The sequence below is a fragment of the Trinickia terrae genome (genome assembly GCF_005144415.1).
Classification (GTDB): Bacteria; Pseudomonadota; Gammaproteobacteria; order Burkholderiales; family Burkholderiaceae; genus Trinickia_A; species Trinickia_A terrae.
This window is the reverse complement of sequence record NZ_SWJE01000011.1, coordinates 1-114,129: the sequence shown is the minus strand read 5'-3', so window position 1 is coordinate 114,129 and position 114,129 is coordinate 1. Positions and strand designations below refer to the sequence as shown.

Here is a 114,129-nt window from a genome sequence, read left to right as displayed (position 1 = left end):
TGGGTCCTGCTCGTGTGTCAAGAATGTGTCAGGCGAGCCAGGTGCAGGAAAACGGAATACAAGCGCCGCCGTAGAAATCGAATCTGCCTTTCTGTAAATTAGCTGTTTTTCTGGATGGAATACGCATCAGGTCGAGCCCGCGCGAATCCCGGCGGCATTATTCCCTCCGCAGGTCGACTACTAATTGGGGAGAACAGCCATGCCGGAAACCACTGTAGGTGACGCCCCGCGGTGTCTCGAAGCTGGCGCGCTTGGCATCGGCGAAAACCATACGCAGCCCGGAGGCCGGCAATTGGCCATCGAGCTGATCTCATCGGGCCGCGTCACCCACCTGTTTGTCGAACTGGCCCATATGCATTACGGCAAACCATTAGAGAATGCCCAGGAAATTGCCGACCAAGGCGGGGACATAGACGCAGTCCAGATGGCGGCACCTTCGGGCAACCTGCACCAGGAGAACCCGATCCCTCTGTCTCGGGTTATTGCGACGGCGTTGACCCAAAAGGTAAAGGTGCACCTTGCCGATCACATCGTAATGGCCTATCACGCCGAAGACTTCGCACGACGTCACGACAGCATCCGCGAGGCGTTCCGGACGGTAACCGAGCAGTCACCGGACGCTGCGGTTCAAGCTGTGGATGAGCGCTGCGCCGGATGCCTGCTCCTCTGGGGCGGAGCGCACTTTGAGAAAAAATATGCCCTCGACAAATACATCGTCAATCTCCCCTTCATCAAGATGGGCTGAACGACACGGGGCGGAACAATGGAAGTACAACCGTCGCATTCCGCGTGAAATGGGGCGCGGCGCGATAGGGTCAGCGTCACGGTGAAACTCCGAACAGCTGAACGACCACACCACGCAACCAGCGATTCCCGGCCTCATGGTGGTATTTCGCATGCCAGTGTTGTCGGACGGCAAACCCATCCACGGAAATCGGGCACGAATGGACGGCCAGATCGTTGACCTGCGCGAGCGTTTCGCCGATGTGACGCGGCAGCGTGGCGATCAGATCGGTCGTCTGGACGATCGTCCCGAGCCCCAGGAAACCCGGCAACTGCAGCACGACGTCACGCTCGACGCGCTCGCGCGCCAGCGCCTGTTCGAGCAACTGGGCGCCCGTGCCCGACTCGATAACGACATGCCCCTCGGAGCGGTACTGCTTCAAACCGAGCCGCGCGCGAACGCGCGGGTGATGCCGGCTGGTCAGGCATACCCAGTCCTGTCGATAGAGCTGCTGCTGGTAGATGCCGCCACTTAACCAGGGCACATAGCCGATGGCAAGATCGGCCTCGCCCGACTCCAGCGCACGTTCTGTGTTGCCGTCGATTCTCGCCGCCTCGAGCCGGATGCCGGGCGCCTGCGCGCGCACATGCGCGAGCAGTCTCGGTAGCAGCGTGATGTGGCTCGCGTCCGTCATGCAGATGCGAAACCGCCGCTGCGCGGTCGCGGGATCGAACGCGATCTCCCACGCGACGAAGCGCCTGAGCGATTCGAGAATTTCTCGGCAAGGTCCGATCAGCGCGTCGGCCTGCGGCGTCGGCGCCATGCCGCCGGGCGTGCGGATGAAAAGCGGGTCCTGCAGATACTCGCGCAGCCGCCCGAGCCAGATGCTGATGGTGGGCTGGCTCTGCCCGAGTTGCTCCGCGACGCGCGTGACGCTGCGCGTGTCGTACAGAAGGTCGAATAGCTGTAGCAGTTTCAGATCAGGCAGATCGGCCGGCATCATGGCGTAACGAGCATTATTGTCTGCTGCAATGACGTCATTGTAGTCATTGCATTGTCGATATGAGCGGCAACTCCTATCGTGTGGCTACACGTCAAGGAGAAGCCAAGTGAAGATTGCGATTCTCGGCGCCGGCGCACTAGGCTGCGCGATCGGCGCCGCCCTCACGGAAGGCGGCCACGAAACCTGGCTGCTGGACCGTTCGCCCGTTCATGTCGAAACGATGCGTCGCGATGGCCTGCGGGTCGACGATGCCAGTGGCTCGCGGCGCATCGCGGTGCGCGCCGCGGCTCAGGCGAGCGAAGTCGGCGTGGCCGACGTGGCCGTCGTGCTGGTCAAGTCCTTCGATACCGACGCTGCGATGCGCGGCGCACTCGCGCTGATCGGGCCGCAAACGCTCGTGCTTTCGCTGCAGAACGGGCTCGGGCACGAAGACGTGCTCGCCGATATCGTGGGCCGCGAGCGCGTGCTGGCGGGCAAGACGTATGTCGGCGGAGTGTTGCGCGGTCCGGGGCATATTCAGTCGGGTGTCACCGGCAAGGCGACCTACATAGGCGAACTCGATGGCCGGGTCACGCCCCGCGTGCAGGCGATCGCCGAGACCTTCAACGCAGCCGGGCTGAGGACCACCGTCAGCGACAACATCGTCGGCACCATGTGGGACAAGCTGCTCGTCAACGTCGCCACGGGCGCGCTCACGGGTATCACCCGCCTCACCTATGGCCAGCTCTATGAAGAGCCGTTGCTGAAAGCGACGGCTCTCGCGGCCGTATCCGAAGCGATTGCGGCGGCACAGGCGGCCGGCGTCAGACTCTCGATGACGGACCCAGAGCAAGCCTGGACGCTCGCGGCGGAAGGTCTCTCTCCTGCGTTCAAGACCTCGATGCTGCAAAGCCTCGAAAAAGGCTCGGTCACGGAGATCGATTTCATCAACGGCTCGGTGGTGCGCTGGGGACAACGGCTCGGTGTGCCGACGCCCGTCAACGCGACGCTGGTGGCGTGCATCAAGGGCATCGAACGCGCGATGGCCGATGAGCAGCGCAAGGAGGCAACGGCATGAGCGGCTCGAAGGCTTATCTGGAGCATGTCGCGATCTGGGTGAAGGATATCCGGTGGCACATCCGATTCTTCGAAGACGTGCTCGGCATGACCATGCGCGAAATCGACGGCACCGTCGACGCGCCGCGCCAGTACTGGACGCTCGGTGGCCTGCAGTTCATCCATGCCCCGCAGCACGAAGGCCCCGAAGGGCGGCTCGCCCATCTGGGCTTCATGTGCGAAGACCTGGAAGCAGCTTTGGCTGCTGCCCAAGCCCATGGCGTCAGCGAAATGCCGCAAGGACGCAACTGGCTGCGCCTGCCCGACGGGCTCGCCGTCGAACTGATTCAGGCCAAACCCGCGTCCTGCGTCGGGCAGGCGCTGAACATCAACCCGCGCGCGGAGGCGTGAGCATGACGATCATCGACAAGTACTGGGACGACGCCCGCGAAGGCGACGAGTGCGTGAGCCCGAGCTACACCGTGACGAAGGAGCGCATCCTCGCCTACGCCGACCTCACGGGCGACCACACGCCCGTGCACGTGGACGAGGCATATGCCAATGCGAGCCACTTCGGCTGTCTCGTCGCGCATGGACTGTTCGGGCTGTCGATTGCCGACGGCCTCAAGACCCGGAGCGACTATCGCTTCCTGCCCGGCATGTCGCTCGGCTGGACCTGGGATTTTCTGCTGCCCATCAAAGTCGACGATGTATTGCACGTGAAGTTTCGCGTCGGCGCAATGCGGCCGAGCAACAGCCGTCCCGGCTGGGGCATCGTCGTGCTGCCGTCCGAGCTGACCAATCAGGATAGCCAGATGGTCCAGCGCGGCGAGCATCGTCTGATGGTGCCGCGCCGGCCGGGAGCGTATTGATGCAGGCCCGTCCCCTCGAAGGCATACGCGTTGTCGACTATAGCCACTTCCTCGCCGGTCCGTACGTGGGCCGCTGCCTCGCGGCGCTCGGCGCCGAAGTCATCAAGGTCGAGCGTCCGGGAAGCGGCGACGCCGGACGCCAGCACGCGACCGTGCTGGACGACCAGCAAAGCGGCTATTTCCTGCAACTGAACATGGGTAAGCGCGGCGTCAGCGTCAACCTGAAAGACGCGCGCGGCAAGGAGTTCATGCGCCGCCTGTGCGACTCGGCGGATGTATTCGTCGAGAACTACCGCCCCGGCGCGCTGGACAAGCTCGGGCTGGGCTATGCCGGGTTGTCCGCGCGCAATCCGCGCCTCGTCTACTGTTCGATCTCGGCATACGGCCACACGGGCCCCGATGCGCATCGCGCGGGCTTCGGCCTGATCGCGGAAGCGAAGAGCGGCATCATGCAGATGGTGGGCACGCCGGGCGAGCCGCCGCCGCTGCTGCGCATTTCGCTCGGCGACATGTACACGGGCATCCACGCAGTCGCGGCGATCAACGCGGCGCTGCTCGGACGGGTGAAAAGCGGACGCGGCCAGCACATCGACATGGCGCTGTACGACACGCTCGTCTCGATGCACGAGTATGCGGTGCAGTGCTACACGCTGCGAGGCGTGCTGCCGGAGCAGACGGGCCACGACATGCCGACCTCGACGCTCTACGGCGTGTTTCGCGCTGCGGACGGCGACCTCGTGATCGCGGCGCAAGTGGACGACGCATGGAAGCGTCTCGCCGAGCTGATCGAAACGCATGGCGGACCTGCTGGATTCGGCAGCGATACGCGCTTTCACGATAGCGTGGGCCGCAACACGCATCGGCAGGCGATTCTGTCCGTCGTGCAGCCGTGGGTCGCCGCACGCCGCGTTGCGCAGGTGCTCGAACTGCTGGATGGCATCGATGTGCCTTGCGCAAAGGTGCAGCGCATCGACGAGGTGCTCGACGATCCGCAGATCCAGGCGCGCGGCATGGTCGTCGAACAGCACCATCCGCGTTACGGGACGCTGCGTCTGCCCAACCTGCCATTCCGCTTTTCTCATTGCGACACGACGATCCGCGACGTCGCGCCCGATCTCGGGCAGCACAACGCGGAAGTCGCGCAATCGCTCGGCTTTTCCACCGCCGAGATCGACGCGATGCAAACCGAAGGCGTTCTCTACTCGAAGTGAGACACCATGACTGACCAGTATGCAGTGATCGGCAATCCGATTGGACACACGAAGTCGCCGTTGATCCACGGTCTGTTTGCCGAAGCGACGCAACAGGCAATGTCCTACGTCGCGATCGAAGGTCCGCTCGACCCTGACGTTGGCTTCGAGCGGGTCGTGCGCCAGTTCGCCGCCGGCGGCGGCAAGGGCATGAACGTCACCGCGCCCTTCAAGCTCAAGGCCTTCGCGCTCGCCGACGAGCGCAGCGAGCGCGCGATATTGGCGGGCGCCGTCAATGCCCTCAAGTTCGAGAGCGGCCGGATCATTGCGGAGAATTTCGACGGCATCGGACTACTGCGCGATATCGAAGTCAATCTCGGCGTGCCGCTCGCCGGCATACGCGTGTTGATGCTCGGTGCAGGCGGCGCGGCGCGTGGCGCGCTGCTGCCGTTTCTCGCCGCGGGTCCCGCCGAACTGGTCATCGCCAACCGCGACGTGTCCAAGGGCGAGGCGCTGGTGGCCCAAGCCGGCTCGCGCCGCGCGGGGTTGCGTGCCTGCGGCTACGGCGATCTCGCGGCGATGGGCCGCTTTGATCTCGTGGTCAATGCGACCTCCGCGAGCCTGACAGGCGAACTGCCACCCGTCCCGCCGAGCGTGTTCAGTCCCGATGGCACCGCCTATGAGCTGGCGTACGGCAAGCGGCTCACGCCGTTCCTGCGGCTCGCGCGCAACGCCGGCGCGCATGGTGTCGCCGACGGCGTCGGCATGCTGGTCGAGCAGGCAGCCGAAGCCTTTGTATGGTGGCGCGGCATGCGTCCCCAGACGGGTGCCGTGATTGACCGTCTCACTGTGCCGCTCGACTAAGCGCGCAAAGGAGAAGCCAATGAAGAACGCATTGATCTTGCAGCAGGCCCAGTCTCACTAATGCCGTTTCCTTGCACAGGCAAGCGTTGCGAACACGAGGTGACGATCGACGCGGCGGAATGACCGCTTTTGCATTTCAGTCAATCCAAGCGGCCCCAAGCTAGCGCCTCGCCAAGCGCCCCGTCATGCTGGCGAGCACTCCATCGCGGCGAATAAGCCCATGAAACAGCGCCGCGGCAAGATGCAGCAACACCGTAGCGAACAGCGCAAACGCCAGATACGTGTGCAGCGAACGCAGCAACGCATAGAGACGCACGTCTTGCGGCACGATCGGCGGCAAATGCAGCGCGCCGGCCAGCGTCACCGGAAAGCCCCCCGCCGACAGCATCGACCAGCCGACGAGCGGCATCGCCAGCATCAGCGCGTAAAGCACGAGATGCGACGCTTTAGCGGCGAACCGCTGCGGCGCGGGCACGTCGGCCGGCAGCGGCGGCGCGCCGCGCATCAAGCGCACGCCGATGCGGATCAGCACCAGCAGCAACAGCGCGATGCCGAGCGGCCGGTGAATCGCGAGCAGCACGTTGTGCACGCGCGAGACGGTGGCGACCATCCCGACGCCGACGAACAGCATCGCCAGAATCGCAGCGGCCATCGTCCAGTGGAGCAGACGCGCGAGCGGGCTGAATTGCGTATGCGGCTTCATGAATGGGCTCCGTTCGACGGTTGGTCCGGTTGGCTTGGTTGGGCGGCCGGATGACTCGGCAGGTCCGGCTGCTGCGCTTCCTCATGCGTGCGCCGGTTGAACGACAGCGCGTACGCGGCCGAGCGCGCCGCCAGAAGCGGATCGTCCGAGGGGCGAATTCCGGCGGGCAGGATGGTCGGGTCGAAATTGACGTCGCGGCACAAACCCTCCGCCTGCGACGACTCGTGATCGATGACGAGCGTGCCCGCGTCGATCTGCTGACGGTCGGCGGGCCATTGCTGGGTCGCGTCGTTGGTGGGATCGCCGGGCGCGGCGACGGTCAGGATCAGATCCCAGCGCAACGCTCCCTCTTTCAAACGTTGCTCCAGCTCACCGCCGAGAAAGTTCTTGTCCTCCTTCTGCGCGGCGGTGAGCGGCGCATACGGCGCCTCGGGCTGCGTCGCCCAGCGCACCGCGCGCGTTTGTCCGTCGGCGTTGGTGAAACGGAACGCGTTGACGCTGTAGTACGCGGCATTCGCAAAGCTCGACGACGGCGGATTGGCCTTCAACCACGCGAGGAACGGCTGGGTCTCCGGGTTCGCCGCGAAGAACGCCTTGAGCCGCGCGGGGTCCGGCTTGCCCGTGGCCGGGTCGGGCCGCGACGCCACGAGCTGCTCGAAGAACTTCAGCGGCGTGCGAACCGGAAAGAGCGGCACCGAGTTCATGCCGGTGCGCCATTGCTCGCCGTCCTTGAGCTGGAACAGCAGCGCCATGCTGCGAATCGGCACGCTGGCGTCGGGCGCATAGGGATTGCCGCCCGGAATCGCGAAGCGGCCGATCACGGGCGTGATCACGCCCGGGTCGAAGAGGCCCGCGCGCGACACCTCGGCGCCATCGCCATTGCTGACGAAATATCCGGAGACGCACACGCCTTTCGCGTGATTGCGCCGGTAGCCGGGATAGACGCCGGCGTTCGCTTGCAATTGGTTGACGATGCGCGCGGTGGTCAGCCGCGCGGGCGTGAGCCAGCCGGCCGTGTAGGCGAAGCCCCCGGCGAGCGCCGCGACGACGGCGCCGATGGCGGCGAGCCGGCACGGCACGCACAGGCGCTTCGGCGGAGAAGATGAAGGCTTGGACACGAGGGCTCCTTGGCTTGCGATGGGTCGTCGAGAAGGCAAACACGAGCCCGGCGCGTTTATTCCGTCGCCGGCGATTTTTTCAGGCGAATTCGTTTCGAGCGGCGTCGGCTCGAAAACCTGCCCGCCGATGGAATAAACGCGGAATGTGTGTGTTCGTGAGTTGAGCGGCGCGTTTTTCGCCCGCCCCGACACCATGACACCGAACCGACCACCCGCCCCCAGACCGCTTTCCGAGCAGGACATCCACGCTTATGCCGACGGCCTCCTCGCGCCGGATCGCGCCCTGCATCTTCGCGACTACCTGGAAGACCGTCCTGGCGAGGCCCGGCGAGTGGCGTTCTATGGCCGGCTCAACGCGCGGATCAAGGACGTATTCGGCCAGAACGACGAGATCGGCGGCCTGCCCGCCGAGCCCTCGATGCCCCGCCAACCGCGGCGCGCGGCGCTGCGGCGCAAGCTCGCGGGCATCGGCGATCTCGCCGCTGTCCGCATGCTGCGCGCGTTCGCCCTCGCGCTTCTCGCGACGAGCGGCTGGATCGCGGCGATACAGGTTTCTCCGCAAGCGCTGAACAATGCCGCCGTCATGGCGTTGGCAAGCACATCGGGCACGCAGCCAAGCGCCGCGCCGTCCCTCTTCGCGCCTCCCCTCCTCGCCCCGGCCGGCGGCCCGAGCGCGCCTGACCTGAGCGCAGCGGGGCTGCACTTCGCCGCGAACAAGCTCGTGCAGCTCGGCCCGTTTTCGCGGGCGGAAGAATTCGTCTACATCAACGCCGACGGCAAGACCGTCGTGCTGCTGACGGCTTTCGCACCCGCCGCGCGCGACGTGCCGCAATGGATCGCGCACCGCGCCGGCCCGTACCGGCTCCTCACCTGGACCGCGCATCACGAGCGCCACGTGCTGGCAGGCGCTGCCGCCACGCACGGCCTGATGCGCGCGGCGGACGTGCTGACCGCACGCTGACCTGCGCGCGGCGCCGAAGACGCCGCCGCCGAGCCATCGGGAATAAACTGCCCGCAAGCGTGTTTGCTCCTGTATGACCGTCGTTCGCAGAACCCGGCGCCTCGCGCCCTCGATCGATCTGACAAATGGACATACGCAACGAGTTGATGGATCACGTGCCGCGTCTGCGGCGCTACGCGCGAGCGTTGATCACCAATCGAGACCTTGCCGACGACCTCGTGCAGGACACGCTCGAACGCGCCTTGAGCCGCACCGAGCGCTTCCAGCCCGGCACCGACCTGCGCGCGTGGCTCTTCACGGTCATGCACAACGTGTTCGTGAACCAGGTGCGCAAGGCGGCGACGCGGGCCGTGCACGTCTCGGTGGACGACGACGAAATCCCCGAAAGCGAATTCGCGGTCCCGGCCAGTCAGTCGCGCGCACTCGAGGTGCGCGACCTCGACTACGCGCTGCAGCGCCTGCCCGCCGAGCAGCGCGAAGTGGTGCTGCTCGTGGGACTCGAGGAAATGAGCTATACCGACGTCGCGCTCGCCCTCGACATTCCGATCGGCACGGTGATGTCGCGGCTCTCGCGCGGACGAGAGCGGCTGAGAGCATTGATGGCCGGCGCGCAGCCCGGCGCAAAACTGAAGGTGGTGCGATGAACGGCCAACACACTCCGATCGAAGACGAAGAGCTTCACGCCTACGTGGACGGGACGTTGTCCGAAGAGCGGCGCGCCGCGGTCGAAGCGGCGCTCGACCGCAACCCGGAATTGGCCGCGCGCGTGAGCGGCTATTTCTCGCTGAACGGCCTGTTCCATGAGCGCTACGACCGCGTGCTCGACGAGCCCGTGCCCAAGCGCCTGCAACCGCCGATGCCGCGCCGCTGGCTCCAGGCGGCGAACTGGCCGCGTTTCGCGGGCCTCGCGGCGGCGCTCGTGATCGGCGTGGGGATCGGGGCCGGCACGAACCTGGGGCGGGACGTCATCGTGTCGTCGTCCGGCAACGGCGGCGGCGACACGCACACGGTCAGCTACGAGACGGCCGATCCGCTCGCACGCCAAGCGGCGATCGCGCACGTGGTCTACATGCCGACGGTCTACCGTCCGATGAGCCTGATGGCCGCCGACCACGAGCAGGAGTTCGTGCAGATGGTCGCGAACAAGCTCGGCACCAACGTGCGCCCGCCGAACCTCACGAAAAGCGGCCTCGTACTGATGGGCGGACGCATCCTGCAGGGCGACGACGGTCCTGTCGCTCAGTTCATGTATCGCGACGCGAAGGACGAGCGCGTCACGCTGTGCATCTCGCACCGCAAGGCCAGCTCGAACACGACCGCGTTCAAGCTCTACCAGGATGGATCGGTCAAGGTGTTCTACTGGGTCGACGGCGATTTCGGCTATGCGATCTCGGGCGGCATGGACCGCGCGACGCTGTTGCAGCTCTCGCACGATGTCTATGCGCAGTTGACGGCAGCGGCGCCGGGGTGAATCCGTGCAGAACAAATGTCACTAAACGGCATTTTGATCGACGTATAGTCGAAAAAGAATGCACGGGGTTCCAGCGCCGCGGCCGCGGCGTGGCTCGCGCCTTCCTTCACCGAAGCACTTTTATGACTGGACGCGATGCCGGCACTCGCACGACCGAGACTGCCGAGCCTGAACATGCCCCCGCCACCGGCGCCGCCGTTCGTTCAGCAGCCCCCACTGCCACTCCCGCCCCTGCGAGAAAACGCTCGAACGGCCCGCGACGCCTCGGCCCGCTGACACGCGCGCTCGTCGTCGGCGTGTGGGTGTGGTCGCTCGTCGAAATTCCGTGGGAGGTGCGCGGCAGCGAGAGCATGGCGCAGACCTTGGCACTCCTGTTTTCGAAAGCGCTGTTGACGGTGCTCGTCATCTGCGCGCTGCGCGGCGTGCGTGGGGCACGCGTGCTCTTCACGTTCGTTTGCGCAGTGAGCGTGATCGCGATCGGGCTCGACTTGCCCGTCGAATTCAACGTGCTGCGGATGGGGTTTTACTTGTCGATCGTCGACTGCGCGATCAAGTTCGCCGCGGCCCTCGCGCTGGTATCGCGCTACGCCAATCGCAATGGCGGCGGCGCTTAAACGCGCGCGACGCCCATGCCGTTCAGGATATCGCCAAGCCTTGGTCAGTCTCTTGCGCCGGCGGCTCATTCGCCGCCCTCTGCTCCTGATGGACACAGATGCGGTTGCGGCCCGAGCGCTTCGCCTCGTAGAGCGCGGCGTCGGCCCGCACGTTCACCCGATCCAGCGTATCGCCCGCCTGCCAGGTTGCGATACCGCCGCTGATGCTGTATCGGCAAGGCCCGGAGCCGGTGGTTACCGGCTCGGCGTTCACGGCGCAACGCAGTCGTTCGGCGAACTGCAGCGCATCGCCCGGCTGCGCCCCGGCGAGCAGCACGGCGAACTCCTCGCCGCCCATGCGCCCCAGCACGTCGCCGCGCCTTAGCTGAAGCCCGGCGCAACGCACGAATTCGCGCAGCACTGCGTCGCCCCCCGCGTGGCCGAACGTATCGTTGATCGCCTTGAAGTGATCGAGGTCGACGATCAGGAGCGAGAGCGGCACGTCTTGGCTCAACGCGCGGCCGGACAGGCGCTGCACGGCAGCCTCGAACCCCTTGCGCGACAGCGCGCCAGTGAGGAAGTCGCGCTCGGCGGCGTCGCGGGCGTCGGAAAGCAGGGCGTCGTGCACCATCATCATGGCGGCCATCGACAGCGTCGGCATGATGGCGGCTGCGATCGCCAGCAGCACCACGCTCCAGGTCGAGGCGAACATCAAGATGTTCGACGTGCCGTCCAGGGTCATGAAATACACGCCTCTTGCCGCCTGACAGGCGCCGAAGGCGAGCGCCATCGTCGCGGTCGCCCAATAGGGATACGCCGAACGCCCGGCCGGCCGGTGCCGCGCGACAAGAACCGCAACGGCAATGCACATCGCGGTCGAAAAGAGCGCGGTGACCAGCACGCGCACCGGAATGCTGTTGACCACGTAGCGCCAGTACACCAGGGCGGCGCTCAGCGCGATCAGCGCGCCTATCAGCACGGGCCAGCGAACCGGGCGCCGGAGGAAGTGTGCGCAGCCCGCGTAATACATGACCGCCGCAAGCGCCATCAGCTGATTCGCAACGACGACCGACAAGACGTCGGAAATCTGTCCGCGCAACAGGACCAGCGGCAGAGACACCACCATCATGAGATTGGAGGCGAACCAGTCGGATACCCCCGGCATGCCGGAGCGAAGCAGCGAGCCCAGCAACGCCGTCAAGATCAGGCTCATCAGGGCAGAAGTGACGATGGCTAGTGCGGGATTCAGCATGTGCGCCGGAACGGTCTGGAAAGGGTGAGGCGGTCGCGCGAGTCTCGGTCGATCAGGTCGCGCGCGGGCTGTCGCATGCTAACCGGTTCAAATGAAACAGGCGCAAAAAAATTCGACGCTCCCAACACCCTTCGCCGCCGGGCAAATCGTGCGTGGCGGTTAGCGCTTTTCTTAGGCGGAGCCGGGCCAAGCCCGGCCCCGCCGCCTACACGCGGTGAATCCGAAACTCCCCTGCCAGCGCGGACGGCCCGCCCCGGTTCATCAGCCGCGCGAACTCCGACTCGATGCGCGACAACGCCACGCGTTTGGCTTCATCGTCGAAGCTCGCCAGATCGCGATAGGCGCTCTCGTCGAACGAGACGGTCACGGTCGCCGGATGGCCGGCCGATTCGAAGCCGATGTGCAGCGTGCCGTTGGCGCGCTCTTCGATGTGGAAGGGAATGGAGCGCGATTCGAAATAGTGCCCCAGCGTGGCGGCGATCTCCCGCCAGCTGTCGCTCTGCGATTGAATGCTCATCTAGCCCTCGTCGCGGTGGTGAGTCCTTGCCGTTTCTGCGCGCACGCAGCCCGTTGCTGCCGCCGTTTGCAAACTTTGCGGCGCGAGACAGCACAACAACCAGTTTAGAAAACGGCCGGGAAGCCTGCCAGTTCGCGAATGGGGGCGGGGGGACGCGCCCCTGCGATGCGCCCCTGCGGCCCGTTGGGCATGGGTATTGCTTCGCGAAAACGCGCCGGACGACATCCGGCCCCCGAATCGCCAAGCCGCGCCGCGGCCTCCGTTACGTCATACTTCTCAGCATTCACCAGCGCTCGCATCCGTCAATCGATCGCGAGCCGTGAGGAGCCTATCGATGAACATGCGTACCGTGTCCGCATTTGCCGTCGCCGCCGTGTCGCCGCTCGCGGCCTTTGCCCAGACACCTTCGCCGTTCGCCGAATGGCAATACTCCGCGGGTATTCCGCTCGAGCGGATCTATGAGCCGGAGCTGCCGGTCTGGCGCATCCGCATCGGTCCCGGCACGGCGTTCCAGCCGCTCTACGACGGCTCGTCGCGCTACCACGTGCTCATCGGGCCGAGCTTCGACATCCGCTACCGCAACCTGCTCTTCCTTTCGAGCGGCGACGGCGCCGGCGTCGATTTCCTCAGCGGACAAAACTGGCGCCTCTCGTTCGCGGTCGCCTACGACCTCGGCCGCCGCGAAGCGGACGACCGCGAGCACCTCCAAGGGCTCGGCAACATCAACCCGGCCCCGGCGCTGAAGCTGTTCGGCGACTACGTGATCTCCAAGCAATTCCCGCTCGACATCCGCGCCGACATCCGCCGCAACCTCGGCGGCGCCGACGGCTGGATCGGCGACATCGGCGCATACCTGCCAATGCCGGGCAGCTCGGAGAATTTTTTCTGGTTCGCCGGGCCGAGCGTCACCTTTGCGGACTCGGCCTACATGAACAGCTGGTTCGGCGTGAACGCGACCCAGGCCGCGCGCTCGGGCTATCCGCAATACCGCGCGTCGGCCGGCGTGAAGTCGTACGGCCTGGGCGTGAGCGCGAGCTGGCTGCCGGCCAGGCACTGGATCATGAACGCCGACACGGCGATCCAGCAGCTCGTCGGGTCCGCCGCGCACAGCCCGATTACGCAGCGCGCAACGGGGGTGGTGCTCTCGATCTCCGTCGATTACGAGTTCTGAGGCGGCCTCGCGAAATATTTTTTGCCGCGGGAAATAGGCTCAAAATAGTGCGTCGGCGCGCGAGTGCAATCGAGCGCTCTGTTCAGCTCTGCGTGGGAGAGGCCATGTGGTACGCATGGGTCGAAGCGCAACGCAACCTGCTTCGCGCCGCCGGCGCGTGGGCCGCGCTCGGCGCCGGCGCATGGGGCTGGCCCGCGCTCATCGGAGCGGACTGGCTTGCCCCGATGCTTCAGCCGCGGCCCGAGGTCCCGCCGTTCGGCATCGCGTCGGTGACGATCGGCCGCCGCCGGATACCGGTCGCCGAACGCATTGCCGACAGCACCCCGTTTTGCGCGTTGCGCCACTTTGCACGCGAGCCCGGCAGCCTGCCCCCCACGCGCCGCCGCCCATCGCCCGACATCCTGATCTGCGCGCCGCTCGCCGGACACCACGCGGTCATGCTGCGCGAGACCGTCGAGGCGTTCCTGCAAAACGGCGACGTCTACCTGACCGACTGGACCGACGCGCGCGACGTGCCGCTCAGCGCGGGCGGCTTCGGTCTCGACGACTATGTGCTCGTCATCGAGCGCTTCCTGCGCCGCTTCGGCGGCAAGCGCATCCATGTCGTCGCCGTGTGCCAGGCGACCGCGCCGACGCTCGCCGCCCTCGCGCTCCTCGCGAGCGAAGGCGCGATGCCCGCGGCAAGCCTCACGCTGATGGGCGGCCCCATCGACACGCGCCTCAATCCGACCGATCTCGCCCGCTTCGCGCAGTCCCACAGCGTGGACTGGTTCCGCCGCAATCTCATCGATACGGTTCCGCCGCCCTATGCGGGCGCGGGCCGCCGCGTGTATCCCGCCTATTGCCAGCAGGCGGCCATCGCCGCCGCTTATCCGAAGCACCAAATGGAGCTCGAAGCGGACTACTGGTCGAGCCAGGCCAAGGCGGATACGGAAGGCGTCGCGCGCAGCCTGCGGCAGATGGGCGAGTACGCGGCCGTGCTCGACATGGACGAGCATTACTTTCTCGACACGCTGCAAGTGATCTTCCAAGAGCAGCTGCTCGCGCGCGGCACGTGGCAAGTCAAGGGGCGCGACGTGCGTCCCGGAGCGCTGTCGTCGATCGCGCTGTGCACGGTGGAAGGCGCGCGTGACAACGTCACGGGCGCGCAGCAGACTCACGCGGCCCATGCGCTCTGCAGCGGCATCGCCGAGCGCAGACGCCTCGGGCTGACAATCGCCGATTGCGATCACTACGGCCTCTTCATGGGGCCGACCTTGCGCAACCAGATCCATCCGGCGGTCACGCAATTCTGGCGTGCGGCGCATTGATTCGAACCGCTGCATTCGTCTGCGCATTGCGCCTCATTTTTCTCTAATTCCCGGCCCGTACGATTCATCTCCATCGACGAGCCGAACGGCTATCCGTTCCAGGAAACCCTTGCCGCAAGGCTTCGAGCGCAATGAAACCGCTCGACATACTTTTCCGACAGATTTATCCGGCGCGTCCTTTTATAGTCCACCCGTCGCCATGACGCATCGCGCGATGTGGCCCGAACCCTGAAGGAATCCCTTCGATCCGCAATCCTTCGGCATCCGTATCGATTACGGAGCGATTGCGGACCATTCCGAAAACCGACATTGCAAGCCATCGAATCCCGTGGACGGATGGCTTGGCTTTGCTGTATCCAGAGGAGATATCAGTCTCATGAACTTCGATTACGCCGTCATCGGCACCGGCATTCAAGCACTCGTCGTACTGGACAGGATGCGCGCGCTCGGCTTGAACGCCTGCGGCGTCGAACCCGAATCGCGCACGGCGGACGGCCAGGTGCACCGCTTGCCGTTCTACGTCCATCGCGGGCACTGCTACGCCGAGCGCGAACTGGCCGGCCCGCTTCGCGACACTTACGCGAACTGGCAAAACATGATTCGCCGCCTCGGCGTGAAGATCCGCTCGACCGAGTCCTACGTGGGCTTCACCGGCGACAGCAGCCGCTGGACCCAGACCTGGGACGCGCTCGACATCCCCTATGCGCAGACCTCGCTCAAGACGGGCTTGTTGAGCGCGCACCGGCTGAGCGAGGCGTATGCGTTTCCGCACATGTCGTTCGACGGCCGCGAGCTTCTCGCCAGGCTGCGGCAGGCCAATCGCGACTTCCTCATGGGCGGCGCGATCCGGCATGTCAGCCGTTGCTGGCAGGGCTATCGCCTGTTCGTCGGCGACCGGCTGATCACGGCGAAGAAGCTGATCGTCTGCGCGGGCGCGCATCTGCCCGGCGTGCTGGAAGCGCTTCCGGACGTCGAGGCGCGCCTGCCGGTGCAGACGCGTGTCTGCCAGGTGCTGACGATGCGCGGCCCCGTGCCGAACGCGAGCATCGTGGTGCCCGATGCGCAGATGTCGATCGCGCCGCAGTACACCGCAGACGGCTCGACTGTGCTGCTCTATACGCACGGCGCGAATCCGATCCGCACCGACAAGAATCACCGCATCGACATCGCGCGGCTCGAGCTGCAGCTCGATGCGCTGCGCGCCACCCTGCCGGGCTTGAGCGATACCGGCCGCGTACGCGGCATCTACATGACGCTCGAAACCGAAAGCGCGGCGTTCGGCGGCAAGGGCACGCGCACCGGCCGACGCTTTGTCGAGCAGGTGGACGACGACGTGCTGTGCGTGCTGCCCGGCAAGCCGTCGTTCGCGATGAACGCGTCTGACGAGTTGCTGTCGCTGCTCAATGCCGGGCGACGCAGTGCGCAGGAAACCGAGTGCGCGGCCGAGCCCTCGTATTTCGCCGCGGCGCGCATTCGCCATGCATTCGAAGGAGCGCAACACCGTGCATAACCTCTACATCGGCCTCGACCGCACCGGGACCCTCGAACCCAAGGCGGCCATCGACGAATTCGCGAAGCGCCATGATCTGGCGTTGAACGTGTACGTGTATGCGGAGCGCGGGGGCACGGTCGACGTCGTGCCGAAGAGTGTCGACAAGGCCAATCTCGTGCGATTCATGAGAGTGCTGCTGATCGAAGACGACTTGCAAATCGGCCAGAGCCTGCTGCGCGCTTTGAAAGACGCCGATTACAGCGTCGACTGGGTGCGCGACCTGGATGACGAGCTGGTTTCTTAGCGAGGTGATCATGGGCGCAGAGACGGCTGAAGGGTTTGGACAGACCGCGCTTTTGATTCTAGGCGACGCCTTCGCGCTCAACGCATGCAAGCGGCAACGAGCTTGCCTAGCGTAATCAGCGCCGCCTCGATCCCGGGCGACCACGTATAGCTGTAGTTGAGCCGGATAAAGTTGCGGTAGCTGTCCGTCGCCGAAAACATGTAGCCGGGGCCGACCGTGATGCCGTTGTCGAGGGCGAGCTGGTAGAGCCGCATCGAATCGACGGACGGCGGCAGCTCCACCCACAGAACGTAGCCGCCCATCGGATGCGAGGTCCGCGTGCCCTCGGGGAAAAAGCGCTTGACGGTCGCCGTCATCAGGCTGGCCTGCTGGGCGAAGACCTTGCGCACGCGCCTCAGGTGATGCTCGTAGCCGTCGTTCTTCAGGTATTCGGCGATGGCGAGCTGCGGAATGGAGGGCGTCGTCAGCGTGTTGAGGAACTTGAGCTTTTCGACCTGCTCGTGAAAGCGCCCGGCGATCGCCCAGCCGATGCGGTAGGCCGACGTCAGGCTCTTCGAAAACGACGCGCAGTGCAGCACGAGCCCCTCGGTATCGAACGACTTCAGCGAACGCGGATGCGCTTCGCCGAAATAGAGCTCGTTGTAGACGTCGCTCTCGATGACCGGCACGCCGTGACGCGCGAGCAATTCGACGAGCTCGCGCTTGTTCTCGTCGGGCATCTGAAAGCCGAGCGGGTTCTGGAAATTCGGCATCACCATGCAGGCGGCGATGCGCTGTTTCGCGAGGATCGCCGCCAGCGCGCCGAGATCGATGCCTTCGCCCGGGTTCGTCGCCACCTCGATCGCGCGCATGCCCATCCGCTCGATCGCGTGGAGCATCGCGTAATAGGTCGGCGATTCGACGGCCACCGTGTCGCCCGGCTTCGCCACCGCCTGCAGGCAGAGATTGATCGCCTCGGTCGCGCCGACCGTGACGACGATCTCGTTGGGATCCACGGGCTCGCCGTTCTCCAGATACCGGCGCGCGATCTGGCGGATCAGCTCCGGATTGCCCGGCGGCAGTTCGTCGGCGACGCCCCACTGCGACTTGCGGCGCACGATGGCCGAGCCGTAGCGGCTGATCTTGTCGGAGGGAAACAGCTTCGGATCGGGGTAAGGCGAGCCGAGCGGCACCGCCTCCCCGCTGCCGATGGAGCGCAGCGTCGACAAGACCAGGCGGCTCACGTCGACCTGCGCCGAGACCGCGATCGGCTTGGAGGTGCGCAGCTCGTTCTCGCGCGCCGCGCTCGCCGGTAGCCGGACGAAGTAGCCCGATTGCGGCCGGCTTTCGATGAGGCCCTTGCTTTCCAGCAGCAGGTAGGCGTGCAGCACGGTCGTGATGCTGATCTGCCGGTGCTGGCTGGTCTGCCTGACCGAGGGGATGCGCTCGCCGCGGCGAAACACGCCTTGCGAGATCTGATCCTCGATGTCTTTTGCGAGCCTTTCGTAAAGCTTCAACGCGTTCCCCGAAGCGCACCGCTGCTTTCGCCGTGCTCGAGCGCAACGGCCTTGCCACCGACAGGCAATCGAAAGCTCATGGAGCACAGTTGCCGACGACACGACTACATCATATTCGAACTGTACTCTTTGATGCAGCGCAAAAGTGTATGCCCGACGCATGGCCAAAGGCTCGTAACCTTGCCCCGACAGTCGCGCAAAGCCTCTCAGGCGTCACTCACGTCACGTGAGCGCGAAGTTTAGAAAAGAGCACAGCATGGACAAGCCCACGAAGCCGCAAGGCAGCATCAAGCCCTACCACCACCCCGCCGCGGGCTGGGGCGCGCTGAAATACGTCGCGATCAACCTGCTCAAGGAGAAAGTCCCGGGCGGCAACTACAAGACGCTGTTCAAGCAGAACCAGCCCGACGGCTTCGATTGCCCCGGCTGCGCCTGGCCCGACCGGCAGCACGCCTCGACGTTCGAGTTCTGCGAGAACGGCGTGAAGGCGGTGGCGGCCGAAGCGACGGGCAAGCGCGTCACGCCGGCCTTCTTCGCCGGGCACACGGTCGAAGCGCTGATGAAGCAGAGCGACTACGAGCTCGAGCAGCACGGCCGTCTGACCGACCCGATGGTCTACAACGCGCGCGCCGACAAGTACGAGCCAATCGCCTGGGACGCCGCGTTCGCGCTGATCGCCAGGCACCTGAACGGCCTAGGCGACCCCGGCCGCGCCGCGTTCTACACTTCGGGCCGGGCGAGCAACGAGGCGGCGTTCCTCTACCAGCTGTTCGTACGGATGTACGGCACCAATAACTTTCCCGACTGCTCGAACATGTGCCACGAGGCGACGAGCCGCGGCCTGCCGACGACGGTCGGCATCGGCAAGGGCACCGTCACGCTGGACGACTTCGAGCACGCCGACACGATCCTGATCTTCGGCCAGAACCCGGCCACGAACCATCCGCGCATGCTCGGCGAGCTGCGCGAGTGCGCGAAGCGGGGAGCTGCGATCGTCTCGATCAACCCGCTGCGCGAGCGCGGGCTCGAACGCTTCGCGAGCCCGCAGCATCCGGTCGAGATGCTGACGATGTCGAGCACGAAGATTGCGACGACCTTCATCCAGCCGAAGCTCGGCGGCGATTTCGCGCTCATCAAGGGCGTGGCCAAGCGCGTGCTCGAACTCGACGATCAAGCGGTCGCGGAAGGCGCCGAGCGCGTGCTCGACGCCGCCTTCATCGCCGAGCACACCGCGGGCTTCGACGCGTTCGCCGCCGACCTGCGCGCGGAAAGCTGGCCGCTGCTCGAGGAAGAATCGGGCGTGGCGCGCGAGGACATCGAAGACCTCGCGCGCATCTACGTGAACGGCAAGCGCGTGATCTCGACCTGGGGCATGGGCATCACGCAGCACAAGCACTCGGTGCAGACCGTGCACATGCTGTCGAACCTGATGATGATGCGCGGCAATATCGGCCGCGAAGGCGCGGGCCTCTGCCCCGTGCGCGGCCACTCGAACGTGCAGGGCAACCGCACGGTCGGCATCGAGGAGAAGCCGACGCAGGCGTTCCTCGACCGTCTCGGCCGCGCCTTCGATTTCGAGCCGCCGCGCGAGCACGGCTACGATGTCGTCGAGACGATCGAGGCGATGCTCGAAGGCCACGTCAAGGTGTTCATCGGCCTGGGCGGCAACTTCGCGATGGCGACGCCCGACACGCCGCGCACCTGGGATGCGCTGCGCGCCTGCGACCTCACGGTTCACATCACGACCAAGCTCAACCGCAGCCATCTGGTGCGCGGCAAGGACGCGCTGATCCTGCCGACGCTCGGCCGCACCGAGATCGACATGCAAGGCGGGCTCGCGCAAGGCGTGACGGTCGAGGATTCGATGAGCATGGTGCACATCTCGTACGGGATGAACGCTCCGGCGTCGCAGAACCTGATGTCGGAAACAGCGATCGTCGCGCAGATCGCGCACGCGACGCTCGGCAGCGGCAAGGTCGACTGGCTCGGCTACGCGAGCGACTACGCGCGCGTGCGCGACGCGATCGAACGCTCGATCGACGGCTTCGCCGATTACAACGCGCGCGTCGCGCAGCCGGGCGGCTTCCATCTGCGCGTTGCCTCGCGCGAGCGCGACTGGAAGACGAGCACGGGCAAGGCCAACTTCATCGCGCACCGGATCGGCCAGGACTCGCCGATCCACCGCGCCAAGCGGCTTCATGGCGAGCGCGTGATGACGCTGATGACGACGCGCTCGCACGACCAGTACAACACGACGATCTACGCGCTCGACGACCGCTATCGCGGCGTGTTCGGCCAGCGCCGCGTGGTGTTCATCAACGCGGCGGACTTGCGGATGCTCGGCTTCCAGCACGGCGACTGGGTGGACATGACGACGGTGTGGGACGACGGCATCGAGCGCCGCGCCGATTCGTTCCTGCTCGTCGAGTACGACATTCCGCGCGGCTGCATCGGGTCGTATTACCCGGAGACGAATCCGCTGGTGCCGCTCGCGAGTGTGGGGGATGTGAGCAATACGCCGACGTCGAAGTCGATTCCGGTGCTGCTGCACAAGTCGGCGCGACCGGGAGGGGTTGCGGCTCCCCAGGCGTAGATCCGATCCTGGAGCCCGGATCGCTGCAGCCGCGGGCTTCTCCTTTTGCATTACTGCACCCACGCGTGTGGCAAACTGCTCGTCACGGTCAGGTCTCGGCCGATGAGAGCGAGACTTCGTGTCGCCACCCGCCCGACAGCGGCCGCCGGCACATCGGGGGAGGCGAAACCGTTGGACCTGTCTTCTTGGATAGGCGCGCTTGAGGGAGACAGCCTGGCGACGTGGGCGGAAGGCGATCGTGTCTTTCACCGGGCCTGGCGCGTCAACGGCGACGGCACGCGCACCTCGGTGCTCGCGTTGCTGCCGGCTTCCGTGCATCCCACGCGGGCCAGCCTCGATCGCCTCGCGCACGAATTCGGCGTAAAGGCGGACCTCGACAGCGCATGGGCATTGCGGCCGCTCGAGCTCATCCGCGACGCCGGACGCGCGGTGCTCGTATTCGAGGATCCCGGCGGCGAGCCGCTTGACCGTCTGCTCGGCGCCCCGCTCGAACCCGGAGAATTTCTGCGCCTGGCCATCGCCATCGCGACGGCGCTCGGCATGGCGCATCAGCGCGGGCTCATTCACAAGGACATCAAGCCGTCCAACATCTTCGTGAACCGCATGACCGCGGAGGTCAGGCTCACGGGCTTCGGCATCGCCTCGCGCCTGCCGCGCGAGCGGCAATCGCCCGAACCGCCCGAGTTCATCGCGGGCACGCTGGCCTATATGCCCCCCGAGCAGACTGGCCGCATGAACCGGTCGATCGATTCGCGCAGCGATCTCTATTCGCTCGGCGTCACGATGTATGAAATGCTCACGGGCGGTCTCCCGTTTTCCGCCCGCGACCCGATGGAATGGGTGCATTGCCATATCGCGCGGCAGCCGGTGCCGCCCGCGGACCACACGAAGGACGTGCCGGCCGCGATCTCGGCGATCGTGATGAAGCTGCTGTCCAAGACCGCCGAGGATCGCTATCAGACCGCCGAGGGCTTGCTCTTCGATCTGCGGCGATGCCTGACGGAGTGGGAGGCCGCCCGCCGTATCGGTCTCTTTCCGCTCGGCTCGCGCGATACGACGCAACAACTGCTGATTCCGGAAAAGCTCTACGGGCGCGACGCGGAAATCCGCACGCTGCTCGACGCCTTCGAGCGCGTCGTCGCGCAAGCCGAGCCGGAACTGGTCCTCGTTTCCGGCTACTCGGGCATCGGCAAGTCTTCGGTCGTCAACGAACTGCACAAGGTCATCGTGCTGCCCCGCGGCATCTTCATTTCGGGCAAGTTCGACCTGCGTCTGCGAGACATTCCTTACGCAACGCTGGCGCAAGCCTTCCAGGGATTGATCAGGCAAATCCTGAATGGCCAGGAAGCCGACATCGCGCACTGGCGCGACGCCATCCAGCAGGCCGTGGGCAAGCACGGCTGCCTGCTGACGGACCTCATTCCCGAGCTGACGGGCCTGATCGGTCCGCAGCCGCCGGTTCCCGTGCTCTCGCCGCTGGAAACGCAGTTGCGGTTTCAGTCGGTGTTTCAGAACTTCGTCGGCGTATTCGCCAAAGCCGAGCATCCGCTCGTCATCTTCGTCGACGACCTTCAATGGCTCGACCCAGCGACGCTGACCGTGGTCGAATATCTGATCACGCACCCGGACACGCATCACCTGCTGCTGATCGGCGCTTACCGCGACAACGAGGTCGGTCCGGACCATCCTCTGGTCGGCACGCTCAGTGCGATTCGGCGAGCCGGAACCGCCGTCCACGAGATCGTGCTCGGCCCGCTTTCGGCCGACGACTTCAGCCATTTGCTCTGCGATGCGCTCAGATCTCCGCGCGCGGAGGTCGAGCCGCTGGCCGCCCTCATTCATAGAAAGGCAGGCGGCAATCCTTTTTTTGCCGGCCAGTTCCTGACCAACCTCGTCGAAGAAGGGCTGCTCAAGTTCGAGCCGACGTCGGGCACGTGGCGATGGGACCTCGCGGACATCGATGCAAAAGGCTTTACCGACAACGTCGTCGATCTCATGGTCCGGCGTCTGCAACGGTTGTCGCCGGCGGCCCAGGAAGCGCTGAAAGTGCTCGCGTGCCTCGGCAGCCAGGCCGGTTTCGGCACGCTTACAAAAATGTGGGGCGGCTCGGAAGCGCAGATGCATGCCGATTTCGGCGACGCCGTGCGGGCCGGCGCCATCCTGTCCATGGCGCGGAGCTTCAAGTTTCTGCACGACCGGGTCCAGGAGGCGGCCTACGCCCTGATCGCGCCGCCATGCCGCGCCGAGCATCATCTGCGCGTCGGCCGACTGCTGCTGTCGACCATGGGCGACCATGAAATCGCCCAGCGGATCTTCGACGTCGTCAACCAGCTCAACCTCGGCGCGCCGCTCATCGCCGATCGGCTGGAGCAGCAGCGTACCGCGGCGCTGAACCTGCAGGCGGCCAGAAAGGCAAAGGCATCGACCGCCTACAGCTCGGCGTGCAGCTATCTCGCGGCAGCCGTCTCGATGCTCGGGGAAGCGGGATGGCGCGACGGCTATTCGCTGGCCTTCAGCGTGTGGTTCGAGCGCGCGGAGTGCGCCTTCCTCGATTCCAACTTTGCCGAGGCGGCGCGATGGATCGACGAACTGTCGGCGCGTGCGCAATCGAAGATCGACCGCGCCGAAACGTATCGGCTGCGCATGGTGCTTCAACTCGTCCACGGCGAAAATGCGCAAGCGGTCCGCACGGCCCTCGAATGCCTCGAGATGTTCGGCATCGAGTTGCAGGAGCGCCCGACCGCCGAGCAGGTGCGCTCCGAGTACGACGCGGTGTGGGCCCGGCTCGGCGAGCGCGGCATCGCGAGTCTCGTCGACCTGCCGGCCATGGAGGTCCCGGAGATGCGCGCCGTCATGAACGTTCTTTCGACGCTCTGGCGGTCCGCCTACTTCACCGACAGCAACCTGTGCCAGACGATCGCCTGCCGCATGGTCAACGTGACGCAGCAATACGGCACGACCGAATCGGCCGTCATCGGGTACGCGCTGCTGGCCATTTTTCTGGGCCCCTTCTTCGGCCGGTACGACGACGGCGAAGCGTTCGCCCGCTTGTCCGTCGCAGTAGCAGAGAAGCACGGATTCGCGGCACAAAAAGTCGGCGCGAATTTCCTGATGCAGATGGCGCTGCTCTGGACGCAGCCGATCGAACGCGCGTTGAAATGCGTCGATGCCGCGATCGTCTCGGCACAGGAGACCGGCGAGATCGTCTACGCCTGCTACAGCCTCGAGCATCGCCTGACCGACCTGCTCGCGCGCGGCGACCATCTCGACGAGCTGTGGCTCGAATCGGTGAAGGCGCTCGAGTTCGTCGAGCGAATCCGCTTCCGTCACGTGCGCGACATTCTCGCCAGCATCCAACCGTTCATCCAGCGGCTGCGCGGACACGACGACGACCCGGCCGTCGTCGAGGAAGCCGCCGTCGAAGCGCGGCTGCTCGAGGCCGGCATCGCGGTTGTCGCCTGCTTTTATTGGATCTTGCAGCTGCAGCGGAATTTCCTGCTGGGCGACCTCGAGGAGGCGCTCGACTGCGCGGAGAAGGCCAAGCCGCTGCTCTGGTCCGCGCGCTGCCACATTCAGTATGCCAACTACTGCCTCTATGAATCGCTTGCGCTCGCGGCCGTGCATGGCGCGGCATCGGACGATCGGCGCAGCGGGATCCGCGCGGAAATCGCAGCCCACGTCGAGGCCTTGCAGCGCTGGGCAGACAGCTGTCCTGTGACGTTCGCGCACAAGCACCTGCTCGTCAGCGCGGAGCTGGCCCGTCTCGACGGCTTCGATACACAGGCATTGCGGCTCTACGAGCAAGCCGCGCGGCTCGCGCACGAGCAAGGCTTCGTTCAGGAGGAGGCGCTCGCCAACGAGCTGGCCGCGCGGTGCTGCCTGCAAGGCGGCCTCGAACGGGCGGCGCAAGCGTATTTGCGCGAGGCGCGCGACCACTACTACCGATGGGGCGCGCTCGGCAAGGTCGCGCAATTGGACCGGCGCTATCCGTCGAACAAGCCTCCGGAGACGTCGCCCGTCCTCTCGGGCACGATCGAGGAAGCTGCCGAGCGGCTCGACATCGCGACGATCGTCAGGACGAGCCAGGCGATCTCCGGCGAAATGGTGCTCGAAAACCTGATCAAGTCGCTGATGGTGATCGCGTCCGAGAACGCAGGCGCGGAACGCGGGCTCTTGATCCTTCCGCACGGAACCGAGCAGCGGATCGAGGCCGAAGCTACCGTCGAAGGCCGCAACGTCGTCGTGGCGCTGCCGCAGCGGCGCGCGTCGTCTGCAGCCTTGCCGGTCTCGGTGCTGCACTACGTAACGAGCACACGCGAAAGCGTCATCCTCGACGACGCGTCCGTCGGCAACCGGTTTGCAGCCGATCCCTACATCCGCCAACGGCGCGTGCGCTCCATGCTTTGCCTGCCATTGCTGAAGCAGGCCAAGCTCATCGGCGTGCTGTATCTCGAGAACAATCTGGCGCCCTCGGTCTTCGTGCCGGCCCGCATCGCCGTGCTGAAGCTGCTCGCCTCGCAGGCCGCGATCGCGCTGGAGAACGCGCGGCTGTATCAGGAGCTGGCTGGGCGCGAGGCAAGGATCCGGCGGCTCGTCGACGCCAACATCATCGGCATCATGGTGTGGAAAGCGAATGGCGGCATTCTCGAGGCCAATGACGCGTTTCTGCGCATCGTGGGATACGAGCGCGAGGATCTCGTCTCGGGCCGCATCCGCTGGACGGATCTGACGCCGCCGGAATGGCGCGAAAGAACCGAGCTCGCTTCGGTGGAGGTCAGCAAGGTCGGGTACGTGCCGCCGGAGGAGAAGGCATATCTCAGGAAGGACGGCAGCCGTGTGCCGATCATGATCGGAAGGGTCGCTTTCGAAACCGGCGGAGACGAAGGTGTCGCTTTCGTGATCGACCTGACCGACCGGAAGGAAGCGGAGCAGCGCCTGCGGGAGTCCTACGAGATGCTGCGTGAACTCACGTCCCGTCGCGAAACGGCACGTGAGGAAGAGCGCAAACACATCGCACGGGAATTGCACGACCAGCTCGGGCAGTATCTGACCGCGCTTCGCATGCGCGCGTCGGCACTGCGCATGCGGTTCGGCAACGAGCACCCGGCGCTGCTCGAGGACACTCGGGCCCTGATTGGCGTGGTGGACGAAACCATTCAGGTCACGCGAGGCGTCATCACGTCGCTGCGTCCTCCGGCGTTGGACACCGGCATCGTGGCGGCGCTCGAGTGGCTCGCCAACGAATTCAACCGCCATGGCGGGACGGTGTGCCGGTTGCGCGTGCGGGACGAGAACATCGGCATGAGCGAGGAGCGCGCCATCGTGCTGTTTCGCCTCGTCCAGGAGGCGCTGACCAACGTCGCACGCCATGCGGTGGCCACCGAAGTGATCATCACGCTCGAATGGACGCCCGACGCCTGCATGCTCGAAGTCCGCGACGACGGTCAGGGATTCGATGCCCAGGCGATCAGAAGAACCTCTTTCGGTCTCGCGGGGATGGAAGAGCGAGTCATGATGCTGGGCGGCCGGATCGAGGTGGTCAGCTCGCCGGGGAAAGGCACCGCTATCAAGGTCAATCTGCCGGGTCCGGGGTAATCGTCCTTTCTGTGCGAATCAAGAAAACAGATACCCCATTTATTGATTACCGCTTTACGCGCCGTTTCTCGCTCATTACCATCGTGCCCTTCCATCGCTTTGCGATTGCACGAGCCATACAGATCGACCATGCCAAGCCTGCACAGACTCCGCGCGGCGACGAACGCGACGATGCAGGCCCTCGCGCGCCGGCGCCCTGCGTGGCTGGTCTATTTCTCGATCGAAGAAGCCAGCCTGTCCGAAGGACTGCGCGCGGCCTTCGCGGCCACCGCGATGCTGCTGCTCGGCAAGTGGCTGAATATCCCCCTGTTCGCCTGGGCCGCCATCGGCGCCTTCTGGACCTGCCTCGCCGACGCCGCCGAAACGCCGCGCCGGCGCTTTGCGTCGATGGCGGGCTTCGCGGTCCTCTCGACGCTGTGCGGCGGCATCTCCGCATTCGCCGCAGGCGCCGGAACGCCGTATGCGCTCGCCGCCGTGCTCGTCTTCTCCTCGCTCGCCGGCCTGACGACGATCTGGTCCGCGGCGGCCTATCAGGTCGCGATTCTCGCCGCGACCGCCTGCATCGTTCTCGTCGCCAAACCGCAGCATCACTTCGCCGCCGCTGCGCCGTTGCTCTCGATCTACTTCGGCGGCTGCCTGTTCGCGACGGTCCTGAGCTTCACCGTTTGGCGCATCCATCCGTTCGCACCGAGCCGGCTGGCGCTGCGCGTCGCCTATGCGCGCCTCGCCGAGCTCGCGCGCGATTGCGCACGACTGATCGAGGCAAGCGATGCCGGCGCGCACGACTGGGCCAGGCACGCCACCGAAATACGCGCCCAGGCCCGAGCGGCGATCGAAGCCGCCACCCAGTCGCTGCTCGGCATGCCGCAGGCGCGGATCGACGGGTCGAAGACCTATCGCAACTTGTCGTTCGCGGCGGCCGATGCCGAGCGAGTCTTCGGCTACCTGATCGCGATCTCGAACGCGGGCGAGTACGCGCACTACGGCGCGCAGCGGCAGACGCGCGCCGCGCGCTGCCTGATCGCGATGGCCGGCGTACTGCGCCGCATCGGCGAGCAGCTGGAAGAGCCCTCGACCGACTACCCCGCCTCGCTTAGGAAACGTCTGCTGGCGCTCTCGCTCAGGCTGGCCGCGCCGGCGGAGCAAAAGCTGTCGCTGCCGCCGCTGCCGGCCGGTCACGGCGGCGCGACCGCGCTGTCGGAAGAGGAGCCCTGGCCCGTTGTGCTCGGCCGCACGCTGCTGCATGGCTGGGAGCGGCTCAAGCAGAACGCGTCGTTCGAATCGCCGGGCGTACGGCATGCGGTGCGCCTCGCCGCGGCCACCACGGCCGCCTACGCGACCGTCACGCTGCTGAACCTGCCGCTCGGCTACTGGGCCACCATGGCGGCGCTGCTCGTGCTGCAGCCATCGAGCGGCACCACCTGGCGGCGCGGGCTCGAACGCGCGGCCGGAAGCGCGGCAGGCGCCGTGATCGCCGTCGTGATCGGCCTGCTCGTGCATACGCCGCTCGCGATCTCGCTGGTCGTGTTCCCGCTCATCTGCCTGACGGTGGCCCTGCGGCGCGTCAGCTACAGCCTTTATGCGCTCTTTCTCACGCCGTCGTTCGTCCTCGTCGCGGACTTCGCCACGCCCGCGAGCGAATTCGGCTACGCGATCTCCCGCCTCGAAAACAACCTGCTCGGCTGCGTCTTCGCGCTGCTGGCCGCCTACCTGCTGTGGCCGAGCCGCGATAGCGGCGACTTGAGGCGCGCGGTCGCGGACGCCGTGCGCAGCAATCTCGCCTACCTGATCGCGGCCCTCGACGCAACGCCCGCCACGTTCGACGCGTGCGAATCGGCGCGCCGGATGGCCGGCCTCGCCAGCAACCACGCCGAAGACCTGCTCCGGCTCGCGCGGCTCGAACCGCTGCGCCGCACCGACGGCTTGCGCAGCGCGCAGACCACGCTCGAATTGCTGAGGCGCATCGCCGGCACCACGACGCGGCTGCGCATGTCCGCGCGCACGCGCGCGCTGAACCAAGCGTTAGGCGATTGGATCGGCGCGGCGAATGCGGATATCGAGCGAGGTCTCGCGGGTACGCCGCCCTCGACGGCGTTCGTTCCCTTCCCGGACGCGAACCTGCGCCCCGTCGAGGCTGCGATGGTCAGCGAAGTCGCGCAGCTCTGGCACCTCGTCATCCAGGATCACACGGGGGCCGGCTGGAACAGCGGGCTGAAGCCCGGCGCGGCGTGAAAGCGGCGCGAAGCGCGACCGCGCCGCCGTCGAGCAAGCCTCAATGCGAATGCCGGTGATGGATATCCGGAAAGTGCGCATGCGTATGCGTGATGCGCGCATGCACGTGCGGATGGGAATGCGGCTCGTCGCCGCTGTAGGGAAAGTCGTGCGAGTGCTGATGATGCTCGTCGTGCCGGTGCCGATGCGTATGCTCGAGCGCCTCGTGCGTGTGCCCATGCTCGTGACGCTCGCGGATATGCAGCCAGACGCCCAAGGCCATCAGCGCGGCCGCGATCCAGAACAGCGCCTGCGGCCACTCGGGCCAGATGACGAGCGACAGCGCCACGCCGAACAGCGGCGCGACCGAGAAATACGCGCCCGTGCGCGCCGTGCCGAGATTGCGCAGCGCGACGACGAACAGCACGAGGCTCGCGCCGTAGCCGGCGAAGCCCGTCGCCATCGCCGCCGCCGTCTTGGCGAGCGACGGAAACTGCGCGCCGAGCGCGAGCCCGATCGCGAGGTTCACCGGCCCGGCGATCAAGCCCTTCAGGCAGGCGATGACCATCGCGTCGTTGGTCGAGACCTTGCGCGTGAGGTTGTTGTCGATGGCCCAGCACAGGCACGCGCCGGCGATCAGCAGCGCGCCGAGCGGCACGCCGGCCGCGCCCGGATGCCATGACAGCAGCACGCCGCCCGCGACGATCGCCACCATGCCGAGGAACACCTGCAGATCGACGTTCTCGCGAAACACCACCCACGCGATGACGGCGGTGAGCACGCCTTCGAGGTTCAGCAGCAGCGACGCGGTCGCGGCCGGCGTCGTGGCGAGGCCGAGCATCAGCAGCGCCGGCCCGGCGACGCCGCCCGCCGCGATCGCGCCGAGCAGCCACGGCACCTCGGCGGGTGCGATACGGCCCTCGTGCTGATCGGCGGCGGGTTTTACGGCCCGCATCGCGCGCTTGACGGCAAGGCACACGGCCAGGCCGACGCCGCTTCCCAAGTAGAACAGGCCCGCCACCACGAAGGGCGACAGCGAGCCCAGCAGCACGCGCGCGAATGGCGTGGTCGCGCCGAACAGCGCGGCGGCAAGAAGCGCGGTCAGCGCAGGATTGAATCGTCCGCTCATGGCTCTATGCGATGTTTTCAACAGTCGAGAATGCTGCCGTTCGCACCCGGCACGGCAGCGCGCCCGCAACTCTAGCACCGAACCGCGGCGCCAACTGTGCAGCCGTATTGTGCGCAACTGTCTATGTCGCGCTTGCGGCAAGCGCGCACAGAATGTGTTTTGCACCGCCCGTTCGTCGCCGATTCAACCGCCCCTCTTCCAAGGTCCGTCGCCATGATTCATACCGGCTTGCTGTCCGCCAACGTCCTCGTCGCCTACACCACCTATCTGATCGGCACGGCCAGCCCCGGGCCGAGCAATCTCGCCATCATGTCGCTCGCGATGCGCTCGGGCCGCAAAGCCGCCGTTACGTTCGCGCTGGGCGTCATGTCGGGCTCGTTCTTCTGGGCGACGCTCGCCACGCTGGGGCTGAGCGCCGTCCTGACCGCCTATTCCGGCTTGCTCGTCGCGATCAAGGTCGCCGGTGGCGCCTATCTGCTCTGGCTCGCGCTCAAGTCCGCGAAATCGGCGCTCACCTCGAACGACAAGCTCGGCGAAACCGCCGGGCCGCAGCCCGCCCAGTCGGCGGCGCGCCTCTACACGCGCGGCCTGCTCATGCACTTGACGAACCCCAAGGCCATCCTCGTCTGGCTCGCGATCATCTCGATCGCGTTTCCGGTCGGCGCGCAAGCGCGGCATACGACGCTCGCCGTGGTCGCCGGGTGCATCTGCATCGGCGTGCTCGTGTTTTGCGGCTACGCGATCCTGTTTTCGATGCCGTCCGCACGGCGCATCTATCTGGCGATCCGGCGCTGGCTCGACGCCACGCTCGCGGTCGCGTTCGGGTATGCGGGCATCCGGCTCTTGATGTCGCGAACCTGAACCCGGCCGGGTATCCCTCAGCGCAGCCATCGGCATGCCAGCCTGCCGCCGCCCTGCCCGCACAGCAAAGCCTTCGTCCATTACCGATGCCAAAGTAGTTTCCGCCCGCAAACGCCCGCGGATGGAGACTACCTTGGGCAAACAACCTCTACCTCTACCTCTACCTCGGCCTGCGCCGGCGAGCGGCGCTCAAAACAGGCCCCACAACGCAACCTTCACTGCCGCTTGCGCCCGATTCACGGAGTCGGTTTTTCTGACGGCATTGGTGATGTGAAAAATGACCGTCGTTTCCGCAATGTCCAGAATGGACGCGATCTCCGATGACGTCTTCCCGTCCGCCGTCCACAGCATGACCTCCCGCTCCCGCGGCGTGAGCCTGAACCGGACCGCCAGCCGGGATTCCTCACCGAGTTCGTCGCACATCGACTGTTGCACGCAATGCGCCAGCCAGGTCAATGCGGAATCTTTCTCTTTGAGCTCGAGATAGGAAACCGGCTTGTTGCCGCGCGCCAGCGTCAGGACCGCGGACGCATACGAAAACATGCGAATCGGCTTCGACCATCCGTATTTGTCGCCGCGCTGCGCCATCCTGCTCCAGAACTCGCGGTCGCCGCTTTGCTCGTCGTAGGCCCAGACAATCGGAACGCTGGAATAGTGGGCATGACAAAGAATGGGATTCAGATTCGGATGATCTCCGCTCTCGCCGCGCGATGCCCAGTCTTGCGGAAAATGCCCGCGCAAATGGAGGCGAGGCAACGTCACCGGATTCGGCACAAGCAGCGAAAACCACCACCTGTCAAATCCAAGTGATTGCACCTCCAAATCAATCGCAAGAAATAATTCGTTAGCATTTGAAATTTTCACACCATAAAGCCTGATGTAGTCCTCGTATTTATTTTGCATACAGCCCTCGCGTTGTATGATTTCGGAGGGCGCGCTGGAATTTTCGAAAGAACTTTTTCGAAGCCAGGTTCAATGTCAAATTGGCCTTATATTTCCCAAAATTTCAACCCATCTTTACTCAGGCACGATGGAGCACTGACGCTCCAAAAACAACGTCTACGGAGTAACGGCTCACAGCAAGCACCCGGCGGAACAAGAAGGCACGCTGGTTCGCCAAGTCAGAAAAACCAAACGGGAAATCCCGCTCAGGACACCAAGGAAAAAGGCGCTAAATGAAGAACGCGTTCAAGAATATCGAGGACGAGGCGAGGCGCATCGCATCGGCTGAACCGCTGCTGCTCCCCAAACTCGAGCATTTCATATTGCGCTTCGATTCTTTTGAAGCAATGGCCGCGCATCTGATCGCGAGCAGCATTGCAGACCCCTACGTCAAAGTTCACGATATCGAGCGAACCGCGGCCGAAATCTTCCGGCGCGAACCGTCGATCGTCGCGAGCATCATGTCCGACCTCCATGCGGTGCTGGCTCGCGATCCCGCCACAACGGGGCCGGTGCAAATTCTCCTCAACCAGAAAGGCTTCCAGGCGCTGCAGGTTTATCGAATCGCACACGCGCTCTGGACATCGGGCCGCCGTGATGCGGCACAGCACCTACAAGGCCGCGCATCGATCGCCCTCGGTCCCGATATCCATCCCGCGAGTGCGATCGGCAGCGGCATCATGCTCGACCACGGTTCGGGCATCGTGATCGGTGAGACGTGCACGATCGACGACGATGTCTCGATCATGCAGTCCGTGACGCTCGGCGGCACCGGCAAGGACGAGGGAGACCGTCATCCGAAGGTCCGGACCGGCGTGCTGATCGGCACAGGAGCGGTGGTCCTCGGCGCGATCGTCATCGGGGAATCCGCAAAGGTCGCGGCGGGAAGCGTCGTCCTGCATGACGTACCGCCTCACACCACGGTCGCCGGCGTCCCGGCCCGCGTCGTCGGCACCTCCGGCCGCGCGGTGCCGGCCATCTCGATGGAGCAGCGTCTTTCGCAAGATTGACAATCTGCACCCCCTCATTTGTTAGAGCACAGGCCAACGGAAACTCTGGATACACTGCGAAAAGCTCGCTGAAGCCCGGCGAATTCGAGATCCCTTCATCCTTCGCGACCTTTTCCATGCATCCACCGCATAACACTCGCGCAGCAGAAACCGACACCGAACTGCAAGACATCCGGCATTTCATCGAACACGACTACGTCGAGGCCGCCAACTCGAACAGCGCCGCCCGCTACGCGTCGCTGTACACCGCCGACGCATTGTGGTCCCCGCCTCGCGCGCCGGATAGGCGCGGGCCCGCCGCAATCCGCTTTGCGTTCATCGCCAAGCAAGCCGACATCCACATCAAGATGCATTTCCAGGAATGCGGACTGTTCTCGCCGGGATCCGGCTTCGCGACAGCGCTTGTCGAGGTGCATGTCGCTCCGTTCAACCACGAGCCCGGCGAGGATCTGGTCTATCGCGCCCTTTGGCACCTTCGCAAAGAAGACGGTACCTGGAAGATAGGCCGCCAGATCTTCACCGAGAAACCACGGCTCGAATTCGTGTGACTGCCCATCAAGGCAGCGTCAAGACTCGACGGGCTTGCAGTCGGCGGCAAACTCGAGCGCATGAGCGGCATAGCTTTTTCCCACGCCCTGCAATGCATCGGCCTCCTCGTCGCTGAGTTGCCGGATCACACGCCCGGGGCTGCCGACGAAGACGGAGCGCTCGGGCACCTCCACCCCTTCCCCGACCAATGCATTCGATGCGATCACACAGCACCGGCCCACCCGCGCGCCGTTCAGCACGACCGCATTGATGCCGATCAGCGAGTGGTCCCCGATCGTGCAGCCATGCAGCGTCGCATGATGGCCGATCGTCACGCCGGCTCCGATCGTCAACGGAAAGCCGGTATCGACATGCAGCATGGCAAGGTCCTGCACGTTGGTGCCCGGGCCGATCTCGATGCTGTCCCGATCGCCGCGGATGACCGCGTTGAACCAGACGCTGACGCCCTCCGCAATCGTGACGTTGCCGATGATTCGCGCGCCCGGGGCGAAATAGTGGCGGCTTCCCGCTATGCGCGGATAGCACGGCCCAAACGCATAGAGCGTGTGCTCGCTCATCGGAAGTTCGCCGTCGACTTCGCCGATTCGCGCTGCGGCCGATTCCGGCATCACCGGCTCTCCCCGCGATCCGCCGCCACGCTGCCCTCGAATGAACGGCTCGGCCGCCCCCCGATCTTCGGCTTGCGCATGATGATCCAGTTTCCAAGGATCACGAGCGCCACGCCGGCCACGACCCGCCCCGTCAGCGCAAGACCTTCCATCTGCGACGAAATCAGCAACGCGATCACGGGCGAAGCCAGCATCGCATAAGCGGAACGCGCTGGTCCGATGCGGCCGATGAGCGTGAGATAGCAGAGGAATGCGATGACGGTCCCGAAGATCGACAGATAAAGCAGCGACAAGACATAGGGGGCCCTCGCATCGAACACCAGCGGCGCACCGCTTGCGAACACGAGTATCGCCAGCGACAGCGACGCATAGGTCAGCGACAGCGCGTTTGCGGACAACACCGAAATGCCGCGCGCGAGAGTCCGCCCCGAAATGACATTGCCCACGGATGCGATATAGGCCCCCGCAAGCGTAATCCCGATAGCTCGCATTCTTTCGGCACTCGCCGGCGCTGCCGAATTCGGCATCAGCACCAGAACAATGCCGACCAATCCGATCAGTGCACCGATTACGACAACCCTTTCAATCGGTTTGGATAAGATAAGGCGAGAATTGATCAGGTTGAAAATGATCACGGTCGAAACGCCCAGCGCAACGAATCCGCTTTCGAGCGTCCTCGCCCCGACATAGACGAGCCAATAGCTGCCGGCGAAAAGGCAAAATCCCTGCAGCGCGAGCAGGAGATGATCCTTTAGCGGGTAGCGCAACGATTTGCGCGTGCCCACGCAAATGCCCAGCATGATCAACGCGGCAATGACCGTCCGATAAAGCAGCGACACCCCCGGGGGTATGGAAGCCACCTGATAGTGAATGCCGATCCAGGTGCTGCCCCATATCATTACCGTTACGACATATAGAATGGTGTTCATCCGGAATCTTCGCGAAAGGCGGAAAAGTCGAACGGCATGCACCGCGAGAATATGCGGGCACCCATGGCACCGAGAACTACCGGCCACAAAAACTTATCACAAATATGGTGTATGCGGACGATGATGTCCGCATGCGTGGATCGATTGGCCAATTCGCAATGGCGGCAGCTGCGATCCGCGATGAAAACCCGGAACGATACTGCACGATCCGCCTCATCTATCCGTTCACTTCCCCGCAAGTGAGTGGCTGCGAAAAAAGGCGCCGCGAAATAAAGAAGGTATTGAATGCCCCGGTCATTCCGGTGGTGACCAATGCGACGAGCAGCATCAACGTGTACAGCCTGGGCGTGATGACGCCGGCGCTCAGACCTTCCTTCAGCAGAATGAGCTCGACCAGCCCTCTCGTGTTCATCAACATGCCCAATATCAGCCCCGTGCGCCACGTCGCGCCGCCCATGCGCGCGCCGGCGGCGGTACCGAACACTTTCGAGAGCACGGCGACGGCCAGCAACAGGCAAAACAGATCGAAGCCGGCGCCTGCGAACGCGTCTCGCGTCATGCTGAGCCCCCCGAGCACGAAGTAGCAGGGCATGAGCACGCGGCCCGCGATCGATCCGAGGTCGCGCTTGATCTTCTCGCTTGCCGCCGTGCCTGCGGGAAAACAGCAGCCAACCGCGAATGCCCCCAGAATCGGATGCAATCCCGCCGAGCGGCTCAAGACGGCCGCGGCGAATATCGTTGCGATCACGATCAGCATGAGCCATGGAATCTCGCCCGGTTGGCGGCTGCGCTCCGATCGTGCGAACCACGCCGCAATGCGCGGCCGCGCAACCCAGATTGCCGCGGCACAGGCAAGCGGCGCCACCAGGAGCTTGGCGACCGTGACAGCGCTCGCAAGCGTCTGGACCGGCGTCGTGCAAACCGCGAACAGGATCCATGCGTACAGGTCGATGACCGCCGCCACGCCGATCGCCACGCGCCCGACCGGCGTGGCCAGCATGGCGTGGTCGGCCAGCATTCGCGCCAATACCGGAAATGCCGTGACGGCCATCGCGGTCCCGAGGAACAGCGCGAATCTGACCTCCTGCCCTGCTGGAATGTCCATCTCGCGGCTCATCAGCCACGAGCAGGCAGCGCCGACGAGCAGGGGAATCATGACGCTCACCGTCGAAGTCCACAGTATCAGCCGGGTATCGCCCTTCCGTCCCGATACGGACGCGGGTTCCGTCAGCTCGGTGCCGACGAGGAACATGAAGACCATCAGCCCCACTTCGGCGATCGCCTGCAATCCGCCCAGCGCATCGACCGAAAAGATGTGCTGTTGCAGGGACGGCGCAATGCTGCCCAGTACGGCCGGGCCGAGCAGGATCCCGACGGCCATTTCGCCGGCCACGACCGGCTGCCCGATTGCCCTGGCGCCGACGCCGGCGAGGATCGTCGCGCACACGATCACGAGGAGTTGCATCTCGATCATTGACATACCTGGAGTGTTGAACGGTCGGGCGGACAATCGCCGATTGCCCGAATTCATGAAACGCAGCCACTGCTTTGCGTCGTCAGTTCGCGCGCCGCTCGAGCAGCGCCGCGCCGAAGTTATGAGGCCCGGAACCCACGCACAGCAGACGGTCCACGCCTTCGAAGTCTTGCTGCCCGGCTGTCTCGGCAAGGCTGATCAATATGTCCGAGGACCAGATGTGTCCGCGCGTGCGGTCGAACGTGCAAGCTCTTTGAGGATCGACGCCCGCCTGGCTCGCGATCCATCGGCTCATTCTCGGGTTGTAGTTGTTGCAGATCAGCCGATCGATCTGGTCGGCGTGGAGCGTGTTGCGCTTCAGAAGCTCCGCGCAAACGCCCTTGACTGCGGATAGCCATTCGACGAGCTTGAGCTGCCGATCCTCCGGGCAATCGCCGAGGCGTGCGATCCGATGCCCGTCGTGAAGCACCAGATCCATCAATTGATAGCCGCTCCCGTGGAACTGCGTCGAGACGAGGCACGCCGCGGCGCCATCCCCGAGAACCGAGGGACCGTCGGCCAACCGCGACGCGTCGGGAGCGGCGACGTCGACCGTGACGAGCATCACGTTCCGGAGCGGTTCGGAACGGATCAGGCTGCGCGCGAGCCGCAAGCCGGTGATGGCGTTATGACAGCCCATCACCGAGGCCATGACGACCTGGGCCCGCTGCATGCCCAGATCGAGCAGCGCGCGGCTGATCGAGCCGGAAGAAAGCTGCCGGTGCCACCAGAAACTCGAGGTGCAGAGGACCACGGCATCGACATCGTCCGCGCGGATCATCGTGGCCGCCATCGCCTTGCGCATGGCCTGTGCAGCAAGCGTCATCAACGGGATATCGACGAGGGTGCGGGCGCCGGCCACACCGACTTCGAGCAGCGACGACCGTTCCGCATCGTCGAGCGCGAGCCGGTCCAGTTCGACAAACGCTCCGGTCACGTACGACGGCGCACTGATAAACACGGGTTCTTTCATGATGGCTTTCTTCCGCGAACAGTGCCCGATCAGGCGAGCGGCATGCGCACTTTGTTGTGGCCGAACCGGTCGCTGCCCGAGACCAGGACGGTCGAATAGTTGTCGAGCGACAAGGTCTCCCCGAGACTCGTGTAGCGGTCGTAGCCCGGGTAGACCTGGACCTGCGTCGCGACATACCGTGTCGACCAGCCGAATCGCGACTGCGTCCGGCTGCGATTCGGCTCCGAGCCGTGCAGCGTTTGCGACGAAAAGATGAAGAACTGGCCAGGCTGCATCTGCATGTGGACCGCCCGCGATTCGTCCGGCTTCCAGTTCGGGTCGACCTTCAGCTTGTCCCAGTCGTAGCCGAAGAAGCCCTGCTTTTCGTTGTCCGCGACCTTGTTGTTGATACGCGAGGGGTCGTGCTCGACGGACCGCGTCTCGTCGAAGAACCACTCGTCCTGCGTACCCGGCATCAGCTTCATGCAGCCGTTTTCACGCGTCGCCTCGGTGAACGCGGTCCACACGGTCACGCCCCACAGCCCGTTCTTGTTTTCCGTCGGACGCAAACGCGGATTGCCCTCGAATTCGACGAAGGTCTTGGCCTGATGCCATTCCGTGCCTTCGTCGCCCGGGTACTTCGGGAACCATTCCGAACGCCAGCACAGCAGGTCGCTGCCCAGAATGCTGGCGACGCGATCGACGATGCGCGGGTGGCCAGCGACGTCGCTCAACGCCTTCACGTCGAGGTGGCGGTCGTAATTCAGCCGCGATTGCGGATATGGCGAACGCGACCGGTCGAAAAGATTCAGACGGACATCGCCCCACAATCGTGTCATCTCGTCCGGTTCATACAAAGTGAATGGACCGATAAATCCGTTTGCCCAGAACTTCGACAGTTCTTCCCGGCTCAAGCTGTATTCGTTAGTCATTCGCGTCGATCTCGTCGGTTAGGCTTGGGGACGGCTCAAAAGAGCACGGCGGTTTGGCGCGCGATGGCGATGGCCAGTTCGCGAAGCGACGAAGTCTCCCTCTTGAAGAACAGCTGCGGATCCAGGTCGATCGCGTACCGCTCCTTCACTTTTTCCAGGATCAGATAGAGCGAGATGGAGTTGCCGCCGAGGTCCAGATAGCCGACGTCGGGGTCGATTCGATCGAGGTTCAGGATTTCGCAGAAGATGCTCGCAAGCGCGGCCTCTTCGGGCGTCTGGTAATCGTTGATCTCGGACATGTGCTGGTTTTCCTTTTCGTCGTTGTGCAGCGGGATGAAGATTGGCCCGGCCTGGATTGGCCCGGCCAGGAGTGGCCCAGGCGCTCAGATGCGCGACAGCACCTGCTGCCGGTCGAGCTTGCCGTTTTCCTTGATCGGCACGTCTCGTCTCAGCTCGATGGTGATCCGGTCGGGAACCATGTAGGCAGGCAGCCGCGCACGAATTCGATCGGTGAGCGTCTTCTTGTCGATCGCTTGATGGCAGATCACCACGGCTTCGAGCGCGTCGAGGAAGCCGCCTATCGAGTCCGGCGCGACCCGGACGATCGCATCGGCGACCTCCGGTTCGGAAACGATGGCCGCCTGGACTTCGTGCAGCGAGATGCGATTGCCGCGCACTTTGACCAGGTCGTCCTGGCGGCCATGAAACCAGAGCAGGCCGTCGGCATCGAGATGAACGAAGTCGCCTGTACGGAACAGCGGATACGGCGACGCGGGGTTGAAGCGGTTCGAGAGCAGTTTCTTCGCCGTGCCCGACGGATCGCCCAGATAACCGGCCATCACCTGCACGCCGCCGAGATAGAGCTCGCCGATACCGGGGGCGGTGAGCTGCTGCCCGTCGGCGTCCACCACGTACGCCTCCACCGAGTCGATCGGCTTGCCCAACGGCATGAATCCCGAGCGGTCCGAAGGCACGTCGTCAAAGCGCATCAGCGTCGAATTGTTGCAGACCTCGGTCGGTCCATAGCATTGGGCAAAGCCGACCTGCGGCACCCATTGCTTGATTTTCCTGAGCGCCTCGACAGGACACGGTTCGCCCCCGTACCACAGTTGTCTGAGATACGACAGGTCGCGCCGCTTGAGCTCGGAGAATTCGGATGCCAGCATCTTCACGACCGATGAAATGAACAGCACATCGGTGATCGCATGCTTCTCGAGCGTATAGGCGAGCTCGGCAGCCGGCAGTCCCGGCGGGTAGAGGTAGACCGTGGCGCCGCAATACACTTCGACGAACAGATCGAGCGTGACGACGTCGAAATAGAGCGGCGAAACGGAAAGCCAGCGCGTCGCCGAGTCGTGACCGAACGCGGCCGCCATCGTTCGCGTGAAGGCGGCCTGGCTTTCCGCCTTGATCATCACGCCCTTCGGCGTACCCGTCGTGCCGCTGGTGAAGAGAATGTGGCTCAGCGGCGCGTCGAACACGGGCGCCGCCGGCTCGCCCGCCAGCACCTCGCGATTGCCGACCTGCAGCCGCAGCCCGTCTTCGTCCACCGAGCAGAAGATCAGCACGAGGCCGAGGCGCGTCAGCTCGAGTGCGATGGCGTCGTCGAGCGCATAGTCGACGAGCACCACCCTCATCGACGTCGCCTTGACGATCGACTCCCGGCGCGACACGGGCAGCGTCGGCGAAATCGGCACGAAGACCTTGTTGCCGGCCAGCACGCCGAAGATCGAGACCACCGCGGTAAGGCTCTTGTCCTGCAGCACCCCGACCGCGCAATTGCCGTCGCCGAGCAGCCGCGTCAGGCTTTGCCCTATGGTGTCGGCGTACTCGAACAACTGGTTGAAACGGATCGCGCGGCCCGCCGCGTCGATGAAAGCGGGCCGAGCGCTGTCGCGATGCCGCGACAGCATCGAATAGTAGGATTCCATCGTTTGCCTCGCTCAGGGATTGTCGGTCTGCGTCGCGGGCCCGAGGTACGTCGCGGCCCCTCCCGCGGCCAACGCCCGGTAGTCCTCGCGCACGGGAGCGAACACGTCGACGACTTCGGACGGTTCGAGCGCCACCGCCGAATGCGGGACGCCGGGTGGAATCACGAACGTGTCTCCCGCATTCAGGCGATACGTTTGCCCATCGACGGTCAGTTCGATGGCGCCGGACATCACGTTGGGCGCCATTTCATGAGGATGTCGATGCAATGGCAGCACCGCCCCCGCATCGAGCTTCCAGAACGCCAGCGAGAAGCGCTCCCCGTGAATGAAGCTTGCCCGTCCGCCGGCGATGACTTCGTGAGTTTTCAACGCACTTCGGCTAAAGAGCGGCATCTCATTCCCCGATCAATTCGTCGGGAACGTTCACGCCATGCTCGGGCAGCGTCAACACGAATACGTCGCGGTATGCGCCGTCGCGCACCGGCACGAGCGCGGTCGTATCGTGCGTGTACTTGGAATCCTCGAACGTGATCAGTTCCCCCTCGCCCAGGATGTCGCGCATCACGACCTCTTCCTCCCGGTCCCAGTACGTCGTGCATGCGCTCTCCGGATCGATCCCGTGACGCTTGACGACGTACAAGCCCGTCCAGTCGGTGCCGTCGTGGTGCCGGCCTTCCGGAACCGGGCTGCCCGTGCCGGTGGTGCGGATCTGGTGGACCGAGAAGCTCTTTGCCTGGACGCCCGTACGCGAGATCCACTCCATGATCAGCTTCTGGAACGGCGCCGATTCGATCAGCGAAACGGGGGCGTCTTCGTAGTCTCGGCAGATTCCACCGTATTTTTCGAGCTTGTTGACCGACGGCGGCTGATAGAGCGGCCGTTTCGGCAACAGCCGGAACCCGTGGCCGGTGATTTCGACGCGCGACGTCGTCCTGAAGCGCTGGCCTTGAGTGAAGTAATGGTCGTAAGGAACGTTGTCGAACGACGCTTGCAGGAATGCGAGATCGACGTCGGGCGAGTTGCGGTAGAAGCTGCGGCTATGCATGAAGTACGGTGCTCCCATTTCTGCTCCTTTGGCTGTGAGACAAGAGAATCGAGAATTCAGCGCGTCTGGACGAGGTCGAGGAACGACTGCCGGATCCGCGACGTGTATGAGCCCGGCAACGCTGAGGCGAGCGCGCGGGACTCGACCTGCGCGATCGGCAGGACTTCGGAAGCCGTGCTGGTCAGGAATGCTTCATCGGCCGCCAGCAATTCGGCAGGGGTGATGTCGCGCTCGCAGACGCGAAAGCCGTCCCGGCGTGCGAGCTCGATCACCGCGCCGCGCGTGATGCCGTTCAGGCACGACTTGACGCGAGGCGTGTGGATTTCGTTTCGAACCACCATGAATACGTTCTGCGCCGTCGCCTCGGACAGATAGCCGTCCTCGTCGAGCAGGATCGCCTCGTCGAATCCCGCGGGAATCGAACTCACCGCGGCGACCGAGGCCAGGTAGTTCCCCGACACCTTTGCCTGCGCGTAATCCTTGTGCCGCAGGTGCCGGGAAATCACGACCTTGATTCCCGACGTGTAGCGCGAATGCGAGCGATCGGTGCTCCATTGCCACGCCGTCACGGCCACGTGCTGCTCGAGCTCCGCCGCGCGCAAGCCCATGATGCCGTTGCCGACGTAATAGAGCGGCCGTATATAGAGGTCGTTGCCCGGCGCCGTCTCCGCGACGGCCATGACCGCGTCGCGCACGTCGGCGGCGCTGCACGTCCTGATCGGAGAGCCGATCATGTCGGCCGACGCGAAGAAACGCGCGACGTGCTCATCGAGGCGGAAAATGGACCGGCGGCCGTTGATGCCGTATGCGCGAATGCCCTCGAACACGCACAAGCCGTAGTGCAGCGAATAAGTGTTGATCGGAACGGACAGCGTATCGGCCGGGATCAGATTGCCATCGAGCCACCACTTCATTGACGGGCTCCTTTGGCATGGATGCTGAAGCCCATCGGCACGGGACCGAAGTTCTCCAGCACCTTGAGTCCCGCGCGTTCCGCGGCGATGCGCGTCGAGATGCAGCCGTCGAACTGGCCGGCCGCGCAAAGCCGCGCGGCTTCGGCATTCGAGGTGACCAGGGTCGGCTTCAACGCCGGCGACAGCCCCGTCACCCCGGCGAGAAGATCGACCGGCGCCGGGTGAGAGCCTATGTTCGCGATCCGCGATACGTCGGCAAACCGGCTCGCGAACACCATGTCGTAGGTGTCCATCACGAAGCAATCGACGAGCTTCATCCAGTGATGGTTGCGGAACACGAGCTCGTGCAGATAGGGGTACACGATGCATCCCAACAGCAAATCGTCGGGCGTCTGCGTGGACCTCATTTCGTCGGCCGCCTTCTCCAGCGTTTCATAAAGCAGGACCTGCCCGTCCATGCCGCGGCGATCGAGATAGAGTCTCGCCGCCTTCTCGCAATTCGTTCCGGCCGGGCCCAGCGTGTGAATCTTCAGCATGCCAATCTCCTTGAATGCGTTTCAACCGCACATCAAATCCGGCGACGTTCTTCGACCAATTGCGGTAGCCGGCTCCCGCTGCGAATCTGACGAAGCATTTCATTTTCGACTTCGTCGGTTTTCCAGGCCCGCTCCAGAACCGTATCGATCAATGCCGACGGCACGACAACCGTGCCGCTGCTGTCCGATATAATCAGGTCGCCCGTATGAACCGTCCGATTATCAATCACGCACGAACCGCCGGTGCCGGCCACGCGATATCCGCCCTGCGTATCCACCGGAACCGGATTGCTGGCCAAAACGGGCAGCTTCAGCTCGCGTAATTCGGGGATATCCCGGACCGCACCGCCCAATACGACGCCTTCGAATCCGAGCCGGTCGAAATAGGTGCAGCTCATGGCGCCGGCAAGCGCCGCTGAGGTCAGGACCGGCCCTGCGCCGGCCACATAGACAAGCCCGGCGCCATCGGATATCTCGGGGACCAGGAAGCGCTTGACCTGCTCCCAGGTCGACTCCTGCGAGGCAAGGATATCGGCGCCCTTTCTGACCCGCGCCCATTCGACGGTGTACGCAAAACCGGCGAAATAATGATCGCCACGGTTAATCGAACCGATCTTCTCGTTCAACGCCGCATCGACACCGAGCGAATCGAGAATATCGGATATCGTCGAAGTATTGACTTTTCTTTCATAAACAAACCTTATCTCATCTTTTTTCATTTTATTAATTCTTTCGCGACCAGGTTAATCAATCCATTCGTCATACATTTCGATTCGAATATATTTAAACGCCAGACTTCCGTCTACCTCCAAGATATTAGAGGGTGGCCGGCCAATTAATCGCCCGGCGCCCCGGGGAGAGAAACGCGCTTTTCGCTTTTATCGATAACCGGGATTTCCGCCGTCTCGCGAATCCGGGTGTTCGATGTGTGCTGACAGACTGAGCCGCTCGCGCGGCTCGTGTCCCATTCACTGTGTGCGTCTTTCCGTTCGTCCGCTCGCGCGGCGCTCACGCTTACAGCCGGACAGCCATGATCCTCGCCCTCGTCGCGCTGAACGTCGCGGCGTTTCTTCTCGAACAGGCCTATCCGCAGACGCTGATCGACCTGTTCGCGCTCTGGCCGCCCGCGCCCGCGGGCGTGCCCGCGTTTCACCCCGCGTTTCACGTCTGGCAGCTCGTCACCTATAGCGCGCTGCACGCCAACCTCACGCACCTGGCGGTCGATGTGATCGGCCTCCATCTGTTCGGCCGCGACCTCGAGCTCGCGCTCGGCTGGCTGCGGCTCGCGGCGCTGTACCTCGCAAGCGTCGCCGCGGGCGGTCGCGTGCCTGCTCTACTGGTCCAACAAGCCGGGCCGCCCGCAATAGGCGGCGCGCGCTCCTGCGCGTGAAGGGCGCCCCGCAGTGCCCGCCAAAGCCCACCAAGACGATGCACGCCGCGCCGAACGAGTGCGGCTGCGCAGTGCATCGCACTGCTGCGGTGCAGCAGCACATTTTGGTGCATATGGCGCAAACGCCCGTCCCTATTGGCTTCGCGGGTATGACGCAAGTTGGCACGGAGGTTGCATAACGCTGCCCGTACCCGGCAACGGCGCCGGGTTGCAGGATCACCGGGCCGGCGCGGCATGATCGACACCCATCGTCGAAACAATGCAGCGGCCCACCCAGGACAACGGCGTCCCCTCGTGCAGCGACACGAGCGGGCGCCGTTTTTATTTGGTCGAGCAAAGACGCTACGACGTTCGCCGCGCGGTTTCATCCCGGTTCGCGCGGCACGACGACGGAACTCAACATGGACCGCAGCTTCTGGCGCAGTGGGCACACCCCGACGCTCTTTTCTGCCTTCCTCTATTTCGACCTGAGCTTCATGGTCTGGTATCTGCTCGGGCCGCTGCAGATCCAGATCGCCAAGACGCTCGAACTGTCGACCCAGCAGCGCGCGCTGATGGTTGCCACGCCGATCCTCGCCGGCGCGCTGCTGCGCCTGCCGATGGGGATGCTCGCCGACCGCATCGGCGCAAAACGCGCGGGCCTGCTTGGCCAGATGGCTGTGATCGCAACGTTGTTGGGCGCATGGCGCATCGGCATCCACGACCTCGCGCAAGCGCTCGGGTTCGGCGTGCTGCTGGGCGTCGCGGGCGCGTCGTTCGCCGTGGCGCTGCCGCTCGCCTCGCGCTGGTATCCGCCGCAGCACCAGGGCACCGCGATGGGCATTGCGGGTGCTGGCAACTCAGGCACGGTGCTCGCCGCGCTGTTCGCGCCCGCGCTCGCCGTCGCGCTCGGCTGGCAGAACGTGTTCGGCATCGCCTGCATTCCGCTCGGCTTCGCGCTCGCCATCTTCTTCCTCTGCGCAAAGGACGCCCCCGCGCCGGTGCAGCACAAGCATCTGCGCGACTACGCCCGCATGCTGACGCAGCGCGACGCCTGGTGGTTCATGTTCTTCTACGCGCTCACGTTCGGCGGCTTCTCGGGCTTCGCCAGCTCGCTGCCGGGCTATTTCCACGACCAGTTCGCCTTCGATCCGAAGACCGCGGGCTGGGCGACCGCCGCCTGCGTGTTCGCGGGCTCGGCGATGCGTCCGTTCGGCGGGCTGCTCGCCGACCGCATCGGCGGCACGCGGTCGCTCCTGACCGTCTACGGCGCGGTCGCGGCGCTGATCGGCACGGCCGGCTTCAGCGCCGGCGCGCCGGCCGCCTCGCTCGCGCTCTTCATCGTCGCGATGCTGTGCCTCGGCGCGGGCAACGGCGCGGTGTTCCAGCTCGTGCCGCAGCGCTTTTCCAAGGACATCGGCGTGATGACGGGCCTGATCGGCATGGCGGGCGGCATCGGCGGCTTCGCGCTGGCCGCGAGCCTCGGCGCGATCAAGCAGGCCACCGGCGTCTACTCCGCCGGCCTGTGGCTCTTCGCGTGCCTCGCCGTGCTCGGCTGGCTCGGACTCGCCAACGTCAAGCGCCGCTGGCGCGAGTCGCTGGCGGGCGTCACCGCCCGTGTATGACCCCGAGTTTTGAATAACAAGCCCACGATTCAGATCGACCCTGTAGGAACAGACATCATGAACCACCCCCACGCTCACATTCGTTCGCTGCCCCCCGAGGGGGCCGATGTCTCCCTCGGGAGCGGCCCAGCGGGAGACATCATGAACAAGCCCCGACTCGTCGTCATCGGCAATGGCATGGCCGGCATCCGCACGATCGAAGAGCTGCTCACGCTCGCTCCCGATCATTACGACATCACCGTGTTCGGCGCGGAGCCGCATCCGAACTACAACCGCATCCTGCTCTCGCCGGTGCTCGCGGGCGAACAGACGTTCAACGACATCGTCCTCAATCCGCTCGCCTGGTACGAGGAAAACGGCGTCCGCCTGCACCTCAGGAAGACGATCAACAAGATCGACCGCAAGAAGCGCGTCGTCTACGCCGAGGACGGCACCGAGGCCCCCTACGACCGCCTGCTGATCGCGACGGGCTCGTCGCCGTTCATCCTGCCGGTGCCGGGCAAGGACCTCAAAGGCGTCATCACCTATCGCGACATCTACGACACGGAAGCGATGATCGAGGCCGCGAAGGTGAAGAAGCACGCGGTCGTGATCGGCGGCGGCCTCCTGGGCCTCGAAGCGGCCAACGGCCTGAAGCTGCGCGGCATGGAGGTGACCGTCGTGCATCTCGCCGACACGCTGCTCGAACGCCAGCTCGACGCCACCGCGGGCAAGCTGCTGCAACGCTCGCTCGAAGAGCGCGGCCTCGCGTTCCTGCTGTCGAAAGCGACGACCGAGATCGTCGGCGACGAAGCCGGCCAAGTCGCGGGCGTGCGCTTCAAGGACGGCGACGAGATCCCGGCCGACCTCGTCGTGATGGCCGCCGGCATCCGCCCGAACACGACGCTCGCCGAATCGGCGGGCCTGCATTGCAATCGCGGCATCGTCGTCAACGACACGCTGCAAACCTACGACCCGCGCGTCTACGCGGTCGGCGAATGCGTGAGCCACCGCGGCGTCGCCTACGGCCTCGTCGCGCCGCTCTTCGAGCAGGCCAAGGTGTGCGCGAACCACCTCGCGCTGATGGGCATCGGCACCTACAAGGGCTCGGTGCTGTCGACCAAGCTCAAGGTCACCGGCATCGACCTGTTCTCGGCCGGCGACTTCCTCGGCAGCGACGGCACGGAGGAGATCGTGCTGTCCGACCCCTCGGGCGGCGTCTATAAAAAGCTCGTCATCAAGGACGACCAGCTCGTCGGCGCCTGCCTCTACGGCGATACGGCCGACGGCGCGTGGTACTTCAAGCTGCTGCGCGAAGGCCGCAAGCTCGGCGAATTGCGCGACCACATCATGTTCGGCGAATCGAGCATCGGCGACGCGGGCGTGCAAGGCCACGACAAGGCCGCGGCGATGGCCGACAGCGACGAAGTCTGCGGCTGCAACGGCGTCTGCAAGGGCACGATCGTCAAGGCGATCACCGAGAAGGGCCTGTTCACGCTCGACGACGTCAAGAAGCACACCAAGGCGGCGAGCTCGTGCGGCTCGTGCTCGGGCCTCGTCGAGCAGATCCTGATGAGCACGGTCGGCACGAGCTTCCAGGAAACGCCGAAGACCAAGGCAATCTGCGGCTGCACCGACCGCAGCCACGACGAAGTGCGCCGCGCGATCCGCGAGCACAAGCTGCTCTCGCACCAGGCCGTCTACGACTTCCTCGAATGGCGCACGCCGAACGGCTGCGCGACCTGCCGCCCGGCGATCAACTACTACCTGATCTCGACCTGGCCGCGCGAAGCCGCCGACGATCCGCAAAGCCGCTTCGTCAACGAGCGCGTGCACGCCAACATCCAGAAGGACAACACGTTCTCGGTGGTGCCGCAGATGAAGGGCGGCGTGACGACGCCCGACGAGCTGCGCCGCATCGCCGATGTGGCCGACAAGTACCACATCCCGATGGTCAAGGTCACGGGCGGCCAGCGCATCGACTTGCTCGGCGTGAAGAAGGAAGACCTCGTCAACGTCTGGAAGGACCTCGGCATGAAGTCGGGCCATGCGTACGGCAAGTCGATCCGCACCGTGAAGACCTGCGTGGGCAGCGAGTTCTGCCGCTTCGGCACGCAGAACAGCACGCAGATGGGCATCGATCTCGAGACGATGCTCGCCAACATGTGGTCGCCGCACAAGGTGAAGCTCGCCGTCTCGGGCTGCCCGCGCAACTGCGCCGAGGCCGGCATCAAGGACGTCGGCGTGATCGCGGTCGATTCCGGCTGGGAGCTCTATGTCGGCGGCAACGGCGGCATCAAGACCGAAGTCGCGCAATTCCTCGCCAAGGTGAAGACGCCCGACGAGGTCAAGGAGTACAGCGGCGCGTTCCTGCAGCTCTATCGCGAGGAAGCGCACTATCTCGACCGCACCGTGCACTACATCGCGCGCGTCGGGCTCGACTACGTCAAGAAGAAGATCGTCGAAGACGCCGCGAACCGCAAGGCGCTCTACGAACGACTGCTCTATTCGCTCGAAGGACTGCCCGACCCGTGGGAAGCGCGTATCGAAGGAGCGCAGAAGCACGAATACATCCCCATCAAGGTCGTCGCCTGAGGTCATCGCCATGGATATGCAATTTCCTTCCACCTGGACGCATGTGTGCAACGTGTCCGACATTCCGCGCCTCGGCAGCCGCGTGCTGGAGCGCGCCGAGGGCAACGTCGCAATCTTCCGCACCGCGCAGGACAAGGTGTTCGCGCTGCTCGACCACTGCCCGCACAAGGGCGGTGCGCTCTCGCAGGGCATCGTGCACGGCGAGACCGTGACGTGCCCGCTGCACGCCTGGAACATCGCGCTCGAAAGCGGCGAGGCGCGCGCGCCCGATGTGGGCTGTGCGCGGCGCTTTCCGGTGAAGGTGGAAGGCGAGGCAGTGTTCGTCAGCCTCGCTTGATCTGCCGCCTCGTTTCGCATCGCTTAGTTTGACGCACGCCACGGACGCAATGCCCATGAAAACCGTCACCCGTTCCACCTGTTGCTATTGCGGCGTGGGCTGTGGCGTGCTCGTCGAAGCCGAGGACGGCCGCATCACCGGCATCGCGGGCGACCCGGACCATCCGGCGAACTTCGGGCGGCTCTGCACGAAAGGCCGCTCGCTGCCGCTGACGGTGCAAAGCATGACGGGACGCGTGCTGCATCCCGAGATCCGCACGGCGCGCGGCGCGAAGCGTGAAGCCGCCGATTGGACGAGTGCGCTCGATCTCGTCGCGCAGCGCTTCGCGCAAGTCATCGAGCAGCACGGCCCGGACGCGGTCGCGTTCTACATCTCGGGGCAGCTGCTGACCGAGGACTACTACGTCTTCAACAAGCTCGCCAAGGGGCTCGTGAAGACCAACAACATCGATACGAACTCGCGGCTGTGCATGTCGAGCGCGGTCACCGGGTACAAGAAGGCGTTCGGCGCGGACGGCCCGCCCACCTGCTACGAAGACCTCGAGCTCGCGCAGACCGTGCTGTTCGCGGGCAGCAACATGGCGTACGCACATCCGGTGCTGTTCCGGCGGCTCGAAGAAGCGAAAGCGGCCAACCCGGACGTGCGCTGGATCGTCGTCGACCCGCGCCGCACCGACATGGCCGCGATGGCCGACCTGCATCTCGCGATCCAGCCCGGCACCGACGTCGCGCTCTTCAACGGGATGCTGCATCACCTGATCTGGGAGGGTCTGCTCGACCGCGCCTACATCGATGCGCACACGGTGGGCTTCGACGCGCTGAAGGCGCTCGTGCGCGAGTACCCGCCGCGCGTGGCGGCCGACATCTGCGGCATCGAAGAGCACGCGCTCATGCAGGCCGCGGAGTGGTTCGGCGCGAGCCCGGCCGCGCTCTCGCTCTATTGCATGGGCCTCAACCAGTCGAGCCACGGCACCGACAAGAACCTCGCGCTCATCAACCTGCATTTGGCCGCGCGCCAGCTCGGCAAGCCCGGCGCGGGCCCGTTCTCGCTGACGGGGCAGCCCAACGCGATGGGCGGGCGCGAAGTCGGCGGCATGGCGACGATGCTCGCCGCGCATCGCGACATCGGCAATGCGGAGCATCGCGCCGAGCTCGAAGCGCTGTGGGGCGTGAGCGGCCTGTCGGACCGCCCCGGCCTGCCCGCCGTCGAGATGTTCGAGGCGGTGCGCAACGGCAAGATCAAGGCGGTCTGGATCGCCTGCACGAACCCCGTCCATTCGATGCCTGACATCGCGCGGGTGCGCGAAGCGCTCGCGCGCGCCGAGTTCGTCGTCGTGCAGGAAGCGTTCGCGCAGACCGATACCGTCCCCTATGCCGACGTGCTCTTGCCCGCCGCGAGCTGGGGCGAAAAATCGGGTACGGTCACCAATTCGGAGCGGCGCATCTCGCGCGTGCAAGCGGCCGTCGATGCGCCCGGAGAAGCGAAGCCGGACTGGTGGATCGTCAACGAAGTCGCGCGGCGGATCGAGGCGCGGCTGTCGTCCATGAGCACGCTGTTTCCTTTCGATTCGCCCCAAGCCGTGTTCGACGAGCACCGCGCGTTGACGGTCGGGCGCGATCTCGACATCGGCGGGCTCTCCTACGCGACGCTCGAAGCGCAAGGCCCACAGCAATGGCCGTTCGCCGCAGGCGCCGCGCACGGCCAGGCGCGCCGCTATGCCGACGGCACCTTCGCCACCGGCGACGGCCGCGCGCGCTTTCATGCGACACCCTACCTGCCGGTCGCGGAGAGCGTCGACGCGCGCTATCCGTTCCGCCTCGTCACCGGACGCCTGCGCGACCAGTGGCACGGCATGAGCCGCACTGGCCGCGTCGGCGCCCTCTTCGCGCACGCGCCCGAGCCGGCGCTCACGATGCACCGCACCGACGCCGCGCGGCGCGGCTTGAAGGACGGCGACCTCGTCACGGTCGCGAGCCGCCGCGGCGCGCTCGTGCTGCCGCTGCAAGTGTCGGACGACGTCGCCTCGGGCACCGTGTTCGCGCCGATGCACTGGAACGGCCAGTTCCTCAACAGCGGCGGCATCAACGAGACCACGGTCCCCGCCGTCGATCCGCACTCGGCGCAGCCCGAGCTCAAGCACGCTGCGGTGCGCGTGCAGGCGGCGGACCTGCCGTGGCGGCTCGTGGCCGCCAGGCGAGGCGGCGACGCGCTCGCGCTGCAGGCCGCCGTGCAGCCGCTCCTGCGCGAGCGCCGCTACGCCTCGGTGCGCATCGAGCCCGACGCGGACGGCAACGAGATGCTGATCGTCTCGGCGGCCGACCTGCGCGCGCCGGCCGAGTGGCTGAACCGCCTGCACGACGCGCTCGGCCTGCCGCACGGCGAGGACCTGCTCGAATACCGCGACGCGCGGCGCGGCCACGAAAAGCGCGTTGCGTGGCGCGACAACATGATCGACGGCTTCATGCTGGCCGGCGGCACGAACGGCGCGGCGGCGCTGATCGACCGCCTGCGCGAGGCGGCGCCGTGGAGCGGCCCGCGCCATGCGGTGTTCGTCGACGGCAAGCGGCCCCCGCGCGACAAGGTGATCTGCAACTGCAAGCAGGTCACGCAATCGCAGATCACCGCAAAGATCGCGGAAGGCGCGGACCTCGCCGAATTGAAATCGACGCTTGGCTGCGGCTCTGTGTGCGGCTCGTGCGTGCCGGAGATCCGGCGGCTCTATGAGAGCGTTCCGGCCGCGGCGGCGCATTGATTCGAAGGATCGCAAGGTTGAGGCTTTTGGTTTTTTTACGCCGCGGCGTGCCGTACGCTTTGCCCCTCCCCGGGGCGGGGGTCACTTTTGTCTTGCCAAAAGTAACCAAAAGCGCGTCCTGGGCGGACGGCCTTGGCCCGTTAGCACTCAGTCCTGTCAGTGATAGCGGTCTAGGGCAAGCGTCACCGCTCGCCGCGCGTCCCGTTAGCACGCGGCACGGGCTTGCTTTGCGACGAAACAAAGTGAAGACGTTGGTTTGGCCTCGCCCCATGTCGCCTACGATTGAAAGTCAGCAGGAACGCATGAAGCAGCATCGCAAGACAAAGGTCTTCGGGCCCAGCCTGACCATAAGCATTGGTTTGATTCGAATCGGCGCAATTCCGTGCCGCGTGCTAACGGGACGTGCGGCGAGCGGTGACGGTAGCCCTCAGACCGCTATCGCGGACAGCACTGAGTGCCTCCGGGACAGGCCGTCCGCCCAGGACACGCCTTTGGTTACTTTGGGCAAGACCAAAGTGACCCCGGTCCCGGGGAGGGACGGACTATACGGACCGGCGCGAATTCAAGGTTGCACGAAAACCTAAGCAGCAAGAACAAAAACCCGAAGCCAGTTTTGTCAGCGAGTCTAAGAACATTGAACAACACATCATTGCCAACAGGAAGGACACCATGACGATGACGCCCACGACCGGCAAAGTCACGCTGCTGAGCGCAGGCCCCGGCGACCTCGACCTGCTGACGATCCGCGCGGCCAACGCGCTGGCGCGCGCCGACGTCCTCCTGCTCGACGATCTCGCGAACGAGGAGATCGCGACGCTCGCGCCGAACGCGCGCGTGATCCGCGTGGGCAAGCGCGGCGGCTGCAAGTCGACGCCGCAGGCGTTCATCCAGCGGCTGATGCGGCGCTACGCGTCGAAGGGGCTGCACGTCGTGCGCGTGAAGGGCGGCGAGGCGTTGCTGTTCGGCCGCGCGGGCGAAGAAATCACGGACCTGCGCGCAGCCGGCATCGAAGTCGAGATCGTCAACGGCATTTCGTCGGGCTTCGCGGCGGCGGCGGGGCTCGGCCTCTCGCTCACGCATCGCGAGCACTGCCAGGGCGTGACCTTCGTCACCGCCCACCTGCAGGACCACAGCGAGCCGGACTGGGCCGCGCTCGCCGCGACGCGCACCACGCTCGCGATCTACATGGGCATGGGCCGCATCGAGCACGTCTGCGCCCGGCTCGGCGAGACCCTGGCGGCATCGACGCCGGCGGCCGTCGTCCAGTGGGCGGGCACCTCGCGCGAGCGGCGCCTCTTGAGCCGGCTCGATCGCGTGGCTGCCGATGCCGCCGCGGCCGGCTTCGGCAGCCCGGCCGTGATCCTGATCGGCGACGCGATCGGCGAGGCCGAAGGGTTCGCCCAGGCCGCCCGGGAATGGGTATATTCGACACATGAGCGCGCCGCCTGACCCGGCCTTTGGCGCACTGGAAACCTGATTTGCCGAATTCACCCTCTCCCATGCTGCGCGTGCTGCTCGTCACCGACACCGACAAACCGATCGGCGATTTGCGCGAGGCGCTCGCACGCCTCGGCTACGACATGCTGCCCGAGGCCGCCACGCCGCAGGCGCTGCCGAAGGTGGTCGAGAGCGAGCGGCCCGACGTCGTCATCATCGACACCGAATCGCCCTCGCGCGACACGCTCGAACAGCTCGCGGTGATGAACGAGACCGCGCCGCGCCCGGTGCTGATGTTCAGCAGCGACGCGAACCAGCAGCTGATCCGCGCCGCCGTCGACTCAGGCGTCACCGCCTATCTCGTCGAAGGGCTCGCGGCGGAGCGGCTCGCGCCGATTCTCGAAGTCGCGCTCGCGCGCTTCGCACACGAAGAGAAGCTGCGCCAGCGCCTGGCCCAAGCCGAAAGCGAGCTCGCCGACCGCAAGCTCATCGACCGCGCCAAGCGTCTCTTGATGGACCGCCGCAAGATGTCCGAGCAGGAAGCCTATGCGACGCTGCGCAAGCGCGCGATGGACCAGGGCATCAAGGTTGCCGAGGTCGCCCGGCAGCTCGTTTCGATCGCCGATCTTCTCGGTTGACTGCACGCTATGACTACGCCTTCCTCCCAACCCGAAACCCTTGACGGCGACGCCGCGGCCAAGCCCGAGAAAACGCATCTGCGCCTTGGCTTCGTGGCGCTTTCCGATGCCGCGCCGCTCGTGGCCGCCAAGGTGCTCGAATTCGGCCATAGCCACGGGCTCACGCTCGAGCTGTGCCGCCAGCCGTCGTGGGCGGCCGTGCGCGACAAACTGCTCTCCGGCGAGCTCGACGCCGCACACTCGCTCTACGGGCTCGTCTATGGCGTGCAACTGGGCATCGGCGGGCCGCAGGCGGACATGGCCGTGCTGATGGTGCTCAATCGCAACGGCCAGGGCATCACGGTGTCGAACGCGCTTGCGCAGGCGCTGAAGGAGCACGACAGCCTCAAGGCGGCGCTCGCCTCGCTGGGGCGTCCGCCCGTGTTCGCGCAGACGTTCCCGACCGGCACGCACGCCATGTGGCTTTATTACTGGCTCGCGGCGCAAGGCGTGCATCCGCTGCGCGACATTCAAAGCGTCGTGATCCCGCCGCCGCAGATGGTCGATGCGCTCGCCGAGAACAAGCTCGACGGTTTTTGCGCCGGCGAGCCGTGGAATGCGGTGGCCGAAGCGCGGCGCGCGGGACGCACGGCGATTGCGACGAGCGCGATCTGGCCTGGGCATCCAGAGAAAGTGCTGGCGTGCCGGCGCGATTTCGTGGCGCACCACCCCAATACCGCGCGTGCGCTCGTACAGACGATGCTGGAGGCTTGCCGCTGGGTCGATGCGCGCGAGCATCGCTCGGAGATTTCGAATTGGCTCGCCAAGCCCGACGTGCTCGACGTGCCGCGCGAGCTGATCGAGCCGCGGCTCGTCGGCGTCTACGAGGGCGCGCAGTTCGCGAAGCCGCCGCTGCCCGTCAGCTTCTTCGACGGCGGCGCGGTGAACTACCCGCGGCTCTCGGACGGCCAGTGGTTCCTCGCGCAGTACCGGCGCTGGAACCTGCTGCGCGACGGCGAGGGCGCGAGCGACGCGGCCATCGCCGCGAGCATCAATCAGACCTCGCTCTATCGCGAAGCGGCCGCGCGCTGCGGCGTGCCGATTCCGGAAGAGATGCGCGTGGATGTACTGATCGATGGAGAGGCGTGGGGCGCCTTCACGGCCTGACGGCTTGGCAGCTGATTCAAGGCGCTCCATTCAGAACTGAGCCTGCCCGGCGGCGAACAGCGAGGCACATCACGGCAAAGCCGTAGGGTGACCTCGCTTATTCAATCCGAATTCCTTTCCCAATCTTTCACGCATATCATCAGAGCAATAAGCGTGTAAGAAGGCCGCCCGCCACGCCTATAAAACCCAGCACTTTGTTCATACCTTACGACTAATCGTTAACGATATTTGCGTAGGCTTTTTCAATCGCCTATACCTTCGGATAGATCAGACGTTGTCGGCAAATTTTTCTATTTCTTAATAGTCGCTTCCCCTACTATCCGCAAAAATGGCAACCGCAGACGATTACGCAAACGTTTGCAACCCATACCGCCTGCGGCAACCTCGCCGGCGACGGGCAGCAACAGCAGGTGTTGGCCAACCATGCATGCCGCCGCGTGGAGAAGCCTTGACTGGAACACGGCGGTGACCACACTCGAACGGGGCAACGGCCAAACTCTGTGGCCGGATCCTCTTTGCGGAGAGACCCATGCTACAACTCATCAAATCCCTGGCCCGTGACGAACGTGGCGTCAGCGCACTCGAATACGCAGTACTGGCCGGCATCATCGTGGTTGCGGTGGTCGGCGCCGGCTCCGTGCTAAGCGGCAGCAGCGGTCTTTCATCGCTCTTCACGACTCTGATGACCAAGATCTCGTCCGCGATCTGACGCCGCTTCCCGGCCGCGCTCCGCCCGGCGAGACTCCACGGCCCTGACGACCGGGCACATCTCGCCTCGCGCGGCGGCGGAATCGGCACGTACCGCTACGACCATGCTCTACCTCGTGCCGTTGGCCACCTCGCTCGTGCTCGCCGCGCTTGCGGCGCACGACCTCCGTTTCCGACGCCTGCCGAATGCGGCCGTGGCGACGGTGGCCTGCCTCTATCCCGTAGCCGCGGGGCTCGCGCACACGAGCCCCGCGGTTCTCGCGCATCACGCGGGCCTCGCCGCAGCGGCGCTCGCGCTCTCGGCACTGCTGTTCCACTTCGGCTGCATCGGCGGCGGCGACGCCAAGCTCGCGGCCGCCGTCTTCCTCTGGGCAGGACCGGCGCTCGCCCTGCCCGTCCTGTTCGTCATCAGCGCGAGCGGCCTCATCGTCGCCCTCGCGCTCCTGGCCCCGCGACTCTTGCGCAAAGACAGACAAAAGCCGGCTCGCGAAGGCGTGCCCTACGGCGTCGCGCTGGCGCTGGGCGGCGTCGTGGCGGTCTGGGGACCGCTCGTCGTCGGCCACATGCCGGGCACTTAGCCTGCCGAACCGCCACTGCCCACGCTCACCACCATGTCCAATATCGTCAGAATCGCCGCTCTTGTCGTCGTTGCGCTGATTGGCGCGCTGGTGCTGCGTACGCTCTTCGTCGCCGCCGCGGCGCCACGGCCGAGCGCCCCCCCGCAGCTCGTGCGCGTGCCCTACGCCGCAGCCGATCTGCCGGCGGGCCTGCTGCTGCGCGAAAGCGATCTCGCCTGGCGCAATGTCGAGGCGGACAAGGTGCCGAAGGGCGCGCTCGTCGACACCCCGGACCAAAGCGGCAGCAGCCGCCTGAAAGGCGCCCTGCTGCGCGAGAACCTCCCCGCCGGCGCGCCGCTCGTCACCACCGCCGTGACCCAGGCCGACGCGCCCGACTTCCTCGCCGCCGCGCTCAAGCCCGGCTTGCGCGCGGTCTCGGTCGCGATCGACGAGGTCTCGGGCAATGCCGGGCTCATTCAGCCCGGCGACTATGTCGACGTGCTGCTCACCCAGCAGTTGAAGGCTGCAGCCGATGTGCCGGTCGCGCCCGAGCAGTCGGTCGAATCCGAAACGGTGGTGAGGCGCGTGCGCGTGCTCGCGATCGGCTCGGCATTCCAGCGCCAGAAGCCTGCATCCGAGCCCGCGGCGACCAACCCGAGTGCGCGCACGGTCACGCTCGAAGTCTCGCCGCGCACGGCACAGGTGGTCTCGGTCGCGACGCATCTCGGCACGCTCTCGCTCGCGCTGCGCAGCTTCGCCACGAGCGACCGCGACCAGCCGGCCGCCGGCGGCGAGCTCGGCCCCGACACGCCGCCCGTCTGGGCCGGCGACGTCTCCCGAGGGCTGCGGGCCATTGCCCAGCAAAACACGAGCGCGGCAGCCGGCGCGGCTGGCGGCGCGAAGATAGCGCATCCGGTCGTCGTCTATCGGGGTTCGGTGGCAAGCGGCGATACCCCGGCCGCCAACGGCGCGACGGGCACACCGGGCCTGCCGCCGCTGCCGGCAACGCCGCCGCCGGCCGCAGCGCCCGCCATAGCCGCGACGGGCACCCCGGCCGCGGTGCATTGACGACGGGCCTGCCGGAGCTGATCAGGTACCACGACGAACCACGCCACGAGGAGTCCGCCAAACAATGCCCCGCATGCTTCGCTCGATTGCCCGTTCACGTTGGCTCTGGCCGCTCGCCGCCGCACTCGCGTTCACGCTCGCGCATGCCGGAGCGGCCCGCGCCGACAGCGACGGCGGCGCCGTCCTCACGGTCTACGACGGCGGCGGCGAGGTCCTGACGCTCCCCGAGCCAGCGGTCGCCGTGTTCGTGGCCAATCCGGACGTCGCCGACATCCAGGTGCCGACGCCGCGCACGGTCTTCGTGCTCGGCAAGAAGGCCGGCACGACGACGCTGCTCGCGCTCGGCGCGAACAACCGGACGATCCTGCGCAAGACGGTCGTCGTCGCCACCGACGTGCGCTCGCTCCAGCGTCTGCTCGACACGCGTTTCCCGCAGCTGCATCTCACGGTGTCAGGCGCACCGGGTTCGCTGATGGTCGCCGGCGACGTGCCGAGCGCGACCGAGGCCGACTCCGCCCTCGAGACGCTCAAGCCCTATCTCCACGAGAAGGAAACCATCGTCAACAAGATGACGATCGCCCACCCGATCCAGGTGAACCTGCGCGTGCGCGTGACGGAGGTCAACCGCAACATCACCCAGCAGCTCGGCATCAACTGGAACGTGCTCGGCAATTTCGGCTCGCATTTCTTCAGCAGCGTCCTCTTCCCACCCTCGCTGACCTCGTTTTGCGTGTCCAACGGCTGCGCGAGCAGTCTCTCGAACGGCGTCACGCTCGACACCGTGCTGCAGGCCCTCGACCAGGACGGCCTCGTCACGATGTTGGCCGAGCCGAACCTGACCGCGATGTCGGGCGAGACGGCGAGCTTTCTCGCCGGCGGCGAGATCCCGATCCCGGTCGCGCAGAGCGGCTCGGGCGGCAGCATCGCGTCCACCTCCGTCACGGTCGAGTTCAAGCCGTTCGGCGTCTCGCTCGATTTCACGCCGACCGTGCTCGCCGACAACCGGATCAGCCTCAAGGTGCGGCCCGAGGTCAGCCAGCTCGACCAGGCCGATGCCGTGACCCTCAGCGGCTTCAAGATCCCCGCGCTGACGGTGCGCCGCGTCGAGACGACCGTCGAGCTCGCGAGCGGGCAGAGCTTCGCGATTGGCGGTCTCCTGCAAAGCACGGACAGCGACGTGATCGCGCAGGTACCGGGGCTCGGCCGGCTGCCCGTGATCGGGAAGCTCTTCTCGTCGAAGAATTTCCAGGACAACAAAACCGAACTGGTCGTGATCGTCACGCCCTACCTCGTGCAGCCGACGAGCCCGAGCCGCACGCGCCAGGCGATCGAGACGATCACGAAGCCGAGCGGCGATCTCGAGTTCTCGCTCCAGCACGAGTTCGGGCTCGACCCGCTCGCGGGCGACACGCCGCGCCTCACCGGCAATGCCGGCTTCGTCTATTGAACGCGAGGAGCACGCCATGTCCTGCCGAACCCTGACTGCGCTCACCGCGCTTCTCGCTCCCCTCGCCCTCGCCGGCTGCCTGTCCGCCCCGCCGCCGCGCGGCATGCCCGATTCCTCCGTCATCGGCTTCAACGGCACGCAAGCGGTGCCGCCCGACTGCGAGCAGCTCGTCGAGCGCTCGCATTTCGTCGATGCCGGCTTTCGCCGGCCCGGCGTCGCCTTCGGCTGCGCGACCTACACCAACCTCGCGGGCATGCTCGCGCGGCCCGAGGACCTCGTCGACAGCGTGCCCTACGGCGGCGCCGACGCGGGCACCGCGGCGCAGGCCGTGCGCCGCTACGAGGAGGACAAGGTGAAGGAGCCCGCGGCCGCCAAGGTGACGACCACCACAGTCGGCAAATAACCCCCCCCCGCCCCGTCGCGAGCCATCATGAACGTCGCCGAACATCAAGCGCATCCGGAGCACCAGGCCTCGTCGCAGCGTGAGGTGGACTTCCTCGCGATCGTCGCCGACGAAGCGAGCGCGTCCGTGATCAACAACCTGATCCTCGATCAGCACATCTCGCACGCGCAGGCGCGCGTCGGAACCTTCAACGAGACGATCGCGCTCATCGAGAAGATGGAGCACCCGCCGCGCCAGCTGATCGTCGACGTCTCGGACTCGGCCATGCCGCTCTCGGACTTGACGCGCCTCGCGCAGGTCTGCGATCCGTCGGTCGCCGTCATCGCGATCGGCAAGCAAAACGACGTCGGGCTGTTTCGCAACCTGCTGCGCATCGGCGTGCAGGACTACGTCGTCAAGCCGCTCACGGCCGACCTGCTGCGGCGCTCGCTCACGGCGAACGAGCCCGTCATGCAGGTGCGCATGGGCAAGGTCCTCGGCCTCGCCGGCGCGCGCGGCGGCGTCGGCGTCACGACGATCGGCGTCGCGCTCGCGCGGCGGCTCGCCGGCGAGCGGCGCCGCGTCGTCTATCTCGATCTGAATCTGCACGGCGGCTCGGCCTGCTCGCAGCTCGACCTCCCCAGCAACAACGGGCTCATCGAGCTGCTCGAGTTCGATGCGCGGCCCGAGCCGCAGTCGGTCGAACGCATGCTCGTCTCGAAGGGCGGGCGGCTCGCGATCCTCTCGGGCGAGCACCCTTACGGCTCGGAGGTGCCGATCCGCACGGGCGCCGTGGCGGAGATCATCGATACGCTCAAGCGCCATTTCCACTACGTGCTCGTCGATGTGCCCGCTCGCGCCGGGCGCCTCACCGACGAAGCGCTTCACGCGGCCAACCATGTCTATCTCGTCGCGGACCGCTCGGTTCACGGCGCGCACGAATGCGCGCGGCTCGTCCGCTTCGTCCAGGAGCTGCCCGGCGAGCGCAGCGTCTCGGTGCTGCTCAACAATCCGCTCGAGCCCGTCGCGGGCCGCGTGAGCGCCTCGGACTTCGGCGACGCCTTCGGCCGCCTCGTCGCGTGCGAGCTGCCCTACGATCCGAAGGCGCTCGCGTTCGCCGAGAACCTCGGCGAGCCCGTCAACCGCGGCCGCCAGCACAGCGGCTTTCGCGGCGCCATCGACGCGCTCGTGCGCGAGATGACGGGCGCGCAGCACACCGCGAAAACCACGCAGCCCTGGTACGCAAGCCTCCTGAAGAAGCCGGGGAGGAGCGCATGAAGTTCGGCCAGAAAGATCGCGCCCCGGGCGCGCTCCCGGCGACAGCGGCGGTGCCGCCCAAAGCGGCGCATGCCGCCCCCTCGGCCGACACGCACGCCGCGCACGCGCCCCGCGACGACGGCGAGCCGGCGCACGCGTCCGCGCCCTCGCGCCCGCCCGCGCACGCCGCGCACGCCGCGCACGCCGCGCGCGAAACGCTGATCCGCTCGAACAAGTACGACGCGATCCGCACGGCCGTGTTCGCCTTGATGAACATGTCGGCGGCCCTCATGAAAACGCGCGAGGAAGTGCGCAAGGGCATCGCCGAAGTCGCCGCTCACACGGTCGAGCGCAACCGCTTGACGATCACGGCCGCCGAGCAGGCGGCGATCGTCGATGCGCTCCTCAACGACATGTTCGGTCTCGGGCCGATCGAGCCGCTGCTCACGGACGAGACCGTCACGGACATCCTCGTCAACGGTCCCGACCAGGTCTTCGTCGAGCGTAGCGGCAAGCTCGTGCTCACGCCGCTCAAGTTCCGCGACAACCAGCACGTCACCCACGTCGCGCAGCGTATCGCTGCGGCCGTGGGCCGGCGCGTCGACGAGAGCAGCCCGATGGTCGACGCGCGGCTCGCCGACGGCAGCCGCGTGAACGTCGTGCTGCCGCCGATCGCGCTGCGCGGCGCCTCGATCTCGATCCGCAAGTTCTCGAAGCGCAACATCACGCTCGCGCGCATGGCGCAGCAGGGCAACATCTCGCCGGCCATGCTCCAGGTGTTCAAGATCGCCTGCATGTGCCGCCTGAACGTCATCATCTCGGGCGGCACCGGCTCGGGCAAGACGACGCTGCTCAACGCGCTCTCGCAGCACATCGACGAGCACGAGCGCATCGTCACGATCGAGGATGCCGCCGAGCTCCAGTTGCAGCAGCCGCACGTGGTCAGCCTCGAAACGCGCCCCGAGAACTCCGAGGGCCTCGGCGCCGTCTCGCAGCGCGACCTCGTGCGCAACGCGCTGCGGATGCGCCCGGACCGCATCATCCTCGGCGAGACGCGCGGCGCCGAAGCGTTCGACGTGCTCCAGGCGATGAACACGGGCCACGACGGCTCGATGACGACGATTCACGCGAACACGCCGCGCGACGCGATCAGCCGGCTCGAGAGCATGGTCATGATGGCCAACGGCAACCTGCCGCTGCTCTCGATCCGGCGCCAGATCGCCAGCGCCGTGCACATGATCGTCCAGGTCGAGCGCATGCGCGACGGCATGCGGCGCGTGACGCGCGTGACCGAGCTCGTCGGCATGGAGGGCGACGTCGTCATCACGCAGGATCTCTTCTCGTTCCGCCAGAACGCGGGCGCCTCGCGCGACGACGTGAAAGGCGGCTTCGAGACCACCTCGGTGCGGCCCGGGTTCGCGCCGCGCGCCGCCTACTACGGCCAGGAAGCCGCGCTCGCGGAGGCGATCAAGTCATGAGCGTCGCCGATCTCGTCGCCATCGGGGCTTTCTTCATGATCGTGGTCGGCGGACTCATCGTGCTGTCGCTGCTAGACCTCTCGCGCAACCGGCCGGAAGCGCGCGTACGGGAACGGATGCGCCGGCTCGCGGCGAGCCAGCAACAGCGCAAGAAGACCGTGCGGCAGAAGAAGGCGAAAGGCGTCGCGCTCTTCAACCTCGAGCGCGACAGCAATCGCATCGCTGTCTGGTTCCGGCGGTATGTCGCGCGCGTGCGCGCCGTGGGCGGCCCGCGCGGACCTTACTTCATCGTCGCGGCCCTCTGTGCGGGGTTCCTCGCCGCCCTCGTCGCAGGCGCTCTCGCCAATCTGCCGGGGGTGCTCGCCGTGCCGCTCGCCATTGCGGCGTCCGCCCTGGCGGCACGCATGACCCACCGCTTCCTCGTGCAGCGCTTTCGCGCCCGCTTTCTCGAAGCCTTCCCCGACGCGATCGATCTCATCGTGCGCGCCGTGCGCGCCGGCATTCCGGTCGTGCAGGCGATCGGCACGGTGGGACACGAGGCCGAGGAGCCCGTGCGCTCGGCGTTCCGCACGATGGGCGACGGCCTGCTCCTCGGCGCCGATCTGAAAGAGGTGCTCACGCAAGCCGGCGAGCGGCTCCAGATCGCGGACTTCTCGTTCTTCATGGTCTACCTGCTGATGCAGCGCGAGACCGGCGGCAGTCTCGGAGAGACGCTCGAGGAGCTCTCCGAGATCATCCGCGCGCGCCGCGACATCCGCGTCAAGACGCGCGCGCTGACGGCCGAAGGGCGCATCACGACGCAGATCATCTCGGTCATCCCGTTCGTGCTCGCCGGCTTCCTCTATCTCGTGAACCGGCCGTACACGATGCTGCTCTTCGAGACGCGCGCGGGCCACAAGATCCTGGCGGTCTCGGCGGTGATGCTCGTCATCGGCCTTACCTTGATTCGCAAGATAGCGAGACTGGACACGTCGCGATGAACCTGCTCCTTCACACCTTCGGCACCGGCGGCGCCTTCGATCTGGCGCTGCTCGGCCTGCTCGCCGGCGCCATCGCCCTGACGCTGCTGCGCTCGCGCCAGCCCACGAGACGCCGCATCGCGCAACGCATGCGGCTCGCCGTGACGCGCGCCGGCACGCCCCGCTCGCGCGCCGGCGGGCCGGATGCGGCCGACCAGCTGAAGGAAACCCTCTCCCGGCACCTCGCGTTCGTCGGCGAGCGCGTGTCGATGTTCGGCCCCGACCAGCGCGCCGCGCTCGCGGGAAAGCTCATGAACGCCGGCTTTCGCGACCGCCGCGCCGTCGCCGTGATGGTCGGGCTGAAACTTTTCTGGGGCACGCTCTTCGCGCTCGCCGCGATCGCCGGCGGGCCGTTCGTGCCGCGCTTCGGGGAAATCTTCGCGTTTCGCGCGCTGATGATGGCGGGCGCGTTCGTCATCGGCCTCATCGTGCCGGAGTACGCGCTCGGCTTCGTGGCCCGGCAGCGCAAGAAGGCGATCGCCGTGTGCCTGTCCGACGCGATCGACCTGCTCGTGATCTGCACCAACGCGGGCAACAGCCTCCTCGTGAGCATCAAGCGCGTGGCGCAGGAACTCACGCGCATCTGCCCGCCGCTCGCCGACGAGCTGAAGCTGACCGCCGACGAGCTGCAGGTCTCCGGCAACATCGCGTCCGCGCTGCGCAACCTCGCGCTGCGCACGGGCCTGCCGTCGTTGCGCAGCCTCGCGACGACGCTGATCCAGTCGCAGCAGTACGGCACCCCGATCACCCAGGCCTTGCGCACGCTCTCGCAAACGATGCGCAAGGAACAGATGGTCACGCTCGAGGAAAAAGCCGCGAAGCTCGCGCCGAAGATGACGGTGCCGATGATGCTGTTCATTCTCCCGACCGTCGCGATGATCGCCGCGGGCCCGGCGATCATCCGCCTCATCGCGGTCTTCCATAACCAACAGCCATGAAGACGACATCCGCCCTTGCGCGCGCAGCCTCCCCGTTCGCTTGTCTGGCGGCGGCGCTTCTCATGGCCGCGCCGGCCGCCCTGCTCGTGGGCTGCTCGAGCACACGCGACGAGATCAAGCTGCAGCCCGCGCTCTCGCATCCCGAGCGCGATCCCTCGGCGGATCTGAAGCTCGCCGCGAGCGCGCTCGCGAGCGGCAACGTCGAGCTGGCCGAAACGCTCTACAACAAGGTGCTCGCCGCCAAGCCCCACTCGTTCGAAGCGAGGCTCGGGCTGGCCGACACCCGCTATCTGGCCGGCGATTTCGAGCGCGCCCGCGTGCTCTATGGAGAAGCCCTCGCGGCCAAGCCCGGCGAGTCCGGCGCGCAGCTCGGGCTCGCCCGCGTGGCGCTGCGTCAGCGCCGTCTCTCCGAGGCGCAGGGCCTCTATCGCCAGCTGCTCGCGAAGGATCCCGGCAACGCCGCGGCCAGCGAAGGTCTCGGCACCTCGCTCGATCTCGAAGGCCGCCATGGCGAAGCCGAGGCCGTGTATCGCGAAGGGCTGCGCGTGCATCCCGACGAACACGGGCTGCGCGTCGATCTCGGGCTCTCGCTCGTGCTCGCGGGCCGTCCGCGCGAGGGCGTCAACGTCCTGCTCGACGTGACGGGCCTCACGGACGCGCCCTGGCAGGCGCGCGCCGACCTCGCGTTCGCCTACGGCGTGCTCGGCAACACGGACTCGGCGAAGAAGATCCTCTCGCTCGAGCTCCCTCCCTCGGCCGTCGACGACAACTTGCAGCTCTATCGGGTCGTGCGCGAGCGGCTCGGCGCGCACGCCGCCACGGCGGCGGCGCCTGCCGCCGCCGTGCTCCCCGCATCGGCCGGCGCGAGCCCGGGCATGCCGGGCGTTGCTGCCGCGCAGGCGGAGGCATCGCAATGAAGCGCGCGCCCCCCATCGCCCGGCGCGCCCATGAACGCGGCGTCGCCTCGCTAGAATTCGTGCTCATGCTGCCGTTCCTGCTGACGACGCTGTTCGGCATCATCGACACGAGCCTCATCCTGACCGACAAGGCGATCATCACGAACGCGAGCCGCGAGGCCGCCCGCTCCGGTGTCACCGTCCATGTGCCGGTGCTCACGACGACGCAGATCCAGACCGTCGCGCTCAATTACCTGAACAACAACCTGGTCGCGGGCGGCACGGCGTCGACACCGACCGTCACGGTGAGCCAGCCGAGCGGCACCAGCTCCGGCGATCCGCTCACGGTGACGGTCAGCTACACCTACAACGGCATCGTCCTCGGCTCGGCGTTCAGCGCGATCACGGGCTCCGTCACGCTGAGCGCAGCGACGACCATGAACTACGAGTGAAATGCGGGAGGCCGCCATGCCACACGCCACTACCCGTCCGAGAAACCGTGCCGAGCGCGGCTCCGTGACGCTGTTCTTTCTGCTGTTCCTGATCCCGCTGCTGATGTTCGGCGCCTTCGCCATCGACCTCGCGCGCGTGGCCGTCGTGCGCAACGAGCTGCAGAACGCCGCCGATGCAGCGGCGCTCGCCGGCGCCGCCAATCTGATGTCGAACTCCGCCACCTCGCCCTCGACCTCGGGCACGCCGAGCTGGACGTCGGCCTCGACGGCCGCGACGAGCGGCATCTCGCTGAACGCCTCGGACGGCGTGACGCTTTCGACGGACACGGTCCAGTACGGCTACTGGAACGTGTCCGGCACGCCCTCCAGCATGCAGTCGTCCACCCTGACGCTCAGTTCCTACGACACGAACGACGTACCGGCCGTCCAGGTCACGGTCACGCGCCAGACGAGCGTCAACGGCGGCCCCATCGGCCTGCTGCTCGCCCACCTCTTCGGCGTCTCCAGCACGACGGGCAGCGCGACGGCCGTGGCCATCATGGCCGCGCCGGGCACGGTCAACGCGGGCGGGCTCTTTCCCGTCGCGCTCGACAAGTGCATCTACGACCAATACTGGAACTCGAGCACGAACCAGCCGCTCATCGACCCGACGACGGGCGCGCCCTACGAGTTCGAGATCACCAACGGCCAGACCTACGGCACCTCCTCGTGCTCGGCCGGCCAATGGACGTCGTTCCTCGTCCAGGCGAGCGACACGCCGACGATTCGCACCCTCATCGCGGACGGCAATCCGTCGGCCATCAGCATCGGCAACAGCATCTGGCTCGAGCCCGGCGCGAAGACCACGCTCTACAGCTCGGTGCCCACGGGCACGACCGTGCTGATGCCCGTCGCCACGCTCACGTCGTCGAATACCTACGTGCAGGTCGTCGCGTTCGCGGCGTTCTACATCGATAACTCGTGCGGCGGCAGCAGCAAGTACATCCAGGGGCACTTCGTCGCCAACTACAAGATATCGGTGTCGACGAGCGGCGTCGGGCCGCCTTTCGGCGCGTACACGCCGCCGCGGCTCGCGCTCTAGCACTCGCGCCAAACGGGGGAAACCATGCCCGATGAGACCGATAAGCCGCTGATCTCGCTGATCGTGCCGTTCTACAACGAGGAGGCGGCCGTCGAGCCGTTCTTCGCCGAAACCGTGCCGGTGCTGGAGGCGATCGACTGGATCCGCTTCGAGATCGTCTGCATCAACGACGGCAGCAGCGACGGCACGCTCGATGCGCTCATCGCATCCGGCGCGCGCGATGCGCGCATTCGCGTGGTCGACCTCACGCGCAACTTCGGCAAGGAGGCGGCGCTGACGGCCGGCCTCGACGAGGCGGCGGGAGACGCCGTCATCCCGATCGACTGCGATCTGCAGGACCCGCCGAGCCTCATCCCGGTCATGGCCGAGGAATGGAAAAAGGGCGCCGAGGTCGTGGCCGCGCGACGCACCGACCGCGCCAGCGACACCTTCATGAAGCGCGCCATGTCCGCGCTCTACTACCGGTTCCACAACGCGCTCGCCGAGGTCAAGCTGCCCGAGAACGTCGGCGACTTCCGCCTGATGGACCGCCGCGTCGTCGATGCCCTGCAAGATCTGCCCGAGCGCCACCGTTTCATGAAGGGGCTCTTCGCGTGGGTCGGCTTCAGGACCGTCATCGTCGACTACCGGCGCGAGCCGCGCCGCCACGGCGCCTCGAAATTCTCCGGATGGCGGCTCTGGAACCTCGCGCTCGAAGGCATCACGAGCTTCAGCACGGTGCCGCTCAGGATATGGACCTACCTCGGGCTTGCGATCGCCTTCTCGGCCTTCGGCTACGCGGGATTCATCGTCTTGCGCACGCTGCTGTTCGGCAACCCGGTGCCGGGCTACGCCTCGCTCATCACGATCATCCTCTTCATGGGCGGCATCCAGCTCATCGGCATCGGCGTGGTGGGCGAATACATGGGCCGCATCTACGACGAGGCGAAGCATCGCCCCGTCTATCTCGTGCGCGGCCGCTATCGCGGCAACCATGCCGTCGGCGAGTTGAGCGCGGCGAGCGGCATCCGGGAGAGAGAGCGACGCGCGCGGCAGGTTGACGAGGAGCAAAGCCATGCCGCATGACGAGGTGCGAGCCGGTCTCGCACTCCCGCCCGTCACACGCGGCCCGCTTGCGCCGAGTGCGCGCGGGTGGCTGACGCGCGAGCGGCTCGTCGTCTACGGTCTCGCGATGCTCGTGCTCGAAGCCGTCTTTCTCGTCACCTGGGCGGGCGTGAGTCATGGCTTCACGACGGCGAACGCCGGGCGGCCCGGCGCGGACTTCTCGGTGTTCTGGGCGGCCGCGCGGTTGGCGCGCGACGGCGTGCCCTGGCAGGCCTACGACACCTCCCTGTTCACGCACCTCGAAGTGATGCTGGGGCACGCGCCCCCCGGCAGCTTCGGGCCGTGGTTCTATCCGCCGACCTTCCTCGCCGCCGTGATGCCGCTCGCCTGGCTGCCGTTCGGGCCTTATCCGTGGGGCTATGTGTCGTTCGCCGCGCTCGGCGTGCTGGCCTACACGAGCGCCACGCTGAGCGTGTCCGGCCTCGCTCGGACGTTCGAGAGGCCATGGCTTGCCGCGCTGCTCGTGGCAGGCGCCCCGTGCGTGTTCATCGGCGTCGTCGCGGGGCAGAATTCGCTGCTCACGGCCGCGCTCGCGGCGGGCGCCATCGCCATGCTCGAACGGCGGCCGCTCGCGGCAGGCATCCTGATCGGCCTGCTCGCCGTCAAGCCGCAGTTCGCGCTCCTCTTTCCGCTCGTGCTCTGCGCCGCGCGTGCCTGGCGCGCCTTCGCGGCCGCCGCGGCGAGCGCGCTGACGTTCACGGCGGCGAGCGTCTGGCTGTGCGGGATGCGCTCGCTAACGGGGTTCTTCGCCAACATGAGCCTCGCGCGCGAATTCATCCTCGAGCGCGACGTGGCTTTCTCATTCGCTTCGCCGACGCCGTTCGCCGTGCTGCGCTTCTCCGGGGCGCCGCTCGCGGCGGCCTATGCCGCGCAGGCGGCCGTGGCCGCCGTCGCCGCCGCGGCCGCCTGGCATGTCTGGAAGCGCACCGCCGACGCCCGGTTGCGCGCCATGACGCTCGGCGCCGCCGCGCTGCTCACGACGCCCTACGCGTGGCACTACGAACTGGCGTGGCTCGGCATCGCCGTCGCGAGCCTCGCTGCGCTCGGGCTCGAGAGCGGATGGCGGCGCGGCGAGGCAGCCGTCGTCGCGCTCGCCTGGCTGCTGCCGCTTTACGAGTACTTCAATATCTGGGCGGGGCTCGCGCAGATCGGCCCGCTCGTGCTGCTTTCGGTCCTATGGGTCGCGTTGCGGCGCGTGGGGCAGCGGCAAGCGTAGTCGAACGGGACGCGGCTCGCGCCCGGCGAATCGGCTACCCAAGCACCGTGATGCGCGCCCACATCCCGCCCTCGGGATGATTGCCCAGTACCAGCGTCGCCCCGCAGCTCTCCGCGAGCCGGCTGACGATGGCGAGCCCCATCCCCCAGTTTTCGCAGAGACTGCCCATCGCTTCAGGACGCACGGACGGCTGTTGCAGCGCGGGCAGGTGGCGCTCCTCGATGCCCGAGCCGTGATCGCGCACGCTGAGCGTGCAGGTTCGCGGCCCGCGCGCGGTGCCGATCTCGATCGGCGGCGCACCGTGCAGGAGCGCGTTGCCGACGAGGTTGCCGATCATCCGTTCGAGCGCCGCGCGCGGCAGCATGAACTGCGGGCCGGCCCTGAGATCGAGGCGCAGCGACCGCTCGTCGAGCGCGCCGCCCTCCAGCGACCAGTCGCGCAAGTAGGCATCGACCGGCACGAGCGCCGAGTTCGCCGCCGCGCCCGGCGCGGCTATGTCGATGAATTGATTCGCGACGGCGGCAAATGCCTCGATCTCCTCGATGAACGCCGCCCGCTGGTGCCACTTGCCGAGCGTGAGCGCACGCAGGCGCAACCGGGAGACCCGCACGTCGATGTGCCGTCCGAAAGCCGACAGTGCCTCCGCTTGCTCGTCGAGCGCGCACTTGCGGCGGCACATGAGCTCCGCGAACGTGCGGGCGGCGGCGCGCACGCGGCGCGGCCCGCCGGTGCACGCGGATGCGCCGCCGCACGCATGGGACTCGCGTATCGTGCGCGCCAGATCGCGCATCGCGCGCTGCATGCGGCGCGACCAGAGGCACACGCCGAGGAGCGCGAGCGGCGCGGCGATCAGCAGCGGCGCGAGGCCCCCATCGATCGGCGCATCCGGCTGGCCGCCGCTCTCCGGCAGACGCGAGCCGGCGACGCGGACCAACGCCTGCGGCAAGCAGCCTTCGCTCAGCAGGTTGCGCACGAGCGGCGCGTTCAAATCGACGATGCGCGGCTTGACGGAGACACTGGGCTTGATCGCCAAAGCGCTCGCGGCGCGCGCAGCGGATGCGTCCACGCGCGAATGCGGGTGCGGCGCCGCGGCCGAATCGGCGGCGAGCGCCTGTCCGCCGTCGAGCCATGGCGCGGAGAACGGAAGTGGAATGCCGCCATGCATGGCGAGCAATACGGCGACCGACAGCAGCGCCGCTCTTGCAAACGAGGTCTTCACGGTTACGCTTCGCCGTTACTTTTTTACCAATGCCAATGATCGCCGAGCCGGCATTCGGCAAAACGCGGAAGACCTTGCGGATTTGGCTTCTATTTTCCGATTCCCCTTGGAACCCCGCCGCAATCAATCCTTCATCAAGTCCCGCCAGGGTATCGAGCGCCTTACCGCGCCTTACTTGCACCTCGCTGTCACCCCCTGCTGTTGCGCTGTTCCGTCAGAGAAAAACCCTTTCGATCCCGTACGGAGACTGCACATGAATGCTGCCCCCTAGCCTCGACTTCGACGTACCGCCACCGGCGCGCCCGCCGACGGCGCCTACCCCTACGTCTGGAACAACGTCCTGTACGACGCCGCCTTCGGCGTCACCTCGCGCATCGTTCTCGACCAGATCGCGCCGTCGGGCGCGTGGACCGCAACGGACACTTCCGCTTCACCGAGACCAACGCCTCTTTCGGACTCTGGTTCGCCGATGCGAATACGCTCTACGTGGCCGATGAAGGCGATGGCTACGCGGGCGGCGCGGATCTCTACACGCACGCGGCCGGGCAAACGGCGGCCGGGCTGCAGAAGTGGGCGTGCAGCGCCGGGACGAAGCGCTGGAGTCCCGCCTATACGCTGCAGGCCGGGTTGAATCTCGGTGCACGGTATTCGGTGCCGGGCTAGCCGCCGGGCACGAACTCGGTCACCGGCCTGCCGTGGGCGCCGGCGACGGATGGGCTGCGGAACCTGACGGGACGTGTCGACAATGACGGCACCGTAACGATCTGGGCGATCACGTCGACGGTCAGCGGCAACGGCGATACCGGTGCGGATCCGAACAAGCTGGTTGCGGTTCGGGACGTGCTCAAGAACACCGACGCGAGCCGCGCCGCGCGGGACACGCCAGGACACCGCTTTTCGAACGTGCGGCCAAGCGCCTGACGGTCGCGCCACGCGGCCGTTGTTGCCCCGATATCACATTGTGTCAAGCCTATATGCAGAAACCCATACTCACGAACATTGCTGCAAACCAATACTCCCAGACTCGATACGTTCGATGATCTTCCGCGCGTCCATGCCGATTGATCACTCTCCATGCAAGGATCAAAGACAGCAAAACAGAAACGATAAAACACACGTCGACCTGCGGTGGGGTATGCCGTGAAACTCGCATAAGCAGGAATTCCGGCAGCAATAAAGACACGAAAGCAATCGCGAACAAGACGCGCGCGAAGCTTTCGCCGAATACCATGGGAAACGTGCGCCGCCCTACCGCACGATCGCCGTCGAGATCGCGCAGATCCTGGACCGCGATCGTCATGACGGTCATCCCCAGCATCCAGGCGCCCCAACGCCAGATCTCGAAACTCATTGGCGCCATGGCTTGCCACTGCGCCGCCATCATGCTCAGCAGCGCCAATGGCGGCAAAACGCTCTTTGCCCACCACTGGCGCGACAAGCCAAGGTGGGCGTGCAACAACGATACCGTGAGAACGGCGACCGCCCACCAGATTGTTCCTAACGCGTATGTAAGAAGCAGAATTGTCAGCCAGATTGCGAAACATCGAATTCTTAACTGACTCAATGTCACCATTCCGGCGGCGAGAGGCCGCCAAGGCTTGTTCAGGCGATCCTCTTCTTCGGCTCGCCATTGCTCCGAAAGCGCTACGCCATAAAACAGAAGGCAAATTTGCACGATCGCAACAAGGAGACGCTCGACTTCGGCCGCATTGATCGCGGAAGCATGCAACAGCGCCGAGACCGATACCGCTGCGCCCGGATAGATGGTTGTCCATAGATCGCTTCGGACGAAACGATAGGCAATGCGTAGCTCAAGGCGAATCTGCTTGAGCAGGTCAGTCAATGTCTGTTCCCTTGTTGCACGGATCGATTCACGATGGTTTGAGGTTCGCATGGCATTTTCTTGTGCTGATCGTCGATCACAGACACGCTCGAACTGCGCGCTAACGTGCCGCCAGCCGTATTTCGAACTTATTTGGCGCCAGGAGCGCCCGACGTGGTACCGGTCGAACGCGATCTTTCGTGACTGGAGACAATCGCCATCGAGAGAGGATTTTTGCCAGCGTCAGTGTCACTTCCATTACTCCAAACTGATCGCCGATGCATTTGAATACACCGCCGCCGAATGGGATGAAAGAACGGCTCGACATTGACTTTGCGTTTTCCGGCAGCCACCGTTCCGGTGCGAACCGCTCCGGTGCCTCGAACAGCGCGGGATTCCGCTGTAGAACGTACGGGCTGTAAGCAACAGCGTCGCCTGCGCGCAGACGATATTTTCCAAGCGTCGTTTCACGCGTTACAACACGCGTCGACAGCCAAGCGGGCGGATAGAGCCGCAGCGTCTCCATCACGGCGCAACGAATTTCCGAAAGCTTGGGAAAATGATCTGCCTGGGGCTCGGCGTCCCCCACGGTATCGATCACTTGAGCCGCCACTCGCTCGGCAAAATCCGGATGCTGGGAGATCAAATAAATCGTCCAGCCCATGACGCTCGCGGTTGTCTCGATTCCCGCGAGAAACATGGTCAGCACCTGTTCGTGAATTTCCTTATGCGTCCACGGCTCTCCGTTTTCGTCACGTGCAGCGAGCATCATGGATAAAAGGTCGCCGTGATCGACGCCGGACTGCCGGTACGCGTCGATCATCCGGTCGATCGTCATGTGCAGCCGACGCATGGCCCCGTTGTATCGAACGTTGGCTGGGGTCGGCAGAAGACGCATAAGACGCGAAGGCACCATCAGCCGGATGAACAGGCCGCCAAGATAAGTGGTCAAGTCCTCGACCACGGAGGCGGTCGCAGCGCCCGTCACATTGGCGGCAAACATGGTGCGGGACGCACTGCGCGCCGCAATTTCGTAACAGGCAGCGGTAATTTCAACCACGTCGCCTTCTTGCCAGTGGCCTATGACGGCGTCGATCGCCTGATTCATCTCGCTTGCGTAGCCCGCGATGCGTGTCCGCGAAAACGCAGGCTGCATCAGCTTGCGCTGAACCTTGTGGTCGTCGTAGCGGCTGGTGAGCAAGCTGTTGCTTGCCAATTCGCGCATCTTGTCGGTAAGCGGGCCGCCTTTGTCGAAAGTGCGGCTGTCTTGCAGCACCTGATGGGTCAGATCCGGATCCGTTATCAGGAGCATGGGAAGCCGGCCCAGGTCGACTCGGACCAGCGAGCCAATCTGCGCGAGCTTCTCGACAAACGGCAGCGGATCCGTGAAAAGCTGCACGCTGTGTCCGAGGATGGGAAGGCGCCATGGCGCATGAGGAATCGGCGCATCAAGGGCATCGGATTTGAGCGAATTCATTGAATTGTCATCTGAGGCAACGTCCATCTATATTCTCCTGAGCGTCAGAAATCCCCAAAGCGGCGAAATCGAGCAACAGCATGTTTATATTTAATTGCATTACTGAACGGTCTACCCTACCCTTGATTTACGGCATTCGGCCTTGAAGATTAATAGCCGGGATGGATGGATGAAATGGAAGAGCCGCTTTTCACGATAGTCAAGCATAAGCGATTTGGCAATCGTGTGCATCAGTTCAATCGGCACTGTCAAACTAATTGACAGAAGCGAGAAAACACTCAAATGGCATAGATATTTTTATTGGATACATCATTCCAGATTGTCCACGACGGTCCAGCCTGCCGGATCCCTTGAATTCACGGGGGCAGTGGCAGGTGCGCGGTCGTTTGGCGGCAGAGGCTTCACATCTTTCGCAGATCCGTTGAACAGGCTTAAGCAGTTGCTTGGCTTGCCAGCCTCGACGCAAGCAGTTTCACGAGTGCGGATGTGCCGAGGCGCAGCCATTTTCGTCAGCGGTTGTGAAAACGCTTCGAAACCGCCGTCCGCTTTTTTTAACGAGTCTTGCCCGGCCTTTGAGCTTGAAACCCTTCTGGACGAACGCATCCACGGTAGCCAACCAGCACAAAACGCTTTTCTGCATGGCCAACAGGACCGCATCGTCCAACATGATCGAGACTCCTGTTTTATTCGACGTGTAAAGCTGAGATTGGCGGCGGTCTTGACCGATGAGTCGAATGGCCGTTTACGGCCACAAAAACGACTTACCGAGACAGCGACAGCGGCCCGCGTTCCGCGGTTGTTCACATGCGCGACCTCCGCATAAAGCAGCGAGCCCATCGTTGCTCCGCGCGCGTCGCGCACAGCGCCCGCGCTCACACCGCATCCGCGATGCACTCCCGCAGCCACTGATGCGCCGGATCGCGATGCGAGCGCTCATGCCAAAGCATCGCCATCTCATACCCCGGCACCTCCACAGGCGGCTCGACCACCTGCAGCGCGCCGACATCCCGCACGAGGCGCGAAGGCAGCATCGCGACAAGATCGCTGCTCGCGAGCACCGACATGACGAACAGGAAATGCGGCACCGACAGCGCGACCCGGCGCGCAAGCCCCGCCGCGGCAAGCGCTTGATCCGTGACGCCCAAAAACCCGCCGCCGTCCGGCGACACGATCACATGCTCGAGCGCGCAGAATTGCGCGAGCGTCGGCCGCCGCTTCAAGCGCGGATGCCCGGCGCGCCCCACGAGCACGTACCGCTCCTTGAACAGCGGCCGGCTGCGCAAGCCCGGCGGCGCATCGCTCGTGATATGGAACGCCAGGTCGATCTCGCCCCGCTCCGCCTGCTTTGCAATGCGCGGCGGAACGAGCTCGAGCACCGCAAGCCGTGAGCGCGGCGCCGCCGTGCGCAGCCGGTGCAGCGCCGGCAGCACGATCGTCGATTCGCCATAGTCGGTCGCGGCGACGCGCCAGGTGTTCTCGGCCTCCGCCGGATCGAATGCATCGGCCGGCGACACCGCCAGCTCCAGCGCTTCGAGCGCCTGCCGCAACGGCTCGCGCAGCGCCTCGGCCCGCGCGGTCGGCCGCATGCCGCGCGGCCCCGGCAGCAGCAGCGGGTCGCCGAAGATATCCCTGAGCTTGGCGAGATGGACGCTCACCGACGGCTGCGAAAAGTTCAGGCGCTCCGCCGCGCGCGTCACGTTGTGCTCCGAAAGCAGGACATCGAGCGTGACCAGCAGGTTGAGGTCGAGCCGTCTGAGATTATTCATGGCAATACCTGGAATATTGGTAATTCATTTCCAATATACCTTGCCGGACCCTATCCTGCTTTCTCCTTGCCTTGGAGAGTGAAGCATGAATGTCCTGATCGTCTACGCCCACCCCGAACCCACGTCGCTGAACGGCTCGCTTAGGGACTTCACCGTCAAGCGCCTCGAGGCAGCCGGACATGAAGTCCAGGTATCCGACCTGTACGCGATGAACTGGAAAGCCACACTCGACGAAAACGACATCACGGAGCGCCCAACCGATACGCCCTTCCATCCGTCGCTCGACTCCAAGCATGCGTTCGAGAACGGCCTGCAAAGTGAAGACATTGCGCTCGAACAGGACAAGCTCAAGTGGGCCGACACGCTGATCCTGCAGTTCCCGCTGTGGTGGTTCTCGATGCCGGCGATCCTGAAGGGCTGGGTCGAGCGCGTCTACGCATACGGCTTCGCCTACGGCGTGGGCGAGCACTCGGATTCGCACTGGGGCGACCGCTACGGCGAAGGCACGATGGCGGGCAAGCGCGCGATGCTGATCGTGACGACGGGCGGCTGGGAATCGCACTACAGCCCGCGCGGCATCAACGGCCCGATCGACGACGTGCTGTTTCCGATTCAGCACGGCATCCTCTACTACCCCGGCTTCGAGGTGCTGCCGCCGTTCGTGGTCTATCGCACGAGCCGCATGAACGACGCGCGCTATGCGGAGATTTCCGGCGCGCTCGGCGAGCGTCTCGACACGCTTTTGCACACGGCGCCGATTCCGTATCGCGGGCAAAACGCGGGGGCGTACGAGATTCCGGCGCTCACGCTGCGGCCCGAGATTGCGCCGGAGCAGGCCGGCTTCGCCGTGCACGTCGCCGATGCGCGTGAACGCTGACGGCGCGCGCTGCGTTTTCCATCGCGACGGTGTGCTACATCACAGTCGCCGCTTGTTGCGCGCGAAATAATGCAGCCAACAGTGCTTGCCAGCCCTCCGGCGCCCATGAGCGCCCGGCTCCCGGCATACGACCGCCTTGGAGGTGCGCTGTGTTTCGCTCGTCTCTCGCTCGCGCGTGGCTCCACGCAGCCGCGCTGGCTCTGCTCGTCTCCGGATGCCCCTGTCTGCATTCGACAGCCTTCGCCGCCGGCGCTGCGCCGCCGCGCGCGGCCGCCGCCGTCAACGCTTCCGCGCAAGTCGACTACCCCGCCATCGTCGAGCGCTATGGCCCCGCCGTGGTCAACATCAGCGCGGCCGCCGCGGACCAGCAGGCGTCGGCGCCAACGCCGATGCCCGCCCCGATCGATACCGACGACCCGTTCATCGCGTTCTTCAGGCGCATGGCGCTGTCGCAGGGAGTGGATGCGCTGGCCAGCCCACCGCGCGCGATATCGGGCAGCGGATCTGGCTTCATCGTCAGTTCCGACGGCCTCATCCTGACCACGGCCCACGTGGTCGATTCGGCCGAGGAAGTCACGGTCACGCTGACCGACAAGCGCCGGTACAAGGCCAAGACGCTCATCGCCGACCTGCAAACCGACGTCGCCGTGCTCAAGATCAACGCCGCGCAGCTGCCTACCGTCAAGCTTGGCGATTCGTCGCGCGTGCGCATCGGTGAACCGGTGCTGGCGATCGGCTCGCCCTACGGCTTCGAGAACACGGTCTCCGTCGGCATCGTCAGCGCCATCCCTCATCTGATGCAGGACGGCAACAGCTTTCCGTTCTTCCAGACCGACGTCTCGGTCAATCCCGACAACTCGGGCGGACCGGTCTTCAATCGCGCGGGCGAAGTGGTCGGCATTCACGAGCAGATCTACGCCGACACCGAGCGCTACCAGAGCCTGACCTTCGCGATCCCGATCAACCTCGCGAACAAGGTGCGCGGGCAAGTGCAGGCGCAGATCCAAGCGCAGACGCAGGCCCAGATGCAGGCTCAGCGCAAGGCGACAGTCTCGCGCGGCGCCTTGGGCATCGATGTGCAGGATGTCGACCCGGGGCTGGCCGGCGCGTTCGGCCTGCAGCAAGCCGCGGGGGCGCTCGTCACGGCTGTCGAGCCCGGCACGCCGGCGGCCGCGAGCGGGCTGAGGCCGGGCGACGTGGTCGTGCAGGTGGGCGACCAGCCCGTCGATCGCGCCGTCGATCTCGCCGACCGTCTCACCGATCCGCAGCTCGGCGCGAAAGCCGCGCTCAAGGTGATTCGCAATCGCCGGCCGATGACGGTCATGATCGGCACCGGCGGCGGCACGAGCGCCACCGTGGCCGACGACGAGGCCGGACCACGGCAAAGCGACGCCAGCGTGGCGGATCGCCTCGGCTTGACCACGCATCCGATGAGCGCAGCCGAATTGCGCGCGAATGGCCTCGCGAGCGGCCTGGTGGTGGATGGCGTCTCGGGCGCCGCGGTGAGCGCCGGGATCCAGCCCGGCGACATCATCATCTCGTTCAACGGCACGCCGGTCCGTTCGCAGCGGCAAGTCATGGCGCTGGCGGCAAAATCAGGGAAGGAAGTCGCACTGCTGATCCAGCGCGACAACACGCGCAGCTTCGTTTCGCTCGAGCTTAAATGAAGCGCTGGCGCTGAAGCCGGTCAGCCTCAGCGCCCGGCAGCGCGCGCGCCGGCCGAAGCAGCCGCGGCGAGTTCGGCCGCCGCGCGCGGCTGTGCAGCGGTTTCGCGCTTGCCGCTCTTGTCGCGTCCGGGCTCGCGCGGCGCATCCGGCCCCGCCGCCACCGAAAACCCGAACGTGTTGACGCCGTTCGCGCTGCTCGCAAACACGGTGCCGCCGTGCATCTCCGCCACTGCCTTGACGATCGCGAGCCCCAGGCCGTGGTTTTCGCGGCTGTTGGTCCGCGAGGCTTCGACACGATAGAAGCGGTCGAACAGATGACCCAGCGCGGCCGGATCGATCGGCTTGCCCGGGTTGGCCACCGAGATGCGCACGTGCTCGCCGTAGCGCGCGATCGTGACGGTCGCCGTCATGTCGCGCGAGCAATGCTGCAGCGCGTTCATCAGCAGGTTCGTGCAGGCGCGCCCGAACAACGACGTATTGACCGGCGCGCGCGCATCGCCGTGCGACACCGCCCGCACCTGCGCCTCGTCGAACGGAATCTCGAGATAGTCGAGCGTGCGCCCGACCTCCGCTGCGAGCGACACCTCGACGAGCCCCGTCGCCCGCTCGCCCTGATCGGCGCGAGCGAGGAACAGCATGTCGTTGATGATGCCGCGCATGCGCTCGAACTCTTCGAGATTCGATTGCAGCGTATGGCGCAGATCTTCGATCGAGCGGTTGCGCGCGGTCAGCGCGACTTCGGTCTGGCCGATCAGGATCGTGACCGGCGTGCGCAGTTCGTGTGCGACATCGGCGTTGAACGACTCCAGCCGCCCATACGCGACGTCGAGCCGCTCGAGCGCGCCGTTGAACGCATTCGCGAGGTCGTTCAATTCGAGCGGCAGCGAGCGCGCGTCGAGCCGCTGCGAACGGTTGTTCGGGCTCACGGCCTGTGCATCGCGCGTGAGGCGCGCGAGCGGCGCGAGCCCCAGCTTCGCGACCGAGTGGCTGAGCAGCAGCACCGCCAGCGTGCCAAGCGCGCACAGCGCGGCGAGCGCCACGCCGAACGCGCGCAGCGTCCGCGTATTCGGCGCGCACGACGCGGCCACTTGCAATTGCACTTCCGGCCGCGCGCCGCTCGCGGGAATCGTCATCGTGTTGACGAGCATGTCCGCTGCGCCGCCGTCCGGCCGCATCTTCTGGTACCCGAGCCCCCAGTCCGCGAGCACAGTTCCGGTGACGGGATGACCGTACTGGAAACGCGGATCGGAGCTCGCCACCGAGTACTGCGTGCTGCGGTCGCGCGGTGTCATGTCGGTGAGCTTCTCGCGCGCCATCTTCCATTTTTCGGGCGTCACCGAATGCGTGACGATCAGTTGCGCGATCTCGCGGCGATCGTCGAGCGATTCGCGCAGATGGTGCTCGAGCTGCGTGCGCAGCACCAGGAACAACGCCGTGCCGACGAGCGCGAACACGAACAAGGCGACCAGCGCGAACATCATCGCGAGGCGCCTGGCGATAGACCTGTTCATGATGCCTCCCGCCGGGCCGCCCCAAGGGAGGCATCAGCCCCCTCGGGGGGCAGCGAACGATAGTGAGCGTGGGGGTCGTTCATGATGATTCAGCCTCCTCGCGCACTTCGAGCACATAGCCCATGCCGCGCACCGTATGCAGCAGCTTGGTCGGGAACGGGCCGTCGATCTTCGCGCGCAGGCGCTTGATCGCGGTCTCGACCACGTTCGTATGGCTGTCGAAGTTCACGTCCCAGACGAGCTCGGTGATGGCCGTCTTCGATAGGATGTCGCCCTGCCGGCGCGCGAGCACGGAGAGCAGCTGGAACTCCTTGGCCGTCAAATCGAGCCGCACGCCGTCGCGGCTCGCACGGCGGCCGATCAGGTCGACGTACAGATCGCCGACCGAAATCAGCGTCGATTCCTGCGAGCGCGTGCGCCGCGCAAGCGCATGCAGGCGCTCCACGAGCTCGAGGAACGAGAACGGCTTGGTCAGGTAGTCGTCGGCGCCTTCGCGCAAGCCGCGCACGCGGTCGTTGATCTGGTCGCGCGCGGTCAGCATGATGACGGGCGTCGACTTGTGCGCGCGCAGCGCCTTCAGCACGGCGAAGCCGTCGCGCTTGGGGAGCATCACGTCGAGAACGATCACGTCGTAGTCGAACTCGATCGCGAGATGCGTGCCCTCTTCGCCATCCGGCGCGACGTCCACCACCCAGCCCTGCTCGGTCAAGCCGGAGCGCAGGTAATCGACGACCTTGTGCTCGTCTTCCACGATCAGTAGTTTCATTTCGTATCCCTCGTCTGCGCTGTTTGATTATATGAAACGCAGTGTCCCTCTCCTTCTGCTCTCGTCATGGCGTACGAGGCGCTGGCGGCCCCTCGGCACGGTCATTGCTGCGGAATCGATGCCGTGTGTTCCGCTTGCGGTCCTGCCTGCGATCCCTGCGCCATCTGCGCAGGATTGCCCGCGTCGGGCGCCGTCACGTCCCACCCGCCGCCGAGCGCCTTGACGAGCGCCACCGACAGCGTCATCTGCTGCCCGTGGATCTGCACGTCCTGGCGCTCGCTCGTCAGGAGCGACTGCTGCGCGTCGATCACGTTCAGGTATGCGACGAGACCGCCCGAGTAACGGTCGTTCGCGAGCTGCAGGAGCTTTTGCGCATCCTCCACTGCCGCGTGCGACTGCTTCGACGCATCGTCGAGCACCGAGAGGCCCGTCACCCCGTCCTGCACCTGCTGGAACGCGGCCAATACCGTCTGACGATAGGTGGCCTGCGCCGCCTGATAGCCCTCGCTCGCGAACTTGACGTTCGCCGCGCGCCGCCCGCCGTCGAACAGCACCTGCCCGACCGTGCCGCCGACCGTCCACAGAAGGCTCGGCGCACTGAACAGGCTCGCGAAATTGGTGCTCTCCCAGCCGATGCCCGGCGTGAGCGTGAGGCTCGGGAAGAACGCCGCTTTCTGCACGCCGATCTGCGCGTTCGCCGCCGCCATCGCGCGCTCGGCGGAGGCGATGTCGGGGCGGCGCTGCATCAGGCCGCTCGGCACGCCGAGCGGAATCTGCGGCGCCTGCATCGCCAGCACCTTCGGCTGGATCGAGAACTGCGGCGCAGGCACGCCGACGAGCGCCGCGATCGCATGCTCGAACTGCGCGCGCTGGTTGACGAGCAGGGTCGCCTGCACCTTGGTCGAATCGAGCTCCGATTGCTGCTGCGCGACGTCGAGCCCCGATACCGAGCCCAGCTCGTGCTCCGAATTGACGTAGTCGAACGCCTTCTTCTGCAGGACCACCGACTGGTTCAGCACGTCGATCTCGGCATCGAGCTCGCGCAGCGAGTAGTAATCGGTGGCGAGGTCGGCCGTGAGCACGAGGCGCGCGTTCGCGAGATCGTCGCGCGACTGCTCGGCCGACGCCTTCGCGCCCTCGACTTCGCGGCGGATCCTGCCGAACAGATCGGTGTCGTAGTTGATCGACGGCCCGAGCTGGACCATGTTCTGCACGGTCGACTGGTTCTGCGTCGTGTAGGAGGTCACCGGCCGGTCCTTCGAGATCTTGAGACGATTGGCCTGCGCCGACAGGTCGACCTCCGGAATCTGCTGCGCCGACGTGAACTTGAGCGTCGCCTTCGCCTGTTCGTAGTGGGCCACGGCCGCGGCGAGCGTCTGGTTCTGCGCGAGCGCCTGGGTTTCGAGGCCGTCGAGCGCCGCATCGCCGTACATCTTCCACCAGTCGAGCGCGAGCGGCGCGTGCGACGGCTCGGCGACGCGCCAGTACGAATCGGTGCGCCACTGTGGCGGCGCTTCGGCTTGCGGCGCCTGATAGTCGGGGCCGACCGTACAGGCCGCGAGCATCGCCGCGCACCATGCAGCCGCCGCGACGACAGACGACGCAGGCAACGTCGGCAACAACCGCGGCGGCAGGAACCGGCGTGCGCCCATCACGACAGCTCCTTGTCGACCGAAGGCTGCGCGATCGTCACGTGATCGCCGTCCGAGATCGAATCGCTCGGGTTGACGATCACCTTGTCGGTCGGCTCGATGCCGCTCTCGACTTCGAGAAATTGCCCGAGATCCTGCGCAATCACGATCTTGCGCAGATGCACTGTGCCGTTTGCATCGACGACGGCCAGGCGCGGCCCTTCCGCGCGGAACAAGAGCGCGTTGTCGGGCACGAGCAGGCGCGCGTGCGCGGTCGACGGCACCGCCACCTGCACATAGGCGCCCGGGCGCAGCTTGCCGTCGGGATTCGGCAGCGTCACTTCCAGCTGCAGCGAGCGGGTCGGCACGTCGATCGCGCCGGCGATGTGCGTGATGGTCCCGTGGAATTGCTGCCCCGGCAGCTCGGCCTGCGTGACGACCACCTGCATTCCGACCTTCACGTTCTCCGCGTACGCCTGCGGCATCTGCACGTAGACGCGCAGCGGGTCCGCCTGCGCGAGCGCGAAGAGCGCGCGGCTCGTGCCGCTGCCCGCATCGATCAGGTCGCCGACGTCGACGTTGCGCTGCGTGACGACACCCGTGAACGGCGCGACGATCCGCTTGAACGATTCGAGCTGCTGCAGGCGCTGCACGTTCGCATTGGCGGCGGCGAGATTGGCGACGTCCTGGTTATACGTGCTTTGCCGCTCGTCGAGCTCCTGTTGCGAGACCGCGTCGCGCTGGCGCAATTGCTGCCAGCGTTCGTACGACGTTTTGGCGAGCCCGAGGCTTACCTTGATCTGATCGCGCTGCGCAATGGCCTGCGCGAGCTCCTGGTCGATTTCCGGCGTATCGAGGTCCGCGAGCAACTGGCCCTGCTTCACGTGCGCGCCGATATCGACATACCAATGCAGCAGATAACCCGTTGCGCGCGCATAGATCGGCGACTCGACAAAGCCGCGCAGCGTGCCCGGCAGGAGCGTGTTGCCGCCGCCGTCGGTCTGCTTCGGCAGCACGACGTTCACGTACTGCTTCGCGTTCTGCTCGGTGACGGCCGCGACGGTGCGGTTGTTGAGGATGTTCGAGACGACCGTGCGCAGCGCGCCCAGCGCGAGCAGCACGAGCGCGATGACGATCGCGATCTTGGCGCGCTTCCACTCCCGCGTGCGCGGCGGCAGCTGGTGGCCGTCCGCCGTCTCGCGCGCGGGAATCGCCAGGGATGCATGCGTTTTTTCAGTCATGTCAGTCAGCCAGGTTAAATCGTTGCTTCAAACGTGCTCGTCGCCATCGTGTCCGTCGCCATTCGCCTTGGCGGCATGGCGTCGCGCGAGACGGCCATGGATGCCGGCGAACACGAGCGGCACGAAAAAGAGCGTCGATACGGTCGCGAACAGCAGACCGCCGATCACCGCGCGCCCGAGCGGCGCGTTCTGCTCCGCGCCTTCGCCGAGGCCGAGCGCCATCGGGATCATGCCGATGATCATCGCGAACGCCGTCATCAGCACAGGGCGAATCCGGCTCGCGCCGGCCTCGAGCGCCGCGGTGAGCGGCGGCGCGCCGGCCGTGAGCCGCTGGCGCGCGAACGAGACCATCAAGATGCTGTTGGCAGTCGCCACGCCCATCGTCATGATCGCGCCCGTGAGCGCGGGCACGCTCAGGTGCGTGCCGGTCAAAAACAGCATCCAGACGATGCCCGCCAAGGCAGCCGGCAGCGCGCTCACGATGATGAGCGGATCGACCCACGACTGGAAGTTCACGACGATCAGCAGATACACGAGCACGATCGCCATCGCCACGCCGACGCCGAGCCCGATGTACGACGTGCGCATCGTCTGCACCTGGCCGCGCACCGTGATCGTGCTGCCGCGCGGCAGCTTCGCGCGCGCCTCGTCGACGAGCTTGTAGACCTGCACGGCAACGCCGCCGAGATCGCGCCCTTCCACGCTCACCAGGAGGTCGATGGTCGGCCGGATGTTGTAGCGCGTGACCTCGGCGAACTGGTTGCTCGGCGACACCTGCACGAGATTGCCGAGCAGTTGCGTCGACCCGGCCGCGCTGGAGGAAACGGGCGTGCGCAAGAGCGCATCGATCGACGAGATCTGGTACTGCGGCGTCTGCACCGCGACGTTGTACTCGACGCCGTTATTGGTGTTGAACCAGAACGCGGGTTGCGTCTGCGAGCTGCCCGACAGCGAGATCAGCACGTTCTGCGCCACGTTCTGCGCGCTCAGGTTCAATTGCTGCAGGCGCGTGCGGTCCATCTCCAGATGAATGGTCGGCTCGTTGAGCTTTTGCTGAATGTGCGAATCGACGGCGCCCGGAATCATGCGCACCCGCTTGAGCAGATCGCTCGCCACCTGGAAGTTGCCGGGCAGGTTGGCGCCGGCGATCTGCACGTCGATCGCCGCGGGCAGGCCGAAGTTCAGGATCTGCGTGACGATGTCGGCGGGCTGGAAGAAGAACTCGACGCCCGGAAAGCGCTGCGGCAGCGCCGCACGCAGCTTGTCGATGTAGGTCTGCGTCGGCTGGTGGTCTTCGTTGAGCGCCACCTGGATCTCGCCGTCGAGCGTGCCCATCGTGCCCGCGTTGCTGTACGAGAGATTGATGCCGCTGTACGGCAGGCCGAGGTTGTCGAGAACCGTGTGCAGCTCCTTGGCCGGCACCACCTGACGGATCACGTGCTCGACATCGTCGGCAAGCCGCGCCGTCTCCTCGATCCGCGTGCCCGTGGGCGCGCGCATGTGCATGCGGATGTCGCCCGCGTCGACGGCCGGAAAGAAATCGCGGCCGAGCGCGAAGAACAAGCCCAGCGAGACCAGGCAGAACGACAGGAACACCGTCGAGAAGAAACGCCGCCGCACGAGCAGCGTGGAGAGGATCACGATGTAGGCCGCGCGCATCCGCTCGAAGCCCTGGTCGAAGCGGTGATAGAGGCGCATGAAGAGGTTCGGCTGCGCGCCGTTCTTCGGCTTGTGCGCGTGGCCCATCAACAAGAGCGCGAGCGTCGGCACGAGCGTGCGCGAGAGGATGTACGACGCGAGCATCGCGAACACCACGGCCTCGGCCAGCGGTACGAACAGGTAGCGCGCGACGCCCGTCAGGAAGAACATCGGCACGAACACGATGCAGATGCACAGCGTCGAGACGAGCGCGGGAATCGCGATCTCGCCCGCGCCTTCGAGAATCGCATCGTGCAGGTTGGTGCCCATGTGCAAGTGCCGCTCGATGTTCTCGATCGTCACCGTGGCGTCGTCGACGAGAATCCCGACCGCGAGCGCGAGGCCGCCGAGCGTCATGATGTTGATCGTCTGGCCGAGTGCGTGCAGCGCGAGCAGCGAGGTCAGGATCGAGAGCGGGATCGAGATCGCGATGATGCAGGTGCTGCGCCAGTTGCCGAGGAACAGCAGGATCATCGCGGCGGTCAGCGCGGCCGCGATCACCGCTTCGCGCACCACGCCCGCGATCGACGCCTTCACGAACACCGACTGGTCGAACAGCGCCGTGATGTTCAGATCAGGCGGCAGCGACGCCCGCGCCCCCGGCAGCAGATCATGCAGCGCGCTCACGATCGACAGCGTCGATGCGCCGCCGTTCTTCAGGATCGAAATCAGCACGCCGCGGCGGCCGTCCTGGCGCACCACGTTGGTTTGCGGCGAGAAGCCGTCGCGCACGTGGGCGACTTCGCGCAAGTAGGTCGTCGCGCCGTTCACCGTGCGCACCGGGATGTCGTTCAGGCCCGCCACCGTCGGCGGCGAGCCGTTCATCTCGATCGTGTATTCCTTCGCGCCGATCTTCGCGGTGCCGGCGGGCAGGATCAGGTTCTGCGCATTGACGGCGTTGACGACGTCGAGCGGCGTCAGCCCCTTGGCGAGCAGCGCTTGCGTATCGATGTCGACCGAGATCAGGCGCGACTTGCCACCGTACGGGTAAGGCACCGCGGCGCCCGGAATCGTGATGAGCTGCGGGCGCAGGAAGTTGAGCGCCGTGTCGTTGAGCTGCTGCTCCGAGAGCTTCGGGCTCGACAGCCCCAGCTGGATCACCGGAATGCTCGACGCCGAATAGCTGATGACGAGCGGCGGCGTGGCGCCCGGCGGCATCTGCTTCAACTGCGCCTGCTCGATCGCGACGGTCTGCGCGATCGCGGTCTGGATGTTGGCGGTCGGCTGCAGGAACAGCTTGATGATCGCGATGCCCGGCAGCGACTGCGATTCGATGTGCTCGATGTCGTTGACGGTGGTGGTCAGGCTGCGCTCGTTGACCGAGGTGATCCGGTTCGCCATGTCCTGCGCGGAGAGACCGGTGTAATTCCAGATAATGCTGACGACGGGAATGTTGATGTCCGGCAGGATGTCGACGGGCGTCGACATCAAGGCGAACGGCGTGGCCAGCAATATCAGTATGGCCATCACGATGAACGTGTATGGCCGCTTAAGCGCAACGTTGACAATCCACATTGTTGAGACGCGCCCGCAATATTCAGAAAGGAAGTGGAATCGCCGGGATAAGCGTGTGCGCCTGATTTTGCACCGGTCGCCCCATGCGGCCGCATGATAAGGCAATCCGCGGCAATCGCAGCCGTCGAGAAGAGGCCGGGCGGTACGCCTTTTCCGGTGATCCGAGACCTATCGTAAAGCGAAAGGCATAACGCCTTGCTGGCGCCAAAATGGCAAACCCGTCAGTAATTAAAATGTAATTGATTGAATTGGCAACTTGTCAGAAAAGTGATTCGGGTTTTATTTTTTCGCCGCTTCATTCATCTGCGCCCGCCCCTTGCCGGCAAGCTCGGCGGTTGGGTTCGAGCGGCTATTTTGCGCCGCAGCGGAATAAGGCTGGTTATCATCCTGGATCCCATGACAAATCAAGGAACTCACACGCATGACCAGCGCAACGCAATTCGACAACGTATCGGTCGTCAAGCTCTCGAACACGTACTTCGACGGCAAGTGCGTCTCCCACACAGTACTGTTCAGCGACGGCAGCCGCAAGACGCTAGGGGTGATTTTTCCGGCGTCGCTGAACTTCTCGACCCAGGCGCCGGAAAAGATGGAAGTGACGCGCGGCCGATGCCGCATTCGCCTGGCAGGCGAGGACGCATGGCGCGAGTACGGCGCCGGCCAGACCTTCGGCGTGCCGGGCAACAGCAGCTTCGATATCGAAGTCGTCGAGACGCTCGACTACGTCTGCCATTACGGCTGACGGTTTTCGGCTGATGGTTTCGCGCGAGGTTAGAGCCCCCGGATGATGTCGGCGTTCTGCCGCTCGGCCTCGCGCATCATGTCCAGGAACGGCCATGCGCGAGGCTTTATATCACAATGCCATATAATAATGAGATATCGTTCCTTCGCTTTGCCGGGGTTTGGCCTTAAGGTGTGGCCCCGTCCGCGCGACGTCGCCCACGCTGCTTTCCAACTGGCTCAATCTTGTCCCGTTCCGCCCTCGCTCGCTGGTTCGCCAGCTTTGTCCCCAGTCCGCTCTCCGTCAGGTGGCAGGAACGCCTGCGCTCGTGCATCGGCGCGCTGATCGGCATTGCCGTAACCGGCGTCACCATGCATGTCCTGCTCGGGCCGGATACGCGCATCCCCTTCCTCGTCGCGCCGATGGGCGCCTCGGCCGTGCTGCTGTTCGCCGTTCCGGCGAGCCCGCTTGCACAGCCGTGGTCGATCATCGGCGGCAATCTGGTCTCCGCGACGGTCGGTGTCGCTTGCGCGGGCTGGCTGGCGGACCCGGTGGCCGCCGCCGCGCTGGCCGTCTCCGTGGCGATCTGCGCGATGTTTGCCTTGCGCTGCGTGCATCCGCCTTCGGGCGCCGTCGCGCTGACGGCCGTGCTCGGCGGCTCCGCCGTGCATGCGCTCGGTTTTCGCTTCGTGCTCGAGCCGATTGCGATCCAGTCGGCGGCGCTCCTCGCATCGGCGCTCGTCTACCACGCGCTCACGGGGCACCGCTATCCCCACGTGGCGCGCCCCGCCGCCGACGACAAATCCTCGGCCAACGCCATGCCGCCCAATGCGAGCCTCACGCGCGCCGATCTGCAGGAACTCGTGAAGCGGCGCGGCGAGCTGCTCGACATCGCTCCCGACGATCTCGAGTCGCTGCTGCGCGATGCGCAATTGCTCGCCCACGCGCGCAGCTCGTCCGAGCTGAGCTGTGCCGACGTGATGTCGCGCAACGTGGTGTCCGTGATGCGCGGCACGCACGCCGCCGACGCGTGGCGCCTGCTCCGGCGTCACGGCGTGAAGGCGCTGCCGGTCACCGACGATGCGCAGCACGTTGTCGGCATCGTGACGCGCGCCAACCTCGTCGAGCATCGCGCGTTCGGCGCCCCTGCGCAGCCCAGGCTGTCGCTGCTGCGCCGGTTCAAGCGCAACCGGCCGGCGGCGGCGCCCGTGGTCGGCGAGCTGATGACGCGCGCCGTATTCACCGTCGACACCGCCACGCCCATCGCCGAGCTGATTCCCATCTTCGCCAACTCGGGGCACCACCACATTCCGGTGCTCGATGTCCATCGGCGTCTGGTGGGGATGATCACGCAGGCTGACTTGATCTCGGGCCTCTATCGCCAGGAGCAGGCCAGGCAGCGGCTGGCCGCGTAACTCGCACGCCGCGGCCTCGCGCCGCGCCATGCCGTCGTCGAGCCTGATGCGCCCGCACGGCCATTTATATCACGTAATGATATTATTTCGCTTTACATGATTACCGCCGATACCACGATGAAGCCCCCCGCCCGCAACGGTCTGACCAAAGCAGATTTCGAGCAGCTCTCCGAATTCCGCTATCAAATGCGCCGCTTCGAGCGTTTCTCCGAACAAGCGGCGCAAAGCGAAGGCATCACGCCTTTGCAGTACCTGCTGCTGTTGCACGTGAAGGGCTACCCCGGCCGCGAATGGGCGACCATCGGCGAGCTCGCGGAGCGCCTGCAAGCGCAGCACCATGGCGTGGTCGCGCTGGTGTCGCGCTGCGAAGCGCTCGATCTCGTCAAGCGCAAAGTCAGCGAAACGGATCGCCGGCAGGTCGAGGTTCATTTGCAGAAGACCGGTGAGAATTTGCTGTCGCGGCTCGCCGAGCTGCACCGCGCCGAATTGAGATCGCTCGACGGCGCTTTCAACGTTCCCCAGATCGACTACTGAAGCTCCCTCCGGCTTTGCATGGGACCGGAGTAAGCGCTAAAGCGCCAACTCCGGATCGACAACTTTGTATGGGACCGGAGTAAGCGCTAAAGCGCCAACTCCGGATCGACACGTTCGCTGCACTGCGCACACCGACATGGACACACATTTCGACTCCCACAAACGGGACTTCTCCGTCAACGCCCGCCTTCCCGGCATCTCCGCCCTGGCGGCCGTGATCGGCATGCTCAGCACCATCGCGGCGGTGGTCCTGCTGGGGCTGATCCACCTGTTCACCAACCTGTTCTTCTTCGGCAAGTTCTCGTTCGCGGACCATTCCCCGGCGCTCAACACGCTTGGGCCCTGGGTGATCGTGATCCCGGCCGCCGGCGGCTTGATCGTGGGCCTGATCGCGCGATTCGGCTCCGACAAGATCCGTGGTCACGGCATTCCCGAAGCGATCGAGGCGATCCTGTTCGGCAAGAGCCGCATGTCGCCGAAGGTCGCCGTGCTCAAGCCGCTGTCGTCGGGCATCGTGATCGGCAGCGGCGGCCCGTTCGGCGCCGAAGGCCCGATCATCATGACGGGCGGCGCCCTCGGCTCGCTGCTCGCGCAATTCGTGAAGCTCACCTCGGCCGAGCGCAAGACGCTGCTCGTCGCGGGCGCGGCGGCGGGCATGACCGCGGTGTTCGGCACGCCCGTCGCGGCCGTGCTCCTCGCCGTCGAATTGCTGCTGTTCGAATGGCGTCCGCGCAGCTTCGTGCCGGTCGCGTTCGCGTGCGCGGTGGCCGGTTTCGCGCGCGCCATCTTCTTCGGCGCCGGCCCGCTGTTCCCGCTCCAGACCGGCACGCCCGGCGCGGCGGCGCTCGTCTCCTGCCTGATCGCCGGGCTCTTGTGCGGCGCGCTGGCGTCGGGCTTGTCGGCGGCGCTCTATCGCGTCGAAGACTGGTTCGGCATGCTGCCGGTGCACTGGATGTGGTGGCCGACGCTCGGCGGCATCGTGGTCGGCATCGGCGGCTTCATCGAGCCGCGCGCGCTCGGCGTCGGCTACGACGTGATCGGCGACCTGCTGCACCAGAACCTGCCGCTGCAGATCGCCATCGCAATCCTCGTCGTGAAGGCCATCATCTGGGTGATCGCGCTCGGCTCCGGCACCTCGGGCGGCGTGCTCGCCCCGCTGCTGATGCTTGGCGCGGGGCTCGGTGTGGTGCTGAGCCACGTCGTGCCGGGCGGCGAGCCGACGCTGTGGCCGCTCGTCTGCATGGCGGCGACGCTCGGTGCCACGCTAGGCGCCCCACTCACCGCGATCGTGTTCGCGTTCGGGCTCACGCACGACAGCAACGCGCTCTTGCCGCTGCTCGCCGCGACGCTCGTCGCGCACGCCTTCGCGACTGTCGTGATGCGGCGCTCTATCATGACCGAGAAGATCGCGCGCCGCGGCTATCACATCTATCGCGAGTACGGCGTCGACCCGCTCGAGCGGCATTACGTCGACGAAGTCATGACGCGCTCGGTCCAGACGATCGACGCCGACACAACCGTGCGCGAAGCGCTGCTCTCGTTCTTCGGTCCGATGCAGACACATCGCGCCTACCCGGTGGTGCGCGACGGGGCGCTCGCGGGCATAGCGGATCGCGACACGCTCACCGCCTGGCAAAACGGCGAGCGCGGCTTCGGCCCCGACACGCGAATCGGCGAGGCGCTCGCCACGCAATCGACGCCTGTCGCGCTCATCAACGAATCCTGCCGCACCGTCGCCACGCGGCTCGCGGTTCACGGGCTGGAGCGGCTGCCGGTCGTCGACGACAGGGAATCGATGCGGCTCGCCGGCATCGTCTCCCGCAGCGATCTCGTGAAAACCTCGCTTGCGCACTTCGACGAGGAGCACAAGAAAGAGCGCTTCCGCCGGCTCGTTCCCGGTTCAGGGAAACGGCATTTCCCGCCCGTTCGCAAGACAGGCTGATCGACATTGCGGCCGCCGCTCGATTACCCTCGGATATTCCCGATCTCGTAAGCCCTATCGGTAATAACGTGCGCCGGGTTAACGTTTACGGGAATCCGTTACCGATAATCTCATTGTTCATATGGATGCCCGCGCCTAAAATTCATCACATATAAACTGAAACAAGAAAACGGGGATCCAGGGGTGCGCTGAAGCGGTCATGCGGCGCGAGGAGGCAAGCGGCGCAAGCCGTTGCGGGCGATAAGCGGGATAGCAAACAGAGAAATGCGCGGCCTGTGTCCGGCCGCACATTCCCGGTAGGCAAAAGCGCGAGAAAATACGCAGGCGTGAAAAATACTCGCAATTCGAATTGCGGGATTCAAGCGTCCTTTATCGCACACGCAATTGGCGATTGCGCCAAAAAATAATCAGCGAGGGGGGCCCGGCTGAGCTTTCGCCACGATTCACCGGAATCGTGCCGATACAAAAGCAATCAACGCGAAATGCTCGGTCGGTGTCGCAAGGCTGATAAGCAATAGCCTGATGGGGAGGCCAACATGGACATCATCGAAATTGCGACAAAAGCCGGCATGCAAGTCCTCGTGGACGCGCGCATCGGCCGGGAGACCTATCACAGCGTGTGCGGCTCGCTGCCGGCGCTGCAGCGCTTCGCGGACGCCGTCTGTGCAGCGATGAGCGAGGAGTTGCCCGGCGCCGCCACGAAAGAAGAACCGCGGAAGTAAGCGGCATCCGGCACGTCACGCAGGCGCTGCGTCGAGCTGATCGGCGCAAGCCTGCAAACCCTTGAAGATCCGCTCGGCGATCTGGAGCGGAAATGCGGCCGGCAAGCGCGCCGCAACTGTCTCGATCACGCGCGGCGTCGCCTCGACCAAGCGCGTGATGACCGGCTCGGCGTCGTGTCCGTAGAAGCATTTCGGCGCCATCGCATTGAAGTGCCGGCGCTGGATCTCCTTCATCGCGTAGTGCTTGCTCTTGCCCTCGATCGCCATCGCGAGCTTCGCCTTGTGCCACGACCACTGGCTGGGACCGTCGCCCGCGACCGGCCAGATCGACATCACGTCATAGAGCGGCGTCAGCCGGCAACGTCCGCCCGGCAGCAGATGCAGGCTGAAGTTCTTCGCGTGGCCGTCCGGCGCGGCGAGCATCCAGAACACGATTTGCGCCGCCACCAGCGTTTCGATGTCCGACTCTGCGCGCTCCGAGCGGCGCAAAATCTGCGCGATATCGCGCATGCCCGGCCCGCCGTCGGCTTCGTACTTGCGATGCGGCGGTACGCCGAGCGCCTGGCAGAAATCCTCCTGCGGCAAACGCAACAACCATTGCTTCGATTCGTGAAGACGCCGGTCGAAGCGCTCCACGCTCAGCACTTTCTGCGAGCCGAACGTTGCTATATCCGCGCGCGCAACGGGCAAGCCATATGCCGCAAGAATGTTCAGGCACAGCCATTCGTTCTCGACCGACGTGCTGAGGTCCGCCCGCTTGTTGCCGACGAGACCCAACGGCAGCTTGAGAATGTGCGTCGTCGGCGTCGCGCCGTGGGGCAGCATCCATCGGCCGTCATGCCATAGCAGCGCCGTCTTCTCCTGGGCGCCGGCAAGCGAGAGGCGGAATTCGTCGGCGTCGTCGCTGCCGCTCTTGCCGAGCGCGCGCCCGCCGACGGTCTGCCTGAGCAGCGCCTCGATGTCCGCCTCGGTGAGCGGCGTGCCGCGGATGCTTTCCACGTCGTGCGGCGACTCGCCCTCTTCCAGGAGTTGGACGGCGCCGACGCAATCGCGCCCGACCGCTTGCAGCAGGTCAAAGGCATCGGCTGTCGGGGTCTTGAAGCGGCTTGCGATGCGCGCGCGGAGCGCGTCGCTGTCGGGCAACAGGTTGTCGAAGTAGTTGAGGACCGCGTCGCCGCGCAGCGGCTGGTTGTTCGGGCTGTACGGCAGAGAGAGCGAGAGCGGACGCCCGGCCGGCGAATCGATCCAGGCGTCGTCGTATTGAAGCTCCATCGGGCCGCGCGCCGGAATGCGCCAGACGCCGATGCGCTTGCCGTTCGCCCAGACGGACAGCGCCCGGGTCAGCGATTTGCGGCCCATCGGCTACCACTCGCTCGCGGAATCGCGCAGCTCGAACGTCGGGTGTTCGTCGCTCAGCTGCAGCTCCAGGCGATAGACGGCCAGGAACGCGAACAGCTGGGCGACCGTGATCGTGCCCGGGTTCGATTCCATCGTGGAGAGGCGGCTTTGGCTCACGCCGACGCGCGCCGCCGCCTGGGCCTGCGTCAAGCCCGCGGCGCGCCGGGCGGCGGTCAGGATCGTGCCGAGTTGATCGGCGGTGGCGAGGAGTTGTTGCACGGCATTCATCCAGAGCGTGAACCCATGCAGTTTATTCGCCAAACAAATAAACGTCAAATATCCACGAAACAGATAAAACCGATTTATTCGCTTTACAGATAAATCGCATTTTCGACGCCGTCTGGATACCACGGCGCCGAAGCGGTGGCCACAACCCATCCTGGAGGCGAGCGCACCGGGGCAAGCCCGCGCGAACACCCGGGTGGCGCGCGGAGCGGCCCTCCGGCCGCTCGTCCATCACCGGCCCGGCGCCCGCGCCAATTCCACAGGGGAGCGGCGCTTCGCCATATAGCCGATCCACATCACCAGCAGCCAGACCGGCACGAGCCAGACCGACACCGAGAGACCGGGCGTCATCGCGAGAATGCCCAGCACCATAGCCATGTAGGCGAGGCAGATCCAGTTGGTGAGAGGGAACCACGGTGACTTGAAGGCCAGCTTCTCGCCCGCGGCAACCATCGCCTTGCGCGTCTTCAGGTGGGTCAGGCTGATCAGCGACCAGTTCAGCACCAGCGCGGCGACGACGAGCGCCATCAACACGCCGAGCGCTTGCGCGGGAATCAGGTAGTTGATGATCACGCAGGCGAAGGTAGCGAACGCCGACAAGCCGATCGCCATGTAAGGCACGCCGCGCCGATCCACCTTCAGCAGCGCACGAGGCGCGTTGCCCTGCTCGGCCAGGCCGTAAAGCATGCGGCTGTTCGCATACACGCCGCTGTTGTAGACGGAGAGCGCCGCGGTCAGCACGACCACATTGAGCACGTTCGCCGTCAAGCCGGCGCCGATCTCCGAGAAGATCATCACGAACGGGCTGCCGCCCTGCGCCACCTGGTTCCACGGATACAGCGACAACAGCACGACAAGCGAGCAGATATAGAAAATCAGGATCCGGTAGATCACCTGGTTTACCGCCTTCGGGATGCTCTTTTGCGGATTGTCCGCCTCGGCGGCGGTGATGCCGATCAGCTCGAGCCCGCCGAACGAGAACATGATGACGGCGAGCATCATGAAAAGGCCGTGGAAGCCATGGGGGAAGAAGCCGTCGATGCGCCACAGGTTGGTGATCGAGGCTTGAGGCCCGCCATGCCCGCTGATCAGCAGATAGCCGCCGAACACGATCATGCCGATGATCGCGATCACCTTGATGATCGAAAACCAGAATTCGGTTTCGCCGTACGCTTTGACGTTGGTGAGATTGATCGCGTTGATTGCAACGAAGCAGACGAGCGCAGACACCCAGGCCGGAACGGCGGGCCACCAGAAATGGACGTAAGTGCCGACAGCGGTCAGCTCGGCCATGCTCACGAGCACGTAGAGCACCCAGTAATTCCAGCCGGAGAGGAAGCCGGCGAAGTCGCCCCAATACTTGTACGCGAAGTGGCTGAACGAACCGGCCACCGGCTCCTGCGCCACCATCTCGCCTAGCTGGCGCATGATCATGAACGCGATGATGCCGCCGATCGCGTAGCCGAGGACCATCGACGGGCCGGCGGCTTGCAGCACGCTCGCCGAGCCGAGGAACAGGCCGGTGCCAATGGCGCCGCCGAGTGCGATCAACTGGATATGGCGGTTCTTGAGGCCGCGTTTGAGGCCGTCTCCATGCGGCTGGTTTGTTGGAATTGTCAAAATGCGCCCCGCGGTTGGGATGTAGACAGCTCGGGACAGTCCAGCGACGGCCCGGGCAAAGCGAAAATTATACTTCGCGCGCTATTGTCTATTCTTTGATGCGAAGCCCGCTTCGCGCCCAAACATCCACCGAATCGGCGTTGCTCGAGGCGCCCGCGCGTGGCGGGCACCCAAAGCTTGGAGAAGACCTTGTGCGTCAACCGGCCGTCTAGGCCACCGACGTTTCCTTCACGAGAAGCAGCGGCACCGACGTCTCACGCAGCAACGATTCCGCGACGCTGCCGAGCAGCAGGCGCTTCACGCCCGTGCGGCCATGGGTCCCCATCACGATGAGATTGGCGTCGAACTCCGTCGCAGCGCGCACGAGAACCTGTGCGGTGCTTTCGCCGTACGAATCGATTGCCCGGACGGCGCCAAGTACCTGCTTCTGGGCGAACCGCTCGCGCGCCTCTTCGAGCGCTTTCGTGGCGGCGTCGGTCATCGCCGAGCTCGCCCGATTGTCTTCGACAAAACCACCGCCGATATCAACCAGTTGAGGCGCGTGAGCCACCACGCAGACGGCGAGCACTTCCGCTCGCATCGCCTGCGCGAGCTTCATCGCCTCGTCGAGCGCGAGCCGCGCCGCCTGGCTACCGTCGACCGCCACCATGATTCGTTCGTACATGACACTCTCCTGGGCATTTGTCTGCTTTTGTTGAACGTTCTGCGCGACACCCGCTGCCGAACAGAACAATCAGTTTGAAAGCAGCGCTGCCTTTGCACCTTGACTCGAATCAACTTGCCTGCGAGGCACCACGGAACCGCATACGGAAATCGCGAGCATGATCCATGCCGCCCGACACCACGCGACTCTATGGGACTCGTCTTTAAGGATAGTTGCCAAGGCCGGTTTGTCGCTTGGTCGAGCGCATGCCGATGCGCCCGCATCGTCGACGGCGGCACATCGCGCCCGGCTGCAGCCGCGTCAGGGCAGCCGCGACAAGTTCTTCCCCGCCTCTCTCAGACTGAGCGGAGACAGCACGTCGCGCGCGTCGTCGAGAAACCCGCGAATCGCATGCGGGTCGTGCCAGGCATAGTCCCGCAATGCCCAGCCGATGGCCTTCCGAATGAAGAAATCCGTCTCCGGCGCGAGTTCGCGCGCATGACGAAACAGGCGCGGGACATCGGTTTCGCCGCGCCAGCCCAACTGATGAAGCATGGCGATGCGGCGCACCCACATGTTTTCATGCCGCAACGCGTGATCCATGTGGATCTGGCAGGCCGGATCGCGCTTTCTTTCCGCCCTCACGACATCACCGGCGATACCCGCGAGGCCATCCACCGAATCCCACCACGACTTGCGTTGCGCGAGCGCGAAGAGCGCGGGCAGATGCTCGAGCGCCAACACCTTCCGGTAACGCGCGAGCAGGTCCACGGCAGCGTATTGGCACTCGCGCTGCGGCAACGCCCACAGGCCCTCGGCGAGCTCGATGAGGCGAGACGCATCGGCGCCCTTGAGCTCGCGAAAAATCGGCATGAGCACGGCGCGCCGCTGCGGCGTCGGCACGCCGAAATAGTCGAACTGGTCGCGCATGTAGGCACGCATCGCAACGGCTTTTTCCGGACTTGCCAGCACCATCAGTGCAGCGCCGACGCGTTCATTGAATGATGCTGTGCTCATGTCGAGCTGACTCCCGCAGATGGCTTCGAACGAAATGGCTATGGCCGCGTCACGACCGGGGGCCTCTCAGTTTTCCGGCGGCAAATCCGCCCCCGGCGGCGCCGTGCCGAGAATGCGCGCCGACAGCTTCGCGTCATAGCTCGAATGCACGTGGACGCGCTTTTTGTCCGGATACGCATAGCCATATGCTTTGCGCAACGCCAGCGACGCTTCGTGAAACCCCGACAAAATCAGCTTCTGCTTGTTTGGATAGCCCGCGATATCGCCGACCGCGAAGATACCCGGGCGGGACGATTCGTAGTTGCTGGTATCGACGGTGACGCGCCCCGCGCGAATATCGAGCCCCCAGTCCGCTATCGGGCCGAGATCCGCGACGAGACCGTACAGCGCGATCAGATGATCGGCGGGCAACGTGACGGCCCCGCCAAGCTGCTTGACCTCGACCGATTCGAGCGCGCCGCCCGGCGCGTTGAGCGCGGCAATCGTGCCGATCACGATATCCAGCTCGCCCGCGGCGGCTGCACGCTTGGCCTCCTGCACTGTCGCCTCGGCGGCCCGAAACGCGTCGCGCCGGTGCACGAGCGTCACATGCCGCGCGACGCTTCGCAGCGCGAGCGCCCAGTCGAGCGCGGAGTCCCCTCCCCCCGCGACGATTACGTTCCGATCGGCAAACGCGGCAATTTTGCGCACCGCATAGTGAACATGACGCCCCTCCAGCGCCGGCGCCTCGCCGAGCGCAATGCGCTGCGGCACGAACGCGCCATTGCCGGCCGACAGCAGAATCGCGGCCGCATCGAACTCGATCCCCTGATCGGTCACGACAGTCCAGCGCTTGTCGTCAGCCCGCTGCGTGACGCTTTGCACCTGCTGGCCGAGATGAATCGGAAAGCCGAACGGACTGCACTGCTCCATCAAACGCTCGACCAGCTCGCGCGCCGTGCAGACGGGAACGGCCGGAATGTCGAAAATCGGCTTTTCCGGATACAGCTCGATGCACTGGCCACCGACCTCCTTGAGCGCATCGACGATATGGCAGGACAAGCCGATCACGCCCGCTTCGAACGCCGCGAAAAGCCCGACGGGACCAGCACCGATGATCAGCACGTCGGTGCGTAACGGGGCCGCTTGGGTGACTGCCGGCTCTGCGACGGCGACAGGTGCAGCGTCTAGGGGCAAAGTTGCTTCGCTCACGTCGTCTCCTCGATAACCGGTTGGATACATTCACAACGATACCCGGTAATGAGAAACGAGCCCGCGATGCCAGATTTGACACGGTTGCCACTAGGGTCACACCACGATCGAGGCGTAGACGGTCGTGAATACCGCCTCTCGCGTGCTACCATCCTTTACATTTACCTTTACTTTTGCTTTCGCATTAGGCAGCGCTTGCGCGGTCGGCCTCTGCCCGCGTCTGTCCGCTGCCGTTGCGCCCTATCCGATCATGAAAAAGAAGACTTGCTACCTTACGGAACTCGATGTCACACGCCTTGAAAAGCACGCTGCACAGGCAAGCCCGCAAGCCGGCTATCTCGACATGCTGGATGAACTGATGGAACGCGCCAGCATTGTCGATTCGCGCGAAATCTCGGCCAATGTCGTCACCATGAACTCGAAAGTGACCCTCGTCGACAACGACACCGGTGAGCCGATGACATGGACGGTCGTCTATCCGCCCCAGGCCAACTTCGAAAACGGTCAGTTGAATGTGTTTTCTCCGGTGGGCTTGGCGTTGCTCGGCTCCAAGCGCGGCGACACGATCCGCTTCACGCCGCCGAGCGGGCAGGTGAAGACGCTGAAAGTCGATCAGATCGTGTTCCAGCCGGAAGCGGCTGATGATTTCACGCTTTGAGGCACGTGTGCCGCGGCGAATCTCCAGCCGCGGCGCTGAGATCGAGAAGGAGAGAGATCGCGCGTCGAAGAGTTCACGCGCAGAACGAAAAAAGGGTGCCGCGTCCGGCACCCTTTTTCATACTACCGATAACCAGCGACTTCGCTTTAGAAGCGGTGACGCAGGCCGATCGTTGCTGCGGTTTGGTTCGGCGAGGTCGACGACGGCGTAGTGATATCGCCGTTGTAGATCGATGCGAACGGCACGTCGCCCATTGCGTGTTGGTACACGACCTGAGCATAGACGTCCGTGCGCTTCGACAGCGAGTAGTCAGCTTGCGCGCCGATCTGGTGGAAACGCGTGCTGAACGAGTTCGCCGTACCCGATCCATTTTCCGTCGTGAACGTGTAAGCCAAGCCCAGACCCAGAGCCGGAGTCAGGTTGTACTTACCGTTAACTTCGTAGTTGTTCTGGCGAAACCCCGAGCCAGCAAGGACGCCCGAGGCAATGTTGTCGACGCGAGCCTGCGTCCATGCCACACCCACTTCCGCCGGGCCGAACGTGTAGCCTGCGCCGGCACCAAACGTACGCAGGCGGAAATTGCTTGCGTAACCCAAGAACTCACCGCCGCTCGAGGCCCCGCCGTTCGTCTGACCGGCAGGATTCTGAGCATTCGGATTGTTCTGCTGAGCGTACGCCAGACCAACGCGCAGACCTTGGTATTGGTAGGCTGCGCCCGCGCTGTACTCGCGGTTGTTCGTAAAGTTCGTGTTGTTCGAGAAACCGTACGTGCCGCCGAACGTGAAGCCCGCATAGTTCGCGCTCGCGAACTTGATCGAGTTGTTCACGGAGAAGCCACCGTTCGTGTTCAGGCCGTCGAAGTTGCCCGGGTGCGCGAAATACGTGCCGCCCCACGTGCCCGTTGCCGTCAACGGCGCAAGGTAGTCTTGCAGCGAGTCGTACTGACGGCCCAGGGTAACCGTGCCGTAGCCACTCGACAGGCCAACGAACGCTTGACGGTTGAACATGCCGCCGTTGTTGGCAAGATCGCCGTTGCCGATGTTAAACCCGCTTTCGAGGTTGAAGATCGCCTTCAAACCACCGCCCAGGTCTTCCGAGCCGCGCAGGCCCCAGCGGCTTTGGTCGATGCCGCTGCCCATGCGCCACAGCGACTTGCCGTTCGGCGATGCAGCCGTACCAGCGTTGACATTGCTCTGATACGTAATACCTGCATCCAGCACGCCATACAGCGTGACGCTGCTTTGCGCGTGAGCTGCGACTGCAAACGAAGCGGAAACAGCCGCCACGATCAGGGTTTTTTTCATGAGACAAGCTCCCTTTGTAAGGACCGGCCTTGCGACCTTGTTTAAGGAAAGACGGAGGCATCACCCGAATCGACCGCTTGCAGTGATCGTCCAGCCAATTGCTTAACCGCCTAACGAAGACCGGAGTCTACGTTCCACCCTTACAGCAGGCATACGCATATCACGCAATACATTTTTTCAACGACAGAAACAATACATTCAACAAATCAACATAAGTAATTGTTTTTTATGACATTTACATAAACTATAGATTACCATTCGCGTTATCAAACGCTTATATCAAATTATTGAATTGACCTTACGGTTGCAAATTAACAACGACCTATTAATAAGACAGCTTCAGAAATATTGAGTCAGCCAATTGAGCACTCCATTTATCTCGAAAATCACTTTGTATTTTGAGAAAAACCGGCGGCAATTCAGACCACTGCAAAGCGGCAGCGCTTCATGATGCGCTGCGTCGTCGCATTGACTTTCTAGAACGACATCCCCCGCTTACCATGAACTTGCGCGCCGTCAATTCGCTGCGCCGCGATCCCAACCAACAAGGGGCACGCCATGAAACCCCAGATCCAGGCATTCCACGATGCAGCGACATCCACGCTCAGCTACGTTGTCCACGCCGGCCCAGGCACCGCCTGCGCGATCATCGATTCGGTGCTCGACTACGAGCCGCGCTCCGGCTACACGTCGACCGTATCCGCCGACCGGATCATCGGCTACGTTCGCGAGCAGCAGTTGCGAACCGAGTGGCTGCTTGAAACGCACGCGCATGCGGACCACCTGTCGGCCGCACCGTATCTGCGCGAGCAGCTCGGCGGCTTGATCGGAATCGGCGAGCACATCCGATCGGTGCAGAAGATCTTCGGCCCCGTCTTCAATTTCGAACCGACGTTCCGCCCCGACGGGTCGCAGTTCGATCATCTGTTCACGGCCAACGAGACGCTGCGCGTCGGCGGGCTCGAAGCCACCGTGCTCCACGTGCCGGGACATACGCCTGCCGACGTGGCGTTCCGGTTCGAGGGCGCGGTGTTCGTCGGTGACACGCTCTTCATGCCCGACGTCGGCACAGCGCGTTGCGACTTTCCGGGCGGCGACGCCCACACGCTATACGGGTCGATCCGCTCGCTGCTCGCCCTGCCCGACGACACCGAGCTCTATATGTGCCACGACTACCCGCCTCCGGGACGCGACGTGCGCTGGCGCGCCACCGTCGCCGAGCAGCGCGCCGGAAACATACACGTACGCGACACGATCGCCGAGGCCGATTTCGTCGCGATGCGAACGGCGCGCGACGCGACACTCGGCAAACCCACGCTGATCATTCCGTCGATTCAACTGAATATCCGCGCCGGGGTGCTGCCCGAGCCGGAAAGCAACGGTATCCGCTATCTCAAGACGCCGTTGAACGTGCTGTAACCCATCACTGAAAACCATCCAGAACAATCGATAACAACAGGCTGGGAAACACCTTCGTTTCAGAATCAGACAACACCGAAACCACTGTGGAATCGTTCGATATCGTCGTCGTTGGAGGAGGCACAGCTGGCATCAGCGCGGGCTGACGCGCCACCGGTAGTCGAAAAACCCAACGCGCCTCGTGTCGCCGGCGGCGCGCGCCAAAGATGGCGGATGATGACGATACTCTCTCGGTCGCGGGCCGAAGTGCGGCGGTATCCTGTCGGCATGCAATCTGGCGGATCCGGACGGACCATGCGGCCCAACGCTGCGGCACGCACCTTGCTCATTGCGATTCGAGCACTTCCGCGTTGCCGCGGACGGTCACGCCAACGACAGGCTTGAGGGAGCAGAAAAACGATGAACATCCGCATATCGGCGTGCGCTTGCGTTGCATTACTGACAATCAGCGGGGCCGCACTCGCACAGCGGCCTTTGGTCTATCCAGCGCGCAGCCAGACGCCGGCGCAGCAAAGCATCGATAGCGCCCTTTGCTACGCCCAGGCGACATCCCAGACGCACGTCGACATCGCCCGTCAGCCGCAAAAACCGACGCGCACCACGCCGATCAATTTCGCCGCCGATGCCGGGCATGGCGCTTCGGCGCCGCCGCTGCCGCCAGCCGCGGCGGCAAGCGGCCCACATGCCGCGAGCAGCGCGGCCGCGGCGAATGCGTCCAGCAGCGCCGCAGCCGGGCCGGCTGCGGCCGCTGCGTCAGGCACGGCGTCGTCGACCACGCTCGCACTCGGCGCCTCGGGAGCGTCGGGGACATTGAGCGTTTCGGGTGCGAGCAACCTCCAGATGCCGCCGCTGCCGCCTCCGGAGCCGCCGATGACCACCTACTGGCACGCGTTCGGCGACTGCATGCAAGACCGGGGGTACATCGTCCGCTGATCGGCTCGATCGGCTGCAACGGCTTGGCCGGCGAGCAGGATGCCGTGTGGCCGATACGGTCATCAAGTAAGGGGGCAAGAACGTCCGTAATATCCAATCCACACGATGGCGTATCGGGCATACAAAATACCGAAGACAATATCCGGTATACACCACACCATTCACGGACGACCCACATGCTGACAAGCGTCGAGCAACTGGAAGCGATCTACGGCGCGCCGAGCGAGCGCGCACTTTGGAAAGAAATCCCATACCTCAACGAAGACTACCGTGTGTTCGTCGAAGCTTCGCCGTTCATCGTGCTCGCCTCGGTAGGGCCACACGGCACCGACTGTTCGCCGAAGGGCGATGCGCCGGGCTTCGTGAAAATCGTCGACGAGCGCACGCTCGCGATTCCCGACCGCCCTGGCAACAACCGCATCGACAATCTGCGCAATATCGTCGCCGACGGACGCGTATCGGTGCTGTTCATGGTGCCGGGCGTCGGCGAGACGCTGCGCGTCAACGGCCGAGCGACGGTCACCGACGATGCGGCGCTGCTCGAATCGTTCGCAGTGGATGGCAAGCTGCCGCGCACGGCGATCATCGTCCATATCGACACGGCGTATTTTCATTGCTCGAAGGCCATCGCACGCTCGCATCTCTGGAAGCCCGAGCGGCAAGTCGAGCGCTCGACGCTGCCTAGCGCGGGACAGATGCACAAGCGCCTTTGCAACCGTGAATTCGACGCCGAAGCCTACGACAAGGATTCGGCCGAGCGGCTGCCGAGCATGCTTTATTGAACAGCATTCCTCATATCGATCCGTGCTTCGCGAATCGATACCGTCCGCCCTACCACGCGTCGCGGCGCATCAGGAAGCCGGAATTCTGTGAACTTGAATTCACGAGTCCGAGGTCTAGACTGTTAAGTCTCGCCCCGCGGATATTCATGGAGGACCTGAAATGCGTCTGACCATCCTGATTAACGGTTCCGATCCCACCGTCAATCACGATTACGCCGTGCTGTGGCTCGATACGGACGAGCGAGTTTGGTCGAGGGAATCACACGATGGGATCGATCTTCCGCCTTGGGGCGAAATGCGCGACGAAAACGGTGTCACCACACTGTGCGCCCCGAGCGAGGAAGTGCCCCTGTGCACGTTGCGCGGACTGCATGTCGATCGCCATCAGCGGGTATCCACCGCGCACGGCGCCGCAGCCTGGTCCAGTCTCGACAAGCACGTAGCCATGGATGGATTCTGGCGGCTGCAAGCCGTTGATCGCCAATCTGTCTCCGCAGAAAATAGCGTGTTCCGGCGCTAAAGCGCAACGAACGAACATCGCGAGTCGCACCGCTCGCAGCCACAAACGCTCGAGCTTCAGGAACACGGCCAGTCCGGCGCCAACCTCCGCCGACTCGGCCGTCCACTGGTTTTCACCCTCCTTATATGCCCTGCGCTAACGGCACCCGCCTTTCGTTACACACCGCTTGACAATGCTTGACAGTCGCCTTGCCCGACTGTCGATAGACTTGAATCGTGAGGCAGAGGACCGCCCACGTGTGCGCTTTTGGGCCCGCTTGATTGCGGGCCTTTTTTCTCCAGGTTGTCCGAGAATCACCCCGGATTTGCCGGTAGCGTAAGGATCGGAAAGAAAACAACTCCGCGCCGGCCACTCCCGCCGATCTACAATCCGGCGCATGAATACACAGGTCCTTATCGTCGACGACGATCCGGTCGTGCGCGATCTCCTTTGCCGGTTCCTCAAAGAAAACGGTCTCGAAGTGTCCGTATTGCATGACGGCAGCAACTTGCGCCGGCGCCTCGAGCGCGAGCGGCCCTCGGTTGTCGTCCTCGACATCATGATGCCGAACACCGACGGCTTGCGCGCGCTCGCCTCGCTGCGCGCGGCCGGCGACGACATCCCGGTGATCTTCGTCACCGCGCGAGGGTCGGTCGCCGATCGGATCGTCGGTCTCGAACTAGGCGCCGATGACTACATCACGAAGCCGTTCGATCCACGCGAGCTCCTGGCGCGCATCCATACGGTGCTGCGCCGCCGCGGCCCGGCTTCGACCAGTGCGCCGGAAGCACGCGACCGATATCGCTTCGGCCCGTTCGAGCTCGACTTCACCACGCGCGCACTGTTGCGCGACGGCAGCCGGCTCCCGTTGCGCGACAGCGAATTCGCGCTTCTGAAGATCTTCGTCAATCACCCGTATAAAGTGCTGTCGCGCGTGCTGATACACGACCTCGTGCACCACGACGAGCTTGCGTTCCGCGACCGCAGCCTCGACGTGCCCATCTGGCGCCTGCGCCGCATCATCGAGGATGACCCGTCGAATCCTTGCTACGTGCAGACGGTGCGCGGCAAGGGCTACGTGTTCGTGCCGGACGCCAACCCGTCCCCTTCGCTCGCCGAGGCCGTGTCTAGCGCATGAGGAACCCGTTGAACACGCTATTCGGCAGAATGGCGTTGCTCTCAACGGCAGTGCTGTTCGCGGTGCAAGCGGGATGGTTTGCATTGCTAACCACACAACCGCCACGTCACGAGGTGGATGGTTTCGCGCGCGGATTGCTGCTCGTGCTTCAGGCCGCAAACGGCGAAGAATCCAGCAATGTCACGCTTGCACCCGCGTTGCACGTGCACCTCGTGCCCACCTGGAACATGCCCGGCACCGTTCAGTTGCGCGAACCAACAGGCGCTCCCTACGTCGAGCTGGTCCAGCATCTGCGCGCCCGCCTGCCGACCGGCACGCAAATCGCCGTCGACGACGCCCGTCCGCCGCGCCTTTGGGTGCGTTTCCCCGGCAAGTCGACCTGGATCGTGTCGCCGGTGGACATTCCTCCACGCCCGAACTTCGTGATCGAAGCGCTCTCGATGCTGCTTGCCGCGCTGCTGCTGTCGCTGCTCGCGGCCTGGCAAATGCAGCGTCCGCTCTCACGCGTCGCCGATGCGGCACGCGCGTTCGGCGATGGCTCACGCCCCCGGGAAGTCGGTGAACGCGGTCCGCGGGAATTGCGCGACCTGATCCACTCGTTCAACGACATGATGCGGCGCCTGAACGAAGCCGACGCCGACAAGGCGATCATGCTTGCCGGCGTCGCTCACGACCTGAAAGCGCCGCTGACACGGCTCAAGCTGCGAGCGAGCGTCTCCGTCGCGGAGCAGGAACGCGGGGACTTCATCCGCGACATAGATTCGCTGACGCATATCGTCCAGCAGTTTCTCGAGTTTGCCGGCCAAACGAGCGACTCGGGTCCGCCCATCCCTGTCGACGAATTCTTGCGCGAGCAATTCCCCGTCTCCGGCGAGGATGCAGAGGACGCACCTCTGTTCGAGCTCTCGCTCACGGCCGGCCCGGCCTTCCTGCTACCACGCACACTGATCGACCGGCTCGTCACGAACCTCGTCGACAACGCCCTCGAGCATGGAATGCCACCGGTCCAGATTTCGACGTCGCGAACAGACAGCGACTGGATCATCTCCGTGCGCGACCACGGCGACGGCATCGCGGAAGACAAAGTCGCACTGGCGATGAAACCGTTCGTGCGGCTCGATTCGGCGCGCGGCGGCGAAGGCCATTGCGGCCTCGGGCTTGCGATCGTTGCCCGGCTCGCACACGACCACGGCGGACGCTGCGACGTATCGAACGCCGACGATGGCGGATTGCACGTACGGATCGTCTTGCCTATCGAACGCGCGCGAGATTGACGCGCGGCATTGAACTGCATCGCGCCAAACGCGGGAAAGCGCTTACGGTCCATTACCGGATGCACTGCACAGGCGGATCACCGCGTATATTCGGTCCTGGCTATCTCGAGGCCAACCCTCCTAGGCCCGCCCGGCTTCCATGTCGGCGGGCCATTTTTTTTTTGCCTGCTTGCTCATACTGCTTAGCCCTGTCAAAGCATCTCGACGGCTAGTGCAGTTGCCTCTCCCCCGCCGATGCATAGCGTCGCAATACCGCGCCTCGCGGCACGTTCGCGCAACACGCCGAGCAAGGTCACGACGACACGCGCCCCCGATGCGCCGATCGGATGCCCGATCGCGCACGCACCGCCGTGCACGTTCACGCGATTGCGTGGGATATCGTATTCGTGCATGACGGCCATCGGCACCACGGCGAACGCCTCGTTGATTTCAAAGTAGTCGACATCCTGAGCGCGCCAGCCAGTGCGCTCATACAGCTTGCGCAACGCGCCAACCGGCGCGGTCGTGAACCACTCCGGGGCCTGTGAATGCGCGGTGTGCGCAGAAATCACGGCAAGCGGCGCCTTGCCAAGCCGCTCCGCCACCGACATGCGCGTCAGCACGAGCGCAGCGGCGCCATCCGACAACGGACTCGAATTAGCCGGCGTAATCGTGCCGTCCGCACGAAACGCCGGCTTCAGTTTCGGGATCTTCGCGGGATCGACGGCTTGCGGTTGTTCGTCGGCATCGACGCGCACAGTGCCCGTCTTCGTTTGCACTTCGACCGGCGCGAACTCCCACGCAAAACGGCCTTCCGCCTGCGCCTCGCGCGCCCAGAGCAACGATTCCGTCGCGTAGGTATCCTGCGCGGCGCGCGAGAACTCATAATGCGATGCACATTGCTCGCCGAATTCGCCCATTGCACGACCTCGATCGTAAGCATCCTCGAGTCCGTCCAGAGCCATATGGTCGAAGAACGTCGCGTGCCCGACGCGATATCCGCCACGCGCTTTCATCGCGAGATACGGAGCGTTGGACATGCTCTCCATTCCGCCCGCCACGACCATGTCAGCGCTGCCGTTTGCCAGCGCATCGTAGGCATAGCGGATCGCTTGCATGCCCGAGCCGCACACCTTGTTGACGGTGACCGACGAGACAGATTGCGGCAAGCCTGCGCCGAGCACGGCCTGCCGGGCCGGCGCCTGCCCCAGCCCGGCAGTCAGTACGCAACCGATATACGCTTCGTCAACCGTCTCGGGATCAATTGCTGCACGCGCAACCGCTGCACGAATTGCCACTGCCCCTAGTTCCGTGGCCGACTTGGAAGCAAGGCCGCCTTGGTAACGCCCGACTGGCGTACGGGCTGCGGAGAGAATCACAATCGGATCGTTCGACATCTTGAACTCCAGTGAGAGATGAAAAATGCGTCAAGGCACGAGGCTTGTTTCGTCGCCATTTTCTATGCATATGCACTTAATGCGTATGCATATATTAGACCCAGGGTAGATCATCGTGCAAGGATGACTGTGTTCGGGAACAGCAAATATCCTTTTCCGAATTCCCTACGCGGGCAGTGACGAGGCAAGTCGCGCCTGCCGCTAATCCTCAATCAGCTTGCTGGCGAGGTCATAGATCTGCGCGTCCAGCGCTTTGACATGGCGCTTACCCGCCCGGCGGTAGAGCTCATCCTGCGCGGCTCGCCAATCGCTTTCGCAAGCGCGCAGCAATTCGGAGCCGTTCGGTGTAAGCGACCAGAAGCGCATGCGAAGGTCGTCGCCCACGTCCGCCTCGACAAGGCCTTTGGTGCGCAGCGTCGCGAGCGTGCGACTCAGGGTCGTCTGGTCCATCAGTAGGTCATCCGCCAGTTGCGACGTGCTCACACCTTCAGCACGCCCCAGCGTTGCCAGAATGGTGTACTGCGTGATGCGGATGCCGTGTTTTGCCAATTGCGCGTCATACAACGATGTAATCGCGCGCGCGGCCTGACGCAGCGTTCCGCAATGACATAGCAGCCGCAAAGGCAGTTCGGACATGACGCTCCTCTCGTTCGGCGGATTTCACGCGTGGTTAGGTGCCGGGTGCGGCTCGGCTTTGCCCGCAGGCAAGACACCTCGTGTTTCTGTATCGCCACACCACGGATCTTGCATTTTACATGCATATACATGGACATAGCCCGCGCACGCAGACACACGCACGCGCCTCGGCACACCATCTACACGCGTTGAGTTCCGCAGACTCGTCCAAACTTGGCCGCCCGGCCATATTTTATGCGCATAAACTTTTTGAAAATTTTTTAACACCTGAAATGCCACCGAGCAGCGAAACATTTACATCACGTTTACACCCCTGTCCGCTTTCTTTAGGCCAGCCCTACACGTGATCCGATAGCCTCTAAACATCACCAAAACCACTTCCTTAGATGAACCCCAAAGCCAACAAGAACACCGGCGGCGCGAAGGACAAGCGATCATGCTGAAGATACTGGTGCCGGTAAGCCGCTCGGCGCGCTCGCTGCAAGCCGTCCGGCACGCGGCGTTTCTGTTCAGCGAGCGATGCGCATCCGAGGTCGTGCTGGTCAACGTTCAACCGCCCCTCGAATCAACCCGGCTCGAAGCGTTCTACCCCCTCTCCAAGCTACGCTCCCTGGAAGACTCATACGCGCATGCGGCGCTCGGCCGCGCTGAGCAGATTCTCAAGGATGCAGGCGTCAAGTACTCGGTGATGATCCAGGTCGGCCCCCTGGTTCCGACAATCGCGGAATGCGCGGAACAAACAGGCTGCGACGAAATTCTGCTGGCCGCGCCACGCACCGATCCGCTTCACACTCTCGTCAACTTTTTCAGCCGCAGCGTTCTGAATCGCCTCCTAAGGATCTCGCGGGTTCCGGTCACGGCTGTGCGCTGACGCGGCAGGTCGCCGTTCGCCGACGACCGCGAGTTCGCAAGGCGCGGATGGTGGACCACGATTTGACCCCGGCAAGCGACGCCCGATGCTACGAGCACGGCGTCACGAACCGAAACGTCAAGTTGACGCGCTCGCCGCGAACGCTCGGCTCCTTCGGCACGCGGTGCCGCCATTCCGCCTGAGTGCGTCCGCGCATCACCAGCAGGCTGCCGCCGGTCAGCTGAAAGGATTGAACCGCACCCGTCCTGTTATGGCGCAGATCGAACCTCCGCGCGGCCCCAAGACTCACCGACGCTATCACCGGCTCCACACCCAGTTCCGGCTCGCGGTCGGCGTGCCACCCCATGCTGTCGTTGCCGCTTCGGTAGCGATTCAACAGCACGCTATTGAACCTGACACCACACGCCGCTTCGACGGCAACCCTCAGCTTCAGCACTGTCGGCGTCCATGCGCGTGGCGTATTCCGGATGCCCGAGTACACGTAGACTGCGCCGGCATCGCCCTGCCAGGCAGTCAAGCGCGGCAATGGCGTGAGCCCCGCTGGCGTGTACATCGTGTCCTGTTTCCACTCCACCTCGGCGATAACGCGCTCGTGGTCGAGCGCAGCCTCATCAGGTGTTAGCCAACTCGGGTACCAATCGACATTCGGCTGAGGAATATCGCCAAAAATGTCATCAATCATCGATTTCATAGGCGCATTCCTATCAAGGGAGTCATTGTGCCATCGCTTTCATAAAAAACTCTCCAGCCCTATCATCTATCACGTATCATGAAACACGAATTGTGAATTCAGAGGAGCCATCTTGCTGACCGCTGAAATCGAAACCTTGCTGCGTGAATTGGAAGTGCGTGGCGCCAAAAACGACGCGATGGCGGCAGATCGCACCCAAAAGCTATTGAACCTCGAACGCCCCACGGCCGAGTTGCTGTTTCTTTTGGTGACGGCCAGCGGCCGCAAACGCGTATTGGAAATCGGAACGTCAAACGGCTATAGCGCGATCTGGCTGGCGTGTGCGTTGAAAAAAACAGGTGGCGATCCGCTGACCACGATCGAGCAAAACGCCGCCAAAGCCGCGCAAGCGCGTGAAAACCTGCGCCGTGCGGGTACCCAGAAGTATGCCCAGGTCATCGAAGGCGACGCGACTCGCTTGTGTGCCGCCCTCGATGGCCCATTCGACTGTGTCTTTTTCGACGCGGACCGAATCAGCGCTCCGGCGCAGCTCGAGCTTCTCCTTCCGAAGCTGGCTGACGACGTGCTGCTGATCGCTGACAACGCGCGATCTCACCCGCAAGAGATCGCGGATTATCTGGCGGCAGTCGAAGCGCTGCCACAATTTGATGCGACGTTGATTCCGGTCGGCAAAGGACTGCATGTCGCATACCGTCGACCACCTGCAAACGGAAACGCCACGCGATGACGGGAGCACCACAAAAACTCAAGCGCTCGACGCTAGCTCTTGATGCGTATATCGCCGTTCGTGATTTGCTGCTCGACGGCAAACGTTATGCACCAGGCGCAAAAATCAGCATCGAGGAGTTGGCTGGCGCATTGGGCGTCAGCCGCTCGCCCGTCTGGTCCGCCGTGGCGCGACTCGAAGCTGAAGGAATCGTTGAAGTCACGCCACGCCAAGGCGTCTTTTTGATCGCATTCGATCCCGCGCGCCTCACCGCCCTGTTCGAAGCGCGTGAAGCGTTGGAAGGCATGGCTGCGCGGTTGGCCGCGCGCAAAATGAGCGCGACGGAACTGGCGGTGCTTGCAGAGGCGATTGGGCGTCAATCGGCCGCCATCCATGAACAAAACCGGGCCGCCTACGACGTAGCCAACCTGCTGTTCCATCATGGGCTGCTGGATGGTGCGCAAAGTCCGACGATCAAAAAATCTCTGATGGCGCTCTACGCGCAGACTCGCGCAATGTGCGGCAAACGGGCTACGGACTTCGCCGAGCTCGCAGCCAATCGCGACGAGCACGAAGCCATTCTGCGCGCACTCAATGCTCGCGACGAAGAGCAAGCCGAGCGTACCGCCCGTCACCACGTTGCCGAGCTTCTGAAAAAGCTCCTGAAGTCGTAGCGGCGGCGCCCGCCAGCTATCATCAGCGGCATGGCACGGCCCGTGCCGCCCATGCAAGGGCGCCCGCTCACAGCATCACGCCGACGGCCACCGCGCCGCATCCATCGCTTCAATACCCGCACGAACTTCACAACATGACGCTATCCGATACCGCACTCGACCAACTCTTTCGCACTGCACGCACGCATAACGGCTGGCTGCCGAAGCCCGTCGACGACGCGCTCCTCAAGCAACTGATCGACCTCGTCGTGCTCGGCCCCACGTCGGCCAACTGCAGCCCCGGCCGATTCGTGTTTGTCAAAACGCCGGAAGCGAAAGAAAAGCTACGTCCCGCATTGTCGGCGGGCAACGTCGACAAAACGATGGCCGCACCTGTGACCGTGATCGTCGGCATGGACATGGCGTTTTATGAGCAATTGCCGAAGCTCTTCCCGCACACGGACGCACGCAGCTGGTTCGCCGGCAACGATGCGGCCATTTCAGCGACGGCGTTTCGCAACTCGACGCTGCAAGGCGGCTACCTGATCCTGGCTGCACGGGCGCTTGGGCTCGACACTGGCCCAATGTCCGGCTTCGATTCAGCAAAAGTGGACGAGGCGTTTTTCGCAGGTACCACGGTGAAATCGAATTTCCTCGTCAATCTCGGCTACGGCGATCCGTCAACGCTTTTTGAGCGCAACCCGCGCTTCACATTTGACGAAACGGCCAAAATCGTCTGACTAAAGCAAAAAAACGGCCCCCTCGCGCGTGCCATAACGCACGCGCGAGGGGGCCGTTTCCTTAACTTGACCAGCTTACGGACGTGCCACCCGGCAGCTCACGTCAGCAACGCGATATAGAAGACGATTGCCCCGATCAACGCGCCTACGAAGCAAAAGCCTTCGCCCCGCTCGTCGCCGCCCGATCGTATCCAGGCGCCCACCACGCCGAACAGCCCCGCGATGCCGAGCGCGACGAAAACCATGACGACGTAGTAAAGGGAATCGCGCGCGATTTCGAGCACGTCGAGGCCGCGCACGCCAAGGTAAACCGCGAGCGCCATCAGTGACAGCGCTACCAGCGGCAGCATCACATGACTGCCTTCGTAGCCAATGTGGTGCTCGCGATGCGGATGGTGCGCAAACTTGATCATCTTCATCATTCGCCTCCTTCCATCGTGCCTGCGGGTGCACCGGTGGAACCGAACCATGAAATCAATAGTTTAGATCAGCCCGAGAGCGGAAGAATCCCCGACGGTAAAAATCCGGCAATACTGCCGGAAACAGTTTCCGCCCGCCTTCCCCAGCCTAAGCACGCGCAAACGGCGAAAGCGTTCCGTATGTAAAATAGCTCGGCAGCACCCGCGGCCAACCGCACGAACGCGTGCCCCCCATTTCCTCTTCTTTTTGTCCTATGCGTCGCTCAGGTTTTTTCGTCCGTGCCGTCGGCATCGGCGTTCTGCTCCACATCTATATCGGCCTAAGGCTGATTCCGGAATTGCCGGCCGGCCCGATGCTACGAGGGTTCGCAGCCCTGTGGCTGCTGCTGTCGTGCGGGCTGATCCCGCTCGGCATGCTCGCACGCACGATCGAGCGTCAGTCGCTCGGCGATCGCCTGGCCTGGATTGGCCTGCTTACCATGGGCTTCTTCTCGTCGCTGCTCGTGCTGACCCTTTTGCGGGATGTCGCGCTGGCCTCGCTCCTGACCGTCGACGCGCTTTGGCCGCATAGCGTGCCGCTCGCCCGCTGGCGAATCGACTCGGCGGCGGCGGTCCCTCTCCTCGCTCTACTGTCGACGGCGATCGGCTTTATCAACGCTCGCCGTCGCGCACGCGTCGTCACTGTCGATGTACCGATCGACCATCTGCCGGCGGCGCTCGACGGATTCACAATCGTCCAGATCAGCGACATCCACGTGGGCCCGACGATCAAACAGCACTATGTCGACGCGATTGTCGACGCAGTCAACCGGCTCAAGCCCGACCTGATCGCGGTGACGGGCGACGTCGTCGACGGCAGCGTCGCGCAGCTTTCGGCCCACACCCGGCCGCTCGGCCACCTCACCGCTCGATACGGCGCGTATCTGGTGACAGGCAATCACGAATACTATTCCGGCGCCGATCAATGGATTGCCGAATTCCAGCGCCTTGGCTTGCGTGTGTTGCTGAACGAGCACGTCGTGCTCGAGCACGATGGCGCACGCGTCGTGATCGCGGGCGTGACAGACTATACGGCGGGACGCTTCGACCCTACGCATCAGAGCGACCCTGCCGCAGCGCTCGCCGGCGCGCCAGGCGACGTGCGCGTGCGAGTGCTGCTTGCGCATCAGCCGCGCAGCGCACCTGCTGCAGCGGACGCAGGGTTCACGCTTCAGCTTTCAGGGCATACGCACGGCGGACAATTCGTGCCATGGAATTTCTTCGTGCGGCTACAGCAGCCATTTACGGCGGGACTCGCACGCCTCAACAACCTGTGGGTTTATACGAGTCGTGGGACTGGCTACTGGGGACCGCCCAAACGTCTTGGAGCGCCGTCGGAAATCACGCGACTGAGGCTCGTGGCAGTTGCCGCGGCTTGACGACGAGAAACTTGCTGACGCTATCACGCACTCGCAGCACATCTCCGCGGACATGCTGCGTCGAACCGGTCTGAGTTCTGCCCAGCGCAGCGATTTCGAGTTGACTCTCGCAGCAGCAATTGCCTAAAATCCGGCTAATTTCAATTTGGGGGCCACGGCCTTGGACAGCAGTAGTCGATCCATACTTCATCTCATCGCCTGAACGGCGAGACTCGCGCCAGCCTTCCCTGCCGCCGTCTTGCCAACAGGCGAGCGGTGCGCGTCGCAATTCGCAGTACCCCCGTGCACTTTTGTTATCGATAGCACTATCGCGCCCGTGTTCGCGTGTAGGCTTATCGAGCGCTACATTAGCCGTCGACCGGAATCGTCACGACGCGACACGCGTTTTGCAGCGTGCACACGTCCGAGTACGAAATTGCCATTCGACATAAACAGGTTCATCGAAGCATGCCATGCTAAGACGTCAGCCTCGTATCGATCTAGTTTCGTGTGAATGCTGAAGCTCACGGCCAATTCGATAACTCAACTAAATCATTAAAACGCTTATCCAATGACGCTTGAATTCGCCCTCCGATTGCTCGCCGCATTCGCATGCGGAGTCGCAATCGGTATCGAACGCCAGATGCGCCAACGCACGGCCGGTCTGCGTACCATCACGCTGGTCGCGAGCGGCGCCTGCCTGTTCGTGACGCTCGGCGTCCTTACCGGCAACGGCGTCGCGGGCGTCACCCAGATTGCAGCGTACGTCGTCTCTGGTGTCGGCTTTCTCGGCGGCGGCGTGATCATGCGCGAAAAAGGATCCATCCAGGGGATCAACACCGCCGCCACGCTGTGGTGCTCCGCGGCCGTCGGCGTGCTTTGCGGCGCCGGCCACTACGGTCCCGCGCTCGCGGGAACCGGCATCGTGCTGCTGACGAATACCGTGCTGCGCGAAGTCAGCAAAGCGATCAATGCAACTCCTGTTTCAAACGCGGATCTGATTCGCGAATACGTTTTATCCGTCATCTGCCGGGAAGAAGATGAAATCCACATTCGCACAGCGCTATCGAACTCGATGTATTCGGCTCCACTGTCGTTTCAGAGCCTTACTAGCGAAGATGTACCCGACGCCGCAGGACGCATCCTGGTGACAGCAATCCTCAAAATGCATCCAAAGGATCAGTCGAAGCTCGAGCTGATGGCGAGCCGAATCAGCATGGAAAAAGGCGTGTCAAGCGTGAGCTGGACCGCCCGGGAAGTGGAGCCTACCCCTGAATAACAGGTACACAGCGAAGCTGGTCGCCGCGAAGCCTTCAAAATGCCGACAATGGGCGTCCGGCGACGTGCCATAATGCTTCACGCTTGCAGATGAATGTACCGTCACCTATAACAAGCGTAAGCGATGTGCAAAGCCAGACGTCTATACAATTCCACGCCTGCCCCGCCGTCGCTCCTTGCCCCACTATGCAGCCCGACACAGAGAACGAAATGAACTCAGTGACTGTGCACTGTGCGTCCATCGAATTGCTGCAAGCTCGTTCCGCGGTCGCCGCAACTGACTTCCCGTCGAGAATCGGCTCAATCAAACACGATGCGCTATATCCGCACCGCTCCATCTCCTAGTTGGATCTTTAAATAAAGTTAATTGTGCATCCTAACTATGGACTCGCCTATGTAGGCAATTTAAGCTCGCCAACGTCGAGTTACGACATTTATTTTTAACCTTAACGACGGAGTCTCCACTATGCAACACGGCCTCATCGCATGGCTCATCATCGGCGCAATCGCTGGCTGGCTAGCCGGCGTATTGGTCAAAGGCGGCGGCTTCGGATTGATCGTCGACATCATCGTCGGTATTGTCGGCGCATTCATTGGCGGCTGGTTGTCGCACGTACTCGGTATCTCGCTTGGAGGCGGCATGATCGCTTCTATCATCACCGCAGTGATCGGCGCGGTGATCCTCTTGTTCATCATTAGACTTATCCGACGAGGATGAAACTAGGGATTCAGGCGCCCAGGGGCACGTTTATTCGAAAGTGAACAAGCGGCTAGCCTCAACTCGCCCAAGGGGCCAGGGGGATAGAAGCGTTTTTGTGTGGGTTGTAAACGGCCACAACCCCACCTTTATGGGGTGGGGTTGTGGTTATGAGAGGAGCCTGACGATTACCTACTTTCACACGGGAATCCGCACTATCATCGGCGTGGAGT

At 64.8% G+C, this 114,129-nt stretch carries 106 protein-coding genes and 1 pseudogene; 64 read left to right on the top strand and 43 right to left on the bottom strand.

All coding sequences use genetic code 11. The features are described from left to right. Positions 1-199: 199 nt before the first annotated feature. The gene (locus tag FAZ69_RS20850) at positions 200-745 is read left to right on the top strand and encodes a hypothetical protein (protein ID WP_136896987.1); all 546 of its coding nucleotides are present in this window, start codon (positions 200-202) and stop codon (positions 743-745) included. A gap of 76 nt (positions 746-821) precedes the next feature. Here FAZ69_RS20850 and FAZ69_RS20845 read toward each other — a convergent pair whose 3' ends face one another. Continuing rightward, positions 822-1,727 (bottom strand): LysR family transcriptional regulator, encoded by a 906-nt coding sequence (locus FAZ69_RS20845; RefSeq protein WP_136896986.1) that lies wholly within the window; start codon positions 1,725-1,727, stop codon positions 822-824. Positions 1,728-1,833: 106 nt separating this feature from the next. Between FAZ69_RS20845 and FAZ69_RS20840 the strand changes: the two genes are divergently transcribed. Genes FAZ69_RS20840 through aroE form a run of 5 tightly spaced genes read left to right on the top strand, consistent with a single transcriptional unit; the run spans position 1,834 to position 5,688 of the window. Then, on the top strand, positions 1,834-2,784 hold the full coding sequence (locus FAZ69_RS20840) for a ketopantoate reductase family protein (protein WP_136896985.1): 951 nt from the start codon (positions 1,834-1,836) through the stop codon (positions 2,782-2,784). After that, positions 2,781-3,173, top strand: a complete 393-nt coding sequence (locus tag FAZ69_RS20835; RefSeq protein ID WP_136896984.1) for a VOC family protein — start codon at positions 2,781-2,783, stop codon at positions 3,171-3,173. Before FAZ69_RS20840 ends, FAZ69_RS20835 begins: the two co-directional genes overlap by 4 nt. A 2-nt stretch (positions 3,174-3,175) precedes the next feature. Further along, positions 3,176-3,634: a MaoC family dehydratase gene (locus tag FAZ69_RS20830; protein ID WP_136896983.1), complete on the top strand. Its 459-nt coding sequence runs from the start codon at positions 3,176-3,178 to the stop codon at positions 3,632-3,634. After that, positions 3,634-4,845 carry a CaiB/BaiF CoA transferase family protein gene (locus FAZ69_RS20825; protein ID WP_136896982.1) on the top strand — a complete coding sequence of 404 codons (1,212 nt, stop codon included), beginning with the start codon at positions 3,634-3,636 and terminating at the stop codon, positions 4,843-4,845. The genes FAZ69_RS20830 and FAZ69_RS20825 overlap by 1 nt, the downstream gene beginning before the upstream one ends. A gap of 6 nt (positions 4,846-4,851) precedes the next feature. Continuing rightward, on the top strand, positions 4,852-5,688 hold the full coding sequence (gene aroE / locus FAZ69_RS20820) for a shikimate dehydrogenase (RefSeq protein WP_136896981.1): 837 nt from the start codon (positions 4,852-4,854) through the stop codon (positions 5,686-5,688). Positions 5,689-5,848: 160 nt separating this feature from the next. Here aroE and FAZ69_RS20815 read toward each other — a convergent pair whose 3' ends face one another. Next, a complete protein-coding gene (locus FAZ69_RS20815; protein WP_136896980.1) occupies positions 5,849-6,391 on the bottom strand; it encodes a cytochrome b in 543 nt (180 codons plus the stop codon). Beyond that, a complete protein-coding gene (locus FAZ69_RS20810) occupies positions 6,388-7,509 on the bottom strand; it encodes a catalase family peroxidase (protein ID WP_240702381.1) in 1,122 nt (373 codons plus the stop codon). The genes FAZ69_RS20815 and FAZ69_RS20810 overlap by 4 nt, the downstream gene beginning before the upstream one ends. Positions 7,510-7,702: 193 nt before the next feature. Here FAZ69_RS20810 and FAZ69_RS20805 point away from each other — a divergent pair, with 193 nt between their 5' ends. The 4 genes from FAZ69_RS20805 to FAZ69_RS20790 all read left to right on the top strand — a co-directional run bounded on the left by FAZ69_RS20805 (position 7,703) and on the right by FAZ69_RS20790 (position 10,555). Continuing rightward, the gene (locus tag FAZ69_RS20805; RefSeq protein ID WP_136896978.1) at positions 7,703-8,470 is read left to right on the top strand and encodes an anti-sigma factor family protein; all 768 of its coding nucleotides are present in this window, start codon (positions 7,703-7,705) and stop codon (positions 8,468-8,470) included. Positions 8,471-8,595: 125 nt separating this feature from the next. Further along, positions 8,596-9,114, top strand: a complete 519-nt coding sequence (locus FAZ69_RS20800) for an RNA polymerase sigma factor (protein ID WP_136896977.1) — start codon at positions 8,596-8,598, stop codon at positions 9,112-9,114. Continuing rightward, complete coding sequence (locus FAZ69_RS20795; protein ID WP_136896976.1) at positions 9,111-9,941, top strand: anti-sigma factor family protein; 831 nt, start codon at positions 9,111-9,113, stop codon at positions 9,939-9,941. The genes FAZ69_RS20800 and FAZ69_RS20795 overlap by 4 nt, the downstream gene beginning before the upstream one ends. Positions 9,942-10,063: 122 nt before the next feature. Next, entirely contained in the window at positions 10,064-10,555 is a 492-nt protein-coding gene (locus tag FAZ69_RS20790) for a hypothetical protein (protein WP_136896975.1), read from the top strand. Positions 10,556-10,577: 22 nt separating this feature from the next. On the opposite strand, the gene FAZ69_RS20785 is transcribed toward FAZ69_RS20790, so the two are convergent. Both FAZ69_RS20785 and FAZ69_RS20780 read right to left on the bottom strand, forming a co-directional pair. Continuing rightward, complete coding sequence (locus tag FAZ69_RS20785; protein WP_136896974.1) at positions 10,578-11,786, bottom strand: GGDEF domain-containing protein; 1,209 nt, start codon at positions 11,784-11,786, stop codon at positions 10,578-10,580. Between the two features lie 205 nt (positions 11,787-11,991). Continuing rightward, positions 11,992-12,303 carry a hypothetical protein gene (locus FAZ69_RS20780; RefSeq protein WP_136896973.1) on the bottom strand — a complete coding sequence of 104 codons (312 nt, stop codon included), beginning with the start codon at positions 12,301-12,303 and terminating at the stop codon, positions 11,992-11,994. 334 nt (positions 12,304-12,637) lie between these two features. Here FAZ69_RS20780 and FAZ69_RS20775 point away from each other — a divergent pair, with 334 nt between their 5' ends. From FAZ69_RS20775 to FAZ69_RS20760, 4 genes and pseudogenes are all read left to right on the top strand, one after another. Beyond that, a complete protein-coding gene (locus FAZ69_RS20775) occupies positions 12,638-13,474 on the top strand; it encodes a MipA/OmpV family protein (RefSeq protein ID WP_136896972.1) in 837 nt (278 codons plus the stop codon). 104 nt (positions 13,475-13,578) lie between these two features. Next, the gene (gene phaZ, locus FAZ69_RS20770; protein ID WP_136896971.1) at positions 13,579-14,784 is read left to right on the top strand and encodes a polyhydroxyalkanoate depolymerase; all 1,206 of its coding nucleotides are present in this window, start codon (positions 13,579-13,581) and stop codon (positions 14,782-14,784) included. Positions 14,785-15,160: 376 nt separating this feature from the next. Beyond that, entirely contained in the window at positions 15,161-16,294 is a 1,134-nt protein-coding gene (locus FAZ69_RS20765; RefSeq protein ID WP_136896970.1) for an FAD-binding oxidoreductase/lyase, read from the top strand. A 166-nt stretch (positions 16,295-16,460) separates the two neighbouring features. Beyond that, positions 16,461-16,556 (top strand): annotated as a pseudogene (locus FAZ69_RS20760) (DNA-binding response regulator); the annotation flags it as partial. A 101-nt stretch (positions 16,557-16,657) separates the two neighbouring features. On the opposite strand, the gene FAZ69_RS20755 reads toward FAZ69_RS20760, so the two are convergent. Beyond that, positions 16,658-18,076, bottom strand: coding sequence for an aminotransferase-like domain-containing protein (locus FAZ69_RS20755; protein WP_136896969.1), 1,419 nt, complete (start codon positions 18,074-18,076; stop codon positions 16,658-16,660). Positions 18,077-18,332: 256 nt separating this feature from the next. Between FAZ69_RS20755 and FAZ69_RS20750 the strand changes: the two genes are divergently transcribed. From FAZ69_RS20750 to FAZ69_RS20740, 3 genes are all read left to right on the top strand, one after another. Further along, a complete protein-coding gene (locus FAZ69_RS20750) occupies positions 18,333-20,669 on the top strand; it encodes an FdhF/YdeP family oxidoreductase (protein WP_136896968.1) in 2,337 nt (778 codons plus the stop codon). Positions 20,670-20,840: 171 nt separating this feature from the next. Continuing rightward, complete coding sequence (locus FAZ69_RS20745) at positions 20,841-26,264, top strand: AAA family ATPase (RefSeq protein ID WP_240702380.1); 5,424 nt, start codon at positions 20,841-20,843, stop codon at positions 26,262-26,264. Between the two features lie 129 nt (positions 26,265-26,393). Beyond that, positions 26,394-28,496, top strand: a complete 2,103-nt coding sequence (locus FAZ69_RS20740) for an FUSC family protein (protein WP_136896966.1) — start codon at positions 26,394-26,396, stop codon at positions 28,494-28,496. Between the two features lie 40 nt (positions 28,497-28,536). On the opposite strand, the gene FAZ69_RS20735 is transcribed toward FAZ69_RS20740, so the two are convergent. After that, entirely contained in the window at positions 28,537-29,604 is a 1,068-nt protein-coding gene (locus FAZ69_RS20735; protein ID WP_136896965.1) for a DMT family transporter, read from the bottom strand. 213 nt (positions 29,605-29,817) lie between these two features. On the opposite strand from FAZ69_RS20735, the gene FAZ69_RS20730 reads away from it, so the two are divergent. After that, on the top strand, positions 29,818-30,465 hold the full coding sequence (locus FAZ69_RS20730; protein ID WP_136896964.1) for a LysE family translocator: 648 nt from the start codon (positions 29,818-29,820) through the stop codon (positions 30,463-30,465). A 189-nt stretch (positions 30,466-30,654) separates the two neighbouring features. On the opposite strand, the gene FAZ69_RS20725 is transcribed toward FAZ69_RS20730, so the two are convergent. Further along, on the bottom strand, positions 30,655-31,368 hold the full coding sequence (locus FAZ69_RS20725) for a LuxR C-terminal-related transcriptional regulator (protein ID WP_136896963.1): 714 nt from the start codon (positions 31,366-31,368) through the stop codon (positions 30,655-30,657). A gap of 272 nt (positions 31,369-31,640) precedes the next feature. Here FAZ69_RS20725 and epsC point away from each other — a divergent pair, with 272 nt between their 5' ends. Then, the gene (gene epsC, locus FAZ69_RS20720) at positions 31,641-32,417 is read left to right on the top strand and encodes a serine O-acetyltransferase EpsC (protein ID WP_136896962.1); all 777 of its coding nucleotides are present in this window, start codon (positions 31,641-31,643) and stop codon (positions 32,415-32,417) included. Then, positions 32,414-32,965, top strand: coding sequence for a YybH family protein (locus FAZ69_RS20715; RefSeq protein WP_136896961.1), 552 nt, complete (start codon positions 32,414-32,416; stop codon positions 32,963-32,965). Before epsC ends, FAZ69_RS20715 begins: the two co-directional genes overlap by 4 nt. Before the next feature lie 18 nt (positions 32,966-32,983). Here the strand turns inward: FAZ69_RS20715 and FAZ69_RS20710 are convergent, their stop codons facing one another. The 12 genes from FAZ69_RS20710 to FAZ69_RS20655 form a co-directional block, all read right to left on the bottom strand. After that, complete coding sequence (locus FAZ69_RS20710; protein WP_240702379.1) at positions 32,984-33,574, bottom strand: gamma carbonic anhydrase family protein; 591 nt, start codon at positions 33,572-33,574, stop codon at positions 32,984-32,986. Continuing rightward, positions 33,574-34,503, bottom strand: coding sequence for a DMT family transporter (locus FAZ69_RS20705; protein ID WP_136896960.1), 930 nt, complete (start codon positions 34,501-34,503; stop codon positions 33,574-33,576). The genes FAZ69_RS20710 and FAZ69_RS20705 overlap by 1 nt, the downstream gene beginning before the upstream one ends. Positions 34,504-34,720: 217 nt before the next feature. Further along, positions 34,721-35,977 (bottom strand): cation:proton antiporter, encoded by a 1,257-nt coding sequence (locus FAZ69_RS20700; RefSeq protein ID WP_169708712.1) that lies wholly within the window; start codon positions 35,975-35,977, stop codon positions 34,721-34,723. Positions 35,978-36,059: 82 nt separating this feature from the next. Then, on the bottom strand, positions 36,060-36,989 hold the full coding sequence (locus FAZ69_RS20695; RefSeq protein ID WP_136896958.1) for a 3-oxoacyl-[acyl-carrier-protein] synthase III C-terminal domain-containing protein: 930 nt from the start codon (positions 36,987-36,989) through the stop codon (positions 36,060-36,062). 29 nt (positions 36,990-37,018) lie between these two features. Then, positions 37,019-37,900 carry a chlorinating enzyme gene (locus FAZ69_RS20690; RefSeq protein ID WP_136896957.1) on the bottom strand — a complete coding sequence of 294 codons (882 nt, stop codon included), beginning with the start codon at positions 37,898-37,900 and terminating at the stop codon, positions 37,019-37,021. A gap of 35 nt (positions 37,901-37,935) precedes the next feature. Further along, positions 37,936-38,199, bottom strand: a complete 264-nt coding sequence (locus FAZ69_RS20685) for a phosphopantetheine-binding protein (protein ID WP_136896956.1) — start codon at positions 38,197-38,199, stop codon at positions 37,936-37,938. Between the two features lie 84 nt (positions 38,200-38,283). After that, the gene (locus tag FAZ69_RS20680; RefSeq protein WP_136896955.1) at positions 38,284-39,831 is read right to left on the bottom strand and encodes an AMP-binding protein; all 1,548 of its coding nucleotides are present in this window, start codon (positions 39,829-39,831) and stop codon (positions 38,284-38,286) included. A 12-nt stretch (positions 39,832-39,843) separates the two neighbouring features. After that, the gene (locus FAZ69_RS20675; RefSeq protein WP_169708711.1) at positions 39,844-40,200 is read right to left on the bottom strand and encodes a cupin domain-containing protein; all 357 of its coding nucleotides are present in this window, start codon (positions 40,198-40,200) and stop codon (positions 39,844-39,846) included. A gap of 25 nt (positions 40,201-40,225) precedes the next feature. After that, positions 40,226-40,894: a 2OG-Fe dioxygenase family protein gene (locus FAZ69_RS20670; RefSeq protein ID WP_136896953.1), complete on the bottom strand. Its 669-nt coding sequence runs from the start codon at positions 40,892-40,894 to the stop codon at positions 40,226-40,228. Between the two features lie 38 nt (positions 40,895-40,932). After that, entirely contained in the window at positions 40,933-41,790 is an 858-nt protein-coding gene (locus FAZ69_RS20665; RefSeq protein ID WP_136896952.1) for an aminotransferase class IV, read from the bottom strand. Further along, positions 41,787-42,326 (bottom strand): prephenate dehydratase domain-containing protein, encoded by a 540-nt coding sequence (locus FAZ69_RS20660; RefSeq protein WP_136896951.1) that lies wholly within the window; start codon positions 42,324-42,326, stop codon positions 41,787-41,789. The genes FAZ69_RS20665 and FAZ69_RS20660 overlap by 4 nt, the downstream gene beginning before the upstream one ends. Before the next feature lie 32 nt (positions 42,327-42,358). Continuing rightward, on the bottom strand, positions 42,359-43,045 hold the full coding sequence (locus FAZ69_RS20655) for an RraA family protein (RefSeq protein ID WP_136896950.1): 687 nt from the start codon (positions 43,043-43,045) through the stop codon (positions 42,359-42,361). A gap of 311 nt (positions 43,046-43,356) precedes the next feature. On the opposite strand from FAZ69_RS20655, the gene FAZ69_RS20650 reads away from it, so the two are divergent. From FAZ69_RS20650 to FAZ69_RS20545, 22 genes are all read left to right on the top strand, one after another. Continuing rightward, positions 43,357-43,716: a rhomboid family intramembrane serine protease gene (locus FAZ69_RS20650; protein ID WP_136896949.1), complete on the top strand. Its 360-nt coding sequence runs from the start codon at positions 43,357-43,359 to the stop codon at positions 43,714-43,716. 401 nt (positions 43,717-44,117) lie between these two features. Beyond that, positions 44,118-45,320: a nitrate/nitrite transporter gene (locus FAZ69_RS20645; protein WP_136896948.1), complete on the top strand. Its 1,203-nt coding sequence runs from the start codon at positions 44,118-44,120 to the stop codon at positions 45,318-45,320. A 141-nt stretch (positions 45,321-45,461) separates the two neighbouring features. After that, complete coding sequence (gene nirB / locus FAZ69_RS20640) at positions 45,462-47,894, top strand: nitrite reductase large subunit NirB (protein WP_136896947.1); 2,433 nt, start codon at positions 45,462-45,464, stop codon at positions 47,892-47,894. A 10-nt stretch (positions 47,895-47,904) separates the two neighbouring features. After that, the gene (nirD, locus tag FAZ69_RS20635) at positions 47,905-48,231 is read left to right on the top strand and encodes a nitrite reductase small subunit NirD (protein WP_206171223.1); all 327 of its coding nucleotides are present in this window, start codon (positions 47,905-47,907) and stop codon (positions 48,229-48,231) included. 55 nt (positions 48,232-48,286) lie between these two features. Next, positions 48,287-50,983 carry a nitrate reductase gene (locus tag FAZ69_RS20630; RefSeq protein WP_136896946.1) on the top strand — a complete coding sequence of 899 codons (2,697 nt, stop codon included), beginning with the start codon at positions 48,287-48,289 and terminating at the stop codon, positions 50,981-50,983. 675 nt (positions 50,984-51,658) lie between these two features. Further along, complete coding sequence (gene cobA / locus FAZ69_RS20625; RefSeq protein WP_136897058.1) at positions 51,659-52,432, top strand: uroporphyrinogen-III C-methyltransferase; 774 nt, start codon at positions 51,659-51,661, stop codon at positions 52,430-52,432. A 50-nt stretch (positions 52,433-52,482) separates the two neighbouring features. After that, positions 52,483-53,058 carry an ANTAR domain-containing response regulator gene (locus FAZ69_RS20620; protein ID WP_136897057.1) on the top strand — a complete coding sequence of 192 codons (576 nt, stop codon included), beginning with the start codon at positions 52,483-52,485 and terminating at the stop codon, positions 53,056-53,058. A 9-nt stretch (positions 53,059-53,067) separates the two neighbouring features. Further along, entirely contained in the window at positions 53,068-54,204 is a 1,137-nt protein-coding gene (locus FAZ69_RS20615; protein ID WP_136896945.1) for a CmpA/NrtA family ABC transporter substrate-binding protein, read from the top strand. A 529-nt stretch (positions 54,205-54,733) separates the two neighbouring features. Then, positions 54,734-54,913 (top strand): Flp family type IVb pilin, encoded by a 180-nt coding sequence (locus FAZ69_RS20610; RefSeq protein ID WP_136896944.1) that lies wholly within the window; start codon positions 54,734-54,736, stop codon positions 54,911-54,913. Between the two features lie 103 nt (positions 54,914-55,016). Then, complete coding sequence (locus FAZ69_RS20605; RefSeq protein ID WP_136896943.1) at positions 55,017-55,490, top strand: A24 family peptidase; 474 nt, start codon at positions 55,017-55,019, stop codon at positions 55,488-55,490. 33 nt (positions 55,491-55,523) lie between these two features. Next, complete coding sequence (cpaB, locus tag FAZ69_RS20600; RefSeq protein WP_136896942.1) at positions 55,524-56,537, top strand: Flp pilus assembly protein CpaB; 1,014 nt, start codon at positions 55,524-55,526, stop codon at positions 56,535-56,537. A gap of 64 nt (positions 56,538-56,601) precedes the next feature. After that, positions 56,602-57,984 carry a type II and III secretion system protein family protein gene (locus FAZ69_RS20595; protein WP_136896941.1) on the top strand — a complete coding sequence of 461 codons (1,383 nt, stop codon included), beginning with the start codon at positions 56,602-56,604 and terminating at the stop codon, positions 57,982-57,984. Positions 57,985-58,000: 16 nt separating this feature from the next. Beyond that, positions 58,001-58,387, top strand: a complete 387-nt coding sequence (locus FAZ69_RS20590) for a CpaD family pilus assembly lipoprotein (RefSeq protein WP_136896940.1) — start codon at positions 58,001-58,003, stop codon at positions 58,385-58,387. Positions 58,388-58,414: 27 nt separating this feature from the next. Beyond that, positions 58,415-59,644, top strand: coding sequence for a CpaE/TadZ family protein (locus tag FAZ69_RS20585; RefSeq protein ID WP_136896939.1), 1,230 nt, complete (start codon positions 58,415-58,417; stop codon positions 59,642-59,644). Continuing rightward, positions 59,641-61,101 (top strand): TadA family conjugal transfer-associated ATPase, encoded by a 1,461-nt coding sequence (locus tag FAZ69_RS20580; protein ID WP_240702378.1) that lies wholly within the window; start codon positions 59,641-59,643, stop codon positions 61,099-61,101. Before FAZ69_RS20585 ends, FAZ69_RS20580 begins: the two co-directional genes overlap by 4 nt. Further along, entirely contained in the window at positions 61,098-62,081 is a 984-nt protein-coding gene (locus FAZ69_RS20575; RefSeq protein WP_136896938.1) for a type II secretion system F family protein, read from the top strand. The genes FAZ69_RS20580 and FAZ69_RS20575 overlap by 4 nt, the downstream gene beginning before the upstream one ends. After that, positions 62,078-63,058, top strand: a complete 981-nt coding sequence (locus FAZ69_RS20570) for a type II secretion system F family protein (protein WP_136896937.1) — start codon at positions 62,078-62,080, stop codon at positions 63,056-63,058. The genes FAZ69_RS20575 and FAZ69_RS20570 overlap by 4 nt, the downstream gene beginning before the upstream one ends. After that, on the top strand, positions 63,055-63,975 hold the full coding sequence (locus FAZ69_RS20565) for a tetratricopeptide repeat protein (RefSeq protein ID WP_240702377.1): 921 nt from the start codon (positions 63,055-63,057) through the stop codon (positions 63,973-63,975). Before FAZ69_RS20570 ends, FAZ69_RS20565 begins: the two co-directional genes overlap by 4 nt. Beyond that, positions 63,972-64,406 (top strand): TadE/TadG family type IV pilus assembly protein, encoded by a 435-nt coding sequence (locus tag FAZ69_RS20560; protein ID WP_136896936.1) that lies wholly within the window; start codon positions 63,972-63,974, stop codon positions 64,404-64,406. Before FAZ69_RS20565 ends, FAZ69_RS20560 begins: the two co-directional genes overlap by 4 nt. Position 64,407: 1 nt before the next feature. Beyond that, positions 64,408-65,487 carry a pilus assembly protein TadG-related protein gene (locus FAZ69_RS20555; protein ID WP_136896935.1) on the top strand — a complete coding sequence of 360 codons (1,080 nt, stop codon included), beginning with the start codon at positions 64,408-64,410 and terminating at the stop codon, positions 65,485-65,487. 24 nt (positions 65,488-65,511) lie between these two features. Further along, on the top strand, positions 65,512-66,552 hold the full coding sequence (locus FAZ69_RS20550) for a glycosyltransferase family 2 protein (RefSeq protein ID WP_136896934.1): 1,041 nt from the start codon (positions 65,512-65,514) through the stop codon (positions 66,550-66,552). Then, on the top strand, positions 66,542-67,807 hold the full coding sequence (locus FAZ69_RS20545; RefSeq protein WP_136896933.1) for a glycosyltransferase family 87 protein: 1,266 nt from the start codon (positions 66,542-66,544) through the stop codon (positions 67,805-67,807). Before FAZ69_RS20550 ends, FAZ69_RS20545 begins: the two co-directional genes overlap by 11 nt. 34 nt (positions 67,808-67,841) lie before the next feature. Here FAZ69_RS20545 and FAZ69_RS20540 read toward each other — a convergent pair whose 3' ends face one another. Further along, positions 67,842-69,026 carry an ATP-binding protein gene (locus FAZ69_RS20540; RefSeq protein ID WP_136896932.1) on the bottom strand — a complete coding sequence of 395 codons (1,185 nt, stop codon included), beginning with the start codon at positions 69,024-69,026 and terminating at the stop codon, positions 67,842-67,844. A 405-nt stretch (positions 69,027-69,431) separates the two neighbouring features. On the opposite strand from FAZ69_RS20540, the gene FAZ69_RS34015 reads away from it, so the two are divergent. Continuing rightward, positions 69,432-69,689 carry a hypothetical protein gene (locus tag FAZ69_RS34015; RefSeq protein WP_240702373.1) on the top strand — a complete coding sequence of 86 codons (258 nt, stop codon included), beginning with the start codon at positions 69,432-69,434 and terminating at the stop codon, positions 69,687-69,689. Here FAZ69_RS34015 and FAZ69_RS34010 read toward each other — a convergent pair. The 5 genes from FAZ69_RS34010 to FAZ69_RS20515 all read right to left on the bottom strand — a co-directional run bounded on the left by FAZ69_RS34010 (position 69,686) and on the right by FAZ69_RS20515 (position 74,091). Further along, a complete protein-coding gene (locus tag FAZ69_RS34010) occupies positions 69,686-69,994 on the bottom strand; it encodes a hypothetical protein (protein ID WP_240702372.1) in 309 nt (102 codons plus the stop codon). The two genes, FAZ69_RS34015 and FAZ69_RS34010, sit on opposite strands and share 4 nt — an antisense overlap. Positions 69,995-69,996: 2 nt before the next feature. Further along, entirely contained in the window at positions 69,997-70,869 is an 873-nt protein-coding gene (locus tag FAZ69_RS20530) for a UbiA family prenyltransferase (protein ID WP_169708710.1), read from the bottom strand. 100 nt (positions 70,870-70,969) lie between these two features. Further along, a complete protein-coding gene (locus FAZ69_RS20525; RefSeq protein WP_136896930.1) occupies positions 70,970-72,352 on the bottom strand; it encodes a cytochrome P450 in 1,383 nt (460 codons plus the stop codon). 445 nt (positions 72,353-72,797) lie between these two features. Further along, on the bottom strand, positions 72,798-72,992 hold the full coding sequence (locus FAZ69_RS20520) for a hypothetical protein (protein ID WP_136896929.1): 195 nt from the start codon (positions 72,990-72,992) through the stop codon (positions 72,798-72,800). A gap of 205 nt (positions 72,993-73,197) precedes the next feature. Beyond that, entirely contained in the window at positions 73,198-74,091 is an 894-nt protein-coding gene (locus tag FAZ69_RS20515) for a LysR family transcriptional regulator (protein WP_136896928.1), read from the bottom strand. 85 nt (positions 74,092-74,176) lie between these two features. Here FAZ69_RS20515 and FAZ69_RS20510 point away from each other — a divergent pair, with 85 nt between their 5' ends. After that, complete coding sequence (locus FAZ69_RS20510; RefSeq protein ID WP_136896927.1) at positions 74,177-74,968, top strand: NAD(P)H-dependent oxidoreductase; 792 nt, start codon at positions 74,177-74,179, stop codon at positions 74,966-74,968. A gap of 149 nt (positions 74,969-75,117) precedes the next feature. Then, positions 75,118-76,635 (top strand): trypsin-like peptidase domain-containing protein, encoded by a 1,518-nt coding sequence (locus tag FAZ69_RS20505; RefSeq protein ID WP_136896926.1) that lies wholly within the window; start codon positions 75,118-75,120, stop codon positions 76,633-76,635. A 26-nt stretch (positions 76,636-76,661) separates the two neighbouring features. Here FAZ69_RS20505 and FAZ69_RS20500 read toward each other — a convergent pair whose 3' ends face one another. From FAZ69_RS20500 to FAZ69_RS33330, 6 genes are all read right to left on the bottom strand, one after another. After that, positions 76,662-78,146 (bottom strand): heavy metal sensor histidine kinase, encoded by a 1,485-nt coding sequence (locus FAZ69_RS20500; RefSeq protein WP_136896925.1) that lies wholly within the window; start codon positions 78,144-78,146, stop codon positions 76,662-76,664. 79 nt (positions 78,147-78,225) lie between these two features. Then, positions 78,226-78,912, bottom strand: a complete 687-nt coding sequence (locus FAZ69_RS20495) for a heavy metal response regulator transcription factor (protein ID WP_136896924.1) — start codon at positions 78,910-78,912, stop codon at positions 78,226-78,228. Between the two features lie 101 nt (positions 78,913-79,013). Continuing rightward, on the bottom strand, positions 79,014-80,477 hold the full coding sequence (locus tag FAZ69_RS20490) for an efflux transporter outer membrane subunit (protein WP_240702388.1): 1,464 nt from the start codon (positions 80,475-80,477) through the stop codon (positions 79,014-79,016). An 86-nt stretch (positions 80,478-80,563) separates the two neighbouring features. Next, positions 80,564-81,784, bottom strand: coding sequence for an efflux RND transporter periplasmic adaptor subunit (locus tag FAZ69_RS20485; RefSeq protein WP_136896922.1), 1,221 nt, complete (start codon positions 81,782-81,784; stop codon positions 80,564-80,566). A 27-nt stretch (positions 81,785-81,811) separates the two neighbouring features. Further along, on the bottom strand, positions 81,812-84,997 hold the full coding sequence (locus FAZ69_RS20480; protein WP_136896921.1) for an efflux RND transporter permease subunit: 3,186 nt from the start codon (positions 84,995-84,997) through the stop codon (positions 81,812-81,814). Between the two features lie 279 nt (positions 84,998-85,276). Continuing rightward, entirely contained in the window at positions 85,277-85,414 is a 138-nt protein-coding gene (locus FAZ69_RS33330) for a hypothetical protein (protein ID WP_169708709.1), read from the bottom strand. Between the two features lie 4 nt (positions 85,415-85,418). Between FAZ69_RS33330 and ppnP the strand changes: the two genes are divergently transcribed. The 5 genes from ppnP to FAZ69_RS20450 all read left to right on the top strand — a co-directional run bounded on the left by ppnP (position 85,419) and on the right by FAZ69_RS20450 (position 90,331). Continuing rightward, positions 85,419-85,739, top strand: a complete 321-nt coding sequence (gene ppnP / locus FAZ69_RS20475; protein WP_136896920.1) for a pyrimidine/purine nucleoside phosphorylase — start codon at positions 85,419-85,421, stop codon at positions 85,737-85,739. Positions 85,740-85,963: 224 nt separating this feature from the next. Beyond that, positions 85,964-87,133, top strand: a complete 1,170-nt coding sequence (locus tag FAZ69_RS20465) for an HPP family protein (protein ID WP_136896919.1) — start codon at positions 85,964-85,966, stop codon at positions 87,131-87,133. A gap of 117 nt (positions 87,134-87,250) precedes the next feature. Beyond that, positions 87,251-87,667 carry a MarR family winged helix-turn-helix transcriptional regulator gene (locus tag FAZ69_RS20460; RefSeq protein WP_136896918.1) on the top strand — a complete coding sequence of 139 codons (417 nt, stop codon included), beginning with the start codon at positions 87,251-87,253 and terminating at the stop codon, positions 87,665-87,667. A gap of 136 nt (positions 87,668-87,803) precedes the next feature. Beyond that, positions 87,804-89,609: a chloride channel protein gene (locus FAZ69_RS20455; RefSeq protein WP_136896917.1), complete on the top strand. Its 1,806-nt coding sequence runs from the start codon at positions 87,804-87,806 to the stop codon at positions 89,607-89,609. A 536-nt stretch (positions 89,610-90,145) separates the two neighbouring features. After that, on the top strand, positions 90,146-90,331 hold the full coding sequence (locus tag FAZ69_RS20450; RefSeq protein WP_136896916.1) for a hypothetical protein: 186 nt from the start codon (positions 90,146-90,148) through the stop codon (positions 90,329-90,331). A 15-nt stretch (positions 90,332-90,346) separates the two neighbouring features. Here FAZ69_RS20450 and FAZ69_RS20445 read toward each other — a convergent pair whose 3' ends face one another. From FAZ69_RS20445 to FAZ69_RS20420, 6 genes are all read right to left on the bottom strand, one after another. Continuing rightward, positions 90,347-91,690, bottom strand: coding sequence for a type II toxin-antitoxin system HipA family toxin (locus FAZ69_RS20445; RefSeq protein WP_136896915.1), 1,344 nt, complete (start codon positions 91,688-91,690; stop codon positions 90,347-90,349). A gap of 3 nt (positions 91,691-91,693) precedes the next feature. Beyond that, positions 91,694-91,957 carry a helix-turn-helix domain-containing protein gene (locus FAZ69_RS20440; protein WP_136897054.1) on the bottom strand — a complete coding sequence of 88 codons (264 nt, stop codon included), beginning with the start codon at positions 91,955-91,957 and terminating at the stop codon, positions 91,694-91,696. Between the two features lie 228 nt (positions 91,958-92,185). Then, a complete protein-coding gene (locus FAZ69_RS20435; protein ID WP_240702371.1) occupies positions 92,186-93,574 on the bottom strand; it encodes an amino acid permease in 1,389 nt (462 codons plus the stop codon). A gap of 208 nt (positions 93,575-93,782) precedes the next feature. Further along, entirely contained in the window at positions 93,783-94,238 is a 456-nt protein-coding gene (locus FAZ69_RS20430) for a universal stress protein (RefSeq protein ID WP_136896914.1), read from the bottom strand. Positions 94,239-94,538: 300 nt separating this feature from the next. Next, positions 94,539-95,234 carry a DNA alkylation repair protein gene (locus FAZ69_RS20425; RefSeq protein ID WP_136896913.1) on the bottom strand — a complete coding sequence of 232 codons (696 nt, stop codon included), beginning with the start codon at positions 95,232-95,234 and terminating at the stop codon, positions 94,539-94,541. Between the two features lie 66 nt (positions 95,235-95,300). Continuing rightward, positions 95,301-96,410, bottom strand: a complete 1,110-nt coding sequence (locus FAZ69_RS20420) for an NAD(P)/FAD-dependent oxidoreductase (RefSeq protein ID WP_240702387.1) — start codon at positions 96,408-96,410, stop codon at positions 95,301-95,303. 265 nt (positions 96,411-96,675) lie between these two features. On the opposite strand from FAZ69_RS20420, the gene FAZ69_RS20415 reads away from it, so the two are divergent. Continuing rightward, the gene (locus tag FAZ69_RS20415; RefSeq protein ID WP_136897052.1) at positions 96,676-97,083 is read left to right on the top strand and encodes a GreA/GreB family elongation factor; all 408 of its coding nucleotides are present in this window, start codon (positions 96,676-96,678) and stop codon (positions 97,081-97,083) included. Positions 97,084-97,229: 146 nt separating this feature from the next. Here the strand turns inward: FAZ69_RS20415 and FAZ69_RS20410 are convergent, their stop codons facing one another. Beyond that, entirely contained in the window at positions 97,230-98,387 is a 1,158-nt protein-coding gene (locus FAZ69_RS20410) for a porin (RefSeq protein ID WP_136896911.1), read from the bottom strand. Between the two features lie 558 nt (positions 98,388-98,945). On the opposite strand from FAZ69_RS20410, the gene FAZ69_RS20405 reads away from it, so the two are divergent. The 6 genes from FAZ69_RS20405 (at position 98,946) to FAZ69_RS20380 (ending at position 104,432) form a co-directional block, all read left to right on the top strand. After that, positions 98,946-99,806 (top strand): MBL fold metallo-hydrolase, encoded by an 861-nt coding sequence (locus FAZ69_RS20405; RefSeq protein WP_136896910.1) that lies wholly within the window; start codon positions 98,946-98,948, stop codon positions 99,804-99,806. A gap of 399 nt (positions 99,807-100,205) precedes the next feature. Continuing rightward, a complete protein-coding gene (locus tag FAZ69_RS20400; RefSeq protein ID WP_136896909.1) occupies positions 100,206-100,739 on the top strand; it encodes a hypothetical protein in 534 nt (177 codons plus the stop codon). A 176-nt stretch (positions 100,740-100,915) separates the two neighbouring features. Further along, the gene (locus FAZ69_RS20395; RefSeq protein WP_136896908.1) at positions 100,916-101,521 is read left to right on the top strand and encodes a pyridoxamine 5'-phosphate oxidase family protein; all 606 of its coding nucleotides are present in this window, start codon (positions 100,916-100,918) and stop codon (positions 101,519-101,521) included. Positions 101,522-101,681: 160 nt separating this feature from the next. After that, positions 101,682-102,041 carry a DUF3564 domain-containing protein gene (locus FAZ69_RS20390; protein WP_136896907.1) on the top strand — a complete coding sequence of 120 codons (360 nt, stop codon included), beginning with the start codon at positions 101,682-101,684 and terminating at the stop codon, positions 102,039-102,041. Between the two features lie 376 nt (positions 102,042-102,417). Further along, complete coding sequence (locus FAZ69_RS20385; protein ID WP_136896906.1) at positions 102,418-103,158, top strand: response regulator; 741 nt, start codon at positions 102,418-102,420, stop codon at positions 103,156-103,158. Then, positions 103,155-104,432, top strand: coding sequence for an ATP-binding protein (locus FAZ69_RS20380; protein WP_136896905.1), 1,278 nt, complete (start codon positions 103,155-103,157; stop codon positions 104,430-104,432). Before FAZ69_RS20385 ends, FAZ69_RS20380 begins: the two co-directional genes overlap by 4 nt. Before the next feature lie 191 nt (positions 104,433-104,623). Here FAZ69_RS20380 and FAZ69_RS20375 read toward each other — a convergent pair whose 3' ends face one another. Continuing rightward, positions 104,624-105,808 (bottom strand): acetyl-CoA C-acyltransferase, encoded by a 1,185-nt coding sequence (locus FAZ69_RS20375; RefSeq protein WP_136896904.1) that lies wholly within the window; start codon positions 105,806-105,808, stop codon positions 104,624-104,626. A gap of 201 nt (positions 105,809-106,009) precedes the next feature. Beyond that, a complete protein-coding gene (locus FAZ69_RS20370; RefSeq protein WP_136897051.1) occupies positions 106,010-106,429 on the bottom strand; it encodes a MarR family winged helix-turn-helix transcriptional regulator in 420 nt (139 codons plus the stop codon). Positions 106,430-106,880: 451 nt separating this feature from the next. On the opposite strand from FAZ69_RS20370, the gene FAZ69_RS20365 reads away from it, so the two are divergent. After that, positions 106,881-107,315, top strand: a complete 435-nt coding sequence (locus FAZ69_RS20365; RefSeq protein ID WP_136896903.1) for a universal stress protein — start codon at positions 106,881-106,883, stop codon at positions 107,313-107,315. An 88-nt stretch (positions 107,316-107,403) separates the two neighbouring features. Here the strand turns inward: FAZ69_RS20365 and FAZ69_RS20360 are convergent, their stop codons facing one another. Further along, positions 107,404-107,997, bottom strand: a complete 594-nt coding sequence (locus FAZ69_RS20360) for an alpha-ketoglutarate-dependent dioxygenase AlkB family protein (protein WP_136897050.1) — start codon at positions 107,995-107,997, stop codon at positions 107,404-107,406. Between the two features lie 121 nt (positions 107,998-108,118). Here FAZ69_RS20360 and FAZ69_RS20355 point away from each other — a divergent pair, with 121 nt between their 5' ends. From FAZ69_RS20355 to FAZ69_RS20345, 3 genes are all read left to right on the top strand, one after another. Further along, positions 108,119-108,733 carry an O-methyltransferase gene (locus FAZ69_RS20355; protein ID WP_240702370.1) on the top strand — a complete coding sequence of 205 codons (615 nt, stop codon included), beginning with the start codon at positions 108,119-108,121 and terminating at the stop codon, positions 108,731-108,733. After that, the gene (locus FAZ69_RS20350) at positions 108,730-109,386 is read left to right on the top strand and encodes a GntR family transcriptional regulator (protein ID WP_136896902.1); all 657 of its coding nucleotides are present in this window, start codon (positions 108,730-108,732) and stop codon (positions 109,384-109,386) included. Before FAZ69_RS20355 ends, FAZ69_RS20350 begins: the two co-directional genes overlap by 4 nt. A gap of 134 nt (positions 109,387-109,520) precedes the next feature. Beyond that, complete coding sequence (locus FAZ69_RS20345; protein ID WP_136896901.1) at positions 109,521-110,105, top strand: malonic semialdehyde reductase; 585 nt, start codon at positions 109,521-109,523, stop codon at positions 110,103-110,105. A 98-nt stretch (positions 110,106-110,203) separates the two neighbouring features. Here the strand turns inward: FAZ69_RS20345 and FAZ69_RS20340 are convergent, their stop codons facing one another. Then, the gene (locus FAZ69_RS20340; protein ID WP_136896900.1) at positions 110,204-110,524 is read right to left on the bottom strand and encodes a hypothetical protein; all 321 of its coding nucleotides are present in this window, start codon (positions 110,522-110,524) and stop codon (positions 110,204-110,206) included. 254 nt (positions 110,525-110,778) lie between these two features. On the opposite strand from FAZ69_RS20340, the gene FAZ69_RS20335 reads away from it, so the two are divergent. From FAZ69_RS20335 to FAZ69_RS20325, 3 genes are all read left to right on the top strand, one after another. Beyond that, on the top strand, positions 110,779-111,942 hold the full coding sequence (locus FAZ69_RS20335) for a metallophosphoesterase (protein WP_136896899.1): 1,164 nt from the start codon (positions 110,779-110,781) through the stop codon (positions 111,940-111,942). A 550-nt stretch (positions 111,943-112,492) separates the two neighbouring features. After that, positions 112,493-113,200 carry an MgtC/SapB family protein gene (locus FAZ69_RS20330; RefSeq protein ID WP_136896898.1) on the top strand — a complete coding sequence of 236 codons (708 nt, stop codon included), beginning with the start codon at positions 112,493-112,495 and terminating at the stop codon, positions 113,198-113,200. Positions 113,201-113,665: 465 nt separating this feature from the next. Further along, complete coding sequence (locus tag FAZ69_RS20325) at positions 113,666-113,917, top strand: GlsB/YeaQ/YmgE family stress response membrane protein (RefSeq protein ID WP_136896897.1); 252 nt, start codon at positions 113,666-113,668, stop codon at positions 113,915-113,917. Positions 113,918-114,129 lie beyond the last annotated feature (212 nt).

Excerpts from the sequence above, each read along its gene's own strand:
- FAZ69_RS20850 (WP_136896987.1), top strand. The coding sequence starts at position 200 with ATGCCGGAAACCACTGTAGGTGACGCCCCGCGGTGTCTCGAAGCTGGC.
- FAZ69_RS20845 (WP_136896986.1), bottom strand. The coding sequence starts at position 1,727 with ATGATGCCGGCCGATCTGCCTGATCTGAAACTGCTACAGCTATTCGAC.
- FAZ69_RS20835 (WP_136896984.1), top strand. The coding sequence starts at position 2,781 with ATGAGCGGCTCGAAGGCTTATCTGGAGCATGTCGCGATCTGGGTGAAG.
- FAZ69_RS20830 (WP_136896983.1), top strand. The coding sequence starts at position 3,176 with ATGACGATCATCGACAAGTACTGGGACGACGCCCGCGAAGGCGACGAG.
- FAZ69_RS20825 (WP_136896982.1), top strand. The coding sequence starts at position 3,634 with ATGCAGGCCCGTCCCCTCGAAGGCATACGCGTTGTCGACTATAGCCAC.
- aroE (WP_136896981.1), top strand. The coding sequence starts at position 4,852 with ATGACTGACCAGTATGCAGTGATCGGCAATCCGATTGGACACACGAAG.
- FAZ69_RS20815 (WP_136896980.1), bottom strand. The coding sequence starts at position 6,391 with ATGAAGCCGCATACGCAATTCAGCCCGCTCGCGCGTCTGCTCCACTGG.
- FAZ69_RS20805 (WP_136896978.1), top strand. The coding sequence starts at position 7,703 with ATGACACCGAACCGACCACCCGCCCCCAGACCGCTTTCCGAGCAGGAC.
- FAZ69_RS20800 (WP_136896977.1), top strand. The coding sequence starts at position 8,596 with ATGGACATACGCAACGAGTTGATGGATCACGTGCCGCGTCTGCGGCGC.
- FAZ69_RS20795 (WP_136896976.1), top strand. The coding sequence starts at position 9,111 with ATGAACGGCCAACACACTCCGATCGAAGACGAAGAGCTTCACGCCTAC.
- FAZ69_RS20790 (WP_136896975.1), top strand. The coding sequence starts at position 10,064 with ATGACTGGACGCGATGCCGGCACTCGCACGACCGAGACTGCCGAGCCT.
- FAZ69_RS20785 (WP_136896974.1), bottom strand. The coding sequence starts at position 11,786 with ATGCTGAATCCCGCACTAGCCATCGTCACTTCTGCCCTGATGAGCCTG.
- FAZ69_RS20780 (WP_136896973.1), bottom strand. The coding sequence starts at position 12,303 with ATGAGCATTCAATCGCAGAGCGACAGCTGGCGGGAGATCGCCGCCACG.
- FAZ69_RS20775 (WP_136896972.1), top strand. The coding sequence starts at position 12,638 with ATGAACATGCGTACCGTGTCCGCATTTGCCGTCGCCGCCGTGTCGCCG.
- phaZ (WP_136896971.1), top strand. The coding sequence starts at position 13,579 with ATGTGGTACGCATGGGTCGAAGCGCAACGCAACCTGCTTCGCGCCGCC.
- FAZ69_RS20765 (WP_136896970.1), top strand. The coding sequence starts at position 15,161 with ATGAACTTCGATTACGCCGTCATCGGCACCGGCATTCAAGCACTCGTC.
- FAZ69_RS20750 (WP_136896968.1), top strand. The coding sequence starts at position 18,333 with ATGGACAAGCCCACGAAGCCGCAAGGCAGCATCAAGCCCTACCACCAC.
- FAZ69_RS20740 (WP_136896966.1), top strand. The coding sequence starts at position 26,394 with ATGCCAAGCCTGCACAGACTCCGCGCGGCGACGAACGCGACGATGCAG.
- FAZ69_RS20735 (WP_136896965.1), bottom strand. The coding sequence starts at position 29,604 with ATGAGCGGACGATTCAATCCTGCGCTGACCGCGCTTCTTGCCGCCGCG.
- FAZ69_RS20730 (WP_136896964.1), top strand. The coding sequence starts at position 29,818 with ATGATTCATACCGGCTTGCTGTCCGCCAACGTCCTCGTCGCCTACACC.
- FAZ69_RS20725 (WP_136896963.1), bottom strand. The coding sequence starts at position 31,368 with ATGCAAAATAAATACGAGGACTACATCAGGCTTTATGGTGTGAAAATT.
- epsC (WP_136896962.1), top strand. The coding sequence starts at position 31,641 with ATGAAGAACGCGTTCAAGAATATCGAGGACGAGGCGAGGCGCATCGCA.
- FAZ69_RS20710 (WP_240702379.1), bottom strand. The coding sequence starts at position 33,574 with ATGCCGGAATCGGCCGCAGCGCGAATCGGCGAAGTCGACGGCGAACTT.
- FAZ69_RS20705 (WP_136896960.1), bottom strand. The coding sequence starts at position 34,503 with ATGAACACCATTCTATATGTCGTAACGGTAATGATATGGGGCAGCACC.
- FAZ69_RS20700 (WP_169708712.1), bottom strand. The coding sequence starts at position 35,977 with ATGATCGAGATGCAACTCCTCGTGATCGTGTGCGCGACGATCCTCGCC.
- FAZ69_RS20695 (WP_136896958.1), bottom strand. The coding sequence starts at position 36,989 with ATGAAAGAACCCGTGTTTATCAGTGCGCCGTCGTACGTGACCGGAGCG.
- FAZ69_RS20690 (WP_136896957.1), bottom strand. The coding sequence starts at position 37,900 with ATGACTAACGAATACAGCTTGAGCCGGGAAGAACTGTCGAAGTTCTGG.
- FAZ69_RS20685 (WP_136896956.1), bottom strand. The coding sequence starts at position 38,199 with ATGTCCGAGATCAACGATTACCAGACGCCCGAAGAGGCCGCGCTTGCG.
- FAZ69_RS20680 (WP_136896955.1), bottom strand. The coding sequence starts at position 39,831 with ATGGAATCCTACTATTCGATGCTGTCGCGGCATCGCGACAGCGCTCGG.
- FAZ69_RS20670 (WP_136896953.1), bottom strand. The coding sequence starts at position 40,894 with ATGGGAGCACCGTACTTCATGCATAGCCGCAGCTTCTACCGCAACTCG.
- FAZ69_RS20665 (WP_136896952.1), bottom strand. The coding sequence starts at position 41,790 with ATGAAGTGGTGGCTCGATGGCAATCTGATCCCGGCCGATACGCTGTCC.
- FAZ69_RS20660 (WP_136896951.1), bottom strand. The coding sequence starts at position 42,326 with ATGCTGAAGATTCACACGCTGGGCCCGGCCGGAACGAATTGCGAGAAG.
- FAZ69_RS20655 (WP_136896950.1), bottom strand. The coding sequence starts at position 43,045 with ATGAAAAAAGATGAGATAAGGTTTGTTTATGAAAGAAAAGTCAATACT.
- FAZ69_RS20650 (WP_136896949.1), top strand. The coding sequence starts at position 43,357 with ATGATCCTCGCCCTCGTCGCGCTGAACGTCGCGGCGTTTCTTCTCGAA.
- FAZ69_RS20645 (WP_136896948.1), top strand. The coding sequence starts at position 44,118 with ATGGACCGCAGCTTCTGGCGCAGTGGGCACACCCCGACGCTCTTTTCT.
- nirB (WP_136896947.1), top strand. The coding sequence starts at position 45,462 with ATGAACAAGCCCCGACTCGTCGTCATCGGCAATGGCATGGCCGGCATC.
- nirD (WP_206171223.1), top strand. The coding sequence starts at position 47,905 with ATGGATATGCAATTTCCTTCCACCTGGACGCATGTGTGCAACGTGTCC.
- FAZ69_RS20630 (WP_136896946.1), top strand. The coding sequence starts at position 48,287 with ATGAAAACCGTCACCCGTTCCACCTGTTGCTATTGCGGCGTGGGCTGT.
- cobA (WP_136897058.1), top strand. The coding sequence starts at position 51,659 with ATGACGCCCACGACCGGCAAAGTCACGCTGCTGAGCGCAGGCCCCGGC.
- FAZ69_RS20620 (WP_136897057.1), top strand. The coding sequence starts at position 52,483 with ATGCTGCGCGTGCTGCTCGTCACCGACACCGACAAACCGATCGGCGAT.
- FAZ69_RS20615 (WP_136896945.1), top strand. The coding sequence starts at position 53,068 with ATGACTACGCCTTCCTCCCAACCCGAAACCCTTGACGGCGACGCCGCG.
- FAZ69_RS20610 (WP_136896944.1), top strand. The coding sequence starts at position 54,734 with ATGCTACAACTCATCAAATCCCTGGCCCGTGACGAACGTGGCGTCAGC.
- FAZ69_RS20605 (WP_136896943.1), top strand. The coding sequence starts at position 55,017 with ATGCTCTACCTCGTGCCGTTGGCCACCTCGCTCGTGCTCGCCGCGCTT.
- cpaB (WP_136896942.1), top strand. The coding sequence starts at position 55,524 with ATGTCCAATATCGTCAGAATCGCCGCTCTTGTCGTCGTTGCGCTGATT.
- FAZ69_RS20595 (WP_136896941.1), top strand. The coding sequence starts at position 56,602 with ATGCCCCGCATGCTTCGCTCGATTGCCCGTTCACGTTGGCTCTGGCCG.
- FAZ69_RS20590 (WP_136896940.1), top strand. The coding sequence starts at position 58,001 with ATGTCCTGCCGAACCCTGACTGCGCTCACCGCGCTTCTCGCTCCCCTC.
- FAZ69_RS20585 (WP_136896939.1), top strand. The coding sequence starts at position 58,415 with ATGAACGTCGCCGAACATCAAGCGCATCCGGAGCACCAGGCCTCGTCG.
- FAZ69_RS20580 (WP_240702378.1), top strand. The coding sequence starts at position 59,641 with ATGAAGTTCGGCCAGAAAGATCGCGCCCCGGGCGCGCTCCCGGCGACA.
- FAZ69_RS20575 (WP_136896938.1), top strand. The coding sequence starts at position 61,098 with ATGAGCGTCGCCGATCTCGTCGCCATCGGGGCTTTCTTCATGATCGTG.
- FAZ69_RS20570 (WP_136896937.1), top strand. The coding sequence starts at position 62,078 with ATGAACCTGCTCCTTCACACCTTCGGCACCGGCGGCGCCTTCGATCTG.
- FAZ69_RS20565 (WP_240702377.1), top strand. The coding sequence starts at position 63,055 with ATGAAGACGACATCCGCCCTTGCGCGCGCAGCCTCCCCGTTCGCTTGT.
- FAZ69_RS20560 (WP_136896936.1), top strand. The coding sequence starts at position 63,972 with ATGAAGCGCGCGCCCCCCATCGCCCGGCGCGCCCATGAACGCGGCGTC.
- FAZ69_RS20555 (WP_136896935.1), top strand. The coding sequence starts at position 64,408 with ATGCGGGAGGCCGCCATGCCACACGCCACTACCCGTCCGAGAAACCGT.
- FAZ69_RS20550 (WP_136896934.1), top strand. The coding sequence starts at position 65,512 with ATGCCCGATGAGACCGATAAGCCGCTGATCTCGCTGATCGTGCCGTTC.
- FAZ69_RS20545 (WP_136896933.1), top strand. The coding sequence starts at position 66,542 with ATGCCGCATGACGAGGTGCGAGCCGGTCTCGCACTCCCGCCCGTCACA.
- FAZ69_RS20525 (WP_136896930.1), bottom strand. The coding sequence starts at position 72,352 with ATGGACGTTGCCTCAGATGACAATTCAATGAATTCGCTCAAATCCGAT.
- FAZ69_RS20520 (WP_136896929.1), bottom strand. The coding sequence starts at position 72,992 with ATGTTGGACGATGCGGTCCTGTTGGCCATGCAGAAAAGCGTTTTGTGC.
- FAZ69_RS20515 (WP_136896928.1), bottom strand. The coding sequence starts at position 74,091 with ATGAATAATCTCAGACGGCTCGACCTCAACCTGCTGGTCACGCTCGAT.
- FAZ69_RS20510 (WP_136896927.1), top strand. The coding sequence starts at position 74,177 with ATGAATGTCCTGATCGTCTACGCCCACCCCGAACCCACGTCGCTGAAC.
- FAZ69_RS20500 (WP_136896925.1), bottom strand. The coding sequence starts at position 78,146 with ATGAACAGGTCTATCGCCAGGCGCCTCGCGATGATGTTCGCGCTGGTC.
- FAZ69_RS20495 (WP_136896924.1), bottom strand. The coding sequence starts at position 78,912 with ATGAAACTACTGATCGTGGAAGACGAGCACAAGGTCGTCGATTACCTG.
- FAZ69_RS20490 (WP_240702388.1), bottom strand. The coding sequence starts at position 80,477 with ATGCTCGCGGCCTGTACGGTCGGCCCCGACTATCAGGCGCCGCAAGCC.
- FAZ69_RS20485 (WP_136896922.1), bottom strand. The coding sequence starts at position 81,784 with ATGACTGAAAAAACGCATGCATCCCTGGCGATTCCCGCGCGCGAGACG.
- FAZ69_RS20480 (WP_136896921.1), bottom strand. The coding sequence starts at position 84,997 with ATGTGGATTGTCAACGTTGCGCTTAAGCGGCCATACACGTTCATCGTG.
- ppnP (WP_136896920.1), top strand. The coding sequence starts at position 85,419 with ATGACCAGCGCAACGCAATTCGACAACGTATCGGTCGTCAAGCTCTCG.
- FAZ69_RS20460 (WP_136896918.1), top strand. The coding sequence starts at position 87,251 with ATGAAGCCCCCCGCCCGCAACGGTCTGACCAAAGCAGATTTCGAGCAG.
- FAZ69_RS20455 (WP_136896917.1), top strand. The coding sequence starts at position 87,804 with ATGGACACACATTTCGACTCCCACAAACGGGACTTCTCCGTCAACGCC.
- FAZ69_RS20450 (WP_136896916.1), top strand. The coding sequence starts at position 90,146 with ATGGACATCATCGAAATTGCGACAAAAGCCGGCATGCAAGTCCTCGTG.
- FAZ69_RS20445 (WP_136896915.1), bottom strand. The coding sequence starts at position 91,690 with ATGGGCCGCAAATCGCTGACCCGGGCGCTGTCCGTCTGGGCGAACGGC.
- FAZ69_RS20440 (WP_136897054.1), bottom strand. The coding sequence starts at position 91,957 with ATGAATGCCGTGCAACAACTCCTCGCCACCGCCGATCAACTCGGCACG.
- FAZ69_RS20430 (WP_136896914.1), bottom strand. The coding sequence starts at position 94,238 with ATGTACGAACGAATCATGGTGGCGGTCGACGGTAGCCAGGCGGCGCGG.
- FAZ69_RS20425 (WP_136896913.1), bottom strand. The coding sequence starts at position 95,234 with ATGAGCACAGCATCATTCAATGAACGCGTCGGCGCTGCACTGATGGTG.
- FAZ69_RS20415 (WP_136897052.1), top strand. The coding sequence starts at position 96,676 with ATGAAAAAGAAGACTTGCTACCTTACGGAACTCGATGTCACACGCCTT.
- FAZ69_RS20410 (WP_136896911.1), bottom strand. The coding sequence starts at position 98,387 with ATGAAAAAAACCCTGATCGTGGCGGCTGTTTCCGCTTCGTTTGCAGTC.
- FAZ69_RS20405 (WP_136896910.1), top strand. The coding sequence starts at position 98,946 with ATGAAACCCCAGATCCAGGCATTCCACGATGCAGCGACATCCACGCTC.
- FAZ69_RS20400 (WP_136896909.1), top strand. The coding sequence starts at position 100,206 with ATGAACATCCGCATATCGGCGTGCGCTTGCGTTGCATTACTGACAATC.
- FAZ69_RS20395 (WP_136896908.1), top strand. The coding sequence starts at position 100,916 with ATGCTGACAAGCGTCGAGCAACTGGAAGCGATCTACGGCGCGCCGAGC.
- FAZ69_RS20390 (WP_136896907.1), top strand. The coding sequence starts at position 101,682 with ATGCGTCTGACCATCCTGATTAACGGTTCCGATCCCACCGTCAATCAC.
- FAZ69_RS20385 (WP_136896906.1), top strand. The coding sequence starts at position 102,418 with ATGAATACACAGGTCCTTATCGTCGACGACGATCCGGTCGTGCGCGAT.
- FAZ69_RS20380 (WP_136896905.1), top strand. The coding sequence starts at position 103,155 with ATGAGGAACCCGTTGAACACGCTATTCGGCAGAATGGCGTTGCTCTCA.
- FAZ69_RS20375 (WP_136896904.1), bottom strand. The coding sequence starts at position 105,808 with ATGTCGAACGATCCGATTGTGATTCTCTCCGCAGCCCGTACGCCAGTC.
- FAZ69_RS20365 (WP_136896903.1), top strand. The coding sequence starts at position 106,881 with ATGCTGAAGATACTGGTGCCGGTAAGCCGCTCGGCGCGCTCGCTGCAA.
- FAZ69_RS20360 (WP_136897050.1), bottom strand. The coding sequence starts at position 107,997 with ATGATTGATGACATTTTTGGCGATATTCCTCAGCCGAATGTCGATTGG.
- FAZ69_RS20350 (WP_136896902.1), top strand. The coding sequence starts at position 108,730 with ATGACGGGAGCACCACAAAAACTCAAGCGCTCGACGCTAGCTCTTGAT.
- FAZ69_RS20345 (WP_136896901.1), top strand. The coding sequence starts at position 109,521 with ATGACGCTATCCGATACCGCACTCGACCAACTCTTTCGCACTGCACGC.
- FAZ69_RS20340 (WP_136896900.1), bottom strand. The coding sequence starts at position 110,524 with ATGAAGATGATCAAGTTTGCGCACCATCCGCATCGCGAGCACCACATT.
- FAZ69_RS20335 (WP_136896899.1), top strand. The coding sequence starts at position 110,779 with ATGCGTCGCTCAGGTTTTTTCGTCCGTGCCGTCGGCATCGGCGTTCTG.
- FAZ69_RS20330 (WP_136896898.1), top strand. The coding sequence starts at position 112,493 with ATGACGCTTGAATTCGCCCTCCGATTGCTCGCCGCATTCGCATGCGGA.
- FAZ69_RS20325 (WP_136896897.1), top strand. The coding sequence starts at position 113,666 with ATGCAACACGGCCTCATCGCATGGCTCATCATCGGCGCAATCGCTGGC.